General features: G+C 58.2%; 110 protein-coding genes, 1 pseudogene and 1 riboswitch (1 of these 112 cut by a window edge). Of the genes and pseudogenes, 49 read left to right on the forward strand and 62 right to left on the reverse strand.

Features of this window, described 5'->3' with window-relative positions; all coding sequences use genetic code 11:
* Positions 1–176: 176 nt before the first annotated feature.
* From cobT to pduF, 21 genes are all read right to left on the reverse strand, one after another.
* Positions 177–1,232, reverse strand: a complete 1,056-nt coding sequence (cobT, locus tag CMQ96_RS19350) for a nicotinate-nucleotide--dimethylbenzimidazole phosphoribosyltransferase (protein ID WP_024358521.1) — start codon at positions 1,230–1,232, stop codon at positions 177–179.
* 74 nt (positions 1,233–1,306) lie between these two features.
* Positions 1,307–1,852: a bifunctional adenosylcobinamide kinase/adenosylcobinamide-phosphate guanylyltransferase gene (gene cobU / locus CMQ96_RS19355; RefSeq protein WP_024358522.1), complete on the reverse strand. Its 546-nt coding sequence runs from the start codon at positions 1,850–1,852 to the stop codon at positions 1,307–1,309.
* Positions 1,846–3,369, reverse strand: coding sequence for a cobyric acid synthase (locus tag CMQ96_RS19360; RefSeq protein ID WP_098067186.1), 1,524 nt, complete (start codon positions 3,367–3,369; stop codon positions 1,846–1,848). The genes cobU and CMQ96_RS19360 overlap by 7 nt, the downstream gene beginning before the upstream one ends.
* Positions 3,366–4,181: an energy-coupling factor ABC transporter ATP-binding protein gene (locus tag CMQ96_RS19365; RefSeq protein WP_024358524.1), complete on the reverse strand. Its 816-nt coding sequence runs from the start codon at positions 4,179–4,181 to the stop codon at positions 3,366–3,368. Before CMQ96_RS19365 ends, CMQ96_RS19360 begins: the two co-directional genes overlap by 4 nt.
* 8 nt (positions 4,182–4,189) lie before the next feature.
* A complete protein-coding gene (locus CMQ96_RS19370) occupies positions 4,190–4,867 on the reverse strand; it encodes an energy-coupling factor ABC transporter transmembrane protein (protein WP_024358525.1) in 678 nt (225 codons plus the stop codon).
* Entirely contained in the window at positions 4,854–5,135 is a 282-nt protein-coding gene (locus CMQ96_RS19375; RefSeq protein WP_098067187.1) for an energy-coupling factor ABC transporter substrate-binding protein, read from the reverse strand. Before CMQ96_RS19375 ends, CMQ96_RS19370 begins: the two co-directional genes overlap by 14 nt.
* 1 nt (position 5,136) lies before the next feature.
* Complete coding sequence (cbiM, locus tag CMQ96_RS19380) at positions 5,137–5,874, reverse strand: cobalt ECF transporter S component CbiM (protein ID WP_004124457.1); 738 nt, start codon at positions 5,872–5,874, stop codon at positions 5,137–5,139.
* Positions 5,871–6,584, reverse strand: coding sequence for a cobalt-factor II C(20)-methyltransferase (locus CMQ96_RS19385; RefSeq protein ID WP_049090116.1), 714 nt, complete (start codon positions 6,582–6,584; stop codon positions 5,871–5,873). Before CMQ96_RS19385 ends, cbiM begins: the two co-directional genes overlap by 4 nt.
* Positions 6,581–7,375 (reverse strand): sirohydrochlorin cobaltochelatase, encoded by a 795-nt coding sequence (locus CMQ96_RS19390; RefSeq protein ID WP_004133681.1) that lies wholly within the window; start codon positions 7,373–7,375, stop codon positions 6,581–6,583. Before CMQ96_RS19390 ends, CMQ96_RS19385 begins: the two co-directional genes overlap by 4 nt.
* A gap of 10 nt (positions 7,376–7,385) precedes the next feature.
* Positions 7,386–8,165, reverse strand: a complete 780-nt coding sequence (locus CMQ96_RS19395; protein ID WP_024358527.1) for a cobalt-precorrin-6A reductase — start codon at positions 8,163–8,165, stop codon at positions 7,386–7,388.
* Complete coding sequence (locus CMQ96_RS19400) at positions 8,162–8,887, reverse strand: precorrin-3B C(17)-methyltransferase (protein ID WP_004124467.1); 726 nt, start codon at positions 8,885–8,887, stop codon at positions 8,162–8,164. Before CMQ96_RS19400 ends, CMQ96_RS19395 begins: the two co-directional genes overlap by 4 nt.
* Entirely contained in the window at positions 8,887–9,942 is a 1,056-nt protein-coding gene (gene cbiG, locus CMQ96_RS19405) for a cobalt-precorrin 5A hydrolase (protein WP_098067188.1), read from the reverse strand. The genes CMQ96_RS19400 and cbiG overlap by 1 nt, the downstream gene beginning before the upstream one ends.
* On the reverse strand, positions 9,923–10,696 hold the full coding sequence (locus tag CMQ96_RS19410; protein WP_004124472.1) for a cobalt-precorrin-4 methyltransferase: 774 nt from the start codon (positions 10,694–10,696) through the stop codon (positions 9,923–9,925). Before CMQ96_RS19410 ends, cbiG begins: the two co-directional genes overlap by 20 nt.
* Positions 10,689–11,258, reverse strand: a complete 570-nt coding sequence (locus CMQ96_RS19415; RefSeq protein ID WP_004133665.1) for a decarboxylating cobalt-precorrin-6B (C(15))-methyltransferase — start codon at positions 11,256–11,258, stop codon at positions 10,689–10,691. The genes CMQ96_RS19410 and CMQ96_RS19415 overlap by 8 nt, the downstream gene beginning before the upstream one ends.
* Complete coding sequence (locus CMQ96_RS19420; RefSeq protein WP_004133663.1) at positions 11,248–11,853, reverse strand: cobalt-precorrin-7 (C(5))-methyltransferase; 606 nt, start codon at positions 11,851–11,853, stop codon at positions 11,248–11,250. The genes CMQ96_RS19415 and CMQ96_RS19420 overlap by 11 nt, the downstream gene beginning before the upstream one ends.
* Positions 11,847–12,986 carry a cobalt-precorrin-5B (C(1))-methyltransferase CbiD gene (gene cbiD, locus CMQ96_RS19425; protein ID WP_024358529.1) on the reverse strand — a complete coding sequence of 380 codons (1,140 nt, stop codon included), beginning with the start codon at positions 12,984–12,986 and terminating at the stop codon, positions 11,847–11,849. The genes CMQ96_RS19420 and cbiD overlap by 7 nt, the downstream gene beginning before the upstream one ends.
* Entirely contained in the window at positions 12,983–13,615 is a 633-nt protein-coding gene (locus CMQ96_RS19430; RefSeq protein ID WP_004133657.1) for a cobalt-precorrin-8 methylmutase, read from the reverse strand. Before CMQ96_RS19430 ends, cbiD begins: the two co-directional genes overlap by 4 nt.
* Positions 13,616–13,625: 10 nt before the next feature.
* On the reverse strand, positions 13,626–14,585 hold the full coding sequence (cbiB, locus tag CMQ96_RS19435) for an adenosylcobinamide-phosphate synthase CbiB (RefSeq protein WP_004133656.1): 960 nt from the start codon (positions 14,583–14,585) through the stop codon (positions 13,626–13,628).
* The gene (locus tag CMQ96_RS19440; protein ID WP_049090118.1) at positions 14,582–15,961 is read right to left on the reverse strand and encodes a cobyrinate a,c-diamide synthase; all 1,380 of its coding nucleotides are present in this window, start codon (positions 15,959–15,961) and stop codon (positions 14,582–14,584) included. Before CMQ96_RS19440 ends, cbiB begins: the two co-directional genes overlap by 4 nt.
* Positions 15,962–16,048: 87 nt before the next feature.
* A riboswitch (cobalamin riboswitch) is annotated at positions 16,049–16,217 on the reverse strand.
* Between the two features lie 287 nt (positions 16,218–16,504).
* On the reverse strand, positions 16,505–17,416 hold the full coding sequence (pocR, locus tag CMQ96_RS19445) for a regulatory protein PocR (protein WP_004133653.1): 912 nt from the start codon (positions 17,414–17,416) through the stop codon (positions 16,505–16,507).
* Between the two features lie 188 nt (positions 17,417–17,604).
* Positions 17,605–18,405 (reverse strand): propanediol diffusion facilitator PduF, encoded by an 801-nt coding sequence (gene pduF, locus CMQ96_RS19450; protein ID WP_004105118.1) that lies wholly within the window; start codon positions 18,403–18,405, stop codon positions 17,605–17,607.
* Between the two features lie 524 nt (positions 18,406–18,929).
* Here pduF and pduA point away from each other — a divergent pair.
* The 21 genes from pduA to CMQ96_RS19555 all read left to right on the forward strand — a co-directional run bounded on the left by pduA (position 18,930) and on the right by CMQ96_RS19555 (position 35,697).
* The gene (gene pduA / locus CMQ96_RS19455; protein WP_001183618.1) at positions 18,930–19,214 is read left to right on the forward strand and encodes a propanediol utilization microcompartment protein PduA; all 285 of its coding nucleotides are present in this window, start codon (positions 18,930–18,932) and stop codon (positions 19,212–19,214) included.
* The gene (pduB, locus tag CMQ96_RS19460; RefSeq protein WP_004133650.1) at positions 19,211–20,023 is read left to right on the forward strand and encodes a propanediol utilization microcompartment protein PduB; all 813 of its coding nucleotides are present in this window, start codon (positions 19,211–19,213) and stop codon (positions 20,021–20,023) included. Before pduA ends, pduB begins: the two co-directional genes overlap by 4 nt.
* Positions 20,024–20,041: 18 nt before the next feature.
* On the forward strand, positions 20,042–21,706 hold the full coding sequence (gene pduC, locus CMQ96_RS19465) for a propanediol dehydratase large subunit PduC (protein ID WP_024358534.1): 1,665 nt from the start codon (positions 20,042–20,044) through the stop codon (positions 21,704–21,706).
* A 10-nt stretch (positions 21,707–21,716) separates the two neighbouring features.
* Positions 21,717–22,376, forward strand: a complete 660-nt coding sequence (gene pduD / locus CMQ96_RS19470; protein ID WP_004124509.1) for a propanediol dehydratase medium subunit PduD — start codon at positions 21,717–21,719, stop codon at positions 22,374–22,376.
* A gap of 14 nt (positions 22,377–22,390) precedes the next feature.
* Positions 22,391–22,912, forward strand: a complete 522-nt coding sequence (pduE, locus tag CMQ96_RS19475; protein ID WP_004133648.1) for a propanediol dehydratase small subunit PduE — start codon at positions 22,391–22,393, stop codon at positions 22,910–22,912.
* A 15-nt stretch (positions 22,913–22,927) separates the two neighbouring features.
* A complete protein-coding gene (gene pduG / locus CMQ96_RS19480) occupies positions 22,928–24,760 on the forward strand; it encodes a propanediol dehydratase reactivase alpha subunit PduG (RefSeq protein WP_098067189.1) in 1,833 nt (610 codons plus the stop codon).
* The gene (gene pduH, locus CMQ96_RS19485; RefSeq protein ID WP_029669736.1) at positions 24,750–25,100 is read left to right on the forward strand and encodes a propanediol dehydratase reactivase beta subunit PduH; all 351 of its coding nucleotides are present in this window, start codon (positions 24,750–24,752) and stop codon (positions 25,098–25,100) included. Before pduG ends, pduH begins: the two co-directional genes overlap by 11 nt.
* A 19-nt stretch (positions 25,101–25,119) precedes the next feature.
* Positions 25,120–25,395, forward strand: coding sequence for a propanediol utilization microcompartment protein PduJ (gene pduJ, locus CMQ96_RS19490; RefSeq protein WP_001057755.1), 276 nt, complete (start codon positions 25,120–25,122; stop codon positions 25,393–25,395).
* Between the two features lie 3 nt (positions 25,396–25,398).
* Positions 25,399–25,881, forward strand: coding sequence for a BMC domain-containing protein (locus CMQ96_RS19495; RefSeq protein WP_098067190.1), 483 nt, complete (start codon positions 25,399–25,401; stop codon positions 25,879–25,881).
* Positions 25,881–26,513, forward strand: a complete 633-nt coding sequence (locus CMQ96_RS19500) for a phosphate propanoyltransferase (RefSeq protein ID WP_098067191.1) — start codon at positions 25,881–25,883, stop codon at positions 26,511–26,513. Before CMQ96_RS19495 ends, CMQ96_RS19500 begins: the two co-directional genes overlap by 1 nt.
* Entirely contained in the window at positions 26,510–27,001 is a 492-nt protein-coding gene (pduM, locus tag CMQ96_RS19505; RefSeq protein WP_024358538.1) for a microcompartment protein PduM, read from the forward strand. The genes CMQ96_RS19500 and pduM overlap by 4 nt, the downstream gene beginning before the upstream one ends.
* Before the next feature lie 3 nt (positions 27,002–27,004).
* Positions 27,005–27,280, forward strand: coding sequence for a propanediol utilization microcompartment protein PduN (gene pduN, locus CMQ96_RS19510; protein WP_004133641.1), 276 nt, complete (start codon positions 27,005–27,007; stop codon positions 27,278–27,280).
* Between the two features lie 9 nt (positions 27,281–27,289).
* On the forward strand, positions 27,290–28,300 hold the full coding sequence (gene pduO, locus CMQ96_RS19515; RefSeq protein ID WP_098067192.1) for a two-domain cob(I)yrinic acid a,c-diamide adenosyltransferase PduO: 1,011 nt from the start codon (positions 27,290–27,292) through the stop codon (positions 28,298–28,300).
* On the forward strand, positions 28,297–29,688 hold the full coding sequence (gene pduP, locus CMQ96_RS19520; RefSeq protein ID WP_004133639.1) for a CoA-acylating propionaldehyde dehydrogenase PduP: 1,392 nt from the start codon (positions 28,297–28,299) through the stop codon (positions 29,686–29,688). The genes pduO and pduP overlap by 4 nt, the downstream gene beginning before the upstream one ends.
* An 11-nt stretch (positions 29,689–29,699) precedes the next feature.
* A complete protein-coding gene (gene pduQ / locus CMQ96_RS19525; protein ID WP_024358540.1) occupies positions 29,700–30,812 on the forward strand; it encodes a 1-propanol dehydrogenase PduQ in 1,113 nt (370 codons plus the stop codon).
* The gene (pduS, locus tag CMQ96_RS19530; RefSeq protein ID WP_024358541.1) at positions 30,809–32,164 is read left to right on the forward strand and encodes a cobalamin reductase PduS; all 1,356 of its coding nucleotides are present in this window, start codon (positions 30,809–30,811) and stop codon (positions 32,162–32,164) included. Before pduQ ends, pduS begins: the two co-directional genes overlap by 4 nt.
* A 2-nt stretch (positions 32,165–32,166) precedes the next feature.
* Positions 32,167–32,733, forward strand: coding sequence for a propanediol utilization microcompartment protein PduT (pduT, locus tag CMQ96_RS19535; protein ID WP_098067193.1), 567 nt, complete (start codon positions 32,167–32,169; stop codon positions 32,731–32,733).
* Positions 32,733–33,083 (forward strand): propanediol utilization microcompartment protein PduU, encoded by a 351-nt coding sequence (gene pduU / locus CMQ96_RS19540; protein WP_000441103.1) that lies wholly within the window; start codon positions 32,733–32,735, stop codon positions 33,081–33,083. The genes pduT and pduU overlap by 1 nt, the downstream gene beginning before the upstream one ends.
* 4 nt (positions 33,084–33,087) lie before the next feature.
* Positions 33,088–33,540, forward strand: coding sequence for a propanediol utilization protein PduV (gene pduV / locus CMQ96_RS19545; RefSeq protein WP_049087291.1), 453 nt, complete (start codon positions 33,088–33,090; stop codon positions 33,538–33,540).
* A complete protein-coding gene (locus CMQ96_RS19550; RefSeq protein ID WP_049087292.1) occupies positions 33,525–34,739 on the forward strand; it encodes an acetate/propionate family kinase in 1,215 nt (404 codons plus the stop codon). Before pduV ends, CMQ96_RS19550 begins: the two co-directional genes overlap by 16 nt.
* A gap of 91 nt (positions 34,740–34,830) precedes the next feature.
* On the forward strand, positions 34,831–35,697 hold the full coding sequence (locus tag CMQ96_RS19555) for an L-threonine kinase (RefSeq protein ID WP_004133635.1): 867 nt from the start codon (positions 34,831–34,833) through the stop codon (positions 35,695–35,697).
* A gap of 148 nt (positions 35,698–35,845) precedes the next feature.
* Here the strand turns inward: CMQ96_RS19555 and cobD are convergent, their stop codons facing one another.
* A complete protein-coding gene (gene cobD / locus CMQ96_RS19560) occupies positions 35,846–36,925 on the reverse strand; it encodes a threonine-phosphate decarboxylase CobD (RefSeq protein ID WP_049087293.1) in 1,080 nt (359 codons plus the stop codon).
* 17 nt (positions 36,926–36,942) lie between these two features.
* Positions 36,943–38,196, reverse strand: a complete 1,254-nt coding sequence (gene amiC / locus CMQ96_RS19565) for an N-acetylmuramoyl-L-alanine amidase AmiC (RefSeq protein WP_004124560.1) — start codon at positions 38,194–38,196, stop codon at positions 36,943–36,945.
* Positions 38,197–38,423: 227 nt separating this feature from the next.
* On the opposite strand from amiC, the gene argA reads away from it, so the two are divergent.
* Positions 38,424–39,755: an amino-acid N-acetyltransferase gene (argA, locus tag CMQ96_RS19570; RefSeq protein WP_004105227.1), complete on the forward strand. Its 1,332-nt coding sequence runs from the start codon at positions 38,424–38,426 to the stop codon at positions 39,753–39,755.
* Between the two features lie 40 nt (positions 39,756–39,795).
* On the opposite strand, the gene recD is transcribed toward argA, so the two are convergent.
* From recD to rppH, 12 genes are all read right to left on the reverse strand, one after another.
* On the reverse strand, positions 39,796–41,631 hold the full coding sequence (gene recD, locus CMQ96_RS19575; protein ID WP_098067194.1) for an exodeoxyribonuclease V subunit alpha: 1,836 nt from the start codon (positions 41,629–41,631) through the stop codon (positions 39,796–39,798).
* Positions 41,628–45,173 (reverse strand): exodeoxyribonuclease V subunit beta, encoded by a 3,546-nt coding sequence (gene recB / locus CMQ96_RS19580; RefSeq protein WP_098067195.1) that lies wholly within the window; start codon positions 45,171–45,173, stop codon positions 41,628–41,630. The genes recD and recB overlap by 4 nt, the downstream gene beginning before the upstream one ends.
* The gene (gene ptrA, locus CMQ96_RS19585; RefSeq protein ID WP_098067196.1) at positions 45,170–48,055 is read right to left on the reverse strand and encodes a pitrilysin; all 2,886 of its coding nucleotides are present in this window, start codon (positions 48,053–48,055) and stop codon (positions 45,170–45,172) included. Before ptrA ends, recB begins: the two co-directional genes overlap by 4 nt.
* Before the next feature lie 128 nt (positions 48,056–48,183).
* On the reverse strand, positions 48,184–51,558 hold the full coding sequence (recC, locus tag CMQ96_RS19590; RefSeq protein ID WP_098067197.1) for an exodeoxyribonuclease V subunit gamma: 3,375 nt from the start codon (positions 51,556–51,558) through the stop codon (positions 48,184–48,186).
* 12 nt (positions 51,559–51,570) lie between these two features.
* The gene (locus CMQ96_RS19595) at positions 51,571–51,894 is read right to left on the reverse strand and encodes a prepilin-type N-terminal cleavage/methylation domain-containing protein (RefSeq protein ID WP_004132691.1); all 324 of its coding nucleotides are present in this window, start codon (positions 51,892–51,894) and stop codon (positions 51,571–51,573) included.
* Positions 51,879–52,286, reverse strand: coding sequence for a DUF2509 family protein (locus CMQ96_RS19600; protein WP_049099729.1), 408 nt, complete (start codon positions 52,284–52,286; stop codon positions 51,879–51,881). The genes CMQ96_RS19595 and CMQ96_RS19600 overlap by 16 nt, the downstream gene beginning before the upstream one ends.
* Positions 52,283–52,846 carry a prepilin peptidase-dependent protein gene (locus CMQ96_RS19605; RefSeq protein ID WP_004132688.1) on the reverse strand — a complete coding sequence of 188 codons (564 nt, stop codon included), beginning with the start codon at positions 52,844–52,846 and terminating at the stop codon, positions 52,283–52,285. The genes CMQ96_RS19600 and CMQ96_RS19605 overlap by 4 nt, the downstream gene beginning before the upstream one ends.
* The gene (locus tag CMQ96_RS19610) at positions 52,837–53,304 is read right to left on the reverse strand and encodes a prepilin peptidase-dependent protein (protein WP_098067198.1); all 468 of its coding nucleotides are present in this window, start codon (positions 53,302–53,304) and stop codon (positions 52,837–52,839) included. The genes CMQ96_RS19605 and CMQ96_RS19610 overlap by 10 nt, the downstream gene beginning before the upstream one ends.
* A gap of 218 nt (positions 53,305–53,522) precedes the next feature.
* On the reverse strand, positions 53,523–54,317 hold the full coding sequence (thyA, locus tag CMQ96_RS19615) for a thymidylate synthase (RefSeq protein ID WP_004124584.1): 795 nt from the start codon (positions 54,315–54,317) through the stop codon (positions 53,523–53,525).
* Positions 54,318–54,323: 6 nt separating this feature from the next.
* Positions 54,324–55,199: a prolipoprotein diacylglyceryl transferase gene (gene lgt / locus CMQ96_RS19620; protein ID WP_004124587.1), complete on the reverse strand. Its 876-nt coding sequence runs from the start codon at positions 55,197–55,199 to the stop codon at positions 54,324–54,326.
* 227 nt (positions 55,200–55,426) lie between these two features.
* Positions 55,427–57,673, reverse strand: coding sequence for a phosphoenolpyruvate--protein phosphotransferase (gene ptsP, locus CMQ96_RS19625; protein ID WP_024358549.1), 2,247 nt, complete (start codon positions 57,671–57,673; stop codon positions 55,427–55,429).
* 12 nt (positions 57,674–57,685) lie between these two features.
* Entirely contained in the window at positions 57,686–58,216 is a 531-nt protein-coding gene (rppH, locus tag CMQ96_RS19630) for an RNA pyrophosphohydrolase (protein ID WP_004124593.1), read from the reverse strand.
* A gap of 453 nt (positions 58,217–58,669) precedes the next feature.
* Between rppH and CMQ96_RS29040 the strand changes: the two are divergent.
* The 5 genes and pseudogenes from CMQ96_RS29040 to CMQ96_RS19660 form a co-directional block, all read left to right on the forward strand.
* Positions 58,670–58,810 (forward strand): annotated as a pseudogene (locus CMQ96_RS29040) (hypothetical protein); the annotation flags it as partial.
* Positions 58,811–58,898: 88 nt separating this feature from the next.
* The gene (gene mutH, locus CMQ96_RS19645; protein ID WP_004124598.1) at positions 58,899–59,591 is read left to right on the forward strand and encodes a DNA mismatch repair endonuclease MutH; all 693 of its coding nucleotides are present in this window, start codon (positions 58,899–58,901) and stop codon (positions 59,589–59,591) included.
* Between the two features lie 85 nt (positions 59,592–59,676).
* A complete protein-coding gene (locus tag CMQ96_RS19650; RefSeq protein WP_004132983.1) occupies positions 59,677–60,390 on the forward strand; it encodes a TerC family protein in 714 nt (237 codons plus the stop codon).
* Positions 60,391–60,514: 124 nt separating this feature from the next.
* Positions 60,515–60,733, forward strand: coding sequence for a YgdI/YgdR family lipoprotein (locus tag CMQ96_RS19655; protein ID WP_004105255.1), 219 nt, complete (start codon positions 60,515–60,517; stop codon positions 60,731–60,733).
* A 236-nt stretch (positions 60,734–60,969) separates the two neighbouring features.
* The gene (locus CMQ96_RS19660; protein ID WP_098067201.1) at positions 60,970–62,010 is read left to right on the forward strand and encodes an NADP(H)-dependent aldo-keto reductase; all 1,041 of its coding nucleotides are present in this window, start codon (positions 60,970–60,972) and stop codon (positions 62,008–62,010) included.
* A 204-nt stretch (positions 62,011–62,214) separates the two neighbouring features.
* On the opposite strand, the gene lplT is transcribed toward CMQ96_RS19660, so the two are convergent.
* Positions 62,215–63,408, reverse strand: a complete 1,194-nt coding sequence (lplT, locus tag CMQ96_RS19665; RefSeq protein ID WP_024358551.1) for a lysophospholipid transporter LplT — start codon at positions 63,406–63,408, stop codon at positions 62,215–62,217.
* Positions 63,401–65,560 carry a bifunctional acyl-ACP--phospholipid O-acyltransferase/long-chain-fatty-acid--ACP ligase gene (gene aas / locus CMQ96_RS19670; RefSeq protein WP_024358552.1) on the reverse strand — a complete coding sequence of 720 codons (2,160 nt, stop codon included), beginning with the start codon at positions 65,558–65,560 and terminating at the stop codon, positions 63,401–63,403. Before aas ends, lplT begins: the two co-directional genes overlap by 8 nt.
* 622 nt (positions 65,561–66,182) lie before the next feature.
* On the opposite strand from aas, the gene galR reads away from it, so the two are divergent.
* Positions 66,183–67,199, forward strand: coding sequence for an HTH-type transcriptional regulator GalR (gene galR / locus CMQ96_RS19685; protein WP_098067203.1), 1,017 nt, complete (start codon positions 66,183–66,185; stop codon positions 67,197–67,199).
* Here galR and CMQ96_RS19690 read toward each other — a convergent pair.
* The 4 genes from CMQ96_RS19690 to CMQ96_RS19705 form a co-directional block, all read right to left on the reverse strand.
* Entirely contained in the window at positions 67,160–67,639 is a 480-nt protein-coding gene (locus tag CMQ96_RS19690) for a GNAT family N-acetyltransferase (RefSeq protein WP_049087301.1), read from the reverse strand. The genes galR and CMQ96_RS19690 overlap by 40 nt on opposite strands.
* Positions 67,636–68,409, reverse strand: coding sequence for a GntR family transcriptional regulator (locus tag CMQ96_RS19695; RefSeq protein WP_004105268.1), 774 nt, complete (start codon positions 68,407–68,409; stop codon positions 67,636–67,638). The genes CMQ96_RS19690 and CMQ96_RS19695 overlap by 4 nt, the downstream gene beginning before the upstream one ends.
* 68 nt (positions 68,410–68,477) lie before the next feature.
* Positions 68,478–69,905, reverse strand: a complete 1,428-nt coding sequence (locus tag CMQ96_RS19700; RefSeq protein ID WP_004132965.1) for a glycoside hydrolase family 1 protein — start codon at positions 69,903–69,905, stop codon at positions 68,478–68,480.
* Positions 69,906–69,912: 7 nt separating this feature from the next.
* Entirely contained in the window at positions 69,913–71,250 is a 1,338-nt protein-coding gene (locus CMQ96_RS19705; RefSeq protein ID WP_098067204.1) for a PTS sugar transporter subunit IIC, read from the reverse strand.
* A 304-nt stretch (positions 71,251–71,554) separates the two neighbouring features.
* Here CMQ96_RS19705 and CMQ96_RS19710 point away from each other — a divergent pair, with 304 nt between their 5' ends.
* Entirely contained in the window at positions 71,555–72,556 is a 1,002-nt protein-coding gene (locus tag CMQ96_RS19710; protein ID WP_176518998.1) for a LacI family DNA-binding transcriptional regulator, read from the forward strand.
* 125 nt (positions 72,557–72,681) lie between these two features.
* Here CMQ96_RS19710 and lysA read toward each other — a convergent pair whose 3' ends face one another.
* Positions 72,682–73,944: a diaminopimelate decarboxylase gene (gene lysA, locus CMQ96_RS19715; protein WP_024358556.1), complete on the reverse strand. Its 1,263-nt coding sequence runs from the start codon at positions 73,942–73,944 to the stop codon at positions 72,682–72,684.
* 135 nt (positions 73,945–74,079) lie between these two features.
* On the opposite strand from lysA, the gene CMQ96_RS19720 reads away from it, so the two are divergent.
* Entirely contained in the window at positions 74,080–75,006 is a 927-nt protein-coding gene (locus tag CMQ96_RS19720; protein ID WP_004132958.1) for a LysR family transcriptional regulator, read from the forward strand.
* Here CMQ96_RS19720 and CMQ96_RS19725 read toward each other — a convergent pair.
* Positions 74,993–75,685 carry an aspartate/glutamate racemase gene (locus CMQ96_RS19725; protein WP_024358557.1) on the reverse strand — a complete coding sequence of 231 codons (693 nt, stop codon included), beginning with the start codon at positions 75,683–75,685 and terminating at the stop codon, positions 74,993–74,995. The two genes, CMQ96_RS19720 and CMQ96_RS19725, sit on opposite strands and share 14 nt — an antisense overlap.
* 135 nt (positions 75,686–75,820) lie before the next feature.
* Between CMQ96_RS19725 and CMQ96_RS19730 the strand changes: the two genes are divergently transcribed.
* The 6 genes from CMQ96_RS19730 to CMQ96_RS19755 all read left to right on the forward strand — a co-directional run bounded on the left by CMQ96_RS19730 (position 75,821) and on the right by CMQ96_RS19755 (position 82,068).
* Positions 75,821–76,147, forward strand: coding sequence for a cupin domain-containing protein (locus tag CMQ96_RS19730; protein WP_004132953.1), 327 nt, complete (start codon positions 75,821–75,823; stop codon positions 76,145–76,147).
* Positions 76,148–76,640: 493 nt separating this feature from the next.
* On the forward strand, positions 76,641–77,531 hold the full coding sequence (locus CMQ96_RS19735; protein ID WP_004115132.1) for a carbohydrate ABC transporter permease: 891 nt from the start codon (positions 76,641–76,643) through the stop codon (positions 77,529–77,531).
* Entirely contained in the window at positions 77,524–78,426 is a 903-nt protein-coding gene (locus CMQ96_RS19740) for a carbohydrate ABC transporter permease (protein WP_098067206.1), read from the forward strand. The genes CMQ96_RS19735 and CMQ96_RS19740 overlap by 8 nt, the downstream gene beginning before the upstream one ends.
* 12 nt (positions 78,427–78,438) lie before the next feature.
* Entirely contained in the window at positions 78,439–79,566 is a 1,128-nt protein-coding gene (locus CMQ96_RS19745; protein WP_004132950.1) for an ABC transporter ATP-binding protein, read from the forward strand.
* Between the two features lie 16 nt (positions 79,567–79,582).
* On the forward strand, positions 79,583–80,869 hold the full coding sequence (locus CMQ96_RS19750) for an ABC transporter substrate-binding protein (RefSeq protein WP_004124644.1): 1,287 nt from the start codon (positions 79,583–79,585) through the stop codon (positions 80,867–80,869).
* A gap of 71 nt (positions 80,870–80,940) precedes the next feature.
* The gene (locus CMQ96_RS19755) at positions 80,941–82,068 is read left to right on the forward strand and encodes an oligogalacturonate lyase family protein (RefSeq protein ID WP_098067207.1); all 1,128 of its coding nucleotides are present in this window, start codon (positions 80,941–80,943) and stop codon (positions 82,066–82,068) included.
* Between the two features lie 322 nt (positions 82,069–82,390).
* Here CMQ96_RS19755 and CMQ96_RS19760 read toward each other — a convergent pair whose 3' ends face one another.
* From CMQ96_RS19760 to CMQ96_RS19770, 3 genes are all read right to left on the reverse strand, one after another.
* Positions 82,391–83,734: a carbohydrate porin gene (locus tag CMQ96_RS19760; protein ID WP_098067208.1), complete on the reverse strand. Its 1,344-nt coding sequence runs from the start codon at positions 83,732–83,734 to the stop codon at positions 82,391–82,393.
* 112 nt (positions 83,735–83,846) lie between these two features.
* Positions 83,847–85,280 carry a glycoside hydrolase family 32 protein gene (locus tag CMQ96_RS19765; RefSeq protein ID WP_049088220.1) on the reverse strand — a complete coding sequence of 478 codons (1,434 nt, stop codon included), beginning with the start codon at positions 85,278–85,280 and terminating at the stop codon, positions 83,847–83,849.
* A gap of 18 nt (positions 85,281–85,298) precedes the next feature.
* Positions 85,299–86,540 carry an MFS transporter gene (locus CMQ96_RS19770; protein WP_004124655.1) on the reverse strand — a complete coding sequence of 414 codons (1,242 nt, stop codon included), beginning with the start codon at positions 86,538–86,540 and terminating at the stop codon, positions 85,299–85,301.
* Positions 86,541–86,780: 240 nt separating this feature from the next.
* Here CMQ96_RS19770 and CMQ96_RS19780 point away from each other — a divergent pair, with 240 nt between their 5' ends.
* Positions 86,781–87,776 carry a LacI family DNA-binding transcriptional regulator gene (locus CMQ96_RS19780; protein ID WP_004132104.1) on the forward strand — a complete coding sequence of 332 codons (996 nt, stop codon included), beginning with the start codon at positions 86,781–86,783 and terminating at the stop codon, positions 87,774–87,776.
* On the opposite strand, the gene CMQ96_RS19785 is transcribed toward CMQ96_RS19780, so the two are convergent.
* Complete coding sequence (locus CMQ96_RS19785) at positions 87,777–89,195, reverse strand: sugar porter family MFS transporter (RefSeq protein ID WP_098067210.1); 1,419 nt, start codon at positions 89,193–89,195, stop codon at positions 87,777–87,779. It abuts the gene before it with no gap.
* A gap of 311 nt (positions 89,196–89,506) precedes the next feature.
* Complete coding sequence (gene kduD, locus CMQ96_RS19790; protein ID WP_004124661.1) at positions 89,507–90,268, reverse strand: 2-dehydro-3-deoxy-D-gluconate 5-dehydrogenase KduD; 762 nt, start codon at positions 90,266–90,268, stop codon at positions 89,507–89,509.
* A gap of 542 nt (positions 90,269–90,810) precedes the next feature.
* Here kduD and CMQ96_RS19795 point away from each other — a divergent pair.
* Positions 90,811–91,986, forward strand: coding sequence for an oligogalacturonate lyase family protein (locus tag CMQ96_RS19795; protein ID WP_024358562.1), 1,176 nt, complete (start codon positions 90,811–90,813; stop codon positions 91,984–91,986).
* Positions 91,987–92,217: 231 nt separating this feature from the next.
* On the opposite strand, the gene CMQ96_RS19800 is transcribed toward CMQ96_RS19795, so the two are convergent.
* From CMQ96_RS19800 to CMQ96_RS19810, 3 genes are all read right to left on the reverse strand, one after another.
* Positions 92,218–92,913: a porin gene (locus CMQ96_RS19800; RefSeq protein ID WP_049085595.1), complete on the reverse strand. Its 696-nt coding sequence runs from the start codon at positions 92,911–92,913 to the stop codon at positions 92,218–92,220.
* A gap of 244 nt (positions 92,914–93,157) precedes the next feature.
* Positions 93,158–94,333, reverse strand: a complete 1,176-nt coding sequence (locus CMQ96_RS19805) for an acetyl-CoA C-acetyltransferase (protein ID WP_004124670.1) — start codon at positions 94,331–94,333, stop codon at positions 93,158–93,160.
* Positions 94,334–94,463: 130 nt separating this feature from the next.
* Positions 94,464–95,336, reverse strand: coding sequence for a LysR family transcriptional regulator (locus tag CMQ96_RS19810; RefSeq protein ID WP_004135031.1), 873 nt, complete (start codon positions 95,334–95,336; stop codon positions 94,464–94,466).
* Positions 95,337–95,432: 96 nt separating this feature from the next.
* On the opposite strand from CMQ96_RS19810, the gene CMQ96_RS19815 reads away from it, so the two are divergent.
* From CMQ96_RS19815 to CMQ96_RS19840, 6 genes are all read left to right on the forward strand, one after another.
* Positions 95,433–95,921: a multidrug/biocide efflux PACE transporter gene (locus CMQ96_RS19815; RefSeq protein WP_049085593.1), complete on the forward strand. Its 489-nt coding sequence runs from the start codon at positions 95,433–95,435 to the stop codon at positions 95,919–95,921.
* Positions 95,922–96,031: 110 nt separating this feature from the next.
* Complete coding sequence (locus tag CMQ96_RS19820) at positions 96,032–97,261, forward strand: amino acid permease (protein WP_024358565.1); 1,230 nt, start codon at positions 96,032–96,034, stop codon at positions 97,259–97,261.
* Positions 97,262–97,377: 116 nt separating this feature from the next.
* Positions 97,378–98,250 (forward strand): aldo/keto reductase family oxidoreductase, encoded by an 873-nt coding sequence (locus tag CMQ96_RS19825; RefSeq protein ID WP_024358566.1) that lies wholly within the window; start codon positions 97,378–97,380, stop codon positions 98,248–98,250.
* A gap of 388 nt (positions 98,251–98,638) precedes the next feature.
* Entirely contained in the window at positions 98,639–99,340 is a 702-nt protein-coding gene (locus CMQ96_RS19830; RefSeq protein WP_004135026.1) for a flagellar brake protein, read from the forward strand.
* Between the two features lie 4 nt (positions 99,341–99,344).
* Positions 99,345–99,929 (forward strand): helix-turn-helix transcriptional regulator, encoded by a 585-nt coding sequence (locus CMQ96_RS19835; RefSeq protein WP_024358568.1) that lies wholly within the window; start codon positions 99,345–99,347, stop codon positions 99,927–99,929.
* 137 nt (positions 99,930–100,066) lie between these two features.
* A complete protein-coding gene (locus tag CMQ96_RS19840; RefSeq protein ID WP_098067211.1) occupies positions 100,067–100,783 on the forward strand; it encodes an EAL domain-containing protein in 717 nt (238 codons plus the stop codon).
* A gap of 57 nt (positions 100,784–100,840) precedes the next feature.
* Here CMQ96_RS19840 and CMQ96_RS19845 read toward each other — a convergent pair whose 3' ends face one another.
* The 7 genes from CMQ96_RS19845 to CMQ96_RS19875 all read right to left on the reverse strand — a co-directional run bounded on the left by CMQ96_RS19845 (position 100,841) and on the right by CMQ96_RS19875 (position 107,895).
* Positions 100,841–101,428 carry a fimbrial protein gene (locus CMQ96_RS19845; protein WP_224231631.1) on the reverse strand — a complete coding sequence of 196 codons (588 nt, stop codon included), beginning with the start codon at positions 101,426–101,428 and terminating at the stop codon, positions 100,841–100,843.
* Positions 101,429–101,505: 77 nt separating this feature from the next.
* A complete protein-coding gene (locus CMQ96_RS19850; RefSeq protein WP_024358571.1) occupies positions 101,506–102,501 on the reverse strand; it encodes a fimbrial protein in 996 nt (331 codons plus the stop codon).
* Positions 102,492–104,978 (reverse strand): fimbria/pilus outer membrane usher protein, encoded by a 2,487-nt coding sequence (locus tag CMQ96_RS19855; RefSeq protein ID WP_064343176.1) that lies wholly within the window; start codon positions 104,976–104,978, stop codon positions 102,492–102,494. The genes CMQ96_RS19850 and CMQ96_RS19855 overlap by 10 nt, the downstream gene beginning before the upstream one ends.
* A gap of 11 nt (positions 104,979–104,989) precedes the next feature.
* On the reverse strand, positions 104,990–105,691 hold the full coding sequence (locus CMQ96_RS19860) for a molecular chaperone (RefSeq protein WP_004135011.1): 702 nt from the start codon (positions 105,689–105,691) through the stop codon (positions 104,990–104,992).
* Between the two features lie 124 nt (positions 105,692–105,815).
* On the reverse strand, positions 105,816–106,421 hold the full coding sequence (mrkA, locus tag CMQ96_RS19865; RefSeq protein ID WP_004124717.1) for a type 3 fimbria major subunit MrkA: 606 nt from the start codon (positions 106,419–106,421) through the stop codon (positions 105,816–105,818).
* A gap of 394 nt (positions 106,422–106,815) precedes the next feature.
* Positions 106,816–107,538 (reverse strand): helix-turn-helix transcriptional regulator, encoded by a 723-nt coding sequence (locus CMQ96_RS19870; RefSeq protein WP_049131166.1) that lies wholly within the window; start codon positions 107,536–107,538, stop codon positions 106,816–106,818.
* A 39-nt stretch (positions 107,539–107,577) separates the two neighbouring features.
* Positions 107,578–107,895, reverse strand: coding sequence for an antibiotic biosynthesis monooxygenase (locus CMQ96_RS19875; protein WP_024358573.1), 318 nt, complete (start codon positions 107,893–107,895; stop codon positions 107,578–107,580).
* Positions 107,896–108,276: 381 nt separating this feature from the next.
* Here CMQ96_RS19875 and CMQ96_RS19880 point away from each other — a divergent pair, with 381 nt between their 5' ends.
* Positions 108,277–108,486 (forward strand): YdgH/BhsA/McbA-like domain containing protein, encoded by a 210-nt coding sequence (locus CMQ96_RS19880; RefSeq protein WP_014226701.1) that lies wholly within the window; start codon positions 108,277–108,279, stop codon positions 108,484–108,486.
* Between the two features lie 394 nt (positions 108,487–108,880).
* Here the strand turns inward: CMQ96_RS19880 and CMQ96_RS19885 are convergent, their stop codons facing one another.
* Positions 108,881–109,771 carry an EamA family transporter gene (locus CMQ96_RS19885; protein ID WP_004134552.1) on the reverse strand — a complete coding sequence of 297 codons (891 nt, stop codon included), beginning with the start codon at positions 109,769–109,771 and terminating at the stop codon, positions 108,881–108,883.
* Between the two features lie 80 nt (positions 109,772–109,851).
* Between CMQ96_RS19885 and CMQ96_RS19890 the strand changes: the two genes are divergently transcribed.
* Positions 109,852–110,358 carry a MarR family winged helix-turn-helix transcriptional regulator gene (locus CMQ96_RS19890; RefSeq protein WP_024358574.1) on the forward strand — a complete coding sequence of 169 codons (507 nt, stop codon included), beginning with the start codon at positions 109,852–109,854 and terminating at the stop codon, positions 110,356–110,358.
* 83 nt (positions 110,359–110,441) lie between these two features.
* Here the strand turns inward: CMQ96_RS19890 and CMQ96_RS19895 are convergent, their stop codons facing one another.
* Positions 110,442–110,903, reverse strand: coding sequence for an Lrp/AsnC family transcriptional regulator (locus tag CMQ96_RS19895; protein ID WP_098067213.1), 462 nt, complete (start codon positions 110,901–110,903; stop codon positions 110,442–110,444).
* Between the two features lie 149 nt (positions 110,904–111,052).
* Here CMQ96_RS19895 and CMQ96_RS19900 point away from each other — a divergent pair, with 149 nt between their 5' ends.
* Positions 111,053–111,664 carry a LysE family translocator gene (locus tag CMQ96_RS19900; protein ID WP_098067214.1) on the forward strand — a complete coding sequence of 204 codons (612 nt, stop codon included), beginning with the start codon at positions 111,053–111,055 and terminating at the stop codon, positions 111,662–111,664.
* 63 nt (positions 111,665–111,727) lie between these two features.
* On the opposite strand, the gene CMQ96_RS19905 is transcribed toward CMQ96_RS19900, so the two are convergent.
* Positions 111,728–112,000 carry a GNAT family N-acetyltransferase gene (locus tag CMQ96_RS19905; RefSeq protein WP_004124777.1) on the reverse strand — a complete coding sequence of 91 codons (273 nt, stop codon included), beginning with the start codon at positions 111,998–112,000 and terminating at the stop codon, positions 111,728–111,730.
* An 11-nt stretch (positions 112,001–112,011) separates the two neighbouring features.
* Complete coding sequence (yjdI, locus tag CMQ96_RS19910) at positions 112,012–112,242, reverse strand: 4Fe-4S mono-cluster protein YjdI (protein WP_004134525.1); 231 nt, start codon at positions 112,240–112,242, stop codon at positions 112,012–112,014.
* Positions 112,243–112,511: 269 nt separating this feature from the next.
* On the opposite strand from yjdI, the gene CMQ96_RS19915 reads away from it, so the two are divergent.
* Both CMQ96_RS19915 and mdtN read left to right on the forward strand, forming a co-directional pair.
* The gene (locus CMQ96_RS19915; protein WP_004134523.1) at positions 112,512–112,784 is read left to right on the forward strand and encodes a YtcA family lipoprotein; all 273 of its coding nucleotides are present in this window, start codon (positions 112,512–112,514) and stop codon (positions 112,782–112,784) included.
* Positions 112,785–112,790: 6 nt separating this feature from the next.
* A protein-coding gene (mdtN, locus tag CMQ96_RS19920; protein WP_004134521.1) for a multidrug transporter subunit MdtN crosses the window boundary here: on the forward strand, positions 112,791–113,137 show its start. It continues 682 nt past the right edge of the window; the window shows 347 of its 1,029 coding nt (coding positions 1–347); its start codon is at positions 112,791–112,793; the stop codon falls past the right edge of the window.

The following is a 113,137-nucleotide window of genomic DNA, read 5'->3' on the forward strand; positions in this document are numbered from 1 at the left end:
GCGGGGTGGAGCAGCCTGGTAGCTCGTCGGGCTCATAACCCGAAGGTCGTCGGTTCAAATCCGGCCCCCGCAACCAACATCATAAACACCCTCAAGGGTGTTTTTTTGTTTCTGCGCTCCGCAAAATCTTATGCCTGATTCAGGGAACGGCGCAGCGCCGCTCCCTAATGCCTTTCTCAGCCCTTCGGCAAAACAATATTGCTCGCCGCCAGCATGCCCATCTCGTGGTACATCGCGCAGGCCGCTTCCACGATCGGCATCGCCAGCGCCGCGCCGCTGCCTTCGCCCAGACGCATCCCCATATTCAGGTAGGGCTCCAGTTCGAGATGCATCAGTGCCGTACGCGCGCCCTTCTCCGCCGAATAGTGGGACGGGATTAGATAGGGTTTCACTTCCGGCGCAATTCGGCACGCCGCCAGCGCCGCCGCGTAGGAGAGGAAGCCGTCGAGCACCACCGGCAGGCCGCAGGAGGCCGCGCCCAGCATCACGCCCGTCATCCCCAATAAATCAAAACCGCCCACTTTCGCCAGCACGTCCAGGCCATCATTCGGGTCGGGTCTATTGACGGCAATTGCCCGACGCACCACCTCCACTTTGTTAGCGACTTTCGCCAACGGCAGATTAGCGCCAATCCCCACCACCTCCTGGGCATCGCTGCCGGTCAGGACGCTGACAATCGCCGCCGCCGGGGTGGTATTCGCCATCCCGAGCTCCCCGACGCCGAACAGCGTCACGCCATCCTGCGCCAGCCCTCGGGTATAGCGCATCACCTCCAGCAGCAGCTCTTCCGCCTGGCCGCGGCGCATTGCCGGACCGACGGCGATATTGCCGCAGCCGCGCGCCACGCGCATGTTGATAACGCCCGGAATAAGCTCGGCATCGATCCCGACGTCAATGACGTGCACCTTCGCGCCCGCCTGCGCCGCCAGTACGCAAACGCCGGTTTTGCCTAGCGTCATATTCGCCGCCTGAATCGCGGTGACCGCTTTCGGCGAGATGGCGACCCCTTCGTCCCACACGCCGTGGTCGGCGCACATCACCAGCAGCGCCTTCTTTTTCACCTGCGGGACGCCGTCAAGGCCGGGCATGCCCGCCAGCTGTACGGCAAGATCTTCAAGGCGTCCAAGGCTTCCGGGCGGCTTCAGCAGGCCGTCAATATGAAGCCGGGCGCGCACCATCGCGTTTTCATCAGGCGCAGGGATCGCACCCAGTAGAGAGGTTAAGCTTTGCATAGAGGTTCTCGTCATGTTGGCTGGCTCAGGGCAGAGCCAGCAGGAAGAATAACTCCCGGTACGGAGCGCCTGATTTACTTGATTTTCACACCGATGCCCGACACCACCAGCCAGACGTCGTCCGCCGCCGCCGCAAGACGCTGGTTGACGCGCCCGGCGATGTCGCGGAAATGGCGGGCCAGACGATTCTCCGGCACAATCCCCATCCCCACTTCGTTGGTCACCAGCACCACGCGGGCCGGACAGCGCTGGCAGGCGGCGATCAGGACGTCGATTTCGGCGTCGATCGCCCGTTCCATCGCCGCATAATCCCAGCCGTCCGGTGCGCTGTCGCCGCCCAGCGCAAACAGCAGGTTGGTCACCATGGTGGTGATGCATTCCAGCAAAATCGCCTCTTGCGGGGCGATATCCGGCGTTATCAGCTCATCAAGCTGCTGCCAGCGCTCGGCGGTGCGCCAGTGTGCGGGCCTGCCGTCGCGGTGGTGCTGGATCCTCGCCGCCATCTCGTCATCAAAGATCTGCGAGGTGGCGATGTACAGTACCTGCGGCGCATGGGCAATCAGCGCTTCGGCATGACGGCTTTTACCGCTGCGCGCCCCGCCGGTGACTAAAGTCAGCATATGGACTCCTGATGCTGGCGCATGATGGCGTAGATTTTTTCGATATCGATATGCTGGCGCATCGCGTCGGCCAGCAGATCGAACTGGCGGGATTTATACTGCGCATATTCGAAATCGCTATCCAGCGCCGCCAGCCCTTTACGCTGGCGCAGGCCGTTAACCAGCGCGCGGGTAAATTCATCGCTATCAAACAGGCCGTGCAGATAGGTGCCAAACGCCAGGCCGTCGTCGCTGACCGCGCCGTCCGCTACGCTCAGCCCGTTTTTATGGAGTTGCATCAGCGAACGGCAGCCGTCGCGAAGCTCGGTTTCGCCCATATGGATCTCATAGCCGCGTACGGCCAGCCCCGCCGTTGCCGCCAGCCACGCCGGTAGCCCTGGGGCCAGGGTCGCCGTCACCTGGGTCGTGGTTTTGTGCTGCGCAAAGTGGGTGACGGTATTGAGCAACCCCAGCCCCGGCTGCGTGCCAAGCCCCGACTCCACCTCATCAATAATGGTTTCGCCGAGCATCTGGTAGCCGCCGCAGATCCCCAGCACCGGTACGCCCTGACGCCGGGCCTGCAGTACCGCGTGCGCCATACCGCTTTCGCGCAGCCAGCGCAGATCGCCGAGCGTGTTTTTACTGCCCGGCAGGATAATCATATCCACGCCCGTCAGCTCCTGCGGCTGGCGAACGTAGCGGACGCGGACGTCCGGCTGCGCCGCCAGCGCGTTGAAATCGGTAAAATTGGCGATGTGCGGCAGCTGAACCACGGCAATCTCAATGTCGCGCCTGTCGGTGCGCAGATATTTACCTTTTTGCAGCGCCACGCCGTCCTCATCTTCGAGATCGACGTCCAGCCACGGCATCACGCCGAGCACCGGGACGCCGGTGAGCGCTTCTATCTGCTCGATCCCGGAGTAGAGCAGCGCCACGTCGCCGCGAAATTTGTTGATAATCACCCCCTTGACCCGCGTGCGCTCGTGGTCGTGCAGCAGCGCGAGGGTGCCGTAGATAGAGGCGAATACGCCGCCGCGATCGATATCCGCCACGAGGATCACCGGGCACTGCGCCATCTCGGCCATGCCCATATTGACGATGTCGCGATCGCGCAGGTTGATCTCCGCCGGGCTGCCCGCCCCTTCCAGCACCAGCACATCATGTTCGGCGGCCAGGCTGTTATAGACCGAGAGGATCTGTTCGCGCAGGCGCGGCTTATATTCGTGATAGCTCACCGCGTCCATATCGGTCGCCACCTTGCCCATCAGCACCACCTGCGCTTTGCGGTCGCTGGTCGGCTTGAGCAGCACCGGGTTCATGCGCACGTCCGGCGCGATCCCCGCCGCTTCGGCCTGGAAAATCTGCGCCCGGCCCATCTCTTTGCCATCTGGCGTAATACCAGAATTGAGCGCCATATTCTGCGATTTAAACGGCGCGGTGCGCTGACCGTCCTGATAAAAAATACGGCACAGCCCCGCGACCAGCACGCTTTTACCGACGTCGGAAGCGGTGCCCTGTAACATAATTGCCAGCGTCATGACGCCTCCTTCATCGCGTTGCTTCGCATCCGCGTAAAAAATTCTTCTTCGGTTTTACACAGCGGCAGCCCGAGCTGCGCGTGCAGCTTCACCAGCCACGGCTGGGTAAGCCCGGCCTGGGCCATCAGTTCGCTGCGGGCAAACACCTCGCCGGGTTCGCCGTGCGCCAGCACTTCGCCGCGGCGTAACACGTAAACCGCATCGCTAACTTCATAGATCAGATCGATATCGTGGCTGGAGATCGCCACGTGGTTGCCCCGATCGGCAATGCGCTTAATGATGTCGATCATCTGCGCGCGCCCCGAGGGATCGAGCCCCGCCGTCGGCTCGTCGAGCAGTAAGTAGCGCGCCTGCAGCACCAGCGCCCCGGCTATCGCCACGCGCTTTTTCTGCCCGTGGCTCAGGCACTGAATCGGCTGGTGACGAAACCCCTGGGCATCGACGAGAGTCAGCGCATCGTCCACCCGCCGGGCGATTTCCTCTTCCGCAACCCCCAGGTTACGCAGGCTAAAGGCAATATCGCTGTCGATATCGGTATAGAAGATTTGCTGGTCCGGGTCCTGAAAAACGGTCGCCACCTGCTGGCGCAGCGCCAGCAGGCCGCGCTTGCTGTAGTCCAGCGGTTTTCCTTGCCACAGCACCGCCCCGCTCTGCGGGCGCAGCAGACCGCTCAGATTCATAAACAGCGTCGATTTTCCGCAGCCGTTCGCCCCCACCAGTCCGGTCACCGCGTGATGGGAAAAATCCAGCGTCAGCCCCTTCAGCACCGGCTCGTCCTGATAGCGAAACCAGAGATCGGTCGTGGCAAGCATACTTATCCTTAGAGGTGAAAATCACCCTGATACAGTTTGATATCCAGCGTGGTGCTCATCTGCTGGTAGCGGATCATCACCCGGGTAAACAGCAGTCCTACCAGCATGGCCAGCGAACGATAGCCCTTCGGCACGCTACGGTAGCCAAAACGTAATGTTTGCGCACGGTGAATCGCCAGCGCTTCGTCTAACAGAATAAAAATAAAGCGCCAGGTCAGCAGGATCTGTTCGGTCAGCAGCCGCGGCACCCGCCCGCGCTTGAGCAGCACAATAAGCTGCGGGAACGGCAGATTCAGCACCAGCCAGAAGGTGGACGCCAGCGCCGCCAGGCTGCGCCAGAAGGTCTGATTGGCGGTCGTCAGCCCCTCCGATGTGATGCCCAGCCGGACGCTGCCCAGCGGCAGGCTCACCAGCAGATCCTGCGGATCGCGGCTGACGCTAAACAGAATGGTCAGTACCCCGATCAGCAGGAAGCCAAACGGCAGCGCCATCCAGCGGCACCAGCGCCACGGCGAGACCCGCAGCAGCCAGCAGGTTAAGGCGGCAATCAGCGCCATTTCGATACCCTGCCCCAGCGGTGGCAGGGTAAAGGCCAGCCCCATCAGCAGCAGCCAGAACAGGAACTTGCGCTCCGGCGCGACGTGAAACCAGCGGCTCTGGTAGCTGAGTCGGTCAAACCCGGTCATCACGGCGCTGTCTGCCTTTGCTGTAGCCCAGAATATAGAATATCACCGCCGCGCCAAGAGAGCCCTGGAGCGTAAACAGCAGGCTCTCAATCTCCCCGCTTGCCGGTTCATACAGCGGCTGGAACCACGGCTCATAATGCGGCGCGACCACCTGAATCTGGCTCTCCGCCTCGCCGTCCGAGCCGCCAAACTCGCCGCCGTGATCGACAAAGAACGGCAGGATCACCAGCCCCACCACCATGGCTAACAATATCAGCGTCTTTTTCATGTTAATGCCCCTGTGCGGTAATCAGCTGACGTTTGGTCAACTGGTCGTAGATCATGACGGTTAACAGCCCTTCAGCAATGGCGATCGGGATCTGGGTCAGGCAGAAGATCCCCATAAACTTGACGATCGAGCCGGTCGCGCCGGCAGTCGGATCCGGGAAGGCCACGCCGAGCTGGACCGAGGTGACAAAGTAGGTCACCAGATCCGCCAGCATGGCGCAGAGAAACACCCCGACATCGCGACGAATGCCCGCGCGGCAGGCCATTTTCCATACCATATAGCCGACCACCGGCCCGATGACCGCCATCGACATGCCGTTCGCGCCGAGCGTCGTCAGCCCGCCGTGCGCCAGCAGCAGCGCCTGGAACAGCAGCACGATGGCGCCAAGGATCGCCACCACGCCCGGCCCGAAGAGAATCACCGCCAGGCCGACGCCGGTCGGGTGCGAACAGCTGCCGGTGACGGAAGGAATTTTCAGCGCCGAGAGGACAAAAATAAACGCCCCGCACAGCGCCAGCAGCACCTTCTGGTTATTATCTTCCTGCACGATACGGCGCAGGCGAACCAGCCCGTACCACAGGCAGGGTAAAAACAGCAGCCACCACGCCAGGGCCCACATCGGCGGTAAAAACCCCTCCATGATGTGCATCGCGAAAGCCTTTTCGGGCACCACTATCAGCAATAGCGCCGCAGCTAAGCCGCTGAAAGACAGCTGTTTTAGCTGTTGTTCAAGTTTCATTCTGCATACTCCCACTGTTTGTTGACCAGAATGGTCGAGAAATAGGGCAGCGGCTGGTCGTCGCTGACTTCAGTCAAATGACGCCAGCACTGCTCGCCCGGCAGCGTGGCTTCGGACATCATCAGCGCGGCATCCAGCAGGCCGTTTTTCGCCAGCAGCGCTTTGATGCGGGGAAAGCGCCCGTAGACTTTCATCAGCACCAGGCTTTCATGCTGGCGCAGCGCCTGCTCGATTTCCGTTTCCGGCGCGGTGCAGGAGATCACCGCCAGCGACTGCTGTTCCATGGCCAGCGGCGTTTTTGAACGCGCGGCAATGGCGGCGAAAGAGGTGACGCCGGGCACAATCTCCAGCCACTCCGGGCAGCCGATGCGCTGGAGTAAGAACACCCAGGTGCTGAACAGCATGGCGTCGCCGAGGGTAATAAAACCGACCTGCTTGCCCGCTTCCACTTCCTGAACCAGCGCGGCGGCGACCTCGTCCCACACCGCCTCTTTTTCCGCGCTGTCGGCGCTCATCGGGAAATGGCAGCAGCGCACTTCGGTCTGTTCGCCGATATATTCGCGCACGATGGAGAGCGCGAGGCTGTCGCCGCCTTTACGTCCGGCGGGCGCGTAGAGAATGTCCAGCGTGTCCAGCACCCGCGCCGCGCGCACGGTGATCAGATCGGCGGCGCCGGGGCCGGTGCTCAGGGCATACAGTTTGCCGCTCATGCCGCCTCCTCCATCGCCAGGCTCAGCGCCTGCCGCAGGTGGGCGACAAACATCGCGCGCACCGCCGGATTCTCTCCCAGTCCGTTCAGCCACGGCGTCGCCGTGATACCGGCGGCGTTGAACAGCGTTTTCCAGGAATCCTCTTCGTCCGAGGCCATATCGTTAATGGCGTGATCGCCGGCCACCAGCATCAGCGGCATCAGGTGCACGCCCTTCACCCCCTGCTGGCGCAGGCTGTCGATAAGAATATCGACCTCCGGATAGCTCTCGACCGCGCCGACCCGCGCCGGAAACCCCTTCGCCGTCATCATATGGTCCAGGCAGGCGTAGGCGGCGAAAGCGTGATGGCTGGCGCCGTGTCCCATAAAAACTACCGTTTCATCTGCGGCAAGCGGCGGCATCTGCTGGCGCAGCGCCTGCATCAGCTGGACGTAATCGTTATGGCTGCTCAGCAGCGGCGCCCCCAGCGTCAGGCGGAGGAACAGCGGGCGCAGGCTTTGCACTTCGCGGACGATCTTTTCATACTCATCGCCGTTGATAATGTGCAGCGACTGAATCGCCACATCCTGGTAGCCCTGCTCGGCCAGCTTCTGCAACGCCTGCAGCGGGGTATCAATCTCAATGCCGTCGCGCTGTTTGAGCTTGCGGATAATCATCCCGGAGGTAAAGGCGCGAAACGTGTCGCGGTCCGGGCAGCTGGCCGCCAGCTCGCGCTCGCAGGCGACGATGTTTTTTTCACAGGTGTCGGGATAGCTGGTGCCAAAACTGACCACCAGAAGCGCTTTTTTCATTTCTGACTCCTTAAGCAGCGGCCAGCCAGCGCGCTAAGCGCCGGGCAAAGGCAGCCTGACTTTCCAGTAATTCTTCACCGGTCACCAGCGGCGCCGGGCGCGTAATCACGATGCAGGGGATACCGGCATCCAGACAGGGTTGTACTTTTTCCTGATAGCCGCCCTCGGCGCCGGAGGCCTTGGTGATCACCACATCGGCCCGGCACTGGCGGTAGAAAGCGGCGTTGAACTCGGCGCTGAACGGCCCACACAGGGCGAAGATCTCGCCAACGCCGAACCCCAGCGCGGCGCACTGCGCGATGACATCGGCTACCGGCAACACCCGGGCCAGCAGCGTTTTTTCGCCTAATCCCGCCCGCCAGCGCGCCAGATCTTTGCTGCCCGTGGTGAGCAGCACGCGCGGACCGAAGCGCCGCGCGACCTCGCAGGCCTGTTCAATGCTCTCCACGGTATAGAGCAGCGGATGCGTCAGGCCGCTCAGCTGTTCAGGGCGCTGATAGCGGCTCAGCAGCACGCCGGCGGTTTCGCAGGCCTGGACGATATTGCGGCTCACCGCTTCGGCGTAGGGGTGCGAAGCATCAATCACCCAGCGGGTCCGGTTGGCCTTCAGCCAGGCGATCATCTCCTCCGGCTCAAGACGCCCGCAGCGCACCTGCCCGCGAATATCGCCCGCCAGCTGCTGGCCGGTCGGCGTCGCCACCGACAGGGTGTAGCGAACCTGCGCCGCGTCAAGCTGCTGGCACAGCGCCCGCGCGTCGCTGGTTCCGCCGATCACCAGCACCTCACTCACAGCACGTAGCCCCGCGGGGTGATCATCAGGCCATCCTGGATATAGGTCGCTTTATTGCCGACGATCACCAGACTGGTCATATCGACCGGTTCAAAATCCATTTCCCCTAAGGTGGTCAGCCATTTCTCCTGCTTTTTACGTCCGGCGGACTTCACTACCCCCACCGGGGTCTGCGCGCTTTTGCTGGCCGACAGCAGCTCAAAAGCGCGCGCCAGATGCCCTTCGCGGCCGCGGCTGCGCGGGTTGTAAAAACAGATCACGAAGTCGGCTTCCCCGGCGGCGACAATGCGCTTTTCAATCACCGGCCACGGGGTCAGCAGGTCGCTGAGGCTGATATGGCAGAAGTCGTGCATCAGCGGCGCGCCCAGCAGCGAGGCGGCGGCGATGCTGGCAGTCATCCCCGGGATCAGGCGAACTTCCACATCCAGCTTCTGCTTGCTGACCAGCTCAAGCACCAGTCCGGCCATGCCGTAAATACCGGCATCGCCGCTGCTGATCAGCGCCACGTTATGCCCGGCCTGCGCCAGCTCAATCGCCGCCTGGCAGCGTTCAATCTCTTTGCACATCCCGGTTTTGATCACCTGCTTATCGCCGGTAAAGGCTTTCACCAGGTGGGTGTAGGTTTTATAGCCAACGACGATTTCCGCCGCCTGCAGCGCCTCAATGGCCTCCATGGTCATCATTGACTGCGAGCCAGGGCCGATTCCGATTACGCTTAACATCAGTGTGATACTCCCAAAGTAATAGTGACGCCCTGTTCGCGCAGGGTTTCGCCCAACAGTTGCCCATGGCTCAGCAGCCAGGCCGCCGGGCCGGATACGCTCCCCACGCCGACGGTGTTTCTGACGAACGATGAAGCGGGAAAGTGATGCTCATGCTCGCGCAGCGCATCAGCGGTAAAGGTTTCAAACGGCACACGGCAGCAGGAGGCCAGCTGAATCAGCCCCTGCTCGTGCTTCTTCAGCGTGACGCTGCCGATGGCTTTCAGCGCCAGCGGATCGAGGCGCTGCGCCTCAAGCTGGCGCGCCAGCAGCGTCGCTAACAGCGGGAATGGCGTATCGCGACGGCAGCCAATTCCGGCGACCACCCGCTGCGGTACCAGCTTCCAGTGCGGCACGGCGATCGCCGGCAGTTCGTTGCGCAGGGTGACGCAGACCAGCGCGTCCAGCTCAGGAAGCTGGTGCAAATCGGTCACGGTGATAAATCCACGCCGGTCGCAGCGGCTGACGTCTTCATACAGCTCGTCGTCCCACCACAGGCCGACGCGCTGATGGCTGACCAGCATCTGGTTGACGGTTTTCACCGCCGCGCGGAAGTCGACCATTCGGGCATTAAGCTGGAACGCCAGGGTATCCAGCGCCGCCATCTCGTTGACGTCGGTGGCGGTGGTGATCACCGGATCGGCGCCGAGCATCCCGGCCAGATAGCGGCTCAGGGCATTTGCACCCCCCGCGTGGCCGGAAAGCAGGCTAATAACGTGCTGGCCGCGCTCGTCAATCACCACCACCGCCGGGTCGCTGAACTTGTCATTCACCAGCGGGGCCAGCACGCGTACCGCGATCCCGGTGGCGCCGATGAAGATCAGCGCCGAATAGCTGCTGAAGGCCTCGCGCGCGGCGCTGGCAAAACCGTTTTCAAAGGGAAGAAACCCCTCCTCCAGCAGCTTCTCGCTGGTAAAACAGGTTAACGGCAGCATCGCCGCCAGCCGTTTCGCCAGCCGGACGCCGCCTGGGGTCAGGCAAAAAAGCGCGATTGATTCAGGCTTTACGGTATTCATGGCTAAAGTCCGCCGCGTAGAGTTTTGAGTAGTGATACTCAGAGCCCAGGAAATTCCCGACCAGAATGAGCGCCGTTTTGCGGATCCCCGCCTCGCGCACCTTGTCGCCGATATCCGCCAGGGTGCCGCGTACGGTCTGGCTTTCCGGCCAGGTCGCTTTATAGATCACCGCTACCGGCGTGGTTGCCGGGTAACCGCCTTCAATCAGGCGCTCCGCTACCCGATGAATACGCTGCACGGAGAGGTAAATCGCCATCGAGGTCTGGTGGCTGGCAAACGACTCAAGCTGCTCGCGCTCCGGCACCGGCGTGCGCCCTTCGAGGCGGGTAATAATCAGGCTCTGGGAGACTTCCGGGACGGTGTATTCGACGCCCAGCTCCGCCGCGGCGCCCAGAAACGCGCTGACGCCCGGCACCACCTGCCAGTCGATGCCGCGTTTAGTCAGCTCTTCGCCCTGCTCGCGTACCGAGCCGTACAGCGACACGTCTCCGGTCTGTAAACGCACCACCGTTTTCCCGGCGTTAACCCCGGCTTCCATCAGGTCGAGAATTTGCTCCAGATGCAGTTCGGCGCTGTCGTGGCACTCAGCGCCAGGCGGACAATACTCCAGCAGCTCGGTGTTTATCAGCGACCCGGCGTAGATCACCACCTGGGCCTGCTGGAGCAAGCGGTAGCCCTTGAGGGTAATCAGCTCACGGTCGCCCGGCCCTGCGCCAACGAACCACACACTACGGGGATCAAATGTCTCAGCCATGGTTTTCTTCCTTCTGACAGGCGATAACAAAAACGGGATTATTCGGTTTGAAATAGTGGCCGCTGCCAAGCGTTGTCAGCGCTGAAACGTTCAGCTGCAGGCAATCAACCTGTTCGATTCCCTTCAGCCGCAGATAGTCGAGAGCGGCGTTCAGGTTCTCCTGGAGGATAAAGGTCATCACCAGACGACCGCCGGGGTAGAGCTGCTGCCACGACCAGTCAATGAGCGCGTCGAGGCGGCCGCCGCTGCCGCCCATAAAAATGGCATCGGCGCGTTCGGTGATCACCATCGGCGCTTCGCCGGGCAGGATCTCAATGTTGCCGCAGGCGAAATGCTGGCGGTTTTCGTCCAGCAGCTGCAGGGCCGCGGGGTTGCGTTCGACCGCCGTCACCTGCAGCGAGGGATACTGCAGCGCCGCCTCAATTGACACGCTGCCGGTACCGGCGCCGATATCAATCAGGTGGCTTGCCCGGTGCAGTTCAAGTTTGGCCAGCGCCAGCGCGCGAACCGCCTCTTTGGTCATCGGCACCTTCTCGCCGCGCAGAAAAAGCTCATCTTTCATCGAGGATCACCACCGCGTTCATCTCATATTCACCGTCGACCTCACTGACCGGTAGCCAGCGGATCCGCTCGTTATCCATCGCCAGATTTTCGCCAATCACCATCCAGCGATACCCTTTTCCCCGCGCCGCCAGCTGGGCGGCGATTTCCCGCGGCCCGCAGCGCCCGTCGGTCACCATCGCCACCTTGCGCTGGCGCGCCAGCTCATCAAAACAGACGTCTCGCCCGTGGCTGCTGGTCAGCCAGATATCGTTCATATCGATACCGGCCTTCGCGCAGAGATACTGCACCGCGCTGATGCCGGGAATAATGCGCACGCGATCGATGCCAAAGTGGGCTATCAGCCGCGTACCGATGCCGTAAAAGAGCGGGTCGCCGGAGGCCAGCACCACCACCTTCTGCGCGTCACGCTCGCCGAGCCAGACCAGCAGTTCGGCGATATTGGCCCCCAGCGCAAACCGTTCGCCGTCAAACTCAGGGAACTGCTGCAGATGCCGCTTGCCGCCCACCAGCGCGTCCGCACTGGCGACCGCGTCCCGCGCCGCCGGCGTCATCAGATGCAGGCCCGACGGGCCCATGCCAACCACCGTTAACATGACATCTCCCGCGCAATCTCGGCGATCGGCCGATTGCTGCCGAGGACCTTGTTATCAAAGGAGAACATGATGGCGTCGCAGACGGGCGGCGCTTTGGTAAAGCGCAGCATCTGCATCACCCGCAGGCAGATGCGTTCGGCAAGATGGTGATAGATATGCTGAAAACCGTACGCGTCGATGTGCTCCATCGCCGCTTCGGTGGTATCGCATTCGCTCACCAACTGCAAAAGCGCCAGCGGCGCGCCCAGCAGCGCCAGATGCGCGACCAGGGTTTCCATCCGCGCATCGGCGATATGGCTGTGGGTGTGGAAGATCCCGGCGGCGACTTTAATCAGCTTGCCAGGGTGGCCGATCAGCACAATCTGGCGGAACCCGAGGCGCACGGCCTCTTCAATCATGTAGCCGACGAAGTTGCTCATGGTGACCACCACCTGCGAATCGATGCCCATCTGCTCGCGGACGAAGCGCTCGCCGTGGTTGCCCGGCACCAGCACCACCCGCTCCAGCCCCGCCGCGCGCTTAATTTCCAGCTCCAGCGACAGCGAACGCTTCCAGCTCTCCTCCGACATCGGCGTCACGATACCGGTGGTACCGATAATCGAGATGCCGCCCAGGATCCCGAGCCGCGAGTTATAGGTTTTCTGCGCCCGCGCCTCGCCCTCCGGGGCGAAAATCTCGACTTCGGCCCCGCGCGACGGGCCTATCGCTTCGCGCACCGCCGACTCAATGGTATGGCGCGGAGTGCGGTTAATCGCCGGGCTGCCGATGGGCAGGCCGATGCCTTTGCGGGTGACCGTGCCGACGCCTTCGCCGCCGCGCAGGGTAATCTCGCCGGAATCGTCGAGCGTCACGCGGGCAAAAATCAGCATCCCGTGGGTGGCGTCAACATCGTCGCCGCCGTCTTTACGAATGGCGGCGATCGCCTGCTGCCCTTCGACGTGCGGCGACTCGACGTTAAGGCACAGGGTGACGCCGGAAGGGGTAACAATGGAGACCTGATGAATCAGATGCTGGCGCATCACCATCAGCGCTGCGACCTTGGCTGCCGCCGTCGCGCAGGATCCGGTGGTATAGCCTTTGCGCAGCGCCTTGCCGTTATGCCACACCGGGGCGTCAAAGGATTGCTCGCTCATCGCGCCCCCTGTAAGTGGTACAAAATGGCGTTGACGATGGCGGCGGCGACGTTGCTGCCGCCTTTACGACCCAGCGCGGCGATACCCGGCAGGCCACTCTGCGTCAGGGCCTCTTTCGACTCCGCCGCGCCGACAAAACCGACCGGCACGCCAATCACGCCGTTGACCGCGACGTCATGCTCCAGCAAACGAAACAGCGCGGTGGGCGCATTGCCGAAAACAAACACCTTCTCGCCCTCTTCGGCGACCGCGATATCGACCGCCGCCATCGAGCGGGTCATCCCCTGCGCCTTGGCCTCCGCCACCACCCGCGGATCGCTGATATAGCAGCGGCACTCGCCGCCGAATTTCGCCAGCAGGGTTTTATTGATCCCGGAGAGCGCCATGGTGGTATCGGTATAAAGCGTGCAGGGCTGGCTCAGGGCGGCGCTCAAGCGCGGAAGAACGTCGGGCGAAAACCACAGAATATCCAGCCAGTCAAAATCGGCGGTGGTGTGGATCACCCGCTTGATAATGGCTTCGTGCAGCGGGCTGGCAAAGCGGTAGTCCGGGCGGGTCTGCGCAATAATGTCGCCAATAATGTCGAAGCTTTTCGCCTCAATCGCCTGCGGTTGCTGGATATAGTGCATTCATTTGTCCTCAGGCTGCGCCGACCAGCCAGTACCGGACCGCCATAAACAGCGCCAGCGCCAGGGTCGAAGACACCCACATCAGTCGAATCGTTCGGGGAATATCGTCTACGGAAATATCGCGCGTCGCGTCGCCGATCCACGGCTTCTCCACGCGCTGACCAAAATAATCGTTAGGGCCGCCAAGCCGGATGCCGAGCGCCCCGGCGACCGCCGCTTCCGACCAGCCGCAGTTCGGGCTGCTGTGGTTGTAGCGGTCGCGCCAGCCGATGCGCAGCGCGCGGCCGCCCGCTTCACCGCAGAGGAGAGCGGCGAGGCTAATAAGCAGCCAGCTCAGGCGCGCGGGGATAAAGTTGGCGACATCATCGAGGCGGGCGCTGACCATACCGATCGCGCGATATTTTTCGTGCTTATAGCCAACCATCGAGTCCAGGGTATTGACCGCTTTATAGGCCATCGCCAGCGGCGCGCCGCCCAGCAGCAGAAAGAAGAGCGGCGCGATAATGCCGTCGACGGTGTTCTCCGCCACCGTCTCCACCACCGCGCGGTTAATCTGCCGCGCTTCAAGCTGCGACGTATCGCGCCCGACAATCCAGGAGAGTTTGATACGGCTCTCCGCCAGATCGCCCGCGCGCAGCGGATGCTCTACGTCCCGCGCCGACTGCGCCAGACAGCGTCCGGCCAGCACGGTGAAAATCATCCATACTTCAACCAGCCAGCCAAGCCACGGATGGACCGCCTGCGCCAGGGTCAGCACGCCCCAGGAGACGCCCCACGTCAGCCCGACCACCACCAGCCACATCACCGCGCCGCCGAGGCGCAGGGCCACATCGCTGTGACAGTAGCGGCGCACGCCGCGCTGAACGGCGGCGATCAGGTTACCAATCCAACGCACCGGGTGCGGCCAGCTCTGCGGATCGCCGATAATAAAATCAAGGAGCCAGGCAACGCCCCAGGCCAGCAGCGTCATAGCGCGCTCCTTGCCGCAGCCAGCCAGTGGTTAAGCATCATGGGACGCTGCGCAAAGTGCAGGTGCAGATAGCTGGCGAACGTGTTGCCCACCTGCCAGCCGCCCGACCACTGCTGAAGGGTGATGCCGTCGCGGACTTTGCGGCAGGCCAGGACCGCCGGGGACTCGGGGGTAAAATCCGAGTAGTGAAACTCGTGCCCGCGCAGGGTTTCGCCGGGCGCCGCCAGCAGAGTTTGCCGCATCGCCCGCGCCTCGCAGTAGCCAAAGCGGGTCAGCCGTTTGCCCATTTTGCTATGGCCGGGAATAAGGTTGGCCATTGGATAGATCTCACCGCTGGCATCTTCAAGGGTGCTGCCGAGATACATCAGACCGCCGCATTCGGCGTAAATCGCCACGCCACGTCGGTGCGCCTCCTGCAGCTGCGCCAGCATCGGCGTATTGGCCGCCAGCGCGGCGGCGTGAATTTCCGGATAGCCGCCGCCGAGCCAAATCATCTGGCACGGAGGAAGCTCGCTATCGTGCAGCGGGCTGAAGCGCACGATATTCACCCCGCAGCGCTCCAGCAGCGTGAGGTTATCCGGGTAGTAAAAGTTGAAGGCTTCGTCGTCGGCCAGCGCCAGCGTCAGGCCTGCGCCAGCATCAGAGCGCGGCAGCGGCGGCCACTCCCCGGCGGGTAATGAACTGAGCTGGCTGAGGGTAAGAAGTCTTTCAATATCCAGGGTTTGCGCCAGCATGTGGGCAAAATCGCGCCACGGCTGCTGGTTCACCAGCGACTCGCGGGCGGTAACCAGCCCCAGATGGCGTTCGGGTAACGCCACCCCTTCCACTCGCGGTACGTAGCCGAGCACCGGCAGCCCGCAGTAGCGTTCAATGGCGCCTTTGAGAAGCTGATAATGGGTTTCGCTGTTGACGCGATTGACGATAACGCCCGCGATGTTCAGGCTGGGGTCGAAGTGCTGAAATCCCATCACCGTGGCGGCGATAGAGGTGGAAACCGCTTTGCCATCCACTAGCAGAATAACCGGACAGCCGAGCTGTTTGGCCATCGCGGCGGTGCTGCAGTAGCCGGGGTCGGCGCCGAAGCCGTCATACAGCCCCATTACGCCTTCAATAACCGCGATATCCGCCCGCTGCATCCGTTCGCAAAACAGCGCGTTCAGCACCGGTTCCGGGAGCATAAAGCCGTCGAGGTTGCGTGAAGCGACGCCGCTGACGGCGGTGTGCCAGCCGGTGTCGAGGTAGTCCGGGCCGACTTTGTACGGCTGCACCCGCATGCCGCGCTGCTTCAACAGGCTGAGCAGGCCAAGCGTAACGGTGGTTTTACCACAACCGCTGCCGGTACCTGCGAGAATAAATGCGTGCTGCCTGGCTGCCATACCCCGATCCTGTGCCGGGTGGTAGGGCTGCGTGCATTCCCAGTCTTTCGACTGTACGCATCTGAGCAACCCACTTCCCACCGAAGTTGTTGATTATTACCGACAGGCAGGTCTTCTGGCTTAGCGTCGTCCTCCCCCATCCTTCCCAATCCGGTAAGCGGATCAGTGGCTAAATATGGGTTCGTCAGCATCACAGCAGCGGGGGCTGCGGGGGATTCACACCCCCTTCCCTGGCGCCTGTCGGTTTAGTCCGTCGTGATTCGAGCGGGACTGCCCGGCTCGAATGCTTTCATGTACATCTTACGGAAGCTGGATGACTCCCGTCGTTTGCAAAGGATGCTTCATTACGCCGATGGCGCTCTGAAAATCGTTTCAGGTATCACTCTATCCCATCAAATAAATAAAAACTGGTGCAGCTTATCGCTCACTCATTATTATTTTGTTGCGCTATGACAATTTATTGCTCTGAATGAGATATTTTCATTTTATAATGAGCCAGATACGCGGACATATCAAAAATCGGCAATAACAAAATATTGTCATTTAAATTGACTCAGTTTGTGATCTGGCGTTAATTTGCTGGCGATAGGCCTGCGGAGTCACCTGATAAGCCTGGCGAAAAACTTTGCAAAAATAGCTGGTTTGCGAAAATCCTAAATTTCGCGCGATGCTGGCGATGCTCCAGTCGCTGTGGCAAAGCAGCTCTTTGGCGCTCACCATCCGCTGATGGTTCACCCACGCGTTAAAGCCGATTCCCTGATATTTTTTGAACAGCTTACTGAAATAGTAGGGGCTGAGATAAACGTGGGCGGCGACGTCTTCCAGGCGCAGCTCGTCGGATAAATGGGCGTCAATGTAGCGCAGCGCCTTCTTCATTTTACTGTCGTGAGGACTCACCGCCCGGCTGGCGCGCGCGGGTTCAGGCTGCTGCGGATTGTCTTTAATCACTACAAAATTAAGCTGCTTTTTCAGGCAGTTCTCGACGATCAGCTTCAGTAAATCCGCAGAGGCAATCACTCTTGAGTAGTCCATCTCCGGCACGTCGCGGAACGCTTTAAGCAGCTCGGGGTCAGCCTGCCAGCGGTCGTCGACGTTGAGGATATCCACCAGCTCAACGTCATTGCTTAAGCGCACCTGGCCACAAAGCACGAAGCCCACAAGGTGTCCGGCGATAACCAGCGGAATGGAAAAATCGGTTAACCCGGCGTGGCAGCGGTAGATACAGAGCGCATCGGTTTTCGAGGCCTCGAGGCCTCCGCAGCGGTCGCTCATTCGGCAGCGGGTGCTGTGCTGGGGATGCTGGCGCATCAGCTGGCAGAAAGGGGTGAAATTAAACAGTTCGGATATTTCATCACCGTGAATATTGACAACCACAACCGCCAGACTGGTGGCCTGCGCAAAATCCTGTGCGATTTTATTAATGAGTTCTGAGTTCAGTGTGCTCGCAGAAATCATGATAAAACCTCTCAGTTAATTTTTTGTTATAAATAAAACATTTCTTTAATATTCACTTCCTTTCATCATCATTTACCGCCAACGATAAAAGAATATTACGATAGCAAAAGTCTCCCATCCGTGGGAGACGTTTTTGGCCAGTTCGTGATACCGGTTCATGAAATTTTTTAGCTATTTCAGCCGATACATTAATCCTCTAATTTACAGGTATTACACGGTAAGTTATTCCCGATCAGATAACGATAGATCGCCGCGCCGAGGCAGGCGCCGATCAGCGGCGCAATAATCGGTACGATAAAATACGGAATATCCCTTCCGCCGGTCATCGCGATATCGCCCCAGCCCGCCATCCAAGTAAACAGCTTCGGTCCAAAATCACGCGCCGGATTCATCGCGAAGCCGGTCAGCGGCCCGGTTGAGGCGCCAATCACCGCCACCAGCAGGCCGATCAGCAGCGGGGCCAGCGGCCCTTTCGGTACGCCGTTGCCGTCGTCGGTCAGCGCCATAATCATCCCCATCAGCATGGAGGTGATCACCACTTCAACCAGCGCCGCGTGCCAGATGCTCAGCGACGCCGCCGGGTAGGTGCTGAAAATACTCGCCAGCTGCAGGCTCTCTACGCTGCCGCGAGCGATATGGTGGGCGGATTCAAACTCGGTAAACATAGTGCTGTACAGCACATAGGCCAGCACCGCGCCGCCAAAGGCGCCTGCGACCTGTGAAACGATATAGGGGAAAACTTTACGTCCGGGAAAGCAGGCAAATAGCCATAACGCCACGGTCACCGCCGGGTTGAGATGGCCGCCGGATATTCCCGACGTCAGATAGACGGCAAGCGAGATCCCCAGCCCCCAGATAATGCATATTTCCCATAGCCCGAGGCTCGCGCCCGCCACTTTCAACGCGCTCAGGCAGCCGATGCCGAAAAACAAAAATAGCCCGGTGCCCAGAAACTCGGCGGTACATTGCGCTTTTAACGAATCATTCATGGTGACACCTTCTTAGCAGAGTTCGTGTCCTGACCAGCCAACCTCCTGCTGGCAGTAGAGTACAACGAGCATCACTATATGAACTCCGCTCCACAAATTGTTGGCAACCTGCCGACGGCGGCCCCGGAAAATTCGGGCATCAATAACAAATTATTGTCATGGAATAAGCCGGGAAAGCTACGCTGACGCGTAGATTCTGTAATTAACCGGTCCCTTTGGCATGCAAAAATATTGCTAAAACCAACTCCTCTTTTTCCAACAAACATCACAAATTCGTTTTCCTCGCATAGCAGATAAAATTTAATCCGTCATGAACAAATTTGTAAATATGGAATATACAAAACAAGATAATCACATAAGATAAAATAAAAATAGATAATAAAATCATCATATTAAATTTATAAACGACAATTTTATATTATCCAACACCCACTATTTTTTCATCATCAAATTCAAGTCAGCCATTCTTTTTCCTCGCATCTTCTTATAGTCCCAACTATCGGAACACTCCATGCGAGGTCTTTATGCAACAAGAAGCACTAGGAATGGTAGAAACCAAAGGCTTAACCGCAGCCATAGAGGCCGCTGATGCAATGGTGAAGTCAGCCAATGTGATGTTAGTGGGCTATGAAAAGATTGGCTCCGGGCTGGTCACCGTCATCGTGCGCGGCGACGTTGGCGCGGTAAAAGCGGCCACCGATGCCGGTGCCGCCGCCGCACGTAACGTGGGAGAAGTGAAAGCCGTACACGTCATCCCACGCCCTCACACCGATGTAGAAAAAATCTTACCGAAGGGAATTAGCCAATGAGCAGCAATGAGCTGGTTGAACAGATCATGGCTCAGGTGATTGCCCGTGTGGCAACGCCGGAACAACAGGCCATCCCTACTGAAAACCATCCAATACGAGAGACGGCTATGGCAGAAAAAAGCTGCAGTTTAACGGAATTTGTCGGGACCGCCATTGGCGACACCCTGGGCCTGGTGATCGCCAACGTCGATACCGCCCTGCTGGACGCGATGAAGCTGGAAAAACGCTATCGCTCCATCGGCATTCTCGGCGCCCGCACCGGCGCTGGCCCGCACATTATGGCGGCGGATGAAGCGGTGAAGGCCACCAACACCGAAGTGGTCAGCATTGAGCTTCCGCGCGATACCAAAGGCGGCGCGGGCCACGGTTCGCTGATTATTTTAGGCGGCAACGACGTTTCCGACGTTAAGCGCGGTATCGAAGTCGCGCTGAAAGAGCTCGACCGCACCTTCGGCGATGTTTACGGCAACGAAGCCGGGCATATCGAGCTGCAGTACACCGCTCGCGCCAGCTACGCCCTGGAAAAAGCGTTCGGCGCGCCGATTGGCCGCGCCTGCGGCATCATCGTTGGCGCTCCGGCCTCCGTTGGCGTGCTGATGGCCGATACCGCGCTGAAGTCAGCCAACGTTGAAGTCGTGGCCTATAGCTCCCCGGCGCACGGCACCAGCTTCAGTAACGAAGCCATTCTGGTGATTTCCGGCGACTCCGGCGCGGTCCGCCAGGCGGTCATCTCGGCGCGCGAAATCGGCAAAACCGTTCTTGCGACCCTCGGTGCTGAACCGAAAAACGATCGCCCGTCCTACATCTGATACCCACGAGGCTGATTCATGAGATCGAAAAGATTTGAAGCACTGGCGAAACGCCCTGTGAATCAGGACGGCTTCGTTAAGGAGTGGATCGAAGAAGGCTTTATCGCAATGGAAAGCCCGAACGACCCGAAACCGTCGATTAAAATCGTTAACGGCGCGGTAACCGAGCTGGACGGGAAACCGGTAAGCGAATTCGACCTGATCGACCACTTTATCGCCCGCTACGGCATCAATCTGAACCGCGCTGAAGAAGTGATGGCGATGGATTCGGTCAAGCTGGCCAATATGCTGTGCGATCCGAACGTCAAACGCAGCGAAATCGTCCCGCTGACCACCGCGATGACGCCGGCGAAAATCGTCGAAGTGGTTTCGCATATGAACGTGGTCGAGATGATGATGGCGATGCAGAAAATGCGCGCCCGCCGCACCCCGTCCCAGCAGGCCCACGTCACCAACGTCAAAGATAACCCGGTACAAATTGCCGCCGATGCCGCCGAAGGCGCATGGCGCGGATTTGACGAACAGGAAACCACCGTTGCGGTAGCGCGCTATGCGCCGTTCAACGCCATCGCGCTGCTGGTGGGCTCGCAGGTAGGCCGTCCGGGCGTGCTGACTCAGTGCTCGCTGGAAGAAGCCACCGAGCTGAAGCTCGGCATGCTGGGCCATACCTGCTACGCCGAAACCATCTCCGTCTACGGCACCGAGCCGGTCTTTACCGATGGCGACGACACGCCGTGGTCGAAGGGCTTCCTGGCCTCGTCCTACGCCTCTCGCGGCCTGAAAATGCGTTTCACCTCCGGCTCCGGCTCGGAAGTGCAGATGGGCTACGCCGAAGGCAAATCCATGCTTTATCTGGAAGCGCGCTGCATCTACATCACCAAAGCCGCCGGCGTTCAGGGGCTGCAAAACGGCTCGGTAAGCTGCATCGGCGTGCCGTCCGCGGTGCCGTCAGGCATTCGCGCGGTGCTGGCGGAAAACCTGATCTGCTCGTCGCTGGATCTGGAATGCGCCTCCAGTAACGACCAGACCTTTACCCACTCCGATATGCGTCGCACCGCACGTCTGCTGATGCAGTTCCTGCCGGGAACCGACTTCATCTCTTCCGGTTATTCCGCGGTGCCGAACTACGACAACATGTTCGCTGGCTCCAACGAAGATGCCGAAGACTTTGACGACTACAACGTTATCCAGCGCGACCTGAAGGTGGACGGCGGTCTGCGTCCGGTGCGTGAAGAGGACGTCATCGCCATCCGTAACAAAGCCGCCCGCGCGTTGCAGGCCGTGTTTGCCGGAATGGGGCTGCCGCCGATTACCGATGAAGAAGTTGAAGCCGCGACCTACGCCCACGGTTCGAAAGATATGCCGGAGCGCAATATCGTCGAAGACATCAAGTTCGCCCAGGAAATCATCAATCAAAACCGCAACGGTCTGGAAGTGGTGAAAGCGCTGGCGCAGGGCGGGTTTACCGACGTGGCCCAGGACATGCTCAACATCCAGAAGGCCAAGCTGACCGGGGACTATCTGCATACCTCCGCGATTATCGTCGGCGACGGACAGGTGCTGTCAGCCGTCAACGACATTAACGATTATGCCGGTCCGGCAACGGGCTATCGCCTGCAGGGCGAACGCTGGGAAGAGATTAAAAACATCCCTGGCGCTCTTGATCCCAACGAGATTGATTAAGGGGTGAGAAATGGAAATTAATGAAAAATTGCTGCGCCAGATAATTGAAGACGTGCTTAGCGAAATGAAGGGCAGCGATAAACCGGTCTCGTTTAATGCGCCGGCGGCCTCCGCTGCGCCTGCTGGCGACGGTTTCCTGACCGAAGTGGGCGAAGCACGCCAGGGAACCCAGCAGGACGAAGTGATTATCGCCGTCGGCCCGGCGTTCGGCCTGGCGCAGACCGTCAATATCGTCGGCATCCCGCACAAAAGCATTCTGCGCGAAGTGATTGCCGGTATTGAAGAAGAAGGCATTAAAGCGCGCGTGATTCGCTGCTTTAAATCCTCCGACGTGGCCTTCGTCGCCGTTGAGGGCAATCGCCTGAGCGGCTCCGGCATCTCTATCGGCATCCAGTCGAAAGGCACAACGGTTATCCACCAGCAGGGGCTGCCGCCGCTCTCCAACCTGGAGCTGTTCCCACAGGCGCCGCTGCTGACCCTGGACACCTACCGTCAGATTGGTAAGAACGCCGCCCGCTATGCGAAACGCGAATCGCCGCAGCCGGTCCCGACGCTGAATGACCAGATGGCGCGGCCGAAGTACCAGGCGAAATCGGCCATTTTGCACATTAAAGAGACCAAGTACGTGGTGACGGGTAAAAACCCGCAGGAACTGCGCGTGGCGCTTTGATAAAGGATAACTCCATGAATACCGACGCAATTGAATCGATGGTTCGCGACGTATTGAGCCGCATGAACAGCCTGCAGGGCGAGGCGCCAGCGGCGGCTCCGGCGGCTGGCGGCGCATCCCGTAGCGCCAGGGTCAGCGACTACCCGCTGGCGAACAAGCACCCGGAATGGGTGAAAACCGCCACCAATAAAACGCTGGACGACTTTACGCTGGAAAACGTGCTGAGCAATAAAGTCACCGCTCAGGATATGCGTATTACCCCGGAAACCCTGCGCTTACAGGCGTCGATCGCCAAAGACGCGGGCCGCGACCGGCTGGCGATGAACTTCGAACGCGCCGCCGAGCTGACCGCGGTACCGGACGATCGCATTCTTGAAATCTACAACGCCCTTCGCCCCTACCGTTCAACGAAAGAGGAGCTGCTCGCTATCGCCGACGATCTCGAAAGCCGCTATCAGGCGAAGATTTGCGCAGCTTTCGTTCGCGAAGCGGCCACGCTGTACGTCGAGCGTAAAAAACTCAAAGGCGACGATTAACTACAGGGGGCGGTGATGCGATATATAGCTGGCATTGATATCGGCAACTCATCGACGGAAGTCGCCCTGGCGACTCTGGATGAGGCTGGCGCGCTGACGATTACGCATAGCGCGTTGGCGGAAACCACCGGGATCAAAGGCACGTTGCGTAACGTGTTCGGGATCCAGGAAGCGCTTGCCCTCGTGGCAAAGCGCGCCGGGATCGGCGTCGGCGATATTTCGCTCATTCGCATTAACGAAGCCACGCCGGTGATTGGCGATGTGGCGATGGAAACCATTACCGAAACCATCATCACCGAGTCGACCATGATCGGCCATAACCCGAAAACGCCCGGCGGCGTGGGGCTTGGCGTTGGCATCACTATTACGCCGCAGGAGCTGTTAATCCGCCCGGCGGAGGCCCCCTATATCCTGGTGGTGTCATCGGCCTTCGATTTTGCCGATATCGCGAACGTTATCAACGCCTCCCTGCGCGCCGGGTATCAGATTACCGGCGTCATTTTGCAACGCGACGATGGCGTGCTGGTCAGCAACCGGCTGGAAAAACCGCTGCCGATCGTTGACGAAGTGCTGTACATCGACCGCATTCCGCTGGGAATGCTGGCGGCGATTGAGGTCGCCGTCCCGGGGAAGGTTATCGAAACCCTCTCCAACCCTTACGGTATCGCCACCGTATTCAACCTCAACGCCGAGGAGACCAAAAACATCGTCCCGATGGCCCGGGCGCTGATTGGCAATCGTTCCGCCGTGGTGGTCAAAACGCCATCGGGCGACGTTAAAGCGCGCGCCATACCTGCGGGAAATCTGGAACTGCTGGCCCAGGGGCGCAGCGTGCGCGTGGATGTCGCCGCCGGAGCCGAGGCCATCATGAAAGCGGTCGACGGCTGCGGCAGGCTCGATAACGTCACCGGTGAGTCCGGCACCAATATCGGCGGCATGCTGGAGCACGTGCGCCAGACCATGGCCGAGCTGACCAACAAGCCGAGCAGCGAGATTTTCATTCAGGATCTGCTGGCCGTCGATACCTCGGTACCGGTGAGCGTCACCGGCGGACTGGCTGGGGAGTTCTCGCTGGAGCAGGCCGTCGGCATCGCCTCGATGGTGAAATCGGATCGCCTGCAGATGGCGATGATCGCCCGCGAGATTGAGCAGAAGCTCAATATCGACGTGCAGATCGGCGGCGCCGAGGCCGAAGCCGCCATCCTGGGCGCGCTGACCACGCCGGGCACCACCCGACCGCTGGCGATCCTCGACCTCGGCGCGGGCTCCACCGATGCCTCCATCATCAACCCTAAAGGCGAAATCATCGCCACCCACCTCGCCGGAGCAGGTGATATGGTGACGATGATCATTGCCCGTGAGCTGGGGCTGGAGGACCGCTATCTGGCGGAAGAGATCAAGAAGTTCCCGCTGGCTAAGGTGGAAAGCCTGTTCCATTTGCGCCACGAGGACGGCAGCGTGCAGTTTTTCTCTACGCCGCTGCCCCCGGCCGTCTTCGCCCGCGTCTGCGTGGTAAAGCCGGACGAACTGGTGCCGCTGCCCGGCGACTTAGCGCTGGAAAAAGTGCGTGCCATTCGCCGTAGCGCCAAAGAGCGGGTCTTTGTCACCAACGCCCTGCGCGCGCTGCGTCAGGTCAGCCCCACCGGCAACATTCGCGATATTCCGTTCGTGGTGCTGGTGGGCGGTTCGTCGCTGGATTTCGAAGTCCCGCAGCTGGTCACCGATGCGCTGGCGCACTACCGCCTGGTTGCCGGGCGCGGAAATATTCGCGGCAGCGAAGGCCCGAGAAACGCGGTGGCCACCGGGCTGATTCTCTCCTGGCACAAGGAGTTCGCGCATGGACAGTAATCACAGCGCCCCGGCCATCGTCATTACCGCCATCGCCGGCTGCGACGGCCTGTGGCGCGAAGTGCTGCTGGGCATTGAAGAGGAAGGCATCCCTTTCCTGCTCCAGCATCATCCGGCCGGAGAAGTCGTGGACAGTGCCTGGCAGGCGGCGCGCAGCTCGCCGCTGCTGGTGGGCATCGCCTGCGACCGCCATACGCTGGTCGTGCACTACAAGAATTTACCCGCATCGGCGCCGCTTTTTACGCTGATGCATCATCAGGACAGTCAGGCCCATCGTAACACCGGAAATAACGCGGCACGGCTGGTCAAAGGGATCCCTTTCCGGGATCTGAATCGCTAAGCAACAGGAGAACGGCAGAATGAATAACGCACTGGGACTGGTTGAAACAAAAGGGTTGGTGGGCGCTATTGAAGCCGCCGACGCCATGGTGAAATCCGCCAACGTGCAGCTGGTTGGCTACGAAAAAATTGGCTCGGGTCTGGTGACCGTGATGGTTCGCGGCGACGTCGGCGCGGTTAAAGCGGCGGTGGACGCGGGCAGCGCGGCGGCAAGCGTGGTGGGTGAAGTGAAATCCTGCCACGTGATCCCGCGTCCGCACAGCGACGTTGAGGCCATTTTACCGAAATCAGCCTGATTGATGGCGAATAAGGAGCACCGCGTGAAGCAATCACTGGGATTACTTGAAGTTTGTGGTCTGGCACTGGCTATCAGCTGCGCCGATATCATGGCGAAATCCGCTTCTATCACGCTGGTCGCCCTCGAAAAGACCAATGGTTCAGGCTGGACGGTGATTAAAATTACCGGTGATGTGGCCTCCGTGCAGGCGGCTATCACCACCGGTGCGCAGTTTGCCGAACAGCGAAACGGCCTGGTGGCCCACAAAGTCATCGCCAGGCCAGGAGAAGGGATCCTGCGCGCGCAGACGCCCCCGCTCTCCGTCATGCAACCTGAGCCTGAAGAGTCAGAAACGACGGATGTCGTTTCTGAAGCGCCAGCAGAAGAGCTCCCGCAGGAACAGGGGCTGGTTAGCTGCAACCTGTGTCTGGACCCGAAATGTCCGCGCCAGAAAGGCGAGCCGCGCTCGCTTTGCATTCATCCCGGCAAGCGAGGTGAGGCGTAATGGATAAACAGCTTCTGGAATCAACGGTCAGTAAAGTTCTCGACGAGATGCGCCTGCGGCCCATCCCGCTGGGGGTTTCAAATCGTCATATCCATCTGTCCGCGGCGGATTACGAACGCCTGTTCCCCGGCCATCCTATCAGCGAGAAAAAAGCGCTCCTGCAGCCGGGACAGTACGCCGCGGAGCAAACCGTCACTCTGGTGGGGCCGAAGGGGCAGCTGAAAAATGTACGCCTGCTCGGCCCACTGCGCTCGGTAAGCCAGGTGGAAATCTCGCGTACCGATGCCAGAACCCTGGGCGTTGCGGCGCCGCTGAGAATGTCCGGCAACCTGAAGGGCACGCCGGGCATCCGCCTGGTCAGCCCTTTTGGCGAGCTGGAGCTGACGTCAGGGGTTATCGTCGCACAACGGCATATTCATATGTCGCCGCTCGATGCGCTGATCCTGCGGGTCACCCACGGCGACAGAGTGTCGGTGGCCATTGAAGGCGACGAGCGCGGGCTGATCCTCAACAACGTGGCGGTTCGCGTTTCGCCGGACATGCGCCTCGAAATGCACATTGATACCGATGAGGCTAACGCCGCTGGAGCCGATAGCCCGCAGGCCTTTGCCCGGCTGGTAGGCCCGCGATGAACGGCGAACTTCTGCAGCGCATTGTGGAGACGATCGTCTCCCGGCTGCAGCGGCGCGCCGAAAGCACGGCGACGTTGAGCGTGGCGCAGCTACGTGATGCCGACTGCCGGAGTCTGTTCTGCCAGCACGCGTCGCTGCGCGTTCTGCTCGTCGACCTGCCGCTGCTGAACCAGCTGGCGGAGGCGGACACCGACGATGCCGCCGTTCGTAATATTCACGACGCGCTGGCTTTCGGCATCCGCGTGCAGCTCACCCTGCACGGCCAGCTGCTGCCGGTTATCCCGGTTAAAAAACTGGCTCGCCTGCCGCTGACCTTTGCCGATGAACGCGGGCTGCCGCTGGTTCTGCACGCAGGTTCGGTGCTCAGCTATCGCGACGTCGCGCCGCTGGGTCAGGGGCGTCTGGTTATTCAGCGCAAATGCCTCGTGACCGCCCTGGCGCGCGACGCGGCGCGCGCGCGGAATATTCAATTAATTAAGCAGGAGTAAATCATGCATCTGGCACGAGTCACGGGCGCGGTTGTCTCCACGCAAAAATCGCCTTCCCTGGTCGGGAAAAAGCTTCTGTTGGTGCGGCGGGTCAGCGCCGATGGCGAACTTCCCGCCTCGCCCACCTCCGGCGATGAAGTCGCCGTGGACTCCGTCGGCGCAGGCGTCGGCGAGCTGGTTCTGCTCAGCGGCGGCTCCAGCGCCAGGCACGTTTTTTCCGGGCCAAACGAGGCCATCGACCTCGCCGTTGTCGGCATTGTCGATACGCTTTCACGTTAAGGAGCGACTATGGCGATTTATACCCGAACGGGTGACGCTGGCACCACCTCACTCTTTACCGGCCAGCGGGTGAGCAAAACCCACCCGCGGGTTGAAGCCTACGGCACGCTAGACGAGCTGAACGCCGCGCTGAGCCTGTGCGCCTGCGCCGCCGCGGATGAAAACCACCGCGCCCTGCTCGAGGCCATCCAGCAGCAAATTTTCTGGTTTAGCGCCGAGCTGGCCAGCGACAGCGAACGGTCGTCGCCTAAACAGCGCTACATCAGCAGCGAAGAGATTTCCGCCCTGGAAGCCGCCATCGATCGGGCCATGGCCCGCGTTGAACCGCTGCACAGCTTTATTTTACCCGGCCGCTGCGAAGCCGCGAGCCGCCTGCATTTTGCCCGCACGCTGGCCCGCCGGGCCGAACGCCGCCTGGTGGAGCTGGCGGCGGAAGTCAACGTGCGCCAGGTGCTGATGCGCTACATCAATCGCTTATCAGACTGCCTGTACGCCCTGGCCCGCGCCGAAGATAGCGACGCGCACCAGAACAACCTTATCCGTGAAATAAGCCGGCGCTATCTGGCCGCCAGCCAGCCGAGCCGCAGCAAGGAGACGACGCCCGTGGCCCTCTCATTCCACGATCTACACCAGCTCACCCGCGCCGCCGTCGAGCGCGCGCAGCAGCTACAGGTGCCGGTGGTGATCAGCATCGTTGACGCCCACGGCACCGAAACCGTGACCTGGCGGATGCCGGACGCCCTGCTGGTCAGCAGCGAACTGGCGCCGAAAAAGGCCTGGACCGCGGTGGCGATGAAAACGGCGACCCATGAGCTGAACGATGTGGTTCAGCCGGGCGCCGCGCTTTATGGCCTCGAAACGCATTTGCAGGGAAAAGTGGTCACCTTTGGCGGCGGTTACGCCCTGTGGCGCGACGGCTTATTAATCGGGGGTCTTGGCATCAGCGGCGGCAGCGTTGAGCAGGACATGGACATAGCACGGACCGCCATCGCGGCCATTAACGTGGGAACTCATCAATGAATACTTCTGAACTCGAAACCCTTATTCGCACCATTCTTAGCGAACAGTTAACCCCGGCGCAAACGCCGGAGCAGCCGCAGGGCAAAGGGATATTTCAGTCCGTCAGCGAGGCTATCGACGCTGCGCACCAGGCGTTCTTACGTTATCAGCAGTGCCCGCTGAAAACCCGCAGCGCCATCATCAGCGCAATGCGCCAGGAGCTGACGCCGCTGCTGGCCGCGCTGGCGGAAGAGAGCGCCAATGAAACGGGCATGGGCAACAAAGAAGACAAATACCTGAAAAACAAGGCTGCGCTGGACAACACCCCCGGCGTGGAAGATCTCACCACCACCGCGCTGACCGGCGACGGCGGAATGGTGCTGTTTGAATATTCGCCGTTTGGCGTAATCGGGTCGGTCGCGCCGAGCACCAACCCAACGGAGACCATCATCAACAACAGCATCAGCATGCTGGCGGCGGGCAACAGCGTCTACTTCAGCCCGCATCCGGGGGCGAAAAAGGTCTCACTCAAGCTCATCAGCCTGATTGAAGAGATTGCCTTCCGCTGCTGCGGCATTCGCAACCTGGTGGTCACCGTGGCGGAACCGACGTTTGAAGCCACCCAGCAGATGATGGCCCATCCGCGCATTGCGGTCCTCGCTATTACCGGCGGCCCCGGCATTGTGGCAATGGGCATGAAGAGCGGTAAAAAAGTGATTGGCGCCGGCGCGGGCAACCCGCCCTGCATCGTCGATGAAACGGCGGATCTGGTCAAAGCGGCGGAGGATATCATCAACGGCGCCTCGTTCGATTACAACCTGCCCTGCATTGCCGAGAAGAGCCTGATTGTGGTGGAGAGCGTCGCCGAACGTCTGGTGCAACAAATGCAAGCCTTCGGCGCGCTGCTGCTGAGCCCGGCCGATACCGATAAACTCCGCGCCGCCTGCCTGCCTGAAGGCCTGGCCAATAAGAAGCTGGTCGGCAAAAGCCCGTCGGCGATGCTGGAAGCCGCCGGGATCGCCGTTCCGGCGAAAGCGCCGCGCCTGCTGATCGCTATCGTCAACGCTGACGATCCGTGGGTCACCAGCGAACAGCTGATGCCGATGCTGCCGGTGGTCAAAGTCAGCGATTTCGATAGCGCGCTGGCGCTGGCGCTGAAGGTTGAAGAAGGCCTGCACCATACCGCCATTATGCACTCGCAAAACGTCTCGCGCCTGAACCTCGCGGCCCGCACTCTGCAAACCTCGATATTCGTTAAGAACGGCCCCTCTTATGCCGGGATCGGCGTCGGTGGAGAAGGCTTTACCACCTTTACTATTGCCACGCCAACCGGAGAAGGAACAACCTCGGCGCGCACGTTTGCCCGTTCCCGTCGCTGCGTGCTGACCAACGGCTTTTCCATTCGCTAACCGAGGTCGCGATGAAGACTTTCTCACTACAAACGCGGTTGTACAGCGGTCAGGGTAGCCTGGCGGCGCTCAAGCGCTTTACCAACAAGCACATCTGGATTATCTGCGATGGCTTTCTTGCGCGCTCGCCGCTGCTGGAGACCCTGCGCAACGCGTTGCCCGCAGATAACCGCATTAGCGTCTTTAGCGAGATAACCCCGGACCCCACTATCCACACCGTGGTACAGGGCATTGCGCAAATGCAGGCCCTGCAACCGCAGGTGGTCATCGGCTTCGGCGGCGGATCGGCAATGGATGCGGCGAAAGCTATCGTCTGGTTCAGCCAGCAGAGCGGCATCAGCATCGAAACCTGCGTGGCGATACCGACCACCAGCGGTACCGGTTCAGAAGTGACCAGCGCCTGCGTGATTAGCGACCCGGATAAAGGCATCAAGTACCCGCTGTTCAACAACGCGCTGTACCCGGATATGGCGATCCTTGACCCGGAACTGGTGGTCAGCGTGCCGCCGCAGATTACGGCCAACACCGGCATGGACGTGTTAACTCACGCGCTGGAGGCGTGGGTCTCTCCGCACGCCAGCGACTTTACCGACGCGCTGGCGGAAAAAGCCGCCAAACTGGTGTTCCAGTATCTGCCCACCGCGGTGGAAAAAGGCGACTGCGTGGCGACGCGCGGGAAAATGCACAACGCCTCAACCCTTGCCGGGATGGCCTTCAGCCAGGCGGGACTGGGGCTTAACCACGCCATCGCCCACCAGCTTGGCGGACAGTTTCATCTGCCGCACGGCCTGGCCAACGCGCTGCTGTTAACCACGGTTATCCGCTTTAACGCCGCTGTTCCCCGTGCTGGCAAACGCTACGCGCGGTTGGCCAAAGCCTGTGGATTTTGCCCGGCAGAGGCCAACGACGTCACGGCGATCAATGCCCTGATCCAGCAAATCGAACGACTCAAGCAACGCTGCGCGCTGCCTTCGCTGGCGGTGGCGCTGAAAGAAGGACGAACCGCGTTTTCCGCGCGTATTCCGGCCATGGTGCAGGCCGCGCTGGCTGACGTCACGCTACGCACCAATCCTCGCCCGGCCAGCGCCGAGGAGATTCGGGAACTGCTGGAGGAACTGCTATGAGTCGCGCCGTCAACGCTGTTGAAATGGCCCTGAGCGCCGATGACATCCGCGAGCGCGTTCGCGCGGCGGGCGTGGTCGGCGCGGGGGGCGCGGGATTTCCCGCCCACGTGAAGCTACAGGCGCAGGTAGAAATTTTCCTGGTCAACGCCGCCGAGTGCGAACCGATGCTCAAGGTCGACCAGCAGCTGATGTGGCAGCAGGCTTCGCGCCTTGTCCGCGGCGTGCAGTACGCAATGACGGCAACCGGCGCGCGCGAAGGGGTGATCGCCCTGAAAGAGAAGTACCGCCGGGCTATCGACGCCCTCACCCCGCTGCTGCCTGCCGGTATCCGCCTGCATATTCTGCCGGATGTCTATCCGGCGGGCGATGAGGTGCTGACTATCTGGATGGCGACCGGCCGCAGAGTCGCGCCCGCCGCGCTGCCGGCCAGCGTTGGCGTGGTGGTCAATAACGTACAAACGGTCCTTAACATTGCCCGCGCGGTCGAACAGCAGTTTCCGGTCACCCGCCGAACGCTGACCGTTAACGGCGCAGTCGCCAGGCCGCTGACCGTCACCGTTCCTATCGGCATGCCGCTGCGCGAAGTGCTGGCATTGGCGGGCGGCGCGACGGTCGACGACCCCGGTTTTATTAACGGCGGCCCGATGATGGGCGGGCTGATTACCTCTCTCGATAATCCGGTGACCAAAACCACCGGCGGCCTGCTGGTGCTGCCGAAAAGCCATCCGCTTATTCAGCGGCGGATGCAGGATGAGCGCACGGTACTTTCCGTCGCCCGCACCGTCTGCGAGCAGTGCCGACTGTGTACCGATCTCTGCCCGCGACATCTGATCGGCCACGAACTCTCTCCGCACCTGCTGGTGCGGGCGGTGAACTTTCACCATGCCGCCACGCCGCAGCTGCTGCTGAGCGCCCTCACCTGCTCGGAATGCAACGTCTGCGAAAGCGTGGCCTGCCCGGTGGGGATCTCGCCGATGCGCATCAACCGGATGCTGAAACGCGAGCTGCGGGCGCAAAACCAGCGCTACGAAGGGCCGCTCTATCCGGCCGATGAGATGGCGAAGTATCGCCTGGTGCCGGTGAAGCGGCTGATCGCCAAACTGGGGTTAAGCCCCTGGTATCAGGAGGCGCCGCTGGTGGAAGACGAACCGGCGGTCGAAACCGTAACGTTGCCGCTGCGCCAGCATATCGGCGCCAGCGCGGTAGCCAACGTTGCAGTGGGAGAAAGCGTCACGCGCGGGCAATGCGTTGCCGATATCCCGGCAGGCGCGTTAGGCGCGCCGATTCACGCCAGCATCGACGGCGTGGTTGCGGCCATCAGCGAACAGGCCATCACGGTGGTAAGAGGTTAACCATGTCTCAGGCTATAGGAATTTTAGAACTCACCAGCATTGCCAAAGGAATGGAGCTCGGCGATGCGATGCTGAAAAGCGCCAACGTCAATCTGCTGGTCAGCAAGACTATCTGTCCGGGTAAGTTTTTGCTGATGCTCGGCGGGGATATCGGCGCTATCCAACAGGCCATTGAAACCGGCGCGTCGCAGGCCGGCGAAATGCTCGTCGACAGCCTGGTGCTGGCGAATATTCACCCCAGCGTACTGCCGGCCATCAGCGGCCTGAACAGCGTGGACAAGCGCCAGGCGGTCGGCATCGTTGAAACCTGGAGCGTTGCGGCCTGCATCAGCGCCGCCGATCGGGCGGTAAAAGGCTCAAACGTCACCCTGGTGCGGGTGCATATGGCCTTCGGCATCGGCGGTAAATGCTACATGGTGGTGGCGGGCGACGTTTCCGACGTCAATAACGCGGTTACGGTTGCCAGCGAAAGCGCAGGCGAAAGCGCAGGCGAAAAAGGGCTGCTGGTTTATCGTTCGGTGATCCCGCGCCCGCATGAAGCGATGTGGCGACAGATGGTGGAGGGATAATGGAAAGACAGCCGACAACGGATCGCATGATTCAGGAGTACGTGCCGGGGAAACAGGTCACCCTCGCGCACCTGATTGCCAATCCAGGGAAAGATCTCTTTAAGAAGCTCGGTCTGCAGGATGCGGTTTCCGCCATTGGCATCCTCACCATTACACCCAGCGAGGCGTCGATTATCGCCTGCGATATCGCCACCAAATCCGGCGCGGTGGAGATCGGTTTTCTCGACCGTTTTACCGGCGCCGTGGTGCTGACCGGCGACGTTTCCGCCGTGGAATATGCCCTCAAGCAGGTGACGCGCACCCTGGGCGAGATGATGCAGTTTACTACCTGCTCAATAACCCGGACGTAGCGCGATGAAGCGTCTGATGTTTATCGGCCCGAGTCAGTGCGGCAAGACCTCGCTAACCCAGAGCCTGCGCGGCGAAGCGCTCCATTATAAGAAAACCCAGGCCATTGAATGGTCGCCGATGGCCATCGATACGCCGGGGGAATATCTGGAGAACCGCTGCCTGTATAGCGCCCTGCTGACCAGCGCCTGCGAGGCTGACGTTATCGCGCTGGTACTGAATGCCGACGCCCAGTGGTCGCCGTTTTCTCCGGGGTTTACCGCCCCGATGAATCGCCCGACGATTGGCCTGGTCACCAAAGCCGACCTCGCCGACCCTCAGCGGATATCGCTCATCGCGGAGTGGCTTACGCAGGCAGGCGCCGGGCAGATTTTTGTTACCAGCGCGTTGAACAATTCGGGTCTCGACGCGGTGCTGGATTTTCTGAATTCGAAGGAACCCTTATGTCTTACAAAATAATGGCCATTAACGCCGGCAGCTCATCGTTAAAATTCCAGCTGCTGGAGATGCCGCAGGGCGAGACGCTCTGCCAGGGATTGATTGAACGTATCGGCATGGCAAACGCTCAGGTGACCCTCAAAACGCCGGCGCAGAAATGGCAGGAGTCGGCGCCGATCGCCGATCATCGCGAAGCCGTCACGCTGCTGCTGGAAAAGCTCCTCGGCTACAGCATTATCGAGAGTTTGCAGGATATTGACGGCGTTGGCCACCGCGTGGCGCACGGCGGCGAGCGCTTTAAAGATTCGACGCCGGTAACCGATGAAAGCTTAGCGGAAATCGAGCGTCTGGCCGAACTGGCTCCGCTGCATAACCCGGTTAACGCCCTGGGAATCAAAGTTTTCCGCCAGCTGCTGCCCGATACGCCATCGGTAGCGGTGTTTGATACCGCTTTTCACCAGACGCTGGATGAGCGCGCGTTTATCTATCCGCTGCCGTGGCGCTACTACAGCGAGCTGGGCATTCGCCGCTACGGCTTCCACGGCACCAGCCATAAGTACGTCAGCGCGACGCTGGCGGAAAAGCTGGGCGTGCCGCTGAGCGCCCTGCGCGTGGTGTGCTGCCATCTCGGCAACGGCAGCAGCGTTTGCGCAATCAAAGGCGGGCGTTCGGTGAATACCTCAATGGGCTTTACGCCGCAGTCCGGGGTGATGATGGGCACCCGCAGCGGCGATATCGATCCGTCGATTTTACCGTGGCTGGCGCTGCATGAGGGGCAAACGCCGGAGCAGCTGAATCAGCTGCTGAATAACGAATCCGGCCTGTTGGGGGTTTCCGGCGTCTCGCACGATTATCGCGATGTCGAACAGGCGGCGGACGGCGGTAATCGTCGGGCGGCGCTGGCGCTGGCGCTGTTTGCCGAGCGCATTCGCGCTACCATCGGCAGCTATATCATGCAGATGGGCGGAATTGATGCGCTAATTTTTACCGGCGGCATCGGCGAAAACTCGGCCCGCGCCAGGAGCGCCATCTGCCATAACCTGAATTTCCTCGGGCTGTCGGTCGATGAAGAGAAAAACCAGCACAACGCCACCTTTATCCAGGCCGAGCATGCGCTGGTCAAAGTGGCGGTCATTAATACTAATGAAGAGCTGATGATTGCCCGCGACGTGATGCGCCTCGCGCTGCCCGCGGCGGAAACCTTAACCGTTTCAGCCTGATTTCGCCGCCCGGCAAGTTGCGGTGAATCATGGTAATAGCGGGATCGGCATGACACTATGCGCCCTGGAAACCTGAGCAATAGGTGAATATGTGGCCGTAGCGCAATGCCCCGCCTCCTGTGGGGAACTCATCCAGGGCTGGATCCTCGGCAGCGAGAAGCTGGTCTCCTGCCCCGTTGACTGGTACAGCACCGTCGAGGTGGACTACGGTTCGCCTCGCGCAGATGAACGCCCGCTGTCGCGGGCGATGGTCGACCGGCTGCTGGGCTACTGGCGCTATCCGGCGGAGCTAGGCAAAGAGATTCGGATCGATATTTGCTCCACGATTCCGGTCGCCAAAGGGATGGCCAGCAGCACCGCGGATATCGCCGCGACGGCGGTGGCCACCGCGCATCATCTCGGCCATCCGCTGGATGAAACCACCCTCGCCCGGCTCTGCGTTTCCCTGGAGCCCACCGACAGCACCCTGTTCCGCCAGTTGACGCTATTCGATCACAATACCGCCGCCACGCAAATTACCTGCGGCTGCCAGCCTCAGCTCGATCTGCTGGTGCTGGAAAGCCCCGCCACGCTGCTGACCACCGATTACCACCGCCTTCCCCGTCTTGAAAAGCTGCACGCCCATTCCGCCGCGCTGCATCAGGCCTGGGAGAAAGTTCAGCAGGCCTGTCAGACCAATGACCCCCGACGGATGGGCGAGGCGGCGACGCTTAGCGCCATCGCCAGCCAGCATCTGCTGCCGAAGCCGGGGTTTGATACGCTGCGGGCGCTGGTGGAAGAGTGCGATTTATACGGCATTAACGTGGCGCACAGCGGCAGCGTGGTCGGCCTGATGCTCGACCGCCAGCGTCACGATATTGAGTATTTGCAGCGGCGGCTGCAGGAAACGAGGCTTAGCGAGCTCTGGCCCCGGCAGCATCTGCTGCGCATGGTGCAGGGCGGCGTCGAACTGCGCTAACTCTGCCGCAGCCATACCTCCCCGGAGGCGATGCTTGCGCATCTGTCCGGGCTACCGGTCCGCAGACGACGGTGAACCCGTAGCCCGGTCAGCGCAGCGCTACCGGGAAGAACTGCAGACGAACAATGGCGGCAGACGCTCGGAACATCTACCCGTTAAAAACCCGCCTGAAAGCCGTCAGCAGCTGCGTATTCTCCTGCTGGCTGCGGATCGCGACGCGGAAGTAGCGCCCGTCAAGCCCCGGGTAGTTGGCGCAGCTGCGGATCAGGATGCGCTGTTGCAGCATTGCGTATTGCAGATCCAGATCCGGCACCTCGCAGCGCAGAAACAGATAATTTGCCTGCCCGGGATAGACCGTCAGACCGGGAACGTGGCGCAGCTGATGGTAAAAGCGCTGCCCCTCTTCCGCCAGCCACCGCCAGGTTTTCTGCTGATAGACGCTATCCTGGAGAATGATTTCCCCCGCCAGCGCGGCAAAGGCGTTGATTGACCACGGCATCTGGCGCTCGCGCATTCGCGCTACCGCCCGCGCATCGCCATTGACCAGATACCCAAGGCGCAGACCGGGAATAGCATAAAACTTAGTCAGCGAACGCAGCACCCACACGTGCGGATTGTGGCTCAGTAGCGGAATAAATCCTGTCTCATCGGGGATAAAATCGATAAACGCTTCATCGAGAATCAGGGCGATTCCCAGCGACTTACAGCGTTCAGCAATCAGTTCCAGCAGACGGCGCTCGGGCAGCAGACCGGTTGGGTTGTTCGGGGTGCAGAGAAACAAACAGTCCAGATCCGGCGTCAGAGCGTCGAGAATCGTCCCGGTGAGCTGCCAGCCATCCTCTTCACGTAGCAGAAACTCCCGCACCGTGCAGTCCACCGACTGCAGCGCCCGGCGGTATTCGGCAAAGCCGGGGGTGACGATCATCGCCTGGCGCGGCTTCAGGCCCTGAACCAGCGTAAAGATCGCTTCGGTTTCGCCGTTTCCGGCGAGGATCCACGAGGCGGGGATGTGATGGTGTTCCGCCAGCGCGAGGTGCAGCTGCTGATACTCAACGTCAGGATAGCGTTCGGCGCAGGCCATATTGTCGATGATGGCGCGCTTTAAGCTTTCCGGCATCCCCAGCGGATTGATATTGGCGCTAAAATCCAGCAGCTGTTCCGCACAGATGCCCAATAGCGCGGCGGCCTCGCGGATATTGCCGCCGTGGGCGCTCTTCAGTAGAGCCATGTACCTTTCCTGTTGCGTTACCCTCGCCTTGCCAGCGTCGCGCCGTCGGCGAAGTAGGCTTTAATCCCTGCCAGAATCGACTCTGCTACTTCCTGCTGGAATTTCGCCGTTTTCAATTTACGCTCTTCTTCGACATTACTGATAAACGCGGTTTCCACCAGAATCGATGGAATATCCGGCGCCTTCAGCACCGCGAAGCCCGCCTGCTCAACCCGATTCTTGTGCAGGTTATTAATGTTGCCCATCTTTTCCAGCACCGCCTTGCCGAACTTCAGGCTGTCGGCGATGGTCAGCGACTGCACCATGTCGAACATTGTGTGGTCGACGTAGCGGTCGCCGCTTTTGCTGACGCCGCCGATCAGATCCGAGGCGTTCTGGGTCTGCGCCAGATACTTAGCCGCGGTACTGGTGGCCCCTTTGGTTGACAGGGCAAACACCGACGATCCGCTGGGCTGACGGCTGGTAAAGGCATCGGCGTGAATAGAGACAAACAGGTCGGCGCGCTGCTTCTGCGCCTTGGCGACGCGCACCTTCAACGGGATAAAGACGTCCTCGTTGCGGGTCATATAGACCTTCATATTACCCTCTTTCTCGATCAGCGCGCGCAGCCGTCGGGCAATCTGCAGCACCACGTCTTTCTCGCGGGTGCGGTATTTCCCCACCGCGCCGGAGTCTTCGCCGCCGTGGCCGGGATCGAGCATGATAACAATGGGCCGATCGCGCCCGGCTTTACCCGGTTTCGGCCCGCTCTCCGCCGGCGGAACCTGCCGCTGAAGATCGCCTTTGTTGTAATCTTCAAGCAGCGCCAGCAGCGGATCCTGCACGTCGGTGGCGTTAGCGGGATAGAGGTCCATAACCAGACGCTCTTTAAACCCGGCGACCGGAGCCAGCGCGAACAGCTGCGGTTTCACGTTCTGTTTTAGCTCAAACACCATGCGTACGGTTTGCGGATCGAACTGCCCCACGCGGGCGGATTGAATATAGGGGTCGTCGCCGCGAATCTGCCCCCCCATGCCTTTAAGTACGGAATTGAGATTAACCCCTTCCAGATCCACCACCAGACGTTCAGGATTGCTGAGCGCAAACTGCCGATATTTCAGGATATGGTTGGACTCCACGGTCACGCGGGTGTAGGTCGACGATGGCCAGACGCGTACGGCAACCACCTGCGCCGCGGCAGCCAGGCCAACCGGGCTCACACTCATTAACCACATAGCGCCCGCCCCTTGTAAAAAACGGCGGCGGCTTAATCCTGACTTGTATCCCGACATGCCACTCCCAAGCAGTAAGAAATCATTCGTATTGAAAACAAACAGATTGACCGGAAACTTTAACGAAAGGCGTATAACCTGTCATCAATAAAAGGGTAAACAATCTTTGACACCCTGATTTGGCTCACACCTTTTTCCTGGCTCCGCCCAAAATTGGGGCTTGCGTTTGCCGGTAAAACAGAATAAAAATACAGTAATTACGAATAATCATGCATTGAGGTTGTGTCATGGTGAAGGAACGTCGCACCGAACTGGTAGAGGGATTCCGCCATTCTGTCCCCTATATTAACGCCCATCGGGGTAAAACGTTTGTCATCATGCTGGGCGGAGAAGCCATTGAGCATGATAATTTCTCTAGTATTGTCAACGACATTGGTCTTCTTCACAGTCTGGGCATTCGCCTGGTGGTGGTCTATGGCGCTCGTCCGCAGATTGACGCCAACCTGGCGGAGCATCGCCATGAGCCGGTTTATCACAAACAAACCCGAGTGACTGACGCCAAAACGCTTGAGCTGGTTAAGCAGGCGGCGGGTATGCTGCAGCTGGAAATTACCGCGCGCCTGTCGATGAGCCTCAACAATACGCCGCTGCAGGGCGCCCACATCAACGTGGTCAGCGGCAATTTCATTATCGCGCAGCCGTTAGGCGTGGATGACGGCGTGGATTACTGCCACAGCGGGCGCATTCGCCGCATTGATGAAGAAGCTATTCACCGCCAGCTGGATAACGGCGCGATCGTGCTGATGGGCCCGGTTGCGGTGTCGGTCACCGGCGAAAGCTTTAACCTGACCTCCGAAGAGATTGCCACCCAGCTGGCGATTAAGCTGAAAGCCGAAAAAATGATTGGCTTCTGCTCATCGCAGGGCGTTTACAACCAGGATGGCGAGATCGTCCCAGAGCTGTTCCCCAACGAAGCCCAGGCGCGGGTTGAAGAGATGGAAGCGGACGAAGACTACAGCTCCGGCACCGTGCGCTTCCTGCGCGGCGCGGTAAAAGCCTGCCGCAGCGGCGTGCGTCGCTGCCACCTGATCAGCTACCAGGAAAACGGCACCCTGCTGCAGGAGTTATTCTCACGCGACGGTATCGGCACCCAGATAGTGATGGAGAGCGCCGAGCAGATCCGCCGCGCCACCATTAACGATATCGGCGGCATCCTCGAGCTGATTAGCCCGCTGGAACAGCAGGGCATTCTGGTGCGGCGCTCGCGCGAGCAGCTGGAGATGGAAATCGATAAATTCACCATTATTCAGCGCGACAACACCACTATCGCCTGCGCCGCGCTCTATCCTTTCCCGGAAGAGAAGATCGGCGAAATGGCCTGCGTGGCGGTGCATCCGGATTACCGCAGCTCATCGCGCGGCGAAGTGCTGCTCGAGCGTATTGCCGCGCAGGCGAAGCAAATGGGCCTCAGCAAGCTGTTTGTGCTCACGACCCGCAGCATTCACTGGTTCCAGGAGCGCGGATTTACGCCGGTCGACGTCGACCTGCTGCCGGAAAGCAAAAAAGAGATGTACAACTATCAGCGCCGCTCCAAGGTGCTGATGGCCGACCTGGCCTGATTCTCTCCCCCGGAAAGCGCACGGCTGACCGGGGATAACATCACCGGGCGGAAAAGATATCCGCCAGGCCGCTGCGCCGTTCGGTACGTGCGACAACTGCCTGGGTCAGCACCTGCTCATCGGCATAGATCGACAGCTGCCGTTTGGCACGCGTAATAGCGGTATAAACCAGCTCGCGGGTCACCAGCGGCACGCTGCGCAATGGCAGAATCAGCGCCGCGTGATCGAACTCCGACCCCTGCGATTTATGCACCGTCATCGCCCAGGCGGTATCGTGCTCCGGCAGACGGCTTGGCTGTACCGACTTGATGCTGCCATCGGGCATCGGGAACCAAACGCGCAGGCCATCGTCTCTTTCCAGCGCGATACCGATATCGCCGTTAAACAGCCCCAGCGCGCTGTCGTTGCGGGAAATCATCACCGGACGGCCTTCATACCAGCGCGAATGGCGCGGCAGAGCAATCGCCCGCTTGCGGTTCAGCATCTGCTCCAGCTGTTCGTTCACGCCGCTGACGCCATAAGGGCCATCGCGCAGCGCGCACAGTAGCTGAAACTCGCTAAAGGCGGCAATCAGCTCTGCGGGCTCGGCCCGTTCACGCAGCAGCTGCAGAAAACGGCCGTAGCCCGCCTGCGCCTGAACGAGCATCGCTTCATACTCCTCGGTGGAGCTCAGCGGATGCAGGACGATATCGTCGAACGACTGACGCAGCGTCTCCCTGACCGCGCGGCGTTCACCGCTGTTCACCGCCCAGGCCAGATGGCCGATACCGGAGTGGCGGCCAAAACGGTAGCTTTTTTGCAGCAGGCACAGGCTGTCGCGCAGGGCGCCGGCAATCTCGCTTTCGCCTGCCGGCACCGGCTGACCGGTCAAGCGGCCAAGCTGCGCCGCCCGCGCCGGGGTGAACCCTGCATTAACCCACGCGCAAATATCTCCCAGCACCGCGCCGGCCTCTACCGAAGCCAGCTGATCGCGGTCGCCAAGGAAAATCACCCGCCCGTGTTCAGGCAGCGCGTCGATCAGACGCGACATCATCGGCAGGTCGATCATTGAAGCTTCATCCACCACCAGCACGTCAAGATGCAGCGGGTTCCCGGCATGATAGCGCATCCGCTGGCTCCCCGGCTGCGCGCCCAACAGGCGATGGAGGGTACTGGCTTCGGTCGGCACCAGCGCCTTTTGTTCGTCGGTAAGAGGGAGGCGGCGCAGCGCCGCGCCGAGGGATTCGGTCAGGCGCGCGGCGGCTTTACCGGTCGGCGCCGCCAGACGAATACGGCAGCGCGGGCTGGCGTTGGTTTGAATCAGCGCCGCCAGCAGTTTGGCGACGGTGGTGGTTTTACCGGTCCCGGGGCCGCCGGAGATCACCGAAATCCGTCGGGTCAGGGCAACCGCGGCAGCGACCTTTTGCCAGTCGATTTCATCCCCTGGCGGAAACAGCGCGTCGAGCGTCGAGGCCAGCCGGGCTTCATCTACCTCCAGCACCTGATTGGCTTCGTTAAAGAAGCGCGCGACGGTTAATTCGTTGCGCCACATGCGGTTGAGATAGAGCCGTTCGCCGCAGAGGATCATCGGCGTCGGCCGCTCACCGCGGCTCACCGCTTCCGAATCGAGCAGCAGCGGCAACCAGCTCTCCGCAGCGCCGGTTAGTTCAAGGATTTGCTCGCTCAGAGCCGTTGTCTTTGCGCTCAGGAGCTCATCGTCGGCAAGACGTGAAATCGGCAGGCAGACGTGCCCCTCTCCGGCATCGCGGCTGAGAATGGCGGCGGTCAGCTTCACCGCCGGGTGCGCCTCCTGCGCCACCATGAGCGCAAACTGAACGTCCAGCGGGCGCAGCAGGCGCTGCTCAACCGCCTGCAGCAACAGTTCATCCATGGTCATAGCACAACCTCCTGGGTTTCCCCGGCAAACAGCGCATCGAGGCCGTTAATCAGCGGCAGCGCCGGTCGGGTGGTGAAGATCCCCTGCCCGCCGTCCTGCCCGTCCATGCCGCGCAAAAAGAGATAAATAACGCCGCCGAAATGGCGTTCGTAATCATAATCGGCAATACGGTGGCGTAAATAGCGGTGCAGCGCCAGGCTATAGAGCTGATACTGCAAATCGTAACGATGCGAACGCATTGCCTGCCTCATCGCTTCCTGGGTATAGGCCTCGCGGTTTTCCCCAAGCCAGTTGGATTTGTAATCCAGCAGGTAGTAGCGGCCGTTGTGGCGAAACACCAGGTCGATAAAGCCTTTCAGCATACCGCGCACCTGGCGAAAATCGAGCGTGGGGGTATCGACGGAGAGCGGATCGTACTGCCGAATCAGCGCATCCAGACGCAGGGGATCCAGCGGCTGTTCGATGGGCAGATAAAACGCCATCTCCACCTGTTTATCACGCGCGCTAAGCTGATTGAGGGCGATCTCCGCGCCAGGCAGAGGGGTTCGCAGCACGCCGTCGAGCCATGCGGTCAACACCGGCGTCCACTTTTCCTCGAAGCCGCTCAACTGGAGTTTTTCCGCCATCCAGTCGGCGGGAACCGGCTGGGTAAAATCGAGATCTTCGAACAAACTGTGCAGAAACGTCCCCGGCGACGCGCCGCGCGGGAACTGGTGCGGCGTAAGCTGCGGCTCCTCCACGACCTCACCGACGCCGGCGGCATCGACGTCCAGTCGCGGCAGAAGATCCTGCGCCGCGCTGTGTCCATTCTGCTGCAGGCCGGAGTAACTGGTGACCCGCCAGTCATCGGTCACCGACCGCTCGAGCATACGGGCTGAAAGCGGCGGCAGCGCCGCCTGCGGAGCCTGCCACGGCGTCTGCGCCGCCATATCCGGCAGCTGCAGTGCAATGTCCCCGCTGCAGAACGCCTGCAGGCGCGCCATCAGCCCCGCGGCATCCATCGCTTCCCCATCCTGCAGCAGGCGGCCCAGCGCGCTGTGATGAAAATCGCTGGCGCCGGGTTTGTCGCTGCGTCGGGTGCTGAGCGGCGCCACGCCAAGGCTACAGTGCCAGACCGCGCGGGTCAGCGCGACGTAAAGCAGACGTAGGTCTTCGGCCAGACGCTCGGCCTCCGCCAGCGCCATGCTGCCCTCATCCTGGCCCAGGTCAAGAACGGCGGCAAAGGAGCTTCTGTCGTGATAAAACGCCTGATCCTGCTTACGGAACCGCGCGATAAACGGCAGCCAGACCAGCGGATACTCCAGCCCTTTCGATTTATGGATGGTGACGATCTGCACCAGATGCTTGTCGCTTTCCAGCCGCATCTGCTGGCTGGAGGCGTTGCTGTCCGGTTCGGCGATATGCTGCGCCAGCCAGCGCACCAGCGCATGTTCGCTCTCCAGCTGGTTCGCCGCCTCCTGCAGGAGCTCGCTGATATGCAGAATATCGGTCAGGCGTCGCTCGCCGCCGTTGGTCGCCAGCAGATTTTCAGCGATGCGCCGCGCGCTCATCAGCGCGCGCAGCATCGGCATGACGCCCCGCTGCCGCCAGAGTTGCCGGTATCGGCTAAACTCCTCAACCAGCTCATCCCACGCCCGTTCGTCGTGATTGAGATTTTCGATATCCAGCGCGTTAAGACCAAACATCGACGTCGCCAGCGCGCTGCGCAGCGTATTTTCGCGCTCAGGAGCCAGCACCGCCTGTAGCAGCCACAGCAGCTCCTGCGCCTCCGGCGTTTCAAACACGCTATCGCGATTGGAGAGGTACACGGAAGGAATCGACAGCAGTTGGAGGGCATCGCGGATTAAAGACGCTTCCTGGCGATTACGCACCAGCACCGTGATGTCTGAAGCCCGCACCGGCTCGGCTTTTTCACCGCGCCACAGCAGCGCCTTGCCCTGCTGGCCGGCGCTGAGCCAGTCGCGGATTTGCGCCGCGCAGAGCTGAGCCATAAACGTCTGGTAATCCCCCGCGCCCACGGCCTCGCCCGACATCAGCCAGATATTCATCGCCGGTATCGCAGCATCATCGACGGTAAAGCGCAGCCCCTGGTTTTTATCGGCCGACTTCACCGGCATAAACGGGATTTCGCGGAACATAAAGGGGTTATCGCTGAGACTAAACAGGCGATTGACGCTGTCAACCATCCCCGGCGCGGATCGCCAGTTGGTGTCGAGCGTATAATGGGCGGTGACGTCCCCGCGCGCCTTCATATAGGTGAAAATATCCGCGCCGCGGAAGGCATAGATAGCCTGTTTGGGGTCGCCAATCAGCAGCAGCGCGGTGTCCGCCTGACGCCGCCAGATGCGGCGAAAGATGCGGTACTGCTGCGGGTCGGTATCCTGAAATTCGTCGATCATCGCCACCGGAAAGCGCTGGCGAATCGCGCTGGCCAGCGCTTCGCCGCTCTCCCCGCGCAGAGCGTCATCCAGGCGGCTGAGCATATCGTCAAAGCCCAGCTCGCCGCGGCGGCGCTTCTCCCGCGCGACCGCTTCGCGGATTTCAACCATCGCCCTGGCGATCACCAGATCGGTCAAGGTTAACGGTGACGCCAGCAGCGCTTCTACCGCGCTGAACAGCGGGTGTACCGGCGGCGCGCCGTCGGCTTTGGTACGCTCAAGCAAGAAGGCCTGGGAGAACTTTTCCAGCGCATCCGGAAGCTGGTAGCTCAGGGTCTCTTCCTCGGCCCAGGCGGTCACTTTCTCCAGCCATTTCCCCTGATTGCCGCGATTGAATTTGCGCCGGTCGAGGCCCGAGTTTTCCAGCACTGCCTCAACCTCGCCCGCCTGCGCCAGCCACTGCTGCTTCAGCACGTTGATACGCTCGATAATTTGCTGATGGCGTTCGGCCAGCGTTTCATCAGCCGACGGTGGAGATTTAAGCTGCGGCGCTTCCCCCTGCAGCCAGCGGTCGATGGATTTCAGCAGGTCGCGCGGTCCTTTCCACGCTTCGTGGATAACCGCCGCGATTTCGCGCGGCAGCGGGTAGCAGTGGCGACGCCAGAAGTCGGCGCAGGCCTGATAGCGCAGGCGGGATTCGTCTTCAATCAGCTGCTGTTCGAACAGCATGCCGGACTCAAAGGCATTGAGGCTCAGCATTCGCTGGCAGAAGCCGTGAATGGTAAACACCGCAGCTTCGTCCATCTGGCGTTCGGCCAGCAGCAGCGTTTGCGCGGCCTGGGTTTTATCGGCAATTTCCGCCAGCAGCCCGGCGTAAAGCGGGTTGTCGGCGCTGTCGCGCAGGCAGGCGATACGCAGCTCATGGATGTTACTGCGAATACGCCCGCGCAGCTCTTCGGTCGCCGCTTCGGTAAAGGTCACCACCAGCAGCTCTTCCACGCTGACCTGCCGGGGAAAAGCGGATTCACCGCCCAGCCCCAGCAGCAGCCGTAGATAGAGCGCGGCGATGGTAAAGGTTTTTCCGGTGCCCGCAGAGGCTTCTATCAGACGCTCGCCGGTCAGGGGCAAGCGCAGGGGGTCAAGAGGCTCAGCGGTGTCGGTCATTCATTCTCTCGCATCAGGGGTAAGGATTTCTGCAATGCGCTGACGTTCTCCCAGACTTTGCCATCCTGCGGATGCGCGTACTCCGCCTTGCCATTCTGGCTACCGGAAACCTGGGAGAGAATTGCCATGCCCTGCGGATCCACCACCGTCTGATGGAAGAAGTCGGCAAGCTTTTGCGGCGTCAGCAGTTTAATCTGAGCCACTACTTTATCACGTGAATCGAAGCGCATATTACCGCGATCGAAATCTTTGCTCAGCTTCGATGCTTCATCGCCGAGAGTCTGCGGCGCCTCCAGCATCTGGCCAATCACCGCCTGCTGAATCTGCGCAAACTCTTCCAGCTTCATCGCCCGCAGTTTGGCTTCCGCCGTGGGGAAGAAGGCCTGGAAACGCTGCCAGAGGTAAGCCGGCTGCTTATCGTTGCTTTGCAGCAGGAAGCCCATCCCCCACTGGCGGCCAACGTTCATCGAGAAGGCGAAGACCGCGTAGCCCAGCTGTTCTTCCGTACGCAGCTGGTTATAGAACCACGGCTGGACGATTTGCCCGAGAAGCGAGCTGGCGGCGGAGCTGGCGTATTCGTCAACGTTCGGCGGCGCGAAGACGGCGGCCAGCGCGGAATCGGTGCTGTTGCCCGCTTTTTCAAAAATCGCCAGCTGTTTGCGGTCGACCAGCACATCTTTGTTGCGGCACCACTCGTTGCCGTCGGCGCCCAGCTGTTTTTGGATCTGCCGCGCCATGGCGGTGGATTGATCGGCGGTGAGATTACCGATGACCATCAGCTCCGGTCGCCCTTTCGCTTTGAGATTAGCGCGGTACTCCAGCACCTCTTTCAGGGCGATCGACGGCAGCAGCGCCCGCCGCTCTTCACGCTGGAAGTACGGCACCTGCGAAACCATCTGAATCGGCATGATCGCCTGATCGTAGGCTTTGCCTTTATCCGCCGAATCCATCATCTGGGCGTACCAGGATTTGGCCTGCTCCAGCTGTTCTTCGGTTGGCGTATAGCTGAAGTAGCCGTCGAGCAGGGCGTTAAACAGCTCCGGCAGATGCTGGGTATAGCCGTTGGCGTTAACCATCAGGCCGTTATTCGCGCCGGTAGAGAAGCTGATGCCGCCGACCGCCGCCTGGTTGCTGAGCTGGTCGAGCGCGATACCCGCCAGGTAATCATTGAGCGCAAATATCACCTGGCGGCGGGCGCTGTCCATCGCCTGCGGGTTGCGCAGCACCAGCGAGATATCCGCTTTCGGTTCGCTGGCGAAATACTGGCTCGGCGCGTAAATCACCCGCAGCGTCGGTTCATCAACGATCAGCTGCGGATGCGGGTAAGCCTTGTCGCTTTTGATTAAGCTGAAATCATCCGGAATATAGGGGTTCAGCACCGGCAGCTTGAGGTCGATGGCGCTGGACTTCTGCTGCCAGTCGGCAAAGGTCTGCTCGCTGATTTTATCCACCTGATAGGGCGCATTGACAAAGTAGGCGGTCTTGTTATGCGGCTCTTTCGGGCTGATGTACCAGATGCGGGCGTTTTGCGGCGTCATCATCGCCAGGCGGTCTTTTATCGCCTGCGGATCGTAGCGATCGGCAATGTTGACCACGTCCAGGGTATGTTCGACCGGCACGCGGATCATGGTGTCCGCCAGCCATTCGACGTAATCCATATTGCGGTTGATGGACGGGTAGCGGAAGTCGAGCGCCAGCACGTGGGCCAGTTCATCAAAATAGCGTTTATCAATCCCCTGGCTGCACAGCAGATTGAGGTAGCTGAAGATGGCCGCGGTAACTTCATCGCGGTGCGCCAGCCCTTTGTCCGTCAGGGTCGCGGATATAGCCAGCACCCCGCTGTTGCCGTTGACCACCGGGTCGGAGTCTGCGCGAATGCCTTCAACCAGCCCCTGCTTTTGCAGCCAGTCGGAGAGCGTGCCGGGGCTGCGGTTACCGATCATGTAGGTCACCAGCTCATCGGTTTTGCTGCGGAACTTGTCGCTATTGTTATCAATGCGGAATTCCACGCGCAGCACTTTGCGCGGCATCGCCGGGACGTAGTGAATGATGATGCCCTTTTGCGCATCGGTCACCACCGGAACGGTAATCTCCGGTTTGCTGATATCGTGGTTCGGTACGCGACCGTAGGTGGCCGCCGCGATGCTCGCCAGCTCCGGCAAAGGCTTGTTGCTGTAGATCACCGCTTTCATCAGGTTGGCGGAATACCAGCTATCGCGGAAAGCGTGCAGGGCATCAAGCACCGGTTTGCCGGGCTTGTCGCTCAGCGTTTCAAGGTTACCGCCGGAAAACTGCGAGCCGGGGTGCGCCGGGTTGATGGTTTCCGCGCTAACCTGCGCCATCCGCATCCCGTCCCGGGTACGCGCCATCGTGAGCTCGGCGTTGACCGCATTACGCTCGCGGTCGGCATATTTTTTATCCAGCAGCGGCGCGGCGATGGCGTCGGCCAGGCGATCGACCGCGCCGTCGAGGGCATCGTTTTCCACTTCAAGATAGAAGGCGGTGCGATACGGCGCGGTGCTGGCGTTGTGGCTGCCGCCGTGCATTTTGAGAAACTCGGCGAGGCTGTCAGGCTGGGGATACTTTTTCGACCCCATCAGCGTCATATGCTCCAGGAAGTGGGCCAGCCCCTGATGCTCGGCGGGATCCTGCAGCGATCCCACGGGAACGACCAGCGCCGACAGCGATTTTACCGCCTGGGGATCGGAAACCAACAAAACCACCATGCCGTTATCGAGGCGAATCGCCTGATATTGACGGGTATCTTTGTCGCTTTTACGGATGGTTTCCTGGATCGGTTGCCATCCGGTGTCTGCCTGACTTAACGGCGCCCAGAGGGCGGCCAGTAAAACAATAACCTTGAACCATAAACTGCGGGGCATTCACGGACCTCATCATTAACAAACCTGGCGCTGCACAATAGGCAGCCTTTATAAAACATCAGTCCGTGATTCGTTGCGCATCATAAATGAACAGCCGTCCAGTGCGCAATTTTTATACTATTACAATGTTATTCGGACTGATGGAAACGAAACACCGGTAACAAATAACGCTGCGTTTGCGTCAGGATCTCTTCATAGTATTCTGGTTCCAGGGTGCGCCACAGGCGCTGATACCAGACGTCGGCGCCTTCACCGCTGACCACCATGTTCCCTTCATAAGCCTGAAGAAATTTACTGCGCGCTTTTTGCTGCGTCTCTTCGTCCATTAACATGACATCCTTTTCGGCGTCATAACAGACTTTTAGCCATGCGCCGCCGCTTTCCGGCAGCAGCAGCAGCGGTTTGGACATTCCCTGCAGGTAGCCGTCAACCAGATCGTTGAGGTAGCCCTGGGCCTGCTCCTGCGCCAGCGGAGGAAAACGCCACTCGCCCTCTTTACGCACAAACAGCCGACTTTCGCCGGTACCGCCGCTAGCACAATAGACAAGATGCTCCAGCCAAAGTTGCATCCCTTGGGCCACGCTTAATAGCGAAGGCCGCCAGCGCAGCAAACCGTCGGATTGTACCTGCTGCAGCCAGCCAGTTATGTTGACTCCGTTGCATTGCAGATCGATTTCCATGCTTTGCCCCGGCTGGCGGCAGGCGATTACCCGTTCGGCCAGGTTTTGCATCTCCTGACGCTGGGTTTCCCAGGCCAGCTCGCCGAAAGCGCCGTAGGGTAGCTCGCCGGCGGCGCGGAAACGGCGATACATCACCGAGGCGTCCTGCTCTTCAATCAGGGTGTTGAGCAGCTGCTGGTTCAGCTGATAGCGGCTCAGCCCTTCGAGGATAAAAGGTTCATCGTCGGGGATCTCGCTCTCCTCCGAGCGGAAATTCACCCGCAGCCGCTGCTGAAAGAAGGCGCGAACGGGGTGCTGCCAGAAGCGCAGCAGCTGTTCGAAAGGTAAGTGATCGATGTCCGGCGTCGGCAGCGGCTGGATGAACGCGCCGTGCGCTTCCCCCTGCTGGCTTGCGGCCGCCAGCCATTCCCGGGCATAGCTTTGATCTTCATTGGCCAGAAAATTAGCGGCATCGAAAGGCATGCGTGTATGCAGATGCGTGATGTGCTCTTTGACCCGCCGTTCGCTGGCATCGCAGTCCAGCTCTTCGTCCCCTTCCAGGCAGTGGCTCTGGCCGATGTAGTCCGCCAGCTCCTGGACCAGAACGGAGGGATAGCGTTCACTGTTATCCTGAATAGAACGGCCGATATAGCTGATGTACAGTTTCTGCTCGGCCGACATCAGGGCTTCAAGAAACAGATAGCGGTCGTCATCGCGACGGCTACGGTCCCCGCGCTGCGGCTTCTGGCTCATTAAATCGAAGCCCAGCGGCGCCAGGGTGCGCGGATAAACGCCGTCGTTCATCCCCAGCAGGCAGACCACCTTGAAAGGAATCGAACGCATCGGCATCAGGGTACAAATATTGACCGGGCCGGCAAGAAAGCGCTGGCTGATACGCTGCTGATCGAGCCTCTGGGACAGCTCATCGCGGAGTAGCGACAGCGGTACCGTTTCGCCATACTGCGCGTCGACGCCGCCGTCAATCACCGCCTGCCACTGCTGTTCTATCAGCGCCAACGCGGCCTCCGTTTCGCTGTCCGGAAGGAAGAAGTCGTTTAGCAGGTCGCGGCATACCGGCAGCCACTCGGCTAATGGGCGATCCTGGGCCAGCCCGCGACGCCAGAGATTGAGCTGCATCAGCAGCGACGCCAGGTTGCCCACCAGCTCGGCGATAAGCCCGCTCGACTCATCATAAGGCAGAACCGCGCGCCACTCCCCTTCGCTGCTGTCCATGGCGTAGCCCAATAGCATACGCGTCAGACCAAAGCGCCAGGTATGCTGGCCGGTCGCCGGGAGGTCGAGCTCACGCACGTTGTCGTCATCCATTCCCCAGCGTACGCCGGATTCGTTAACCCACTGGCGCAGGTAGCGCAGCCCCTCTTCGTCGATGTTAAAGCGCGCGGCCAGTACCGGAACGTCGAGCAGCGCCAGCACGTCTTCGCTGGCGAAGCGGCTGTCGGGTAGCGAAAGGAGAGTGATAAACGCCTGCAGCGCCGGATGCGATTCGCGGGCGCGCCGGTCGGATATCGCCCACGGCAGCCAGCGCTCGCCGCTGGCGCTGCCGAAGACCGCCTGGATATAGGGGCTGTAGCTATCGATATCCGCCACCATGACGATAATATCGCGCGGGGTGAGTTCGGGATTCTCTTCCAGCATCGCCAGCAGCCGATCGTGCAGCACCTCAACCTCGCGCTGCGGGCTGTGACAGACATGAATCGTCAGGCTGCGGTCGTCCGCGGCCAGCAGCCGCTTGCTGCCGCTGTTGGCAAACTCCTCGGCGCTGCGACCGGCCACCGCCGCATTGCGCAGCTCAAGAATATCCGCCTGCAGATTATGCAGCAGGTTATCCGGCGCGATATCGACAAAGGCGTCCAGCTCTTCATAGCGCTCAAGACCCGCCAGCAGATAAATATAGTCGCGCCCCAGCTTGCCCCAGGAGGCCAGCAGCGGATTACCCACATCCTGCTCCCCGGCGTCGTTGAACAGCCCCGGAGCCTGTTCCGTATCGCGAAACAGCGGCAGCGCCCGCGTCGTTTCGCGGTGGTGGCGCCGCTGGCGGGACAGCAGCTTCGCGAGAAATGCCGGGTCTTTAATGTCGCCCCAGTAATAGCGACACGGGTTGGTGAAGAGGACATAGACGTCGACATGCTTACCCAACGCCTGTAGCGCCTGCAGGTATACCGGCGGCAGCGCCGAAATCCCGCAGATAAAGACTCGCGACGGCAGCCCGGCAGGCGGCTCTTCGGCCGCTTCAAGCACGCTGATAAAGCGTTGGTACAAATTGGCGCGATGCCACAGCGGCTGGCCCAGCTCGGCGGTATATTCCACCAGCGCTTTCCACAGCGGCGCCTGCCACTCCTGCGCATCGCCCAGGCCGTCCACGCGCTGGTCGGCCTCCCAGCGCATCAGCCACTCGGGGCGATAAACCAGATACTGGTCATAGAGATCGGCGACTCTGGCGGCCAGCTGGAACAGCTTACGCTTGTCGCTATCGTCGTGCAGGTAGTGGCGCAGTAGCGTAAAGGATTCATCATCAAGTCGCTGCGGTAGCAGAGTCATCAGTTTCCAGCTCATACTTTGCTTGCTGAACGCGCTTTCTCCGGGAATATCTTTTAGTACCCGCACGAACATATCCCAGATAAAGCTGGCGGGCAGCGGGAACTCAATGTTGGCCGCGATGCCGAAGCGCTGCGCCAGCGTCATCTGCAGCCACTGCGCCATCCCGGTACTCTGCACCAGCACCATTTCCGGCATAAAAGGGTCATCCAGCCGCTGGCGCTCGACGATAAACTCCATCAACGCTTCAAGCACATCCAGACGGTTTGAGTGGTACACCCTTAACATATTCGCTCCTGGCTACTGACTGACCGGGCAATGCAGCCGGGTCATCTGCGCCCGCCTGGCTGCGGGCATGGTGATCGTTACCGTGATGCTGACACATCTTTGCACCGATGTCTGCATACGGGATATCTGGCGATTCGCGGGAATCACCGGTGGGCTAAGCTGAGCGAATCGCCACGCATCGCGCCACAGCTGACGGTACTGGTTGAGCTGCATAAAGCCGTTGGCCAGCCCGCGCTGATAGCCCGCCAGCGCGGTCACGGTCACGATCAGCAGCACCAGCGCCAGCAGCGTTTCCGGCAGGCTAAACCCTCTCTGCCGCCTCAGGGCATCTGACATAAGCTCGCCTCCTTTAACGGACAAAAATCGCTCCAGCCGTGAGGCGAAAAGCGGACCCGGTTTTGTTCAACCGCGCCGGTTTGCCACAGCAGCATGTCGCCGCTGCCGCCGATCAGCAACACCGAGGCGTCGCTGAAGATCCGCAGGCAGGCGCGCCAGCCGAGCGCGACCTCCTGCTGACAGCTCACCGCTTCCCGCAGCGGCCAGGAGAGCCCCTTCCCCCACTGCAGCGCGGAATGCGCGCCGGCGGTATCGCGAAGCGCCTGCGTTTCGCTGGCCGTCTGCGCTAACAGCGAACGCTGCTGCTGGTTCAGCCCCTGGAGTAATAAACTGCCGAGCGCTAACAGCAGCAGCACCATCAGTAGCGAAGAGAGCCCGCGCTGGCGATTCACAGGTTATATCCCGTCACGGCGTATTCCGCCCGCGCGCGGATTTGCGGGTCGGCGACCGAGTGCGCCGCCAGCGTAATCGATAATTCCGGCGAGAAGCCCGCCCTCTCCAGGCGCGTCACCTGAAACGCGGTGACCTGAATCGCCGCCGGGTTGGTCATTTTCTCCCAGCCCTTACCGCTACAGGCGCTAGCTCCGCGCAGGGTTTCCAGCGCGCCGTCGCGCAGGCGGAACCCGGTGGTATCCGCTTCCGACGGCGGCGCGCTATTCCAGACGCCATCGCTGTTGCCGTCCCAACTCACCAGCAGGCAATCACCGCCGCCTGCGATATATAGCGCCTGCCCGCGACAGAAGCCACGGCAATAGCCGGCGCGCTGCAGATGCTTCGCTACGGTGTAGATTCGCTGCCAGAGCTCGTTTTCCAGCGACTGCTGGCGGGTCTGGCGAAGCGTAGCCCACTGCAGCGCCGGGAGAAAACGCGCGCTGCCGAGCAGCAGCACGGAGCTGATAGCCATCGCGATCAGCGTTTCCGGTAGCGAAAAACCGCGGCATGTTACAGGCATGATGCCGTCTCCTCGCCGCGACAGAGGCGGATTCGTCCCCAATTTGAAACGATTATGTTCCAGCCGCCGGCCGCGCTTTGCAGGCGGATATGTCCGGCCCAGGCGGTATTACGCAGGCCATAAAATCCCAGCCCCGGCGTCATCGCGCTGAGCGAAACCTCCGGCCAGAGCGGTTGCAGCGTGAAAGCGTTCCTGACGCTACAGTCGGCCATCGGCCCGCTGGCGCTCAGGCACCAGCCCGCCGCGCCCTGGCCGATGATTAACACTCTATCGCGGTTGTGCCAGTTGGCGTCATCGCGTAGCAGCACCAGGTAGTCGCGGACCTGACAGGCGGTTTGCCACAGGCGCTGCTGCCGTTGCCAGCTCTGCCAGCCGTACAGCCCGCTGGCGCCAAGAATGACGACCACGACCATCGTGACCAGGGTTTCAATCAGGGTGTAGCCATGTTCTCTGTTCATGGCCCGAGTATGCGCAGCATTGAGGCTTTATTCGAACGGTAAAATACGGGTTTGCGTCGCGCTTCGGAGAGTATTTATGGTATTGCAACGGGTTGCAGAGACGCAGGAAACCTGCTCGCAAAAACGCCGTCTGGCAGTGGGTTACCGCACCGTTTGGCCTGGCTGGCGCATAAAAAAACCGGCGCTCGCAGGCGCCGGTTTTCGTCGTCACTTCCGGGTTAAATCGCCACTGGCGCTTTAATCCCCGGGTGCGGGTCGTAGCCTTCGATTTCGAAGTCTTCAAAACGGTAGTCGAAAATCGAAGCCGGCTTGCGTTTGATGACCAGCTTCGGCAGCGCGCGCGGTTCGCGGCTCAGCTGCAGGTGCGTCTGCTCCATGTGGTTGCTGTACAGGTGCGTGTCGCCGCCGGTCCAGACAAAGTCGCCCACTTCGAGGTCGCACTGCTGCGCCACCATATGCACCAGCAGCGCGTAGCTGGCGATATTAAACGGCAGGCCGAGGAACACGTCGCACGAGCGCTGATAGAGCTGGCAGGAGAGCTTGCCGTCGGCGACGTAGAACTGGAAGAACGCGTGGCACGGGGCCAGCGCCATTTTGTTCAGCTCGCCGACGTTCCATGCCGAGACGATAATCCGACGCGAATCCGGGTCGTTTTTCAGCTGTTCCATCACCGTGCTAATCTGGTCGATATGACGGCCGTCCGGCGCGGGCCAGGAACGCCACTGCTTGCCGTAGACCGGCCCCAGATCGCCGTTTTCATCCGCCCACTCGTCCCAGATGGTGACGTTGTTTTCGTGCAGATACGCCACGTTGGTGTCACCCTGCAGGAACCACAGCAGTTCATGGATGATGGAGCGTAAATGACAGCGCTTGGTCGTCACCAACGGGAATCCTTCCTGCAGGTTAAAACGCATCTGGTGGCCGAAGATAGAGACGGTGCCGGTACCGGTGCGGTCATTTTTTTGCGTGCCCTCGTCGAGCACTTTCTGCATCAAATCAAGATACTGTTTCATGGTTCCTCAAGAATTTTGTTGCTGCGGACGACAACGGTACGCCCAGACCATCATGATGATACCCGCAAGCACCATCGGGATCGAAAGAATCTGCCCCATGCTGATGTACTGTACCCAGCCGCCGGTGAACTGCGCATCGGGCTGGCGGAAGAACTCCACGATGATGCGGAACAGACCGTAGCCAATCAGGAACAGACCGGAAACCGAACCGGCCGGACGCGGCTTGCGGATAAACAGGTTCAGGATCAGGAACAGCACGACGCCTTCCAGCGCCAGCTCATAGAGCTGCGAAGCGTGACGCGGCAGCGCGCCGTAGGTATCGAACAGCGATTGCCACTCAGGATGCGACGGCAGCAGCGCCAGATCTTCCGCCCGAGAGCCGGGGAAAATCATGGTGTAGTGGAAGTTCGGATCGACGCGGCCCCACAGTTCGCCGTTAATAAAGTTGCCCAGACGCCCGGCGCCGAGGCCAAACGGAATCAGCGGCGCAATGAAGTCGGAAACCTGGAAGAAGGTACGCTTGGTGCGTTTGGCGAAAATGATCATCACCAGAATCACGCCGATCAGGCCGCCGTGGAAGGACATACCGCCGTCCCAGACGCGGAACAGATAGAGCGGATCGTCGAGGAACACCGGCAGGTTGTAGAAGAAGACATAGCCAAGACGCCCGCCGAGGAAAACCCCGAGGAAGCCGGCGTACAGCAGGTTTTCCACTTCGTTTTTTGTCCAGCCGCTGCCCGGACGATTGGCCCGACGGGTGGCCAGCCACATCGCAAAAATAAACCCGACCAGGTACATCAGGCCGTACCAGTGGAGGGAGACCGGTCCAATGGAAAAAATTACCGGATCAAACTCCGGAAAATGCAGGTAGCCACTATTCATCTGTCACCATAAACACTTGTTATTCCGCCGAAAGTGGACAGCGGGGATCGTTCGCGCGCGTTTGAAACGGGCGCTCCAAAGGCTGCGAATGATAGCATAAGCGCGAAGGGCGATCCGCGCCGGACATGTAAAAGATATGTATACGAATGCGAATACGCGGCTGAGCATTCCCGGAGGCGGCGCGCTGCGCCTGTCCGGGCTACCCAACCCGCAAACTGTAGACTCCGCTACCGGCCGCCGCGAATCAGGCCGCCGAGTCCGCGTCGCTCCATAAAAGCCGCGACCTGATGGCGCACTTCGGCGGTCATCTGCGCGTCCAGGCTACGTTGGGAAAGCTCCTGAGCCTCATTAATATCGATACGCCGCAGCAGATATTTCACCCTCGCCACCGAACGACCGTTCATCGACAGATGGCGATAGCCCATCCCGATCAGGATCGTCACGCACATCGGATCGCCCGCCATTTCGCCGCACAGGCGCAGGTCGATACCAAAACGCTCGGCGTCGCGGGCAATCATCGCCAGCGCCCGCAAAACGCCCGGATGCAGGCTGTCGTACATACTGGCGACCCGGGTATTGTTGCGATCCACCGCCAGAATGTACTGGGTCAGGTCGTTGGTGCCAACGGAGATAAAATCGACGCGATTCGCCAGCTGCGGCAGCATAAACACCATCGACGGCACTTCCAGCATCACGCCGAGACGCGGACGGGGAATGGCGTAGCCGATCATCTCTTCCACTTCGCGGCTGGCGCGATCGATCAGGCGACGGGCCTCATCCACTTCATCGAGACTGGTGACCATCGGCAGCAGGATACTGAGGTTTCCGGTCGCCGCGTTGGCGCGCAGCATCGCGCGGACCTGCACCAGAAAGATCTCCGGCTGATCGAGCGTGATCCGAATTCCGCGCCAGCCAAGGCACGGATTCTCTTCGCTGATCGGCATATACGGCAGCTGTTTATCCGCCCCGATATCCAGCGTGCGCAGGGTGACCGATTTCTCGTTGAACATCTGCAGCATGCCCTGATACTGGGCAACCTGCTCCTCTTCAGACGGGAAGCCGCTTTGCAGCATAAAGGGGATTTCGGTACGGTAAAGGCCGATACCGTCGACGAAATTGCCGAGCTTTTCTTCGTGCTCAGGGCTGAGGCCCGCGTTGAGCATCACTTTTACCCGCTCGCCGCTTTTCAGTTCAGAAGCGCGTTCAAGATCGTCCTCAGCCAGGCGACTAAGCTCGTTCTCTTCGCTGATCAGGCGCTGATACTCTTGCAGCAGCACCGGCTCCGGGTCGACCAATAGCTCGCCGCGATAGCCGTCGACAATCAGGGTATGCCCGTGCAGCAGCGAAGGCTGAATATCCGCGCCCATTACCGTCGGGATCCCCAGCGCGCGCACCATAATCGCGGCATGCGAGTTGGCCGCGCCATCGCGCACCACCACGCCGGCTAAACGATCCTGAGGAACCTCCGCTAAGGTGGTGGCCGACAGTTCATCCGCCACCAGTACGATACGCTCCGGCCAGGTGTTTGGCCCCTGAATACTATCATCAAGATGGAAAAGCAGCCGCTGGCCCAGCGTGCGCAGATCGCCCGCGCGCTCTTTCAGATAGCCGTCGCTGAGCGCGGCAAACTGTTCGGCAAACTTCTCGATAATCTTCTTCACCGCCCATTCGGCCACCGCGCCTTTATCGACTTCGGCGAACAGTTCGCGGCGCAGACGCGCGTCGGAAAGCAGGTGCGAATAGAGGTCAAAGATGGCCGCCGTCTCTTTTTGCGCGCCGGCAGCGTAGCGCTTGCTGTAGCGGCGAAATTCGTTCGCCGCCTCTTCCAGCGCGCCAGTCAGCCGCTCGCGCTCGGAAGCGGTATCGAGCGTCGAGGCTTCATACACCTGCTCCATCAGCGGCAGGCTGACGTCCATCCAGCCTTCGGCAATCGCCACGCCTGACGAAGCGGGCAGCGCGCGGATGCGGGTCTGACGATATTGACCAAACAGCGCGTTTAGCTGGGACTGAGAGAGAATGCCGGCGATTTGCGTAGCCAGGGTGACCAGAAATGACTCTTCGCTTTCGTCAAACTGGCGCAGTTCGCGCTGCTGTACGACCAGCACGCCGAGCAGCTGACGCCGCTGGATAATCGGCACGCCGAGGAAGGCGCGAAAACGGCCCTCTTTTACTGCGGGAATGTATTTAAAGCTGGGGTGCTTTTGCGCGTCGGCGAGGTTAATGGGTTCCGCCAGGCGGCCCACCAGGCCCACCAGACCTTCGTCAAAAGCGAGCGCAACGATGCGCCCGCGGGGCTTTTTCAACCCGCGCGTCGCCATCAGGTAATAACAGCGTCGGTCATTGTCAGCCAGATAAACCGAACAGACTTCCGTCTCCATCGCGGCGCAGATATCGGTGACCAGGATATCCAGCGCCTCGTTTAAACGCGGCGCACTCGCGACCTTCTCGACTATTTCTCGCAACCGAGTGAGCATAATGTGCGTGGCTTAACCTCTTTTACGTCGATATGCAGGCGCGCTTTGCGGCTTAGGCGTGCTTTCCGCCAGCGCCATTGTGACGCTGGCGAACTCTTTCATCACCCTGCGGTATACGTCGCGCTTAAACGACACCACCTGGCGCACCGGGTACCAGTAGCTTACCCATCGCCAGCCATCAAACTCAGGTGTACTGCTGGTTTGCATATTGACATCCGCATCGCTGCCGATCAATTGCAGGAGAAACCACTTCTGTTTCTGGCCGATACATACCGGCTTTGTGTCCCAACGCACCAAACGTTTAGGCAATTTGTAACGCAACCAGTTACGGGTTGAAGCAAGGATCCGCACATCTTTACGGCTTAACCCCACTTCTTCGAACAATTCCCGATACATCGCCTGCTCTGCTGATTCTCCTGGATTTATGCCCCCTTGCGGGAACTGCCACGAGTGCTGACCATAGCGCCTGGCCCACATAACCTGGCCCTGGCGATTACAGATTACAATACCGACATTTGGGCGGTAGCCATCGTCATCAATCACCGGACTACCTCAAAATAAGCTTCAATGTGAATGATTGTTTCACACTCGCTGGAAACGGTAAACCACTCTGTGAGAGCGATGAGTTCGAATAACATTTGAATAACTCACAGTAATACCCAGAGTTATAAACAGCGAACGCCATACCCGGACGATTTTATTCACTTTTTCTGTGGATAGAGTTGTGAAGAAGTATGGAATTAACCAGGGAAAACCCGGAATCATCCGAACGGCGTAGTCATAACCCTTAATAATAATGACCTAATTTTCATTATGTTAGCATGTTTAAATTTCATAATTCACAGTATAACGTGATGATCATCACATAAGCGATCCTGGAACTGATGAAAGATCGAGCAATGTTGGTTTTATCCACAGATTACGCAAGCGAGCTGGGCATATTTTGTCTAAAAACTCGATTTTCCTCTCACGTCAAGGCTGTAAATGGAAACAGTAGTGGGGCTTTTCCCCAGTTATCCCATTTTTCTGTGGATAACAGGGTGTAAGATCCTGTTCATTGTCGGTGACCAGTTCTGGAAAACCCGGTTTCACCATTTTCACCGCGGCAAAAAAACGAAAAAAAAGCCATACGAATCATCAAATTGTCATACTTACTCAAGAAAAGGTAAACTCTATCCACAACGGATGAAATTACTGCTCACTTTTTAGTCAGAGGTTTTACGTTATGCCGACCATCGCGCCGCTCTTATCCCCTCCGCAAAGCCAGGAGCAGCTTCTGGCTCAGGCGCAGCAGCTGGCAGGCTATTCGCTGGGTGAACTGGCCCAGCTTGCCGGGATTCCGATTCCGCGCGATTTAAAACGCGATAAAGGCTGGATCGGCATTCTGCTGGAGATATGGCTGGGCGCCAGCGCAGGCAGCAAGCCGGAGCAGGATTTCGCCGCCCTCGGCGTCGAGCTGAAAACGATCCCCATCGATTCTTCAGGCCGCCCGCTGGAAACCACCTTCGTCTGCGTCGCGCCGCTCACCGGCAACAGCGGCGTGACCTGGGAGAGCAGCCACGTGCGCCATAAGCTCAAGCGCGTGCTGTGGGTGCCGGTAGAGGGCGAGCGTACGATCCCTTTGGCCGATCGCCGCGTCGGCGCTCCGCTGCTGTGGAGCCCCAGCGAAGAAGAAGATCGCCAACTGCGGATGGACTGGGAAGAGCTGATGGATCTGATCGTGCTTGGCCAGGTCGAACGCATTACCGCCCGCCACGGCGAAGTGCTGCAGCTGCGCCCGAAAGCGGCAAACAGCAAAGCGCTGACCGAGGCCGTAGGCGCCCGCGGTGAGCCGATCCTCACCTTACCGCGCGGTTTCTACCTGAAGAAAAACTTTACCGCCGCCCTGCTGGCCCGCCATTTTCTTCTCTCCTCCTAAATAACGGCCTGCAGATGATTATTTTTTTGTTCTGTCGTGACGGTTGCATATAATCGCATCTTTCTATTTTGCAGGACTTTGAACGATGTTATTTGCATGGGTAACCGATCCTAACGCCTGGCTGGCGCTTGGTACGCTGACGCTGCTGGAGATAGTGCTCGGGATCGATAATATTATTTTCCTCTCTCTGGTGGTCGCTAAGCTGCCCACGGCGCAACGGGCTCACGCTCGCCGCATTGGGCTAATGGGTGCGATGATCATGCGTTTGGCGCTGCTGGCGTCAATCGCGTGGGTCGTCAAGCTCACCAATCCGCTCTTTACCGTGCTAGGCCAGGAGATCTCGTTTCGCGATCTGATCCTCCTGCTGGGCGGGCTGTTCCTGATCTGGAAGGCGAGTAAAGAGATTCACGAATCGATCGAAGGTGAAGAAGAAGGGCTGAAAACCAACGTCCATTCCTTTATGGGCGCCATCGTGCAGATTATGCTGCTGGATATTATTTTCAGTCTCGATTCGGTGATCACCGCCGTCGGGCTGTCAGACCATCTGTTTATCATGATGGCGGCAGTGGTCATCGCGGTGCTGGTGATGATGGTCGCCGCCCGTCCGATAGGCGATTTTGTTGACCGCCATCCGTCGGTGAAAATGCTGGCGCTGTCGTTTTTGATCCTCGTCGGCTTCACGCTGATGCTCGAAAGTTTCGACGTGCACGTACCGAAAGGCTACATCTACTTCGCGATGTTCTTTTCGATTGCGGTTGAAAGCCTCAACCTGCTGCGCAATAAAAAAAATCCGCTGTAGCCCGCTAAAATGCAGCCCTGAAACGGGCTGCAATCCTTTTTTAAGACTTAACTGCTTTTTATGTCTCATAAATCAGGCTATTAATATACTGGTACGAGGTGCGGCTATAATAGGGGTGATAACGATGAAAAAATGGGCAGTATTGATTTCCGCCGTAGGACTGGCGTTCTCGGTTTCCGGTTGCAGCAGCGATTACGTCATGGCAACCAAAGATGGTCGCATGATTCTGACCGACGGTAAGCCCGCCATAGATGACGATACCGGCCTTATCAGCTACGAAGATCAGCAGGGTAATAAAATGCAGATCAATCGTGACGACGTTTCGCAGATTATTAAACGTTAAGACCCGCCGACAGGCAGCGATGTCTCCTTTATCGCCGGGTTGAGCAGCTTTCATTATTCTTCAGATTTAAGAAAAGAGTCGGGACATACCGGATCTGCCCGCCAGGATTAAGCGGGCCGGAGCGCGTCAACCCGGCTTTTTTGATTTTTTACTTCCCCTTTTTCTCCCCCTCTGCCATTTTTATATTCCTTTGTCGGGGAACGCCTGACCTTGTTGATAAAAAAAGGAAGCCGGCTATGCAGTATCACCGTATCCCACACAGTTCTCTTGAGATCAGCACGCTGGGGCTGGGCACAATGACGTTTGGTGAGCAGAATAGCGAGGCAGACGCGCACGAGCAGCTCGATTACGCGGTTAGTCAGGGCATTAACCTGATTGATGTCGCTGAAATGTATCCCGTCCCGCCGCGCCCGGAAACCCAGGGCCTGACGGAAACCTACGTCGGCAACTGGCTGGCGAAGCGCGGCAATCGCGAAAAGCTGGTTGTCGCCTCTAAAGTCAGCGGCCCTGCCCGCAATAACGACAGCAGCATTCGTCCTGACCACAAGCTGGATCGCAAAAACATCCGCGATGCGCTGCACGACAGCCTGAAGCGTCTGCAGACCGATTATCTCGACCTCTATCAGGTCCACTGGCCGCAGCGCCCGACCAACTGTTTCGGCAAGCTGGCCTACACCTGGGCCGATTCCGCGCCGGTCGTCACCCTGCTGGATACGCTGGACGCGCTGGCCGAATTCCAGCGCGCCGGTAAGATTCGCTATATTGGCGTCTCCAACGAAACGGCGTTTGGCGTGATGCGCTATCTCCATCTGGCGGATAAGCACGATCTGCCGCGCATCGTGACGATTCAGAACCCGTACAGCCTGGTGAACCGCAGCTATGAAGTGGGGCTGGCGGAAGTCAGCCAGTATGAGGGCGTTGAGCTGCTGGCCTATTCCTGTCTGGCGTTCGGTACGCTGACCGGGAAATACCTCAACGGCGCGAAACCGGCGGGCGCGCGCAATACGCTGTTCAGCCGTTTTACGCGCTACAGCGGCGAGCAAACGCAAAAAGCAGTGGCGGCCTATGTCGATATCGCCAGGCGGCACAATCTTGATCCGGCGCAGATGGCGCTGGCCTTCGTGCGTCGTCAGCCTTTTGTCGCCAGCACCCTGCTCGGCGCAACGACCATGGAGCAGCTTAAGACCAATGTCGAAAGCCTGCATCTGGATCTGAGCGCAGAGGTTTTAGCCGAGATTGAAGCGGTGCATCAGGTTTATACCTACCCGGCGCCGTAAGGCCGTAAAAGCGCCCGGATTGCGGCTAACGCCTTATCCGGGCTACTCCCTCTGCGCTTAGCCGGGGATATTTCCCGTACCCGGGCGACGAAATTGCGCAACCGCGCTGGCCGCTTTCCCGGAGGCGATGCTGCGCATCTGTCCGGGCTACACGTTCGTGCGCTTTTGTAGCCCGGGCAGGCGCAACGCGCCGCCTCCGGGAGATTATTTACGCCGTCCCCAAATCCACAGGGCGGCGATCGCCAGAGCAAACACCGTACCAAAGCCAATCCCCACGCCGACGACAGGAATGCCGATGCTCACCGCCAGCGAATAGAGGCCCAGCATCAGCAGCATCGCCACGTTTTCACCGAGGTTTTGCACCGCGATAGCGTTGCCCGCGCCAACCGTATGTTTGCCGCGCTCCTGAAGCAGCGCGTTCAGCGGCACGATAAAGAAGCCCCCGAACGCCCCGAGCAGCAGCAGCAGAGCAAACGCAGGCAGCAGCGCCTGCTGGATGGCGAAAAAGATAACCGCCACGCCAATCAATATCCCGGCAGGCATACAGCGCGACACCGTTTCCAGCGTCACCAGCTTCGCCGCCGCGCCGGCCCCCAGTACGATCCCCACCGCCACCATCGCGTTAAGGTAAGTCGGCATGGCGTTGCTGGTAATGCCCAGCGCCACCGGGACCCACAGCACCAGCAGAAAGCGCAGCGTCACGCCCGCCCCCCAGAACAGGCTGGTGCCGACTAACGAAAAGCGCGTCTCACCGTTGCGCCATAGCGTCGTACAGGCGCTAAAGAAGCTGTGGGTCATCGGCCTGAAGCGCCACGACTGTCCGGGGCGAGCCGCCGGCAGCTTCGGGATCCACAGGTTGGCGACCACCGCCCCGGCGTACACCACCGCGCAGACGCTGAGCGCCGCCACGACGTGCCAGTCGGCGAGGATACCGCCCGCCATTGAGCCGAGCAGGATCGCCGCAATGGTCGATGACTCCATCAGGCCGTTCGCTTTCACTAACTTATCGCCGGTGGTCAGCTCGCCGAGAATGCCGTATTTAGCCGGAGAATAGGCGGCGGCGCCGATACCCACCAGCGTATAGCCAATAAACGGATTCACGCCGAAGCAGATACAGCCCGCGCCGACCAGCTTCAGGCCGTTAGCCGCCATCATTACCCGCCCTTTGGCAAAGCTATCGGCAAACTGTCCGACAAACGGCGCGAAGAGAATGTAAGCGCCCACAAACAACATCTGTAATACCGGCTGGCTCCACTCCGGATAGAACAGCTGCTTCATCAGCGCCAGGGTAGCGAACAGCAGCGCGTTATCGCCAAACGCCGAAAGAAACTGGGCGCAGATAACCGCCATCATCCCTTTCGAATACAGCGAACCGTTAGTGTGTACTGACTCACTCATCCGAATCTTCCGTCTGTTCAACCATGCCTTTAAGGGTGACAAAGTCCGGCTTGCCGCTGCCCAGAACCGGGAGCTGCTTGAGCCAGCGAATGTCGCGCGGTACCGCCAGCTCCGGTACGCCGTGTTCACGGGCATAGCGCAGCAGTTTTTCACGATTCAGTTCATTATCGGTAGTAAACAGCACCAGCGCCTCGCCTTTGCTGGCATCCTGTTTAATCGCCGTAGCGTGCATTTTGTCCGGCGAAACCGCCAGCGCCACCTGTTCGACCATCTCCAGCGACACCATCTCACCGGCGATTTTGGCAAAGCGCTTCGCGCGGCCCTGAATCCGCACGTAGCCCTGCTCGTCAAAGCTGACGATATCTCCGGTGTCGTACCAGCCGGCCTCAACTTCGCCGTGCTGATTTTCCGCCGCTGGCGCTTCCAGTACCCCAGGATTTTCCACCCGCAGATAGCCGTTCATAATGTTTGGCCCTTTAAGCTGCAAACGGCCCCCTTCTTCAATTCCCGGCATCGCCAGCAGACGCGCATCCATCCCCGGCAGAATGCGGCCAACGGTGCCCACTTTCGCCGCCATCGGCACGTTGATCGAGACTACCGGCGCGCATTCGGTGACGCCGTAGCCTTCAAGAATGCGCAGACCAAACTTGTCCTGCCAGATCTGCTTCGTGCTCTCCTGCAGCTTCTCCGCCCCGGCGACAACGTAGCGCAGGCGGTAAAAATCATACGGATTCGCGAAGCGGGCGTAGTTGGCAAGGAAGGTGGAGGTGCCGAACAGCACGGTACAGTTTCGGTCGTACACCAGCTCCGGCACCACGCGATAATGCAGCGGGCTGGGATAGAGGAACACTTCCGCGCCGGTAAACAGCGGCGTCAGTAGGCCAACCGTCAGGCCAAAGGAGTGAAACAGCGGCAGCGCCGACATAAAGCGGTCGTTCGCGGTAAAGTCGGCAATGGTTTTAATTTGTTCGACGTTGGCCAGCAGGCTTTTATGGCTATGCACCACCCCTTTCGGATTGCCTTCCGAGCCGGAGGTAAAGAGGATCATCGCCGCGTCTTCCGGCTGCTGCTTAACCTGAGCCAGCTTCGGCATCATCAGGTGAGCAAAAATCCACAGCTTATCGCCGGCGGTGACGTCGCCTTTTAAATCTTCGAGGAACACCCAGCGCACCTGGGTCAGCTGCTCCGGCAGGTGCCAGAGTTTGCCTTTATCGAGGAAGGTGCGTGAGGTAAAGATGGTTTTGATTTCCGCGGCGGTAATGGCGCTGCTCAGGCCTTTGACCCCGGCGGTATAGTTCATCATCGCTGGGATCCGCCCGCGGGCAATCGCGCCGAAAATCACCGCCGCGCTGATTCCGGCGTTCGGCAACATCAGGCCGATTTTTTCGCCCTGGGCGCTGTATTTTTCCAGAATGCGCGCCACGAAGAGGGTTTTGGTCAGCAGCTTACGGTAGGTGTCCGGCTGAAAATTGATATCTTCCACGCAGTTTTTGCGCGCGCCGAAGCGGTCCTGGGCCGCCAGCAGCGACTCATACAGCGTTTCGCGCGGGCGCACCGCCATCCGCGCTTCCATCATGATCTGATGCAGCATTTCACCGGCAATTTTACGCCGCTCGCGGGCGCGAGGCGCATCGGGCATTGGCAGATGCGTCGGCGGCAGCAGGTGCAGCTGAATGCGCGGGAACAGACGGCGTTTGACCAGCCCTTTCAGGCGGCTGAAGGGAGTTAATTCAGCGCCTTCGATTCTCAGCGGCACAATAGTCGCCTGTGACTTCGCCGCCACAAAGGCGGCGCCGTCGTAAATTTTCATCAGTGAACCGCTCACCGAGATTCGCCCTTCCGGGAAAATCACCACCGGACGCCCCTGCTCAATCAGGCGGACCAGATGCTTTATCGACATCGGTTTGGTCGGGTCCAGCGGCACAAAATCAATAATCGGCTTTAGCGCGCGCATAAACCAGCGATCGCTGATTGAGGAATAGACCGCGAAGACCGGGCGCACCGGCAGGAAAAGCGCCAGCAGTACGCCGTCAATAAAAGAGACATGGTTTGGGGTGATCAGTACCTTTTGCTGGTACAACGCCTGCGTGTCACCGGTAAGCCTTACCCGATACAATCCTTTGAAAAGCAGTCTAAAAAATCCCAAAAGCATAACAACTCCGTTTGACCGGTTAATCAGTCAAAGCAGGTTACATGAGAAGGGGCGGAAAATGCACCAGGAGGAGCGGGATTCAGGACAAAAAAAACCTGCGCATCCGCGCAGGTCGGTGCAAGATAATCAGTACGAAAAGCGTACTTAAAAAACTCACCAATCAATACCTCTGGGATCCTGATTGTCTCGTTTTTTCCGCCGCTGGCGCCAGCCATAAAACGCAAGTGAATGAGCCTAAGTGCAACCAGTTATTACTTTTTTCGCGAACTGTAACAATGGCCAACGGCGGGCAAAAAAAAACCTGCGCATCTGCGCAGGCTGGTGCAATTAAGTGGTCAACCTGAAGTTGACTCCACCTATCAATACCTCTGGGAGAGCCAGAGTATCAATGCAATGAATGGGTAAACCAGCGAACATTCGCAACAGCCAATCGCAAAGTGTAAGCAAAGGTGTGAATTGTCGTTTCCCGGAATCATTCTCCGCTCGCCTGTGGGTAACTATTTCACCCGCAACGCTAATCTGCGTCACAATTGCATGAACCCAAAAGTCGCAAGCCTTGAATCTGCCGCGCTTTCCCGTAACATAAACATTATGTAAACGCTTACCCTAAAAAAGGCCTGGTATGGCGACTATTAAGGATGTAGCCCGGCTCGCAGGAGTTTCCGTCGCTACCGTCTCCCGCGTTATCAACAATTCACCGAAAGCCAGCGAAGCGTCGCGCCAGTCGGTAGGCGCCGCGATGGAAACGCTAAATTATCATCCCAACGCCAACGCCCGCGCGCTGGCGCAGCAGTCAACGGAAACCGTCGGCCTGGTGGTAGGTGATGTCTCCGACCCCTTCTTCGGCGCGATGGTGAAAGCCGTCGAGCAGGTCGCCTACAATACCGGTAATTTTTTGCTGATCGGTAACGGCTATCACAACCTCCATAAAGAGCGCCAGGCGATCGAACAGCTGATTCGCCACCGCTGCGCCGCGCTGGTGGTCCACGCCAAAATCATCCCCGATGACGAACTGGCCTCGCTGATGAAGCAAATTCCCGGCATGGTGCTGATTAACCGCATCCTCCCCGGCTTCGAGCAGCGCTGCGTTGCGCTGGATGACCGCTACGGCGCATGGCTCGCGACCCGCCACCTGATTCAGCAGGGGCACACCCGCATCGGCTATCTCTGCTCAAACCACGCTATTTCCGATGCAGAAGACCGCCTGCAGGGCTACTACGCGGCGTTAAAAGAGAGCGATCTGCCGTGTAACGATCGCCTGTTGACCTTTGCCGAACCCGATGAGAGCGGCGGAGAACAGGCCATAACCGAGCTGCTGGGCCGCGGCAGAAACTTCAGCGCCGTCGCCTGCTATAACGACTCAATGGCCGCCGGCGCAATGGGCGTATTAAACGATAACGGGATTGATGTGCCGCGCGAGATTTCGCTGATTGGCTTTGATGATGTGCTGATTTCGCGCTACGTGCGCCCGCGTTTGACCACCGTACGCTATCCGATTGTCACCATGGCGACGCAGGCCGCGGAGCTGGCGTTAGCGCTGGCGGAACATCGCCCGCCGCCGGAGATTACCCATCTTTTCAGCCCCACGCTGGTCCGCCGTCACTCGGTGATTGCGCCTCTCGATAGCGATAAATCGTAGCGGTATAAACTGACGGCGACGGCCGGATAATCCAGGCCTTCGCCGATATACTGCCAGCCGAAACGTTCATAAAAATCGCGGCAGGCGGAGTAGAGAAACAGCTCGCTATAGCCCTGCGTTCGGGCATAGCCGATAACGTGCTGCTGTAGTTTCCCCGCCAACCCCCGCCCGCGCGCCTCAGGAGCCACGTAGAGCGCCGCCATCCACGGATAGAGGTCCTGACGGCTGATTAAATCGCAGCGCCACAGGCCGACGGTGCCCAGCAGCATCTCCCCTTCAGCGGCAATAAAGGTTATCGGCAGCGCCCCCGGGGTCTGGCTATGCCCGACAATGCTGGCGAAGAACGCCTGCGGCAGCGTTTCACCGCCAAAAGCCTGCCATAGCCATTCCGTCACCCGTGAAGCGTGCTGCGGCGCGGCGTGGAGGGGCTGAATGATCACACCAGCTTCCCCTGAAAAATTGGGACCGATTCAAACAGATAGCCGTCAAAGTCCGGCGCGTCTTCATCGGAGAGCTCCAGCAGGCTGTTTTTGACGTTTTCAAGATGCTGCCACATTGCCTGCCAGGCCCCCATCACATCGCGTCGGCGCAGAGCGGCGAGGAGCGTTTGCCGGTCGCCGAGCCACTTCAGCCGGTACGCCCGGCTGGCGATATGCACGTTGAACTGCTGCCACAGCGGGCTGCTGTCCATCTGCAGCCAGATACGCTCGACCGTCGCCAGCAGCATCTGATTTTGCGTCGCCCCGGCCAGCACCAGGTGAAACAGACGGGCGTTATCCTGGCTGGTATCGTTGGCGGCAATGGCCCGCTGCTCCTGCTCGATAATGCGCTTCAGGTTATCGATATCGGCGCGGGTCGCCATTTTGGCGGCAAAGGCGGCGATATTGCTCTCCAGCAGCTGGCGGGCCTGCAGGATTTCGAACGGCCCGACGTCGCTGCTCAGCATCTGTTCTTCCTCGCTATCGTCCTCGTGCGGGATGCGCATGACGTACACCCCGGAGCCCTGGCGAATATCGACCGTCCCCTGCAGCTCCAGCATCAGCAGCGCTTCGCGGACGATGGTCCGGCTCACGCCGTAGGTCTCGGCGATATTGCGTTCCGGCGGCAGGCGCGACCCGATGGGGTAGCGCCCCTGCGCAATCTGTGCGCGTAAATCATCACCTATTTCCTGGTAGGGTTTCTTTTCCGGCGGAATGATAGCCTTCTCCACAATATCACCTGTGCGTTATGAACCTGCGAGTCAATATCGGCCGCTATCTTAGCAAAATTTCCGTCCGCCTAGCGCCACTCATCGTCAATATCCAGCGTCAATTCGCGACTCTCGCCTAGCTTACGGAACCAGCTGGCGGAAGCCTTGGGCCGCCGGGCACGATTATTTTGTAAATCGATTTCAATCAGCCCGTAGCGATTTTTAAACGCGTTCATCGGCGAAACGTTGTCGGTAAAGGCCCACAGCATGTAGCCGTGACAGTTGGCCCCCGCTTCCCTCGCGCGCAGCGTTTGCCACAGATGCTCGCTGATAAAACGGATCCGGTAGTCGTCGGCGATGGCGCCTTCGCGATTGCGAAACTGCCCTTCGTTTTCCACGCCCATGCCGCTTTCCGCCACAAACCACGGAATATTGCGATAGTCCTGCTTGATCCGCATCGCCATATCAAAAACGATTTGCGGATAAATTTCCCAGCCGCGAGAGCTATTCATCCGCCGCCCCGGTAGCTCAAAGGGCTCATAATAGTAAGCCGGGTGGAACGGCGTCTGCGGATGCCAGGCGCGCGAGGGGGCTTTGACGCGATGCGGGTAGTAAAGGTTAATCCCCAGCTCATCGACGGTGTTTTCGCGGATAAGCGCCAGCTCTTGCGCGTCATAATCCCATGAGACGTGGTGCTGTTCGAGCAGGTTCAACAGCTCGGGCGGGTAGACGCCGTGGACCAGCGGATCGAGGAAAACCCGGTTATAAAACAGATCGTAGCGTTCGGCGGCGCGCACATCGTGCGGCGCGTTTGAACGCGGGTAGGTGACCTCCGGGTTAAGAATGCAGCCGACCGTGCCGCGATAGCCTTTCTCGCGAAACAGCCGGACCACTTTTGCCGTCGCCAGCACCTTATGGTGATTCCACTGCATCCAGGTGCCGGTGTTCTGCTCGTAAGGCCAGCGCAGCGCATCCAGATAAACGCGGGTCTGCACGACGATCGGTTCATTGAAGGTAAACCAGCGCGTGACTTGGTGGTGATAGCGGGCGAACACTTTCTCCGCGTACTGCACAAACAGCTCAACCACCTTTTTCGACGCCCAGCCGCCGTACTGCTCCAGCAAATAGCCGGGAAGTTCATAATGCTCAAGGCAGATCATCGGCTCGATGCCGTTGGCCAGCAGTTCATCGAAGAGCTGGTCGTAGTACGCCGCATAGTCTTCATCGACCGTGACGTTTTCATAATCGGTGAGAAAGCGCGACCAGTTAATCGACGTGCGGTAGTGGGTCAGCCCCGCCAGCTTCATCAGCTGCACGTCTTCGCGAAAGCGGTTGATAAAATCGGTCGCCACCGCCGGGCCGTAGCCGTTATGCCAGACGTGGCGGTCGTTTTTGTACCACAGATCCGGCCAGGAGTCCTGGCCCTCTTTTTTGCCGCTCCAGCCCTCGGTTTGCCACGCCGAAGCGGCGGCACCGAGGATAAAGTCGTGGGGGATCGCCATCCTTACTGTCGTCATCGTGTCCTCATATCTGTTGGCTGGTGGGTGTGTTTTCCGCCTGGCGCTGGGCGTTTTCCGCGCGGCGGGAGGCAATTTTGACGAACGGCAGATAGATCAGCACCGCGGTCAGGATGCAGATAAGCTGCGTCACCACCGCCCCCATCGAACCCGCCGTGGAGAGCCAGGCGTTGATCAGCGGCGGCGTGGTCCACGGCACCATCACCACCGCTTTACCGGCAAAACCGGCGGCGGTCGCGAAGTAGCCGATGCTGCCGGTCACCAGCGGTGTGATAATAAAGGGGATCGCGAGGATCGGATTGAGCATGATCGGCATGCCGAAAATCACCGGTTCGTTGATGTTGAACAGGCCCGGTCCAATCGACAGCTTGGCGATCTCTTTCATCTCTTTGCGTTTGGTGGCGATCATGACCGCGATCAGCAGGCCAATCGTCAGCCCCGATCCGCCGATGCTCATATAAACATCCCAGAACGGCATGGTGATGATATTCGGCACCTCTTTGCCCTGCTCAAAGGCGCTCATATTGACGGTGATCGCTCCCAGCAGCAGCGGTTCGCGGATCGGTTTGATCATCTGGTTGCCGTGGATGCCGATAACCCAGAACAGCTGCGCGACAAACATCAGCAGCAGGATCCCCGGCAGGCTTTGCACCACGCGTTCCAGCGGCTGCTGCACCACCTGATAGACCGCGTCATACAGGTACATGCCGGTGGCCTGATGGAAAATAAAGCCAAAGGTGGCAATCGCCGTGGTGGTGATAATGGCCGGGATCAGCGCGGAAAATGACGCCGAGACGTTGGGCGGCACGGTATCCGGCATCTTGATCTTCAGCCCCTTGCGGCCCTCCAGCCAGCAGTAGATCTCCACCGACAGAATGGCGATAAACATACCGAGGAACAGGCTGCGGGTATCGGAGAACTGGCGCAGCAGCACATCTTTCACTTCATGCATTTGGCCGTCGACCATCATCTCGACGGTGGTTGGCGTGACGCAGATAAAGCAGATCACCGCCAGCAGACCGGGGAACAGGCTCTTGATGCCGTTAATCCGCCCCAGTTCGATGCCGATAAGAAAGACCGCGCCAATATTGAGAAAGTTAAGGGTGGCGTAATTGATGGCGCTGGTAATGGGTTTCAGCGCCGCCAGAAACGAGAGCGCCTGAAAGCTGGCGAGCCCGTTTTTCGGATCCAGCACCATATTGGAAATCAGCACCGAAAAGGCGCCAACGATGATCACCGGCATCAGGGTAATAAAAGCGGATTTTATCGCCATGATATAGCGGTAGCTGTTGAATTTCGTGGCGAAACTCCCCAGTGAGTCGATCAGTTTGTCCTGCAATGCCATAGAGGATACCTCAGGTTTAAGGGCTTATAGCGCACCAGGTGTACAGCCAAACACCTATTGGCATACCAAAAAATAGCGACTGGTGAAAATAAGTTCTGTGATTAAGCTCCCAACCCGCTCATTGGTATTCCAGAAAGGCGATAATTGGCATACCGCATTGGCGGTTTTACTTTCCACCCGATCAATTCCTGTAAAAGCGTGATCGCGATGGTTTTTTTGCCGCGCCATGAGACCATATCCCCCTGAATGTCTGTGATAAACTGCGGGTTACCACGTGATATCAGGAATCGGATGAATGGCTACAATGCTGGATGTCTCAATTCGCGCAGGCGTCTCTAAAGCGACGGTTTCCCGCGTGTTGAACGGCACGGGTCAGGTGAAAGAGAGCACCCGCCAACAGGTTTTTAAGGCGATGGAAGAGCTGGGCTATCGGCCTAACTTTCTCGCCCGCTCGCTGGCGAACCGCACCAGCAACAGCATCGGTCTGGTGGTTTCCACCTTTGACGGCTTCTATTTTGGTCGCCTGCTGCAGCAGGCCTCCCGCCAGACGGAAGCCTGGGGCAAACAGCTGATCGTCACCGACGGCCACGATGCGCCGGAGCGTGAAGAAGAGTCGGTGCAGATGCTGGCCGATCGCCAGTGCGACGCCATCGTGCTCTACACCCGCCATATGAGCGAAAAGAAGATCATGTCGCTGATTGAGTCCATCGCCATGCCGCTGGTGGTGATTAACCGCGACGTTAGCCAGGCGCGGGAGCGCTGCGTGTTCTTCGAACAGCAGGATGCGGCGTTCCAGGCGGTGGAGTACCTGATTACCCAGGGCCATCGCGATATTGCCTGTTTAACCGTGCCGATGCACACGCCGACGGGCAAAGCCCGCCTGGAAGGGTATCGTAACGCGCTGAAAAAGCACGGCATCAAGTGGGATCCGGCGAAGGTGAAATACGGTGACTCCACCATGAGCCGCGGCTATGAGCTGTGCTGCGAGCTGCTGGAAGAGAAGACGCCGTTTAGCGCGCTGTTTTCCTGTAACGATGATATGGCGCTGGGCGCGTCGAAAGCGCTGCATCAGGCAGGGCTGCGGATCCCGCAGGATATTTCGCTGTTTGGTTTTGATGACGCGCCGAGCGCGAAATGGCTGGAGCCGGGGCTATCGACGGTCTATTTGCCGATCGACAACATGATCACCACCGCTATCGATCAGGCCATTAAGCTTGCCAACGGTCAGCCGATCGAGACCATACCGCCGTTTACCGGCAAGCTGGTGCTGCGCGAGTCGGTGACAACCGGCCCGTATTACACATAATTAGCTGGAATCGCCCGGTGGCGGTTAACGCCTTACCGGGCCTACAAAAATCCGCAATCCCCTGTAGGGCGGGTAAGGCGCCAGCCGCCACCCGACAGAAACGCAAAAGGCCTTCGGGTACCACTTTACAGCAGCTCAAGCGCCAGCAGCTCTTCAATGGTCTGGCGACGACGAATCAGCCGCGCTTTGCCGTTGTCGAACAGCACCTCCGGCAGTAGCGGACGGCTGTTGTAGTTAGAAGACATCGACGCGCCGTAAGCGCCGGTATCGTGCAGCACCAGATAATCCCCCGGCGCCACCGCAGGCAGCAGGCGGGTTTCCACTTTCCCCCCTTCCTGCTGGGTAAAGACATCGCCCGATTCGCACAGCGGCCCGGCCACCACGGTTTCAATCTGCGCCGCGGCGCGCAGATCGCGACCATCCGCAGCGAGAGCGGTAATATGGTGATAGCTGCCGTACATCGCCGGGCGCATCAAATCATTAAACCCGGCGTCAATCAGCACGAAGTGGCGGCTGCCCATCTCCTTCACGCTGCGAACCTGAGAAACCAGCACCCCGGATTCCGCCACCAGGAAACGACCCGGCTCGATCTCAAGCTTCACCGGATGACCCAGATGTTTAGCGATCTGCTCGCGCGCGGCGTTCCATAAGCCGAAGTAGTGATCGGTGTCGATCGCCTCTTCATCTTCGTGATACGGGATCGACAGCCCGCCGCCGGCGGAGATCGCCTGCAGATCCTGGCCGAATTCAACCACCTGTCGCACCATCGCGCCGCAAACCTGTTCCAGGTGGCCATAGTCGACCCCAGAACCGATATGCATATGAATACCCACCAGCTGGAGCTGGTAACGGCGCATCACTTCCAGCGCCGCCGTTAAATGGCTGTGCCAGATCCCGTGCTTGCTGTTTTCGCCGCCGGTATTGGTTTTTTGGCTATGGCCGTGGCCGAAGCCCGGGTTAACGCGCAGCCAGACGCGATGGCCAGGAGAAACTTCGCCCAGCTGGCTCAGCATATCGATAGATCCGGCGTTGACCGGGATCTGCAGTTCTTTAACCCGCGCCAGCGTCGCGTCGTCGATCAGGTCAGCGGTAAAGACGACATCGTCCGGATGCTGATGCGGATCGTACCCCGCCGCCAGCGCGCGCTCGATCTCGCCCAGCGACACCGAATCGACCTTCACGCCCTGCTCGCGCATCAGGCGCAGAATGTGGATATTGGAGCAGGCCTTCTGCGCAAAACGCACCACGTCGAACTTGCTCAACTGGGCAATCTGGCGGCGGATAATCTGCGCGTCGTAAACCCAAACCGGGCAGCCGAACTCGGCGGGCAGACGCAGCAGGTTTTCTGCGCTCAGGTCGGTATCGGTGGCGTAAAGCGAGTGTGGCATAAAGAACTCCGGTGCTGTGTGTGTGCGTTATCTCTGTTTTTTACGATTACGCCACAGCGCGTACGTAATAAAAAATATCGTTTTATTGCCAGTCTATGCAAAAATGATATGGCTTGCGCCACTTAAGGAACACCCATGCCCGCCGTCAACCTGCGCCATATTGAAATCTTCCATGCGGTGATGACCACCGGCAATCTGACCGAGGCCGCACGCATGCTGCATACCTCGCAGCCCACCGTTAGCCGCGAGCTGGCGCGTTTTGAAAAGGTGCTGGGGTTGACGCTATTCTCCCGTACCCGCGGGCGCCTGCAGCCTACGGTTCAGGGATTACGTCTGTTTGAAGAGGTCCAGCGCTCCTGGTATGGCCTGGACAGAATCGTCAGCGCCGCGGAAAGCCTGCGCGAGTTCCGCCAGGGGGAGCTGTCGATAGCCTGTCTGCCGGTCTTCTCCCAATCGCTATTGCCGCTACTGCTGGCGCCGTTTTTAGCCCGCTACCCTGACGTCAGCCTGCAAATCGTCCCTCAGGAGTCACCGCTGCTGGAGGAGTGGCTATCGGCCCAGCGCCACGATCTGGGATTAACGGAAACCCTGCATACCCCCGCCGGAACCGAGCGTACGCCGCTGCTGACCCTCAATGAAGTGTGCGTACTGCCGCAGGGCCATTCGCTGGCGGCAAAGCCAGCGCTGACGCCGGTGGATTTTCACGGCGAAAACTATATTAGCCTGTCGCGCACCGATAGCTATCGCCAGCTGCTCGATGCCCTGTTTGTCGAACATCAGGTCAAACGGCGGATGGTGGTGGAGACGCACAGCGCCGCCTCCATTTGCGCGATGGTGCGGGCCGGGGTCGGCATTTCGGTGGTTAACCCGCTCACCGCCCTCGATTATGCCGGGAACGGCGTGGTGGTACGCCGTTTTAGCGTTGAAGTGCCTTTTACCGTTAGCCTGGTGCGCCCGCTGCACCGTCCCGGCTCCGCGCTGGTCGATGCTTTCGCTCGCCATCTGCAAGAGAGCATGCCGCGCATCCTCACCCCGCTCGAAGCGGTACTTACGACAGCATAAATTCCACCGCGTCCGCCGCATGAATCGCGGCCGTATCAAATACCGGCAGCGGGCTGCTCTCTTCCGGCACCAGCAGGCCGATTTCGGTACAGCCGAAAATCACCCCTTCCGCCCCCTGCTCCGCCAGCAGCTCAATAACCTGAAGATAGTAGTCGCGCGAGTCTGCGCTAAAGGTTCCCAGACACAGTTCGTCGAAGATGATCTGGTTGATACGTTCACGATCTTCCGCCTCTGGAATCAGCGTGTCGATAGCGAACTGCTGCTGCAGGCGGCCGCGATAAAAATCCTGCTCCATGGTATAGCGCGTCCCCAGCAGAGCCACGCGGCGCTGGCCCTTCGCGGTAATCGCCCGGCCGGTCGCATCGGCAATATGCAGGAACGGCACATCGCAGCGCGTTTCAATGGCCTGCGCGACCTTATGCATGGTGTTGGTGCACAGGACAATCCCCTCGGCGCCCGCCTGCTGTAGCCCGAGCGCCGCCCGGGCGAGGATCTCGCCCGCCCGCTCCCAGTCGCCGCTGGACTGGCAGACTTCAATTTCGTGGAAATCCACGCTATGCAGCAGCAGGCTGGCGGAGTGCAGCCCGCCGAGGCGCGTTTTAATCCCTTCGTTAATAAGACGATAGTAAGGAATCGTCGATTCCCAGCTCATGCCGCCTAACAGACCAATCGTTTTCATCATCCCTCCGTGCGTGAAGTTTCAGTAAAACAAAGTTGTGATCGACTTTCCACTTCTCCAGGCGATCGTTTCCTTTTAGAAGATTATGCGATAGATTAAATGAAACATTGTTTCATTTAATTACAGGACCAGCGGATGTTTATTTTTCATAAAGAGACCACCCTTGAAGATCTGGGCAATGGCGTCACCCGCCGCATCCTTGCGCACGATGGCAAGATGATGGCGGTTGAAGTGAACTTTGAAGCAGGCGCTATCGGGCCGATGCACAATCACCCGCACGAGCAGCTCACCTATGTGCTCTCCGGCGAATTTGAGTTCACCATCGGTGATGAAAAGCACGTGGTCAGCGCCGGCGATACGCTCTACAAGAAACCGAACATTATGCACGGCTGCGTGTGCCTGAAGTCGGGTACGCTGCTTGATACCTTTACCCCCGTTCGTCAGGATTTTCTGCAACAGTAATCTCTCCTCCCCGGGGCATGCCGCGCATGCCCACCATTTTCTGAACTTTTCCGCTACAAATAATTGTCATAAAGTATGTCGCACCGCAATGATTAGCAGCGCAAGCAATCTCGCCTGACTAGCCTCTCTCCGTCGGACTCTCATCCGTATCTCTGACCTCTCATCTCTGCAAAATGCGCGCTCCAGCACCTTTTTGAAACATCGTTTCGACTTTGATCACATTTCCGCGATCAACCGAATGACTCCGTAATAAATAGCAATAAAATAAAATTAAAACGGCGTTTTACAAAATCAGGACGCCGGGTAAGACAAAATCAAAAAACACATGTTCTTCAGGGATAAGAAGAAAGAAAAGTTTCAACCAATCAACCATCGCCAGGGAAGGGTTTACCGCTGACATACCAGGAACGCATTAACTTTCCGGCGGCACGGGCCGCGGGAAAGGCAGTAACCCCGAATCCGTATTACAAACTCGCAAGCCAGGTAGGTATGTATGAATGAAAACAAAATGCTGGGATTGGCATGGATATCGCCCTATATCATAGGGCTGATAGTCTTTACCGCCTTTCCCTTTGTTTCATCTTTCTTCCTCAGTTTCACTGAGTACGATTTGATGAGTCCACCGGTGTTTAACGGCATCGAAAACTATCGCTACATGCTGACCGAAGATGGCCTCTTCTGGAAATCCATGGGCGTGACGTTCGCGTATGTCTTTTTAACCATCCCGTTAAAACTGGCTTTCGCCCTGGGGATCGCTTTTGTCCTCAACTTTAAGCTGCGCGGCATCGGTTTTTTCCGTACCGCCTACTATATCCCGTCCATCCTCGGTAGCTCGGTGGCGATTGCCGTTCTGTGGCGAGCGCTGTTTGCTATCGATGGCCTGCTGAACAGCTTTATTGGCGTGCTCGGCTTCGATCCGGTCAACTGGCTCGGCGAGCCCTCGCTGGCGCTGATGTCCGTTACCCTGCTGCGCGTTTGGCAGTTCGGTTCGGCCATGGTTATCTTCCTCGCGGCGCTGCAGAACGTTCCGCAATCACAATATGAAGCGGCGATGATCGATGGCGCGTCAAAATGGCAGATGTTTATGAAGGTCACGGTGCCGCTGATCACGCCGGTGATTTTCTTCAACTTCATCATGCAGACCACTCAGGCGTTCCAGGAGTTTACCGGCCCGTACGTCATTACCGGCGGCGGCCCGACCTACTCCACCTATCTGTTCTCGCTCTATATCTACGACACCGCCTTTAAGTACTTCGATATGGGCTACGGCGCGGCGCTGGCGTGGGTGCTGTTCCTGGTGGTCGCAGTTTTTGCCGCCATCGCGTTTAAGTCTTCGAAATATTGGGTGTTCTACTCCGCCGATAAGGGAGGCAAAAATGGCTGATATCCAACACATGTCTGAAGCAAGGGACATCGCCGAACGCGAAGTCGCGAGGACGCTGCGTCGTGAGAAAATCAACGCCAGTATCCGCTATGTGATCCTGCTGTTCGTCGGCCTGCTGATGCTCTACCCGCTGGTCTGGATGTTCTCGGCGTCGTTCAAACCGAACCACGAGATCTTCACCACCCTGAGCCTGTGGCCTGCCCACGCGACCTGGGATGGCTTTATCAACGGCTGGAAAACCGGCACCGAGTACAACTTCGGCCACTACATGCTGAACACCTTCAAGTATGTGATCCCGAAAGTGCTGCTGACCATTATCTCCTCTACCATCGTGGCCTACGGCTTTGCCCGCTTCGAAATTCCGTGGAAGAAATTCTGGTTCGCCACGCTGATCACCACCATGCTCCTGCCGAGCACCGTACTGCTGATCCCGCAGTACCTGATGTTCCGTGAAATGGGCATGCTGAATAGCTATCTGCCGCTGTACCTGCTGCTGGCCTTCGCCACCCAGGGGTTCTTCGTCTTCATGCTGATTCAGTTCCTGCGCGGCGTTCCGCGCGACATGGAAGAAGCGGCGCAGATCGACGGCTGTAACTCCATTCAGGTGCTGTGGTACGTGGTGGTGCCGATTCTGAAACCGGCGATTATCTCGGTGGCGCTGTTCCAGTTCATGTGGTCGATGAACGACTTTATCGGTCCGCTGATTTACGTCTACAGCGTGGATAAATATCCGATCGCGCTGGCGCTGAAAATGTCCATCGACGTCACGGAAGGCGCTCCGTGGAACGAAATTCTGGCAATGGCGAGCATCTCCATTCTGCCGTCCATCATCGTGTTCTTCCTGGCACAACGCTACTTCGTACAGGGCGTTACCAGCAGCGGAATTAAAGGTTAAGAGGGAAATATCATGGCTGAAGTTATTTTCAACAAACTGGAAAAGGTCTACTCCAACGGCTTCAAGGCGGTACATGGTATCGATCTGAAAATCGCGGACGGCGAGTTTATGGTTATCGTTGGGCCGTCCGGCTGCGCCAAATCCACCACCCTGCGCATGCTGGCCGGTCTGGAAACCATCAGCGGCGGCGAAGTGCGGATCGGCGAGAAAATCGTGAACAACCTCGCGCCAAAAGCGCGCGGTATCGCGATGGTGTTCCAGAACTACGCGCTCTATCCGCATATGACGGTGCGCGAGAACCTCGCCTTCGGCCTCAAGCTGAGCAAGCTGCCGAAGGATCAAATTGAAGCCCAGGTTAACGAAGCGGCGAAAATCCTTGAGCTGGAAGAGCTGCTGGACCGCCTGCCGCGCCAGCTTTCCGGCGGCCAGGCCCAGCGCGTGGCGGTTGGCCGCGCAATTGTGAAGAAGCCGGATGTGTTCCTGTTCGATGAACCGTTGTCCAACCTCGACGCCAAGCTGCGCGCTTCGATGCGTATCCGTATTTCCGACCTGCACAAGCAGCTGAAGAAATCCGGTAAACCGGCGACCACCGTTTACGTTACCCACGATCAGACCGAAGCGATGACCATGGGCGACCGCATCTGCGTGATGAAGCTGGGCCATATCATGCAGGTGGATACCCCGGACAACCTCTACCACAAGCCGAAAAACATGTTTGTGGCCGGGTTTATCGGCGCGCCGGAGATGAATATTCGTCCCAGCCAGCTGGTTGAGCAAGCGGGACGCCTGCATCTGACCGTTGGCGATGGCCTGCTGCCGCTCAACGACAGGCTGCAGAGCAAGGTCGACACCCACAAGAACCAGCAGGTGTTCTTCGGCGTGCGCCCGGAGTTTGTCTCCATTTCCGATGAACCGTTCGCCGAAGGTTCATGCACCGGCGAAATGGTACGCGTGGAAAACATGGGCCATGAATTCTTCGTCTATCTGAAGGTCGCCGATTATGAACTGACCGCCCGCGTGCCGTCAGATGAAGCGAAGCCCATGATTGAGAAAGGGCTGCATCGCAAGGTGCATTTCAAATTCGATCTCAACAAGTGTCATATCTTTGACGCCAAAACTGAACAGAACATCTCTCTGTGAACCCTGGAGTATTAAAATGAAAAAAGTGCTTTTAAGCGCCGCAATCTCCGCAACTTTGGCCCTTACCGCGTTACCTTCCATGGCGAAGGATGTCGACCTGCGTATGTCATGGTGGGGCGGCAACGGCCGCCACCAGGTGACCCTGAAGGCGCTGGAAGAGTTCCATAAACTCAATCCGGATATCAACGTGAAGGCGGAATATACCGGCTGGGACGGTCACCTTTCGCGTCTGACCACGCAAATCGCCGGCGGCACCGAGCCGGACGTGATGCAAACCAACTGGAACTGGCTGCCGATCTTCTCGAAAAACGGCGAAGGCTTCTACGATCTGAATAAGATGAAGGACGTGATCGACCTGAGCCAGTTTGACGCCAAAGAGCTGCAATCCACTACGGTGGACGGCAAGCTTAACGGTATTCCGATCTCCGTCACCGCGCGCGTGTTCTACTTCAACGACGAGACCTGGAAAAAAGCGGGCGTCGAGTACCCGAAAACCTGGGACGAGCTGATGGCGGCGGGTAAAACCTTCGAGAGCAAGCTGGGTAAACAGTATTACCCGGTCGTGCTGGAGCACCAGGATACCCTGGCGCTGCTGAATTCATATATGATTCAGAAGTACAACCAGCCGGCTATCGATGAAAAAACCAAAAAATTCTCCTACAGCAAAGAGCAGTGGGTCGAATTTTTCCAGATGTATAAAAAGCTTATCGACAGCCACGTGATGCCGGACACCAAGTACTATGCCTCGTTCGGTAAGAGCAACATGTATGAAATGAAGCCGTGGATTCAGGGTGAGTGGGCGGGAACCTATATGTGGAACTCCACCATTAACAAATACTCCGACAACCTGAAGCCGCCGGCGAAGCTGGAACTGGGCAGCTATCCGATGCTGCCGGGCGCCACCGACGCGGGTCTGTTCTTTAAACCTGCGCAAATGCTCTCGATTGGTAAATCGACTAAAAACCCGGAAGCGGCGGCGAAGGTGATCAACTTCCTGCTGAACAGCAAAGAAGGGGTTGAGACGCTGGGCCTGGAGCGCGGCGTGCCGTTGAGCAAAGTCGCGGTGCAGTACCTGACCGAAAACGGCGCGATCAAAGAGGACGATCCGGCGGTATCTGGCCTGCGTCTGGCGCAGTCCCTGCCGGCCAAACTCTCGGTGTCGCCGTACTTTGACGACCCGCAGATCGTCGCCCAGTTCGGCACCTCTCTGCAGTACATCGACTACGGGCAGAAAACCGTGGAAGAGACGGCAATTGACTTCCAGCGTCAGTCTGACCGCATCCTGCGCCGCGCGATGCGCTAATTGCCTGTTATCGGAACCTACCCCGCAGCTCCGGCTGCGGGGTATTTTTTTAGCAAGGAGTGAATCGAATCATGAAAGGCAAAATCATCCCGCTGAGCTTTCTGCACACGCAGGACAGCGAAACCGGTCACCAGGTGATCCGGATGACGCCACCGCATGTTATCTGCCATCGCAACTATTTCTATCAAAAATGCTTTACCCGGGATGGCGGCAAGCTGATTTTCGGCGGCGCGTTTGAAGGCCACTGGAACTACTATTTACTCGATATCGCCGGCCAGCAGGCGACCCAGCTCACCGACGGGCCGGGCGATAACACCTTTGGCGGTTTCCTTTCCGCCGACGACCGGTCGCTGTGGTATGTGAAAAACAACCAGCAGCTGCGCCGCGTGGATCTGGCCTCGCTGGAGGAACAGGTCGTATATCAGGTGGATGACCAATGGGTAGCCTACGGAACCTGGGTCGCCAATAGCGATTGCAGTCAGATGGTCGGAATCGAAATCAAAAAAAGCGACTGGCAGCCGTTGACCGACTGGGGCAAGTTCCGCGCCTTCTACTTCACCGAGCCGGAGTGCCGGTTGATTAATATCGATCTGCGCAGCGGCGAACAGCGCGTGGTATTGCAGGAAAAACGCTGGCTCGGCCACCCGATTTACCGCCCGTTTGACGACAGCACCATCGCCTTCTGCCATGAAGGTCCGCGCGATGCTATCGATGCCAGAATGTGGCTTATCAACGCTGACGGCAGCAACATGCGCAAGGTGCGCCAGCACCAGCCGGGTGAGAGCTTTACGCACGAATTCTGGGTACCGGATGGCTCCGCGCTTTACTATGTCGCGCATCAGGAAAACGATCCGCATCGCTATCTGTATCGCGCCGACCCGGCAACCCTGGAGAACCGCCAGCTGATGGCCATTCCTCCCTGTTCACATTTGATGAGCAATCACGATGGCTCGCTGGTGGTCGGTGACGGCGCGCCGCACAGCACCGGCGATATCCAGTTTAACGATCCGTTTATCTGGATGTTTGATATTGCCGCCGATAAGCAGACCGCGGTGTGCCGCCACGACTCCACCTGGAAAGTGATTGAGGGCGAGCGCCAGGCGACGCATCCGCATCCGTCATTTTCACCGGACAACCGCTGGGTGCTGTTTACCTCCGATAAAGAGGGCATGCCCGCGCTGTATCTGGCGGAGGTGTAGTGATTCGGCAACGTCCCGGCTCGCGCGGTGCTTAGCCGGGCTACCGCCGTGTGCGATCCCCTAGCCCCTGACAAATACGCGGCATCGCCTCCGGGAATTATCACCCTGCTTCCCCGGGGGCGGCGCAAAGCGCCTGCCCGGGCTACAGGTTCACTGCCGTCTGCGGACAGGTAGCCCGGACAGATGCGCGGCATCGCCTCCGGGACTTATCCCCCGGCTTCCCCGGGGGCGGCGCAAAGCGCCTGCCCGGGCTACGAGTTCACCGCAGCCTGCGATCCCGTAGCCCGGGTAAGGCGTTTACGCCGCGACCCGGGAAAAATCGTCAGAAGAAATATTTAAACCGCACCCGCGCGCCGTAGCGTTCATCAGTATTGCCGCTTTTCGCCGCCGATGAATCGAGCCATGACGCATAGGCCCCGAGATAGATATTAAAGTTCGGCATATCCATAATATTCGGCAGATGCCATGAGGTATGAAGGGTGTGAATGTCGTAGCGCCCCGGCGCCAGAATGGCGCAGTCGCCATCGCACTCCGCGTTGACGCCGGACATATTAAACTGGTCGATTTTGTTATGCGCGTAAATGTAGCCCAGCTCCACGCGATGCCATAACGCATTGATACCGGCGCTGAAATCCTTTTCGTCCGCCGCATCCAGATACGCGGTGCTTACGTTCACCACCGCCCCGTCCTCGGCATCAGTTTTCAGCGTATTCCAGCTCATTGTCATACCGTAGCCGGTACGGCTGGACTGATCGACCCAGCGCCCGTTCTGAGTCTGATAGCCATAAGCGTTATTGACGAGGTTGCTCTCCATCGCCGCGGCCACCGACCAGGGACCGGATTGCCAGGCAGCGACCGGGCGCACATAAACCACGTTTTTGCTGTTATCCAGCGCGTTGCCGTGATAGCGCTGATTCACAAACAGCGAACTGCCGTCCTCCACCAGCGTATTGACCTCAAAGTACCAGTTATCAAGATTTTTACTGAGCAGGAAGTTGCCGCCGCTGCTGCTGCGTCCGCGCCCCTCTTTCATCATATAAATATAGCCGTAGCCGTCGCTATACAGGTCGTTCGCCGTATTACCGGAATATTCAATAAACGTATCCTGATTAAGCGGGAACATATCGTAGGCTTCGAAGCGACCGATTTTAATTTTCCAGTCATCCTGCTGACCAAAGAAAAAGGCCGCGTCATCAAGATTCATTTTGCCATTCATATCCGCCAGCGGCTGCACGCTGAATCCGGCATATTTACCGTTAGCCCCTTTGCGTAATCCATCAAAGCCGAGAAGAATACGTCCGTTAATATCCCAGCGCTCTTTATCCCCCGGCGCCCAGTTTTTATTGGCGCTGGTTTTTACCGACGTCAGGCTACCGGTACGGCTGGCGCCGTCCATATTAAACTCAACGTCGCCATAGAATTTTAACTCACCATAATCATTAAGCTGCAAAGCGGGCTTAGCCGGCACGACGCTCGCCACCGTCGCCGGCGCCTCCTGGTTTTTCAACGCGCGAATCTCCGCCTCCGCGCTGGCCGCCCGCTGTTCGGTCGCCTTCAGGCGTTGTTCCATTTGTGCCAGCCGCTCCTCAAGGGATAACGGCGCCTGAGCATTAGCCAGAGGGGTAAATAAAGACGTCAGAACACAACCGACCCAGATTTTATTCATCGGAAAACCCTTTATTATTTAGTTAAATAGTATTTTTTATTTATGGGTAAAGCTCGACAATAATAACCCGTCCACCGTCGAAGACGGGTTATTAACAACTATTCAGTAAAACTTATTCCAGCTGCCAGGCTCCTGCTTCTTTTAAATATGCAGAGCCGCTCCAGGAAAATAACGCTAATTCACGGCGAGCGGCGTCAGGATATATACGACTGCTGAGACAGGCCTCGCCATCATTCACAAACACCTCTACCGAAGAGCTATCGAAGAATATCCTCAGCTTCAGATCGGCGCCTTCGGTCAACGGGACGCTGCGGGTGCCGCAGAGGCCATACTGCGGATAGTGTCGCTCAAGCACCAGGCGCTGCATCTGCGCATCCACGTAAACGCGCAGACCATCGCCGAAGCTCAGGCCATACTGTTCAGCGCTGCTGCTGGCGCAGTCCCAGTGCAGGATCACCTCCATCGCCTCGCAGTTTTCCACCGTCGTGGTCTGCTGGTTCTTCAGCGTCGTGACCGGCCACGGGAAGCTGGCGCCGCGCATACTCTCAACCTCTTTCGCCGGACGCATCTGCAGACGGTTATCGGCGCTCAGGCTCAGCTCCCGCGGCAGCGAAAGCATGCCCGCCCAGCCGTCCTGCTGCTCCGGCAGCGGCGATTCCCACATATCCAGCCAGCCGATGACAATGCGGCGACCATCGGGCGTGAGGAAGCTCTGCGGGGCGTAGAAATCGTGCCCGTGATCCATTTCGACAAACTCCCCCTCGCGTACAAACGCCTGCCCCGGCTGCCACTCACCGAGCAGATAGCCGCTCTGGAACAGGTTGCGGTTGCGATAGCCTTTCGCCGCCAGCCCCTGAGGGGAGAACATCAGGATATGTTTGCCATTGAGGGCGAAGAAATCCGGGCATTCCCACATATAGCCCATCTCTTTTTCCGCTTCATCAAGCACGCCCGCGTCCTGCCACTGGCGCAGATCGGCTGAGCGATACAGCCGCACCTGGCCGGTATCGCCATCGCGAGCGCCGACGATCATGTACCAGCTGTCCCCTTCTCGCCACACTTTCGGGTCGCGGAAATGGTGCATGCCCGGCGGGGTGTCGACCACGATCCCCTGGCGCTCGAAGTGAATCCCGTCGCGACTGGTCGCCAGACACTGCACCTGATACAGGTTGGCTTCATCGCTGGGATCGCCGTGGAATTTATGCCCGGTATAAATCAGCGCCAGCGTATCGCCATCCACCACCGCGGAGCCGGAGAAGCAGCCGTCTTTATCCTCCGGGCCTTCCGGGGCCAGCGCTACCGGCAGATGCTCCCAGTGCACCAGATCCTTACTGCGCGCGTGACCCCAGTGCATCGGTCCCCATTGGGTGGAGTACGGATGGTGCTGGTAAAAAGCGTGATACCAGCCGTCGAACCAGACCAGGCCATTGGGATCGTTGATCCAACCCGCGCGGGCGGCCAGGTGATAGCGCGGATACCAGCGCAGGTTCAGCTCTTCATGTTTGGCCTGCAGTTCTTGCTCGGCCCGGGGAATGGAATACGTCATATTGATTACTCTTTTGATTCAGATAGCGGAAGTTTGCGGCATCAGCGGGTCCGAAGAGGACTTACTGGAACGCAACAAGAAGATGGAGATAAAGGTGGTGCAGAACACCAGCAGTCCCATAATCAGATAGGACTGGGCGAAGCCGTATTTCTCATAGCTATAGCCAGCCAGCGGCGACAGCACCGTCGCGATAACCGAGCTGGTGCAGGCAAAGCCCACCAGATACAGCGTTGAGGAGAGACGTTTGTCGAAGTTCAGGCTGTTGTATTTAAAGATGGAGACCAGCAGCACCGGCAGCTCGACCGCGTGCAGCAGTTTAGTAATGGAGATAAGCAGCGGCCCTTCCACCAGCCCGGACGCCACCATCCGCATCGCCATCACCATCCCGGCGAAGATCAGACCGTTTTTCGCGCCAATACGGTTAACCAGCCACGGCGCGCAGAACATACCGGCGGCTTCCAGGAACACCTGGAACGAGTTCAGGTAGCCGTACATCTCGTTGCCTTCCTGTAAGGTCGGGAACTGGGAAGAGAAGTAGACCGGGAACTGCTGATCGTAAACGCCGTAGATACAGGTGCCGATGACGAAGAACACCAGCGCCCAAAAGCGCGGCAGGGTCAGCAGACGCAGAGCATCCTCCAGCGTCACTTTACCGCCCGATACCGCCTCCTGCATGGCGTGCGGCGCGGAAGAGACCCGCAGTCGCGCCAGTAGTATAAAAAAGACCAGTCCGGAGCAGCTGGCCACCGCGAAGTTTAAATGCGGGTTAATATTGAACAGCAAACCGGCGAAGAATGTCGCCACCGCCCAGCCCAGCGAGCCCCACATCCGCGCTTTGCCGAATTCAAACTGGCTCTGGCGCGCGACGCGCTCGGTGTAGGACTCCAGTACGCCGATACCGCCGTTGAAGGTCAGTCCGATATAAATCCCGCCGAAGATGCTGCCGAGCAAGACGTTAATTTTGAGCAGATAGCCAAACAGCATATAGGCCGGGCCGGAGAGGATCAGCAGAACGGTAATGTACCAGAGCAGATTTTTACGCAGGCCGAGTTTGTCCTGTATAAAGCCATAACACACCTGCGCGAAAAGCGCCGAGACGGAAAGCACCGAGAAGATAATCCCGGTATCCCCCGGTTTAAGGCCCACTTCCTGGTGCAGCCAGATCGAGAGCAGCGAACCTGAAGAGGACCAGGTCACGAAAAAGAAAAACAGTAACGCGCTGAGTAACGGATAGCTTTGTGAGGGGTGCGCTTTCATCATGACATTCTCATGTAGGAGTAATGCTGATATGGTAACGTTAACAAAAAACGAATCTCATGTCGTTTTGCTGAGATTCATGATGTTAATCACAAAAGTTAACGTTAACATAACGAGAGTGCGATCGCGATCAAATATTCCTCGTCTGCATCGGCACCGGGTGTACGATAGAATATCGTATGATCCTTTTACATCAGTAACTTAGTAAAACCCGTTGCCGACGGCAGGGGTGGAGCACTTAATATGGCATCTCTGAAAGATGTGGCAAAGCTGGCGAATGTGTCGCTGATGACGGTCTCCCGGGCGCTAAACAGCCCGGAAAGACTCAAGCCGGAAACCCTGGCTCGGGTCCAGGCGGCTATCGAAGAGACTAACTACGTCCCCGACCTGTCGGCGAAGAAAATTCGCGGCGCCCACGCGACGCCAAACACCATCGGGGTGCTGGCGCTGGATACTGTCACTACACCGTTCTCGGTGGAGATTACGCTCTCCATCGAAGAGACCGCGCGGGCGCACGGCTGGAACAGCTTCGTGGTCAACATGTTCTCTGACGATAGCCCGGAAACCATTGTCGACCTGCTGCTCTCCCACCGTCCGGACGGGATTATTTATACCACGATGGGCCTGCGCCAGGTGCCGCTTCCGGCCAAGCTGTTAACCCTCCCCTGCGTGCTGGCCAACTGCGAAAGCCTGCACGATCCGGTGGCCAGCTATATCCCGGACGACGAACAGGGTCAGTATACGGCGGTGCAGGCCCTGCTGGCCGCGGGCTACCGCCGTCCGCTGTGCCTGCATCTGCCGGCGAATCATCTGGCGACCGTCCGCCGCCGGCAGGGACTGGAACGCGCCTGCCGGGAAGCGGGGATTGACCCGGATACGCTCGACCACAGCTATATGGCCTATGGCGATGAGCACTATCGCGATATTCCCGCTGTCGTGCTGGCGCATATTCAGCAACCCACGCTGCCATTCGACTCGGTGATTTGCGGCAACGACCGCATCGCGTTTATGGTCTATCAGACGCTACTGGCGCAGGGGCTGCGCATTCCGCAGGATGTGGCGGTGGTGGGTTACGACAATATGGTGGGGATCGGCGATCTGTTTTTTCCGCCGCTCTCAACGGTGCAGCTCCCGCACTATGATATTGGGCGCCTGAGCGCCCTGCACATTATTAACGGCGACAGCCACCGGGAGACGGTACGGGTTGCCAGCCCGTGGCTGCCGCGCGAGTCCTTATAGTTAATTGCCGATATTGCGCAGCTTCTCGCCGGACATCAGCTTGCGTTCAATATGCTCAAGGGTGACGTTTTTGGTTTCCGGGATCAGCCAGAAAGTCACGCCGATAAAGGCGACGTTCAGCGCGGTATATAGCCAGAAGGTTCCCGCCGCGCCGATAGCGTCCAGCAGCGTCAGGAAGGTCGCGCCGATAATCATGTTCGACACCCAGTTGGTGGTGGTTGAGCAGGTGATACCGAAATCGCGGCACTTCAGCGGCTGAATTTCCGAACACAGGATCCACACCACCGGCGCGGCGCTCATCGCATAGCCGGCGATACACATCATGGTCATCCCCACCGACAGCCAGGAGAGACCGCTGGAGGCGGTGCCGTTATCAAACTGCATCAGGCAGTAGCCCAGCACCAGCGTGCCGATGGCCATCACGCTAAAGCCGATTTTCAGCGCCGGTTTACGCCCGGCCTTATCGACGGTAAAGACGGCGATAAAGGTGGCAAACATAAAGGTTAACCCGACCACCAGGGTCGCCACCATCTGCTGCTCGGTAGTGGTGAAGCCGGCCATTTTGAAGATGCGCGGCGCGTAGTACATGATGATATTCATCCCGGTAAATTGCTGCATCGCCTGCAGCAGCATGCCAAGGAATACCGCCCGCCGCACGTTGCGGTTGACCTTAAACAGCGTCCAGCCGCCCTGCTTCAGCTTGAGGCTTTCACGGATCTCATTCAGCTCGTCACGGGCTTTTTCGGACGTGTCGCGCAGCATCCGCAGCACCTCTTCCGCTTCTACGTGACGCCCTTTTTCCGCCAGCCAGCGCGGGCTGTTCGGCAGGAAGATCACCAGAATAATCAGCACCAGCGCCGGCAGCGCCAGTACGCCAAGCATCGCTCGCCAGTTGCCGCTGTAGCTGAACGCGGTATCGGAGAGAAACGCCATCACGATCCCCAACGTCACCATCAGCTGATACATGCTGATCATCTTGCCGCGTACGTTTTCGCTCGCCATTTCCGACAGATACAGCGGCGCGGTATAAGAGGCGATCCCCACCGCGACCCCGAGAACGATCCTCGCCGCCAGCAGCATTTCGACGCTGCCGGCAAAAGCGGAGCCCACGGAACCGGCCACGAACAGCACTGCGCCCACCATCAGGCTGTATTTGCGCCCGAGGCGAAAAGAGAGCCAGCCGTTAAATAACGCGCCGATAGCGGCTCCCAGCATCATGCTGCTCACCACCCACTCCTGCAGGCGGCTGGATAAAACGAAATGATCGGTAATAAAGGGCAGCGCCCCGGCAATTACGCCGATATCAAGGCCAAACAGCAATCCTGCCACCGCGGCGGCAACCGAGACAAACTGATTCATGCGCCGGGTATCGCGCTGCGTACGCGGCATGGTTGTAGAGTCGTGACTGATTGAGGTCATTTTTTTCCCGCCAGACGAAGTAAGAGATACGATGAAACTACGGGATCGGTGGCGCAAGGTGTCAGGCGTGACAAGCCAAAGATATGGATTAAGTTGCTACAGGCAATGGTTTTGTGATGGACATTCAACTTTCCAAAGAACAGAAAATAAGCATTTCAACTTCATCGGCCCTTGCTAAACATAGATACTCTGTCAGGAAACAAGTAAACCATATGGACTATTTCAATTTCATCATATGGACAATTGATATTGAGCTATAAAAAAACCCTGCCGCAGCAGGGTTCCATTTTGCGCTGATAACGCGGAAAACGTTAGCGCGCCAGCCAGCCGCCATCCACCGCCACGGTGTAGCCATTGATGTAGTCAGAAGCGCTGGAGGCCAGGAAGACTACCGGCCCCATCAGGTCGCTCGGCAGACCCCAGCGTCCCGCCGGAATACGGTCGAGGATCTCGCTGCTGCGCTGTTCGTCAGCGCGCAGCTGCTGGGTATTGTTGGTCGCCATATAGCCCGGCGCCAGCGCGTTGACGTTGATGCCGTGCTTCGCCCACTCGTTCGCCAGCAGGCGGGTCACGCCCATCACCGCGCTTTTAGACGCCGTGTAGGACGGTACGCGGATCCCGCCCTGGAAAGAGAGCATCGAGGCGATATTGATAATCTTGCCGCCGGTACCCTGAGCGATAAAGTGCTTCGCCGCCGCCTGAGACATAAAGAACACGCTCTTAATATTCAGGTTCATCACGTCGTCCCAGTTTTTCTCGCTGAATTCAATCGCGTCTTCGCGACGGATCAGACCGGCGTTGTTAACCAGGATATCGATATGCCCGAACTCCGCTACCGCACGCTCCAGCAGCTGTGGAATGCCGTCAATCTGGCGCAGATCGGCGGTCAGGCTGAGAAAACGGCGGCCCAGCGCCGTGACGCGCTCAATGGTTTCCGTCGGTTCAACAATATTGATACCCACGATATCGCAGCCGGCTTCCGCCAGGCCCACCGCCATACCCTGGCCCAGACCCGTATCACAGCCGCTGACCACGGCCACTTTGCCCTGCAGGGAGAATGCGTCGAGAATCATACTTGGTTCCTTAATCTTTCAGAGCCTGTGTAGGTACAGGCAAGGTTCTGATAGTCCAGCCTGCTGCTTGTGCAGACCCTTATGGTTTGAAGAACTCTCAGGGATTGACCCTTCTAAAAATAAAACAGAGTTCCGTTTTACTGTGAGCACATCTTAGCCCCGGCTAAAGTCATTTTCAATTATTATTAAAACATCGTTTCAATTTTAAGACTGATAAATGTTAAAAATGCAAAACAGATCACGAAGCGCCGGAGGATTAATCCGGAAATATTGATTTAATTCATTAAAATACAGTCAGTTATAGTTAACTTTAAAAAAAGACCATAGATTGAAGAAAATCGACAAGAAATCAAAGACCGCCGGGATGCGTGCCGCACGTCGCGCAAAAAACGCGATCTGCCGCAAGAAGTTGTTGCGAATTGCGTCCGCCATCACAAATAATGAAACGATGTTTTGATAAATTAACACCTATCTTTTAATTCTACTTCCACTGGCCGGTCAACGCAGGCGAGCGGCATCTCAGGAAGGCAAAGGAGTACATCATGGCTAAAGGCATGCGGGTTAAACTGAATTATGAAGTCAGCCGCGATCCGGACACCGGCGCGGAGATCACCCGTTTAACCCCACCGGAAGTGACCTGTCATCGTAACTATTTCTATCAGAAGTGTTTTTTTAACGATGGCAGCCATTTGCTGTTTGCCGGCGAGTTCGACGGCAACTGGAACTATTATCTGCTGGACCTCGCAAAAGCCGAGGCGGTGCAGCTAACGGAAGGCGCCGGTGATAACACGTTTGGCGGTTTCCTTTCCCCGGATGATAAATCCCTTTATTACGTGAAGAACGACCGGACGCTGCTGGAAGTTAACCTCACGACGCTGCAAGAGCGCGAAGTGTATCGCGTCGCCGATGACTGGGTTGGCTACGGCACCTGGGTGGCCAACAGCGATTGCACCAAGCTGGTCGGCATCGAGATTGCCAAAAGCGACTGGACGCCGCTTAACGACTGGCAGATTTTCCACGATTTCTTCCACAAAGGCCCCCGCTGCCGCCTGCTGCGCGTCGATCTGCAAACCGGCGAAAGCCGCGTGATCCACGAAGAGAAAAAATGGCTGGGCCACCCGATCTATCGTCCGTTCGATGACAATACCGTCGCCTTCTGCCATGAAGGCCCGCACGACCTGGTCGATGCGCGGATGTGGATGGTGAATGAAGACGGCAGCAACGTGCGTAAAGTCAAAGCGCATGCTGAGGGCGAAAGCTGCACCCACGAATTCTGGGTCCCGAACGGCTCCGCGCTGGTGTACGTCTCTTATCTGAAGGGCCAGCAGGGGCGAACTATCTATAGCTTCAACCCCGATACCGGCGTCAATGAAGCGGTGATGCAGATGCCGGCCTGTTCGCATCTGATGAGTAACTTTGACGGCACGATGCTGGTTGGCGATGGCTCCGGTACCCCGGTGGACGTCAAAGACACCAGCGGCTACACCATTGATAACGACCCGTATCTGTACGCTTTCGATGTCGCGAAGCAGGCCTATTTCCGCGTCGCGCGTCACGATACCTCCTGGGCAACGGTAGCCAATAGTCGCCAGGTGACCCACCCGCACCCGTCCTTTACGCCGGACGATAGCGCCATTTTGTTCAGTTCCGATAAAGACGGTAAACCTGCCGTGTATATCGCGAAGCTGCCGTCACAGCCTGAGATGCTGAAGGCATAGCGTTAGCCACTGTTTGAGTTAGTGTTTCTGTAACTGGCCTTGCCCTCCTTTTGGAGGGCTTTTTTGTGCCCGCCGTTTTCCCCGGATTGCGCTGCGCTTATCCGGGCTACATGACGTGCATAGGGGGTAGCCCGGAGAGGCGCATTGCGCCGCCTCCGGGAAGAGGGATTCATACCAACAGAAAACCCCGGCTGACCGCTCCGGGGGAAAACGATGAGGATATTTTTTAAGTTAGAACGAGTAGGCGACACCTACGCGGAAACGGGTCTGGCGGTCGCTGCGATCGTTGACGCCAACGTTGCCGAGCTCGCCGTACGGCGACCAGTTTTTATCCAGCTTATAGGCAACCTTAAGGTTGTACTCCTGCGAGTACGGTTTATTGTCGTTACGATTAACCCCTTCCGAACTACGCGCATAAACATAGTTCAGCTCGGTACGCCAGTCGCCTAAAACAAAACCGGCCCAGGCATCACCACGGTTAACCTTATCGTCATCTTTTCCTGCACTCGCCGGATAGCGCGTGTATTCATAACGATAGCGGGCGGCAACGTAGAAACCATTATCGAAACTGTACTGCACATGCAGATTAGGCTTATAGATTGAACGGCTATCGTTACTTTCAATAACAAATCCCGGCGTTACCGCGAAGTTCTTATCCGCCTTCCAGCGCCAGCTAATGGTCTCTTCATGACCATTACCGACAACATCCGAATAAGGCTGACTGGCGTTATCGCCACCCGATTTCCACTTCGCTTCAACGGAGAAGCCAAAGCCGTTATCAAAACGATGGGAGACGGAAACGCGGTCGGCGTTGCTCTTGTCCGACTTCCCCCCATCGATGAATTCGTGACGTAAATCTACCGTGACAGCTGAAGCCGCGAAAGACATGCCGCAGAGTGCAGCAAGGGCCAGAGATCTTGCGAACATAAATTACCCCTCATAATTAAAATATCGTTTCGTTTTTATAAAACCGTATTTTATTTTTTAGGCAATAATGTTTTAGTGATCGCGATCGTAATTATTTGTTTCAAAAAAGGTGGCACAGAAAGACGTGACAACGCTCAACAAAATAGCGCGCCAGGGAGGGATTTTGTGAGGGAAAAAGGCCAGGCGACAAAAACAAAAAAGCCTCCGCGCGGAGGCTCACTAAACTGATATCAGAAAGGGCTTATTAACGTTCAACCGCCAGCGCCACGCCCTGGCCGCCGCCGATACACAGCGTGGCCAGCCCTTTGCGGGCGTCGCGTTTGATCATCTCATGCACCAGGGAAACCAGGATCCGGCAGCCGGAAGCGCCGATCGGGTGGCCCAGCGCAATGGCGCCGCCGTTGACGTTCACCCGCCGCTCGTCCCATTCCAGCACCCTACCCACCGAAATGGCCTGGGCGGCAAAGGCTTCGTTGGCTTCGATAAGATCGACTTCATCCAGCTTCCAGCCCGCGCGCTCAAGGCAGCGGCGGGTAGCATGGACCGGGGCGATGCCCATCAGCGCCGGATCGACGCCCACGCTGGCAAAGGCGCGGATCCGCGCCAGAATCGGCAGCCCCAGCGCCTCGGCTTTGGTCTCGCTCATCATCATCACCGCCGCCGCGCCATCGTTAATGCTTGAGGCATTGCCCGCGGTGACCGAGCCCTGCTGGTCAAAAGTCGGCAGCAGGCTGGCCAGCGCTTCAGCGCTGGGGTCGACGCGCGGCTGCTCATCGGTATCCACCAGCCGCGGAATACCGTTGAGTTCGCTGGTCACCGGAACGATTTCATCGCGAAAACGGCCGGAGTCAATCGCCCGCCGCGCTTTGTGCTGCGAGCTAAGCGCCCACGCGTCCTGCAATTCACGGCTAATACCGTACTCGCGCGCCAGGTTCTCCGCCGTCACGCCCATATGGTAGTCATTAAACGCATCCCACAGGCCATCGTGGACCAGGCTGTCGATAAGCTGGCTATTACCCAGCTGCGCACCGGTCCGGCTATCGGTCAGCACATGCGGGGCGCGGCTCATATTCTCCTGCCCTCCGGCGATCACCACGTCCGCTTCGCCGCACTGAATCGCCTGAGTCGCCAGGTGCAGCGCTTTCAGCCCGGAACCGCAGACGTCGTTGATGGTAATGGCAGAAACGGTATTAGGCAGCCCGCCGCGTATCGCCGACTGACGCGCCGGATTCTGTCCGGTTCCTGCCGTCAGAACCTGGCCGAGGATCACCTCATCAATACTCTGCGGATCGACGCCGCTGCGCTCCACTAACGCCTTTACCACCACGCTGCCCAGCTCCACCGCAGAATGACGCGATAGCGTGCCCTGAAAACAGCCGATTGGCGTTCGCAACGCGCCGACGATTACGACATCTTTCATCCTCTACCTCTGCTCCGCCTCTGCGCAAAGAAACAGCATCATAGTAGTGAATTGTTATCAAAAAATTTCGCAATTGTTTAAAAAAAGTGAGGGAAATCACAAAGATCGTCGGCGATGGCAAAAATGGCCCCTATTTGCGCCCATGCCCCTGCAGATGCTGACGCAGCCAGCTTCCGGCTTCGCCCGGCGGCGCTTTTTTATTCCACAGCAAATCGGTAGAGATCGTCCGCGGCCAGCCGGCAATATCCAGCGCCACCAGGCTTCCGCTGCCGGCAAACTCCTCCACCAGCGCGCTGGGCAAAATACACCATCCCAGCCCCTGAGCCGCCATGCTGAACAGCAGCAGATAGTTTGGCGCTGACCAGACCAGGCCGCGCGCCGGTTCAGCCGAATTGTCCAGATAGGTGCTCAGGCGCAGTTCGCGCCAGCTGAACAGCTCGTCACGGGTGACTCTACCCTGAGCCGCCAGCGGGTGCCGGGGCGCCACGAAAATAGCCATTTCGGTTTGCATCGGCAGGCGGATGCTGCCTATTTCTGTCGGGTAGCTCTCCCTGGCCTCAATCAGCCCTACCTGCGCCCGCTCCTTTTGCAGCAGGTCGATAACGTCGTCATCTTCGCCAATCAGGCACTCAAATTCGGTATGCGGAAAACGGCGATCGAACTGCGCCAGCAGATCTTCTAGCACATCGGGATGCAGCGTATCGGAGAGCACAAAGGTCAGGCGCGCTTCGGTGTTGCCAGACAGCGAAATGGCCAGTTCATCCAGCCTGTCGCTGGCCGCCAGAATCGCCTTCACATAGCTCAACACCTGTTCGCCCTGCGGCGTCAGCGTCGGTTGCCTGGAGGTGCGATCGAACAGCGTCACGCCAAGATCGGCTTCCAGGTTGGCGATTGCGGTGCTGATGGTGGACTGGCTTTTACGCAGCCGCCGCGCCGCGCCAGAGAACGAACCGCAGGCCACGGATTCGACAAAAGCGGTTAAAGCTTCGGGAGAATAGCGCATGAACTATCTACTTTATCGATGGATACTATCTTTTTTTTATCATATTTATCCATAAAATGCCGGGTAATTTCTTATAAAGTCCGGAGGCAACAAGCCATGCAACAAGTCAACGCCCAGCGCAAAACGCTGACGGAACGGGTCATTCACGCTATCAGCTTTGAAGGTCTGGCGACGCTGATCCTCGCCCCGACCGCCGCATGGCTAATGCAGCGTTCGGTGGTCGAAATGGGCGGGCTCAGTATCCTGCTCGCGACGCTGGCGATGGTCTGGAACATTATCTATAACGCCCTGTTTGACCGCCTGTGGCCGGTTTCCCGTGTCGTCCGCAACCTGCGGGTCCGCGCGCTGCACGCGATCGGCTTTGAGTCAGGCTTTATTCTTATTGGCGTCACCATGGTCGCGCTGGTGCTGGGCGTCTCGCTGATGCAGGCGTTTATGCTGGAAATCGGCTTTATGCTGTTCTTCCTGCCCTACACCATGGCCTTCAACTGGGCGTGGGATACGCTGCGCGAGCGCGTGATGAAGGTTCGCCAGCAGCGAATCGCCGCCCGCCGCTCATCCTGCACGGATCGCCCGATTGATTGACGGGCGCCCCGCCGCTTCACTTATTAGCCAGAAACTATCGCCGCAGCCCATTCATAAATGTGATAAATTGCACTCCTTTTTGTTCGTTTTCTGGTTGATAAAGTCGCATAATGTCTAAAATTTGGTCTAAAGAAGAAACTCTCTGGAGTTTCGCCTTATATGGCACTGCTGTAGGCGCTGGCACGTTATTCTTGCCGATCCAACTGGGATCCGCGGGCGCCATTGTTCTTTTCATCACCGCGCTGGTCGCCTGGCCGTTGACCTACTGGCCGCATAAAGCACTGAGCCAGTTTATTCTCTCCGCCAACATCGCCCCGGGCGAGGGGATTACCGGCGCCGTTAACCACTACTACGGTAAAAAGATCGGCAGCCTGATTACCGGTCTCTATTTCCTCGCCTTTTTCGTGGTCGTGCTGATCTACGCGGTCGCCATTACTAACTCGCTCGCGGAGCAGCTATCCCGGCATGTCCCCATCACCTCGCAGGTACGGGCGCTGCTCAGCCTGGCCGTCGTGCTGGTGCTGAATCTGATCTTTTTAATGGGCCGCCACGTCACCATCAAGGTGATGGGATTTTTAGTCTTCCCGCTGATCGCCTGTTTCCTGTTCCTCTCCATCTATTTAATGGGTAGCTGGCAGCCGGCTTACCTGACCAGCCAGATGCAGCTGACCCCGCACACGTTCCACCAAATCTGGATCTCCATTCCCGTGATGGTTTTCGCCTTTAGCCATACGCCGATCATCTCGACTTTTGCTATCGATCAGCAGGAAAAATACGGCGAGCAGGCCATGGGTAAATGCAAAAAAATCATGAAGGTGGCCTACACCCTCATCTGCGCCAGCGTGCTGTTTTTCGTCTTCAGCTGCCTGCTGTCGATACCGGCGGGCTATATCGAAACCGCGCGCAATCAGGGGGTCACCATTCTTTCCGCCCTGTCGATGATGCCAGGGTCGCCGGCGTGGCTGGCGGTCACCGGAATTATTGTAGCGGTGGTGGCGATGTCAAAATCGTTCCTCGGTACCTATTTTGGCGTGATTGAAGGGGCCAGCGAAATCGTCAAAACTTCGCTCGCCCAGGCGGGTATTCGTAAAAGCCGCGCGTTCAACCGGGCGATGTCGATCCTGCTGGTATCGACGCTGACCTTCGTGGTGTGCTTTATCAATCCCAATGCCATTTCAATGATTTACGCCATTAGCGGCCCGCTTATTGCGATGATCCTGTTCATCATGCCGACCCTCTCCACGTACCTTATTCCGACGCTAAAGCCCTACCGCTCGGTGGGTAACTTCATTACCCTGGTTGTCGGTTTGCTCTGCGTATCGGTGATGTTTTTTAGCTGATCCTTTCTCTGCGGCGAGTGTCTTGCTCGCCGCACGTTCTGCCAACATTCTCATCCCCCCAATCTCCCTGACGGACATACACTGATCCCTTGCATACCATTAGAGCAGGGGTTTATATGTCCAGCGTAAAATTATCCGGTACCGCAACGTTAGGCGATCGTCAGGTTTATCGTCTGGGATACGGGGCGATGCAGCTTGCGGGGCCCGGCGTCTTCGGCCCGCCAAAAGATCCGCAAACCGCTATCCGCGTCCTGCAGGAAGCGGTCGAGTCGGGCGTCAATCATATCGATACCTCCGATTTTTATGGCCCGCACGTCACGAATCAGCTCATTCGCCAGGCGCTGCATCCCTATGCCGACAATCTGTGCATCGTGACCAAAGTCAGCGCTCGCCGCGATGAAAAAGGCAACTGGCTCCCCGCGATGTCTCCCGCGGAGCTCACTCAGGCGGTGGAAGATAATCTGCGCAATCTGGGCCTTGACGTGCTCGAGGTGGTGAATCTACGCAGTATGCTCGGCACTCACGGCCCGGCAGAAGGGTCGCTGGAGGAGCCTTTATCCACCCTGCTGGAGCTTAAAGAGCGCGGGTTGATTCGCCATATCGGGCTAAGCAACGTTACCGCCAGACAGGTGAGCGATGCGCAAAAAATGACGCCCATCGTCTGCGTTCAGAACCAATACAACGTGGCGAACCGTCAGGATGACCCGCTTATCGACGAGCTGGCGGCGCAGCATATCGCCTGGGTGCCCTTTTTCCCGCTCGGCGGCTTTACGCCGCTACAGGCCCGGGAGCTTAACGATGTCGCCGCTTCGCTGGACGCGACCCCGATGCAGGTGGCGCTGGCATGGTTGCTTCAGCGCTCGCCGAATATCCTGCTCATTCCGGGCACCTCTTCGCTAGCGCATCTGCATGAAAATCTCGCCGCCGCGCAATTAACGCTTCCGCCTGAAGCGCTGGCCACCCTCGATAATCTCCAGCCCCACGCCTGATTTCAGGCTTCTGCGGATGGATATTCGCAGAAGCCTTCATCTCAATATTTGCCTGGAATTACCTTAACGCCGCTGGCACTATACATCCTACAAATTAGGCGTTATCTGCTTTATTCTCTTGCGGATAACCCTATGCAAAGCATAGCTTTATACTTTTCCGACTGGCCTCCTAATTGGAGGCTTCTGTCGTTTTTGTCTCGCCAAAATTTTCGGAGTCTTGATTACAGGAAAAACAATATCTCATTCAAAGATTATACAAATCAATTTAGCTGCAAAGATAGCTAACAACATCAAACGCTCATAAAAACATCTGGTTAACACAATCAGAATGTTTGCATTGCTATATAAAAAATCAACCACACACAATAACAATTTACAAGGATTGCACATGACAGAGGGAACGATAAAGACCAGTAAGTATGAAATCATTGCTATTTTCAGGGAAGAGCTCCGAAAGCAGGCGGAGATAGAAGTTTTTGTTAATAACAAAAGCACTATAACCCAGCTAGCGCGGGTGGATTTTGCCGAGTTTCATATCTTAACTACCAGCAAAATCCCCACCGGGCATAAAGTTAAATTTATTCTGCATAGCGATTCAGGAAAAATCGAGTTTTGCTCCACGCTAAAGAAAAGCTACGCCGGCGGCGAAGGAAAATGCCGCAAGGTCGCTTTTACCTTGCCGGAATGTATCCAGGTGGTACAACGTCGGCGCGATCCCCGATTCCGTTTGCGCCACGAGCACGAATTCTTCTGTCACGGTCGACATAAAAATGGAGAAAACTATCTATTCGAAATCAAAGACATTTCGGATGGCGGTTGTGCTCTGATGACCAAGAGCCCCAATCTGAAATTCCTCAGCCATAACGCCATCCTTAAGAACGCCATTCTGGCCCTCGCTGAATATGGCGAAGTGACCGTAGATTTAGTTATAAAAAACGTTGTCATGGTGACGTTAGATGATAACGAGGAGTCGGATAGCTACTACCAAATTTCCTGCCAGTTTAAATTTCGTCATCTTGATAACAAGAAGAGAATAGAGAAAGTGCTGCTCGACTTGATTATGGAAGCCAAGAGAAAAAAGAGAGTCTGAACCATTGGACAGTATATTGCTTTACACTGATGATAATATCATCGGACAATCAGTTCATGATTACTTGATCGATCACGCCACGGACATCACGACCCTGAACTTTCAGGATATAGTGAAAGGAGTCTGCGCTCCCCCGACAGCGACCGTTATTATCAATATCATCCATAAAGATATCTCAGCGGCCACAACGGTTGCCTTACTGAACACTTTGCGCAATCGCCTCGCGCATTGCGCCATGCTGGTTCTGATAGTCAAAAGCGAGCTTTCCAGCCTGTTCCGGGAACTGCTTGATCTGGAAAACCTATTGATTCTCACAGAAAAATCCTCTTTGTCAGCGTATTCAGCCATCCTCAGCAGGCCCTTAACCGCCGAGGGCTGCCAGGGTCTGTGCACCCGCAGAAAGCTAACCGCCAGGGAGCTTCAGGTGCTGGAGTTAATAATTGCCTGCAACAACAATAAAAGGATTGCAGTACTTCTCGACATCGATCATAAAACGGTCCACAGCCATAAGGTACATATTATGAAAAAACTAGGAATGAATAGTTCGCGGATAATGAACAAAAGCATAGTCAATATGTATCAGTGTTAAAACTAAAAATATGTGGGTGACCAATCAAAGCCGATAATTTATTGGCAACAAGCCATTAATAATCATTCCCATCGGCAGAAAGGTCACCTATAATATCCTCCTCTCTTTACCTCTGACCATATTTTTGACGAGAGATAATGAACGCCACTCTGTTTTCCGACCATAATTTATCACGTAGCGATATATCCGTTCGTTATGTCTTTCAAAAAATGTTTTCCCCAGAAGGTACGCTCGTCGCCGTGGAGTGCCTGAGCCGTTTTGACCGCATGTCCATATCGCCGGAAAACTTCTTTCGCTACGCCAATACCGGATTACGTGAAAGCATTTTTATGGAACAGCTGGCACTCATTGAAAAACATAAACAGTGGTTTAAGCAAAATCGCATCTCGGCGACTATCAACGTTGATGACCATATACTTAACGTATTGCTACGCCCGGAGATTAAAGCGCTCGTCAACCATATCGGCTGCGTCCATTTTGAAGTTACCGAGAACTCCAATAAATTATTAAATAATGCGCTCGCCGCCTGGAGCAATCCGCAAAGCACCACGCTCTGGCTTGATGATTTCGGTTCTGGCAACGCCGGTATTAGCGCCATTCGCGACTATCATTTCGATTATGTCAAAATCGATAAAGACTTCTTCTGGCTTTTAATGCAAAAAGATTCCGGCCGACCGTTAATGGATGCGCTGGTCACCTTTCTTGCCCGCAACCACCATAACGTAATTATTGAAGGCGTAGAAAGCGAAGCGCATAAGGCGTGGTTACAGGGGATGGAGTGGTTTGCTATTCAGGGACACTACTGGAAAGAAGTCAGCATTGAACAACTGGTCAAAGAAGATCTCACCGTTTAAATAAATGCCGGATGATTCCGGCATTTATTGTAACATTTGCGCAAGACCATCAACCCTTCAATTATAAACAAGTTCCCAGGTCGCCCAGCTGGTCAACGGACCGCTGGTTGCTTTTTCCGGCGCTGGCGTAACGTAGCCAATGTAATAGGTAAATACGCCGCCATCCACCGCTTTTTCTACCAGCGGCACCCGGTTTTGTAAGGGGTCGGCGGGAACAATTTTATTGCTTTTATCCAGCGTATTATTGTCATTAGTCGACAGCGCGAGGAAAATATGGCTGGCGCCGTCCGCCCGCGTATTCCTCAGATAACCAGCATTTTCATTGCTGACCGCATTGACCGTAAATCCGTCAACCCAGCGCACGTTAACCAGGCGGATCGCGTTTTTATCCGCCGCGCCGCCGTCGTGTCGCAGCTGGCAGTTCGAGAGCTCCAGCGTGAAGGGCTGCGGTTTCATAAATGCCCCGGCACCCCGTTCGTGGACTTCCGCCAGGCTGACCGGCGCCAGCCAGACGCTACCGCTCCCGGCGTTGTTGCCGCCGTTAAGGGCCACGCTGCATGAGATATCGGTAACCCGTCCGGCAAAATCCACCCGTCCCCGATCGTAGTTGGTCTCAAAAGCCGACGCCGGGGAGGTAATCAGCATCCCGCTTATCAGGGCCAGTTGAATGAGTCGTTTGCTATTTTTCAATTGTGCTGAATCACGCATACCCGCCTCCCGAATTAATCGTACGTCAGGTTAAAGATCATATGCGACTCCACCTCACCGGTACTGGTGGTCGGCGCATATTGATAGAAGCGCGCGTGCAGAGGCAGGGTGATATAGCGCGTTTCTTGCGTGCGCAGCGTCCCGGCGCTGTATTTCTTATTGAACTCCAGCGGTACGCCATCCTTCAGAACCTGAATACCAATCCCTTTCGCCAGCGAGGAGCCGGCTTTTTCGTTCAGCAGCGCGCCCCGGCTCACCGTAGTGCCGCTCGCCAGCGTACCGGAGAAAGAGGTCTGGATATTGGCGTATCCCGACTCGCTTAGCCCGCCGCTGCACTGCAGCTCAATATTAAAATCCTTCCCGCCCGCGGTGGTGCCGACGCCGTTAAGATCGCTGCGCTTGATGGTGCCGACATCGACGTTCATATTTTTGCCGCTCAGGATGGTACATGAGGGCGATACCACGGTGATGGCGTTGGCGCTCAGGCGGGTTTCGAGGATCGGGTTATTGCCGTTCTCCCAGTCATAAGAGGTGTACTTACCTGCCGCCAGGGTACCGCTGCCGGTCACGCTCGCGGTTTTAATCACCTCCAGCGTAAAGCGGGAGCCTTCCAGCGAATAATTCGTGGTCCTGCTAACGTAGCTCGAGTAAGCGCCAGGATAGATGATATTGACCGTCGCCCCGCCGCGGCTAAACCGCAGGCCGATACCTGGCACGTTGGTGGAATAAATTTTATTGCCCAGATCGGTCGCCCCGGGGGCGACGATTTTGGCCACAAAGCGGTTAGTGCCGCTGCTACAGCTATAGCTGGCCCCGCCCGGCGCCGACATTGTCCAGTCGCGGGAAACGATCACCGACCCTACCGGCAGATCCGGTGGAACCACCACCCGGCCCACTACCATGTCGAGGCTTACCGTCGGCTGCGACAGGCGCGTACAGTACGCCCATGCCGACGTGGTCCCCATCGCCATTAAGCCAATAAAAAGCGTCATTTTTTTCATTAGCGACATAGCGTTTCCTTTGTTTTTTCCTGACTTAATTCCACCGAGCACTGTCCGCCGCTCCACTTAACCGTGGCCTTCGGCGCGCTGGCGTCGCTGATAAACATCATGCTGCCCTGCCCCACCACGCCGATCTCTTTCCCGGACGGGTTGTAAATCGTCGCGGCGAACGGTAGCGGCAGGCCGTTTGCCTGGCGCGCCTGCAGAGTGATGTTGTTCTGCAGCGTAGTATCGAAGGAGACCTTGACCACGCTGCCTTCCCACGGCACAACCTGCGCCACGGTACTGCCGAAGGCGACATCGTCGTTGCTGCCTTTCGGGTCAATCTCAACGGCGTTAATCCGGTAAGGCCGCAGATACGGCAGAATGGCGTAGCCGTTGCTATCGATACGGGTCCCCGGCGAACCAGGCAGCATCGCGCCCGCGGCGTCTTTCGCTTCGATCAGCGCCATGGTGGTGCCGCTTTCCGGCGAGAATACGACGCCGTGCTGATGCGCGATCAGCGTCCCGCTGGCGCCCACGCCGCTCTGGCGATAGCCTTCACCCTGGCTATAGCTGCCGTTCAGCGTCGTCCATGGGGTACGGTAGCTGCCGTTCAGCGCCACATCGTGCTGGCCGCCGGTGGAGGTGGTCGTCGACACGCCGTAGTTGAGGTTGTTTTCGCTATCCAGCGAACCGTTGACGCCAATCTGCGAACTGGCGAAACGCGAATTATTAAACGAGGTATTCGACGTCAGGTTAGCGGTGCGGTTTTCACCGAACCACAGCGGGTAGCTAAAGTTGAGAGAAACGCGATCGTCGCGGCGGTGGCCGGAACTATCCGGGGTATAGACGCGCTGGGCGCTGACCGACCACGAGAGCCGACCGTACATGTTGTTGTAACTAAACTGATACTGCTTTTCCGTCCCCGAACGGTTCCAGTAATCCGCTACCCGACCGCTCAGGTAAAAGCCGCCCCAGCCGTCCGGCAGGTTCTGGTTGACGGTAAACGTCATCCCGTTTTTCTGCCGCCATACGGTGTAGTTGCTGCTGTAGTTCTTCTCCTGATCGACGGCGTACAGAGCGTCGTTCAGGTTGTAGTAGCCTTTGGTGGAGTAGCGATACGCCGCCAGCACGATGCTGGTCTGGGTTTCGGTAAACATGCGGTTAAAGGTGGCGCGATAGCTCTGGCCGTGCTCGTCGAGGGTATCGCTCTTCAGCCGCGAATGGGTGACGTCGAATGACAGCGCGCCGATGCCGGTATTCATCCCGGTCCCCAGCAGGAACGCCTGATAGTCATCAAATCCGGTGACGCCGGTATAGCCGGTGAACAAGTTATTGATACCGTGCTGCCAGGTTCCCTGGTAGAGCATCGGTTTATTACGCAGCGAACTATCGTCGACTTTACCGGCAGAGAGCGCATAGCGGGTCATCCCCGGACGCAGCAGCTGCGCCACCGAGGCGTAAGGCACGCTGAATACCTCGACCGAGCCATCGGCCTCTTTAACCGACACTTCAAGGTCGCTACCGTAGCCGGAAGGATAGACATCCTGCAGGGTAAACGGCCCCGGCGGCACCGTGGTCTGATAGATAATATTGCTGCCCTGACGCACCGTCACCAGGGCGTTGCTTTGCGCCACGCCGCGAATTTCAGGGGCGTAGGAGCGCATCCCGTCGGGGAACATATTGTCATCGGTCGCCAGGTTAACCCCGCGCAGGCCGATGGTGTCAAAGAACTCGCCGTTGGTAAAAATCTGCCCGCCGCTGACTATCGAGTTAATCTGCGGAATCGGCCGCTGCAGATAGGTCTGGTTGCTATTCCAGTGCGCTTTCCCCTGCTGCTGCTGCCAGTTCAGGTTACCGATATGCTTGAGCAGCCAGCCGTCCCACGACAGGCCCGCGTTAACGCCAAGATACGCGCTGCTGTTATCGGAGCCGTTGGCCGAGGATATATGGCTGTTCCAGGCGTTGGCCATCCAGCCTAAATTCAGCGCCGCAACGCCTTTATCCCAGAATTCCGGGCTGACAAAGTTTTTCAGGCGCTGATCTTCGTAGATTTGCGGTACGGCAATATCCAGTCTCAGGGAGGACTGAATCAGCGTGTCTTTGACGTTGGCCTCGTTGCGCCACTCCTGCAGGCGTCCGCAGAATCCCGCTTTTTCGCTGAGCTGCGGGTTAAACTTTTCCGGCGAGATCCCATATTGCATCAGCATCGCTTTGGTGTAGCAGATGCCCATTTTGCCATCTTTACCGGCGGTGATTTTCAGATCGTAGCGCCCTTTCCACTCGCCGTTGGTATACACATCAAGGGAGTAGACGCCTTCGCTAATCGCGCTGGTCGAGAAACGCGACAGGTCGACCTTTTCGCGACTGCCGACGATAAAACCATCGTTAAACTGATAGATCGTTCCCGGGTTTTCCTGTCCGCTGGAAAATGGCGGAAAGCAGCACAGCGCAACCGCGATAGCCGTGCTTAATCTTCCCGGGCAGATTGACCTCTGCTTCATGATCGTTTCCCTTATTTGACGGTAACTTTCACTGCGACATCTGCGCCATAATCATTAATGTTGTTAACGGTCAGGATCTCGCCTTTGCTCACTGCGGAAGAGAGGGCGATGGTCTGGCTGGACTGTGGGGCAAACATGACCGTTTTGCTGTTGAGCGCTTTGCCGCCGTTACGGGAGATACGGCTTACGGTGATATAAAAGGGCGTCGGGTTACTGACGGACAGGCTGCTGCCGTTAGCGGAGAGCGCTAATTTCTCTGCCGCGGCGTCGCGATTGCCTAATCCGCTGGGACGATAGATAAACTTAAAGCGCGAACGAATCGCCAGCTGCAGAATATTTTGCCCTTCATTCTTCTGGCTGGCCTCAACCGGCGGTATTTCCAGAAGGTTCAGCCACCACAGCGTCTCTTTATCTTTCGCGAGACCCGCGCTGCTGCCGAGTTTAATACGCAGAGTCTGACCGCTTTTCGCATCTACGCGGGAAATAGGCGGCGTGATAATAAATGGCGTGGTAATGGTATCCGGCGTCGCGTCGGCATTACCGTTGTCCAGCCAGGCTTGCGCCAGCGCCGGACGGTCGGCGGTGTTAGAGAGCTGCACCGTTATTTCTTTTTCATTTCCTGGATAAATAAAGCGGGTGCCGTTGACAATAATATTATTGGCGTGGGCCGCAAAACTAAAAATGAAACAGAAAAAAAGGGCAATACGCTTCATGCTGACCTCAGAATAAAAAATAAGCGGCAGCAGTGGCCGCTTTATTATTGTTGTATACCCTGAATAATTTGAATGACGGGTATAAACCGCCCCGGCGCGAGGCGGCTTTATCTCTCAGTCGATATTACTGGTAGGTAATTTCGTAAGTCGCATAGCTGTTAACCACACCGGTGGTAACAGTCGTCGGGGTGCTGGTCGCGTAGCCGACGTAGTAAGTGAAGCGCGCGCCATCCTGAACGGCAGATGCGTCGCCGACCGCTTTAGGCTGAGTGCTGTCGCCCGGGATGATTTTTTTGGTCAGCGCGGTCGCGTTGTCGGTAGACAGAACCAGCTGGATATTCTTCGCGCCAGCGGCTTCAGTGTTAGCCAGGTAGCCCTGCTGTTTAGCGGTTGCGCCAGCCAGCAGGTTACCGCCGGTCCAGTTCACGCCCAGTTTGCTCACATCATCCTGTTTAGTACCATCAGCAGCCTGGCAGTCAGAAACATCGATGGTGAAAGATTTCGGTTTCAGATAGGTATCCGCCGCGGCAGCTTTAACTTCAGTTAAAGTAACCGGAGACAGGTATACGTTCGCATCGCTGCCCTGGCCGTTTACGGAAACAGTACAAGATACGTCGGTAACTTTACCGAAGAAATTAACCTGACCGCCGCCTACATTGGTATCAGCAGCATTTGCAGCCATACCAAAAAACGCAGTCGCCATTGCAGCAGAGAGAAGAACCTTTTTCATTGCCATTTCCTTGTCAGAGTGAATTAAGTATCAATGAGCAAACAGTTAATTCGCACAAAAGTCAGAAGCGATTTGCGATGCTCACTTGTGCAACTGTTAATAGAAACTTCGACTGACCGGAAGCCGCAATATTTAAGGCGTCAGGAACGAATTCAATGAAAGAATTCGTCGAGGCTGTCGGCGTCAAAGAATGCTATTTTTCGCTGACAAATATACATATGTTCACGAGCTGTTAATCAATGTAACAGATAGCTCACAACTATTAATTGCGGGGGATTGATAGCAAGAAACAAAGGCATTGTTATTTACATTGAACGGGGAAAGGCGATATGGAATTAACAAAACAGCAACCTATCTTGCCATAAAAGGCTATTTCTCCCCATAGAGAACACGCTTAATTAATCATCCGCGACGATCTTTCCGTCAGTTGAAAATGCAGATGCAACGCGCGCCATCCTACCGGCGTAATCGTCACTTCGCGAAATCCCGCGGTGGTGGTAAACCAGCCTTTCTGCAGACCGTGCTGCAGCAGCGCCGCCCCAGCCGCCCCGCCAAGGTGAAGGCGGCGTTCGCTCCAGTCCAGACAGCCGCAGCACGCTTTACGCCGCGAGGTGCGCTTCACCGTCACCCCCAGGCGGGCAAAATGCGTTTCTCCGGCGGGCGTCAGGGCCGTACCGTCAGGCGCTATCCACGCTTCGCGCAGCATAAAATCATATAGCGATACCGCCACTTCTCCGGCCAGATGATCGTAACAGGTGCGCGCAACGCGCAAATTCACCGGCGTGCTGGTTGAGAGCGTCACCGCGCGCTTGCCGGCCATGGTCATCATATTCTCCAGCAAACCGGCGACGTCGCTACCGGCCAGACGGTAGTAGCGATGGCGGCCCTGGGCCAGGCAAATCAATAAATCGCTGTTGACCAGGCGGCTAAGATGCGCGCTGGCGGTCGAGGGGGAAATATCCGCCACGGCGGAAAGCTCGGTGGCCGTCCACGCCCGGCCATCCATTAAGGCGCAAAGGATCTTTAGCCGCGAGGCATCGGCCATCGCCGACGCCACTGTCGCCATCGCCTCGGCCAGCGACTCGTCGTCTTCAATCAGCTCAACAGGTTTTAACATAGCGCCTCGCTTATTTTCCCACCGCAAACCGTAGCCATATTACAGGGGATCGGAATGGGAAGAACGGTATTCGCGCAGCATCTGAGCCACCCGAATGTGATAACAGGCGAAAATACTCTCCCGCCCCTCTTTCTGCGCAGCCTGATGGCAAAGGTTGCGTTTCCATGCCAGCACCGCGTCCTCATCCCGCCACCAGGAGAGCGACAGAATTTTCCCCGCCGTGCTCAGACTTTGAAAACGCTCAATGGCGATAAAGCCGTCAATGTTGCTCAGCAGCGGCTTCAGCTCTGCCGCCAGCGCCAGGTAACGCTCCTGGCTCGCCGGAGTGACCTCGGCTTCAAAGAGTACTGCAATCATTCGTCGTCCTCACGCAATCAGTGTGAGAGTCACAGTAGCTTTTTACCCGAGCCCAATGCTTCGTTGACGGGCGAAATATAGCCGCCCTATTCGCTCAAAAAGCGCCCATTGCATTCACAAAAACAATGATTAATGAGCCGAAGCAGGAAAATTGCGTTTCTGGTCAGATTATTTTCCGTGACGAAAAACACGTTCATGCTAACTCATCCATTTGTTTTTATTGAAAATAAAAAACAAAAATTTAGTCACCCGTCATCGTGTTGTCATAAAAATGTGATCTTAATCGCACTTTTTGCAACGCACGTTATAGTTAGCAGCCTTATTATAAGTCCATCGAAAGCAAACACGCTTTCCACCATAAAAGTTAAAAGGATAAACACCATGAAAAACGTAAAATTACTTGCCGCTGCCGGTATGCTGTCTCTGGTCTCTTTCGCTAGCTTCGCTCAGCCTGTTAGCGTAACCGCAGACACTCTGGACAACGCCGAAGCCAAAATCGCCGCCATTGCTAAAGATCAGGGCCAGTCATACCACATTACCGAAGCGTATACCGGTAACCAGGTTCATATGACCGCCGAGCTGTCTAAATAACCGAATGGTTGCAGAGGGAGCTGCCGGACAGGTCGCCTGACGGCGGCTGGTCTGGCTCCCGCCACATAATAAGCACGCAGCAATGTCGAGCCCCTTAATGGGGCTTTTTTTGTTGCTGGCGAACAGTGAACCCACAGCCCGGGCGGCGAGTTCGCCGCCGTCTGCGGTCCGGTAGCCCGGACAGATGCGCAGCATCGCCTGCGGGAAATTCAGCGACTCTGCGCTCTGCTCCCGGGGGCGGCGCTTGACGCGCCTTGCCCGGGCTACCGGTTCATTACCGTCTGCGATCCGGTAGCCCGGACAGATGCGCAGCATCGCCTCCGGGAAATTCAGCGGCTCTGCGCTTTGAACCCGGGGGCGGCGCTTGACGCGCCTTGCCCGGGCTACAGGTTCATTACCGTCTGCGATCCACTACGGCTCTCTTATTCGATAACGCACGCTGAATCGATAGCACGCTGAGCAGCACAATCACCAACCCTACCAGCGCCATTCCCTCAATTTTTTGTCCAAGGAAGATCCAGCCTAATAGCACCGCCGTCACCGGACTCAGCAGGCTCATCGCCGACACCGCCACCGGGGAAAGGCGGCCGATGCCGCGAAACCACAGGCCGTATGCCAGCATCGCCCCGGCAACGCACAGCCAGAGATAGCCCGCCGCCTGAGTCAGCGTCACATGGTGCAGCGGCGGATCGACCAGAAACGCCATCGGCGCCAGTACGATACCGCCAATCAGCAGCTGCCAGCCGGTTAGCGCGACGACCGGCAAAGCGATCGCCCAGCGGCGCGATAGCCAGGTTCCCAGCGCCATACTCATCGCCCCCAGAAATGCGGCGGTAATCCCCAGCGGTTCAAGGGTGGTTTGCGGAGACAGCAGCAGCATCGCCATCCCTGCGATCCCCATCAATGCCGAGAGCACCGCCAGCCAGGGCGATCGCTGACGATCGACGCACCAGGCCAGCAGCATCACCAGCAGCGGCTGAATGGCGCCAATCACCGCCGCCAGACCGCCCGGCAGCCGATAGGCGGCAATAAACAGCAGCGCCTGAAACGCGCCGATATTGAGGATCCCGGTGACGATCAGCTTCCACCACTCGGCGCGCAGCGGGAGACGGCGGCTCCAGATCAGCAGAGCGATCCCGGCCGGCAGAACCCGCAGCAGCGCGGCGATAAACGGCCGATCGGGCGGCAGAAACTGCGAGGTCACAATATAGGTGCTGCCCCAGATGACGGGCGCCAGCGCGGTCAGCAGTAAATCAACGATCAAATTACGTGAAACAAAGGCCATGATTTTATCTTCACATCAAGGTAAATTGTGGCCTAAGTATGTACCGACAATTATCTTGATATCAAGACAAGTGAGCATTAATGGACAAATCACCGCAGACCGACGCCGTGGATCGCATTCTTGAACAGTGGAAACGGGAGCGCCCCGATCTCGATTGCAGCCCGATGGGGCCGATCGGCCGCCTGAAACGCTGCACGATGCTGCTGGAGCCGCGCATCGAAGCGGCCTTTGTGCGCCACGATCTGGTGCGCTGGGAGTTTGATATGCTGGCGACGTTACGCCGGGCGGGCGATCCGTTCATGCTGTCGCCAACCCAGCTCTTTTCAACGTTAATGATCACCTCCGGCACCATGACCCATCGTCTGAAGGCGCTGGAAAAACGGGGCTTGATAAGCCGCCAGCCGAACCCGGAAGATGCCCGCAGTATGCTGGTGGCGCTAACGCCAGCGGGACGAGAGCTTATCGATAAGGCGGTGGAAAGCCACGTGGAGAATGAGCGGCAGCTGCTGAGCGGGCTTTCCGCAACGCAGCGCCAGCAGCTGGATGAAGCGCTGACGGTTTTTATGCGCCTGCTGGAAAAGGGTTAATCCACGCCGGCCTGGAATAAGTCGCTGACATTGTTGCCATTACTTTCCCGGAGGCGATGCTGCATCTGTCCTCCGTGTTACGCTCACCCCTTACCGAGCGGAAATGGGCGATCCTGCACAACCGTCTTCATCACCAGCGTAGAGCGCAGGTGCTGCACGCCCGGCATCGCCGAGAGCTTGTCATCATACAGTTTCTGGAACGCCGGGAGATCGCGCGTCACCACGTGCATCAGGTAGTCCGGATCGCCAAACAGGCGCTGCGCCAGCACGATCTGCGGGATCTCTTCTACCGCGTCCTCAAACGCGCTCACCGCTTTCTTATCGCCTTCTTTTAACGTCGCGAAGACAATCGCCAGGAAGTTGAAGCCCATTTTGACCGGATCCAGATTGGCCCGGTAGCCGGTAATGACGCCTTCCTGCTCCAGCGTCCGCAGCCGTCGATGACAGGGCGAAAGGCTGAGATTCACCCGCTCGGCCAGCTCGGTTATCGACAGTCGCCCGTCGGCCTGGAGCTCAGCAAGAATTTTTCGATCGATGCTATCCATTTGGAATATTTTCCCTCAGAAGACCGCTTAAGAGCATAACATTGAAAGCTCATTGCGCAATAAACTCGATATTCTTTCCCTCAAACAACCGCCGCTTAACGAGGGAAAATGATGAGAAACTGCCGTTACCACGCAGAGGTGCGCTGACCATGGAAATGAGCTTTATCGCCAGCTTTTGGCTGGTCTCCTTTCTGCTGATCATCACGCCGGGCGCTGACTGGGCCTATACCATCAGCGCGGGAATCAACGGACGCAGCGTGATACCCGCCGTCGCGGGACTCATGTCTGGCCACCTGCTGGCCACGCTGATCGTCGTCGCCGGAATCGGCGTGTTAATCGCCGGCCACCCGCTGGCGCTGTCGACGATTACCCTGCTGGGCGCAGGCTATCTGATGTGGCTGGGGATCGCTGTTTTGCGCCATCCGCCAACGCCAGGCAGCCAGCAATACAGCGCGGATAGCTGGAATCGCTGGGCGATTAAGGGGCTATGCATTAGCGGTCTGAACCCAAAAGTCTTTCTTCTGTTTCTGGCCCTGCTGCCGCAGTTTACCGACCCCCAGGGGAGCTGGTCTCTGGCCCAGCAGATGTCGGCGCTGGGCGGTATTCATCTGGTGACCTGCACGCTGGTCTATTTACTGGTCGGCTACGGCGCCAGAGCGCTGTTGGCGACCCGGCCTCAAATCGCACGAAAGGTCAGTATGGCTTCCGGCGTGATGATGGTCGCCGTAGCCGCCCTGCTGTTCGTGGAGCAGTTGAGGTAGGGGCGGGATAATTTGCTCTCCCCCTATTAAACGAAATGGCGCCAGCGCGCTGGCGCATTTATTTCAGGCGCGGATATCGTCGTACTCGCGGGTATTATCAAATTCATGTTTGGCAAACGGGCATAGTGGAATAATTTTACGCTGCTCGCCGCGCATTTTTTCCACCACTTTCGCCACCAGCTTTTTCCCTACTCCCTGGCCTTTCAGGCTGGGGTCGACATCGGTATGCTCAATAATGCTGAGGTGCTCGCCCGTGGGCACAAAAACAATTTCCGCCACCTGATTCCCGTCGGCGTCATTGACGTAAAACTTATTATGACCTTCCAGTATTTCCATCGTTTCCTCGCTTATTTTTGGCGATACTTCAGTGCGCCGCTCGGGCAGGTATCAATAACCTTAACCACCGTGGCCACGTCCACTTCATCGGGGACGATCCACGGTTTGCGTTTCAGGTTGAAAAGCTTCGCGCTGCCGCGCACGCAGTTGCCCGAGTGCTGACAGATATCGGTGTTAAAGTAGACATCGATCTTCTCGCCGGTATAGGCGCGATAGCCCGCTTCCAGTAGTTCTTTATCCATGACATTGCCTCAGTTCTGACTATTTTTTATAGCTTTGTCTTTAAGCATAGCCCTGCCAACAACCGCTGACTATCGGCGACGGGTGAAATTTTATTTCGGTAGCCGCACGCCGTTAATGCAGAATGAATGATTTTCTATGCACTCTTTAGCCAAAGAAAATGTTCTGATTGCCGATAAAATACGGACACTTCTGTTATATCCATCTTTAATTTCCCCGGCAGTGAGATTAAACTCATTCCATCCTAACCCGAGCACTCAGGTATTTAGTCTTGAATCGCATTGTAAAGCTGGCGCGCCCTTCGCTCTTATTCTCGCTATTTACGCTCACCGGCTGCTCATTATCCCCGGCGATTCCGGTATTAGGCGCCGCCTTTCCAGGCTGGTTCTTCTGCTTATTAGGCGCCTCGCTATTACTTATTCCCTGCCATATCCTGATTGTGCGTCAAGGATGGCAGTCGCGATTTTCTCCGCTGGTCTTCAGCTATCTGGCGCTGATGTTCCTGTTCGCCACGATTCTGTGGTTCCTGTTCTTCGTAAACTAGATACCTATGACACAATCCCGCTCAAGCGTTATCCGCAAAAAATGGCCCCTGCTGGCGCTCGTTCTCGCCGCTATCGTGGCGCTGATTGTGGTTATCTGGCAGCTGCAAACCTCGCCGGAAACCAACGATGCCTACGTGTATGCCGACACCATCGACGTGGTGCCGGAAGTGAGCGGGCGGATCGTCGAGATGCCGATTCGCGACAATCAGCGGGTGAAAAAAGGCGACCTGCTGTTCCGCATCGACCCGCGCCCCTACCAGGCGATGCTCGACGATGCCAAAGCCCGCCTGACCACGCTTGATGCGCAGATTATGCTGACCCAGCGCACGATCAAAGCGCAGGAGTACAACGC

Origin of the sequence: Klebsiella sp. MBT K-1, assembly GCF_002556465.1 — a bacterium.
GTDB classification, from domain to species: Bacteria; Pseudomonadota; Gammaproteobacteria; order Enterobacterales; family Enterobacteriaceae; genus Klebsiella; species Klebsiella grimontii.

Coding starts and splice junctions, on each gene's coding strand:
- cobT (WP_024358521.1), bottom strand. CDS start 1,232: ATGCAAAGCTTAACCTCTCTACTGGGTGCGATCCCTGCGCCTGATGAA.
- cobU (WP_024358522.1), bottom strand. CDS start 1,852: ATGCTGACTTTAGTCACCGGCGGGGCGCGCAGCGGTAAAAGCCGTCAT.
- CMQ96_RS19360 (WP_098067186.1), bottom strand. CDS start 3,369: ATGACGCTGGCAATTATGTTACAGGGCACCGCTTCCGACGTCGGTAAA.
- CMQ96_RS19365 (WP_024358524.1), bottom strand. CDS start 4,181: ATGCTTGCCACGACCGATCTCTGGTTTCGCTATCAGGACGAGCCGGTG.
- CMQ96_RS19370 (WP_024358525.1), bottom strand. CDS start 4,867: ATGACCGGGTTTGACCGACTCAGCTACCAGAGCCGCTGGTTTCACGTC.
- CMQ96_RS19375 (WP_098067187.1), bottom strand. CDS start 5,135: ATGAAAAAGACGCTGATATTGTTAGCCATGGTGGTGGGGCTGGTGATC.
- cbiM (WP_004124457.1), bottom strand. CDS start 5,874: ATGAAACTTGAACAACAGCTAAAACAGCTGTCTTTCAGCGGCTTAGCT.
- CMQ96_RS19385 (WP_049090116.1), bottom strand. CDS start 6,584: ATGAGCGGCAAACTGTATGCCCTGAGCACCGGCCCCGGCGCCGCCGAT.
- CMQ96_RS19390 (WP_004133681.1), bottom strand. CDS start 7,375: ATGAAAAAAGCGCTTCTGGTGGTCAGTTTTGGCACCAGCTATCCCGAC.
- CMQ96_RS19400 (WP_004124467.1), bottom strand. CDS start 8,887: ATGTTAAGCGTAATCGGAATCGGCCCTGGCTCGCAGTCAATGATGACC.
- cbiG (WP_098067188.1), bottom strand. CDS start 9,942: ATGAATACCGTAAAGCCTGAATCAATCGCGCTTTTTTGCCTGACCCCA.
- CMQ96_RS19410 (WP_004124472.1), bottom strand. CDS start 10,696: ATGGCTGAGACATTTGATCCCCGTAGTGTGTGGTTCGTTGGCGCAGGG.
- CMQ96_RS19415 (WP_004133665.1), bottom strand. CDS start 11,258: ATGAAAGATGAGCTTTTTCTGCGCGGCGAGAAGGTGCCGATGACCAAA.
- CMQ96_RS19420 (WP_004133663.1), bottom strand. CDS start 11,853: ATGTTAACGGTGGTTGGCATGGGCCCGTCGGGCCTGCATCTGATGACG.
- cbiD (WP_024358529.1), bottom strand. CDS start 12,986: ATGAGCGAGCAATCCTTTGACGCCCCGGTGTGGCATAACGGCAAGGCG.
- CMQ96_RS19430 (WP_004133657.1), bottom strand. CDS start 13,615: ATGCACTATATCCAGCAACCGCAGGCGATTGAGGCGAAAAGCTTCGAC.
- cbiB (WP_004133656.1), bottom strand. CDS start 14,585: ATGACGCTGCTGGCCTGGGGCGTTGCCTGGCTCCTTGATTTTATTATC.
- CMQ96_RS19440 (WP_049090118.1), bottom strand. CDS start 15,961: ATGGCAGCCAGGCAGCACGCATTTATTCTCGCAGGTACCGGCAGCGGT.
- pocR (WP_004133653.1), bottom strand. CDS start 17,416: ATGATTTCTGCGAGCACACTGAACTCAGAACTCATTAATAAAATCGCA.
- pduF (WP_004105118.1), bottom strand. CDS start 18,405: ATGAATGATTCGTTAAAAGCGCAATGTACCGCCGAGTTTCTGGGCACC.
- pduA (WP_001183618.1), top strand. CDS start 18,930: ATGCAACAAGAAGCACTAGGAATGGTAGAAACCAAAGGCTTAACCGCA.
- pduB (WP_004133650.1), top strand. CDS start 19,211: ATGAGCAGCAATGAGCTGGTTGAACAGATCATGGCTCAGGTGATTGCC.
- pduC (WP_024358534.1), top strand. CDS start 20,042: ATGAGATCGAAAAGATTTGAAGCACTGGCGAAACGCCCTGTGAATCAG.
- pduD (WP_004124509.1), top strand. CDS start 21,717: ATGGAAATTAATGAAAAATTGCTGCGCCAGATAATTGAAGACGTGCTT.
- pduE (WP_004133648.1), top strand. CDS start 22,391: ATGAATACCGACGCAATTGAATCGATGGTTCGCGACGTATTGAGCCGC.
- pduG (WP_098067189.1), top strand. CDS start 22,928: ATGCGATATATAGCTGGCATTGATATCGGCAACTCATCGACGGAAGTC.
- pduH (WP_029669736.1), top strand. CDS start 24,750: ATGGACAGTAATCACAGCGCCCCGGCCATCGTCATTACCGCCATCGCC.
- pduJ (WP_001057755.1), top strand. CDS start 25,120: ATGAATAACGCACTGGGACTGGTTGAAACAAAAGGGTTGGTGGGCGCT.
- CMQ96_RS19495 (WP_098067190.1), top strand. CDS start 25,399: ATGGCGAATAAGGAGCACCGCGTGAAGCAATCACTGGGATTACTTGAA.
- CMQ96_RS19500 (WP_098067191.1), top strand. CDS start 25,881: ATGGATAAACAGCTTCTGGAATCAACGGTCAGTAAAGTTCTCGACGAG.
- pduM (WP_024358538.1), top strand. CDS start 26,510: ATGAACGGCGAACTTCTGCAGCGCATTGTGGAGACGATCGTCTCCCGG.
- pduN (WP_004133641.1), top strand. CDS start 27,005: ATGCATCTGGCACGAGTCACGGGCGCGGTTGTCTCCACGCAAAAATCG.
- pduO (WP_098067192.1), top strand. CDS start 27,290: ATGGCGATTTATACCCGAACGGGTGACGCTGGCACCACCTCACTCTTT.
- pduP (WP_004133639.1), top strand. CDS start 28,297: ATGAATACTTCTGAACTCGAAACCCTTATTCGCACCATTCTTAGCGAA.
- pduQ (WP_024358540.1), top strand. CDS start 29,700: ATGAAGACTTTCTCACTACAAACGCGGTTGTACAGCGGTCAGGGTAGC.
- pduS (WP_024358541.1), top strand. CDS start 30,809: ATGAGTCGCGCCGTCAACGCTGTTGAAATGGCCCTGAGCGCCGATGAC.
- pduT (WP_098067193.1), top strand. CDS start 32,167: ATGTCTCAGGCTATAGGAATTTTAGAACTCACCAGCATTGCCAAAGGA.
- pduU (WP_000441103.1), top strand. CDS start 32,733: ATGGAAAGACAGCCGACAACGGATCGCATGATTCAGGAGTACGTGCCG.
- pduV (WP_049087291.1), top strand. CDS start 33,088: ATGAAGCGTCTGATGTTTATCGGCCCGAGTCAGTGCGGCAAGACCTCG.
- CMQ96_RS19550 (WP_049087292.1), top strand. CDS start 33,525: ATGTCTTACAAAATAATGGCCATTAACGCCGGCAGCTCATCGTTAAAA.
- cobD (WP_049087293.1), bottom strand. CDS start 36,925: ATGGCTCTACTGAAGAGCGCCCACGGCGGCAATATCCGCGAGGCCGCC.
- amiC (WP_004124560.1), bottom strand. CDS start 38,196: ATGTCGGGATACAAGTCAGGATTAAGCCGCCGCCGTTTTTTACAAGGG.
- argA (WP_004105227.1), top strand. CDS start 38,424: ATGGTGAAGGAACGTCGCACCGAACTGGTAGAGGGATTCCGCCATTCT.
- recD (WP_098067194.1), bottom strand. CDS start 41,631: ATGACCATGGATGAACTGTTGCTGCAGGCGGTTGAGCAGCGCCTGCTG.
- recB (WP_098067195.1), bottom strand. CDS start 45,173: ATGACCGACACCGCTGAGCCTCTTGACCCCCTGCGCTTGCCCCTGACC.
- ptrA (WP_098067196.1), bottom strand. CDS start 48,055: ATGCCCCGCAGTTTATGGTTCAAGGTTATTGTTTTACTGGCCGCCCTC.
- recC (WP_098067197.1), bottom strand. CDS start 51,558: ATGTTAAGGGTGTACCACTCAAACCGTCTGGATGTGCTTGAAGCGTTG.
- CMQ96_RS19595 (WP_004132691.1), bottom strand. CDS start 51,894: ATGTCAGATGCCCTGAGGCGGCAGAGAGGGTTTAGCCTGCCGGAAACG.
- CMQ96_RS19605 (WP_004132688.1), bottom strand. CDS start 52,846: ATGCCTGTAACATGCCGCGGTTTTTCGCTACCGGAAACGCTGATCGCG.
- CMQ96_RS19610 (WP_098067198.1), bottom strand. CDS start 53,304: ATGAACAGAGAACATGGCTACACCCTGATTGAAACCCTGGTCACGATG.
- thyA (WP_004124584.1), bottom strand. CDS start 54,317: ATGAAACAGTATCTTGATTTGATGCAGAAAGTGCTCGACGAGGGCACG.
- lgt (WP_004124587.1), bottom strand. CDS start 55,199: ATGAATAGTGGCTACCTGCATTTTCCGGAGTTTGATCCGGTAATTTTT.
- ptsP (WP_024358549.1), bottom strand. CDS start 57,673: ATGCTCACTCGGTTGCGAGAAATAGTCGAGAAGGTCGCGAGTGCGCCG.
- mutH (WP_004124598.1), top strand. CDS start 58,899: ATGCCGACCATCGCGCCGCTCTTATCCCCTCCGCAAAGCCAGGAGCAG.
- CMQ96_RS19650 (WP_004132983.1), top strand. CDS start 59,677: ATGTTATTTGCATGGGTAACCGATCCTAACGCCTGGCTGGCGCTTGGT.
- CMQ96_RS19655 (WP_004105255.1), top strand. CDS start 60,515: ATGAAAAAATGGGCAGTATTGATTTCCGCCGTAGGACTGGCGTTCTCG.
- CMQ96_RS19660 (WP_098067201.1), top strand. CDS start 60,970: ATGCAGTATCACCGTATCCCACACAGTTCTCTTGAGATCAGCACGCTG.
- lplT (WP_024358551.1), bottom strand. CDS start 63,408: ATGAGTGAGTCAGTACACACTAACGGTTCGCTGTATTCGAAAGGGATG.
- aas (WP_024358552.1), bottom strand. CDS start 65,560: ATGCTTTTGGGATTTTTTAGACTGCTTTTCAAAGGATTGTATCGGGTA.
- galR (WP_098067203.1), top strand. CDS start 66,183: ATGGCGACTATTAAGGATGTAGCCCGGCTCGCAGGAGTTTCCGTCGCT.
- CMQ96_RS19700 (WP_004132965.1), bottom strand. CDS start 69,905: ATGACGACAGTAAGGATGGCGATCCCCCACGACTTTATCCTCGGTGCC.
- CMQ96_RS19705 (WP_098067204.1), bottom strand. CDS start 71,250: ATGGCATTGCAGGACAAACTGATCGACTCACTGGGGAGTTTCGCCACG.
- CMQ96_RS19710 (WP_176518998.1), top strand. CDS start 71,555: ATGCTGGATGTCTCAATTCGCGCAGGCGTCTCTAAAGCGACGGTTTCC.
- lysA (WP_024358556.1), bottom strand. CDS start 73,944: ATGCCACACTCGCTTTACGCCACCGATACCGACCTGAGCGCAGAAAAC.
- CMQ96_RS19720 (WP_004132958.1), top strand. CDS start 74,080: ATGCCCGCCGTCAACCTGCGCCATATTGAAATCTTCCATGCGGTGATG.
- CMQ96_RS19725 (WP_024358557.1), bottom strand. CDS start 75,685: ATGAAAACGATTGGTCTGTTAGGCGGCATGAGCTGGGAATCGACGATT.
- CMQ96_RS19730 (WP_004132953.1), top strand. CDS start 75,821: ATGTTTATTTTTCATAAAGAGACCACCCTTGAAGATCTGGGCAATGGC.
- CMQ96_RS19735 (WP_004115132.1), top strand. CDS start 76,641: ATGAATGAAAACAAAATGCTGGGATTGGCATGGATATCGCCCTATATC.
- CMQ96_RS19740 (WP_098067206.1), top strand. CDS start 77,524: ATGGCTGATATCCAACACATGTCTGAAGCAAGGGACATCGCCGAACGC.
- CMQ96_RS19745 (WP_004132950.1), top strand. CDS start 78,439: ATGGCTGAAGTTATTTTCAACAAACTGGAAAAGGTCTACTCCAACGGC.
- CMQ96_RS19750 (WP_004124644.1), top strand. CDS start 79,583: ATGAAAAAAGTGCTTTTAAGCGCCGCAATCTCCGCAACTTTGGCCCTT.
- CMQ96_RS19755 (WP_098067207.1), top strand. CDS start 80,941: ATGAAAGGCAAAATCATCCCGCTGAGCTTTCTGCACACGCAGGACAGC.
- CMQ96_RS19760 (WP_098067208.1), bottom strand. CDS start 83,734: ATGAATAAAATCTGGGTCGGTTGTGTTCTGACGTCTTTATTTACCCCT.
- CMQ96_RS19765 (WP_049088220.1), bottom strand. CDS start 85,280: ATGACGTATTCCATTCCCCGGGCCGAGCAAGAACTGCAGGCCAAACAT.
- CMQ96_RS19770 (WP_004124655.1), bottom strand. CDS start 86,540: ATGATGAAAGCGCACCCCTCACAAAGCTATCCGTTACTCAGCGCGTTA.
- CMQ96_RS19780 (WP_004132104.1), top strand. CDS start 86,781: ATGGCATCTCTGAAAGATGTGGCAAAGCTGGCGAATGTGTCGCTGATG.
- CMQ96_RS19785 (WP_098067210.1), bottom strand. CDS start 89,195: ATGACCTCAATCAGTCACGACTCTACAACCATGCCGCGTACGCAGCGC.
- kduD (WP_004124661.1), bottom strand. CDS start 90,268: ATGATTCTCGACGCATTCTCCCTGCAGGGCAAAGTGGCCGTGGTCAGC.
- CMQ96_RS19795 (WP_024358562.1), top strand. CDS start 90,811: ATGGCTAAAGGCATGCGGGTTAAACTGAATTATGAAGTCAGCCGCGAT.
- CMQ96_RS19800 (WP_049085595.1), bottom strand. CDS start 92,913: ATGTTCGCAAGATCTCTGGCCCTTGCTGCACTCTGCGGCATGTCTTTC.
- CMQ96_RS19805 (WP_004124670.1), bottom strand. CDS start 94,333: ATGAAAGATGTCGTAATCGTCGGCGCGTTGCGAACGCCAATCGGCTGT.
- CMQ96_RS19810 (WP_004135031.1), bottom strand. CDS start 95,336: ATGCGCTATTCTCCCGAAGCTTTAACCGCTTTTGTCGAATCCGTGGCC.
- CMQ96_RS19815 (WP_049085593.1), top strand. CDS start 95,433: ATGCAACAAGTCAACGCCCAGCGCAAAACGCTGACGGAACGGGTCATT.
- CMQ96_RS19820 (WP_024358565.1), top strand. CDS start 96,032: ATGTCTAAAATTTGGTCTAAAGAAGAAACTCTCTGGAGTTTCGCCTTA.
- CMQ96_RS19825 (WP_024358566.1), top strand. CDS start 97,378: ATGTCCAGCGTAAAATTATCCGGTACCGCAACGTTAGGCGATCGTCAG.
- CMQ96_RS19830 (WP_004135026.1), top strand. CDS start 98,639: ATGACAGAGGGAACGATAAAGACCAGTAAGTATGAAATCATTGCTATT.
- CMQ96_RS19840 (WP_098067211.1), top strand. CDS start 100,067: ATGAACGCCACTCTGTTTTCCGACCATAATTTATCACGTAGCGATATA.
- CMQ96_RS19845 (WP_224231631.1), bottom strand. CDS start 101,428: ATGCTGATTACCTCCCCGGCGTCGGCTTTTGAGACCAACTACGATCGG.
- CMQ96_RS19850 (WP_024358571.1), bottom strand. CDS start 102,501: ATGTCGCTAATGAAAAAAATGACGCTTTTTATTGGCTTAATGGCGATG.
- CMQ96_RS19855 (WP_064343176.1), bottom strand. CDS start 104,978: ATGAAGCAGAGGTCAATCTGCCCGGGAAGATTAAGCACGGCTATCGCG.
- CMQ96_RS19860 (WP_004135011.1), bottom strand. CDS start 105,691: ATGAAGCGTATTGCCCTTTTTTTCTGTTTCATTTTTAGTTTTGCGGCC.
- mrkA (WP_004124717.1), bottom strand. CDS start 106,421: ATGAAAAAGGTTCTTCTCTCTGCTGCAATGGCGACTGCGTTTTTTGGT.
- CMQ96_RS19870 (WP_049131166.1), bottom strand. CDS start 107,538: ATGTTAAAACCTGTTGAGCTGATTGAAGACGACGAGTCGCTGGCCGAG.
- CMQ96_RS19875 (WP_024358573.1), bottom strand. CDS start 107,895: ATGATTGCAGTACTCTTTGAAGCCGAGGTCACTCCGGCGAGCCAGGAG.
- CMQ96_RS19880 (WP_014226701.1), top strand. CDS start 108,277: ATGAAAAACGTAAAATTACTTGCCGCTGCCGGTATGCTGTCTCTGGTC.
- CMQ96_RS19885 (WP_004134552.1), bottom strand. CDS start 109,771: ATGGCCTTTGTTTCACGTAATTTGATCGTTGATTTACTGCTGACCGCG.
- CMQ96_RS19890 (WP_024358574.1), top strand. CDS start 109,852: ATGGACAAATCACCGCAGACCGACGCCGTGGATCGCATTCTTGAACAG.
- CMQ96_RS19895 (WP_098067213.1), bottom strand. CDS start 110,903: ATGGATAGCATCGATCGAAAAATTCTTGCTGAGCTCCAGGCCGACGGG.
- CMQ96_RS19900 (WP_098067214.1), top strand. CDS start 111,053: ATGGAAATGAGCTTTATCGCCAGCTTTTGGCTGGTCTCCTTTCTGCTG.
- CMQ96_RS19905 (WP_004124777.1), bottom strand. CDS start 112,000: ATGGAAATACTGGAAGGTCATAATAAGTTTTACGTCAATGACGCCGAC.
- yjdI (WP_004134525.1), bottom strand. CDS start 112,242: ATGGATAAAGAACTACTGGAAGCGGGCTATCGCGCCTATACCGGCGAG.